Genomic DNA, 114641 nt, shown 5'->3' with positions numbered 1-114641 from the left:
CCTAAAGTTTTAGAATAAATTGCAATATCACCTTTAGAGAAGCCTATTTCTTTATAAAAAACTATCGACATACGTCCAAGAAAGGCTTCACCAATCTTAAATAAAAAAATAAAACTTAAAATTCCAACAGCAATTGTAAAACCATTTTTCCTAAAAAAGCTTATTATAGGGCCACCTAATGTGCTGCTTATCCATGTTATAAAATTAGTTATAATATTTTTTGACCCAAGTTTACTTTCTATAAGTTTATCAGTTTCTTTTTGTTTTTTTTGTCTGTCAGTATAAAGGGGCTCATGAACAAACATCAAACCTATGTTCATTAAAATTACTAGAATTCCTAAAATTAAAAATGTAATTTGCCAGTAATTTGTAACACCCATATTCTCTAAATATTCTGCTGTAAATAGAGCTATTACACCACCTAATTTGTATCCACTCCACCAGCCAACAACAGCCATAGCAGCGCCAGCAGCCATTGATTTACTTTCGTGTTCACCTATTTGTTCAATTCTTAAAGCATCAACTGTAATATCTTGTGTGGCTGATGCTATAGCAATAATTAAACCAACTGTAATTAGTAGCGCAAGGTTTTCGGTAGGATTAATGAAACTCCAAGTAACAAGACAAGTTAAAATAGTAATTTGCATTAAAACTATCCAGCCTCTTCTATGACCAAGTTTTTTTGTTAGGTAGGGTATTTGAAATCTATCAATAAGGGGGGCCCATAAATAATTAAAAGCATAAACAGCAAATATTAGTCCTGCCCAACCAATTGTTGATCTGCTTAAGCCCTCTTCTTTGAGCCATAGACTTAAGCTGCTTCCAATTAAAACCCAGGGAAAACCAGAGATTGCACCTAATAATAATATTCTAAGCATTCTCTTATCAAAGTAGACAGCAAAATTTTCTGATAAGGATTTTTTTTTAATTTCAATCATAGTTAATTTCTCCAAAATGATGGAAGAAACAATACAAGTATAGCAAATAATTCTAATCTACCCAATAACATTCCAAGACTTAAAATCCATTTAGATATTTCTGGTAAGCTTGAAAAATTGCCATTAGGGCCAATTGTAGAGCCCAATCCTGGACCAACATTTGAGATAGAAGTTGCGGCACCAGAAATTGAAGTAACAAAATCAAGACCACTTAAAGATAAAAATGCAGTTATTAAAAAAAATATAACCAAATAAAGAAAGATAAAAGAAATGATGGAAGCCATAAATTTATCATCAACATTATTTTTATCATATTTTATTATGAATATGCCTTTTGGATAAATAATCCTTTTTAATTGATTAATAATAAAAAGATATAAAATTTGAATTCTAAAAATTTTAATTCCACATGTGGTAGAACCAGCACAACCACCAATGAACATTAAAGTTAGAAAGAAAATGAGTGGAAAATTACCCCATCCATCAAATTCTCCAGTAACATATCCCGTTCCACTTAATATAGAGATAACATTAAAACAAATAGTCCTAATATTTATTTGAGAAAAATCTTTGTTGTGAAAAAGTAAATAAATAAAAAGTATAATAATTGAAAAAATAATAATTTTTAAAAACGACTTTATTTGAACATCAGAGATAAGAATTTTTCTGTCTCCATTTAAAAACTTTATATAAGCAATAAAAGGTAAGCTCCCTAATATGATGAAAACCATGGATGATATTTCGATAGGTAGACTATTAAAATATCCAATAGATTCGTTATAATTTGAAAAGCCACCAGTTGCTATCGTGGTCATTGAATGAGTTAAGCTATCAAAAATACTCATACCAAAAATTTTATATGTAGAAGCGCAAAGGACGGTTAAACCTAAATAAACGTAAATTAGTCTAAGTGAAATTTCTTTTGATTTTGGTAATAGCTTTTCAGAAGAATCATTACTTGAAATTTTAAACAATTGCATTCCACCAACATTCATTATTGGCATTAAGGTTATTGCCATTACAATAATACCAATTCCACCTAACCATTGAAGCATTGCGCGCCACAAAAGTATCGATCTAGGAGCACTCTCTAAGTTGGAGATAATTGTCGACCCTGTAGTAGTGATTCCAGACATACTTTCAAAGAAAGAGTCAGTAATTGAAAGCTCTAGGGTAGAAAAAATAAAAGGTAAAGAACCAAATATTGCAATACTTAACCAAGAAAGAGCAGTTAATAAGAACGCTTGTTGTAGATTTAATTTTTTATCATGATTTAAATTTGTTAAAAAAAATAAAACACCAAATATTATAGAAATTATAGAGCCTCCAATAAAAGAGGAGTCAATTTCTGAATATATAAACTGAGCTATAATTGGAACCATCATGGAAATTCCAAGAATAATTTGCAAAACACCCAAGGTAAAAAAAACAGTTTTATAATTAGACATTTTGAAAGAACATTATTTTATGGTAAATAAATTTCAACTCTATAAGAATTAATAAAAACACCAAATATAAGATATTTGTTATTAAACAAAGTGATTGAAAAAGATAATTTAGATAAAACTAACGCATGGCCCTTTGTTGAGGCTAAAAAATTACTGCGTGAAAGAAAGTCCTTTATTGATAAAAAAGGTAAAATAATTTTACAAACTGGTTATGGTCCAAGTGGGCTGCCCCATATAGGTACATTTGGTGAAGTTGCAAGAACATCGATGATGGTTAATGCTCTAAAACAACTCACCGATATACCAACGGAAATCATAACTTTCTCTGATGACATGGATGGCTTTAGAAAAGTTCCAGAAAATGTTCCAAATCAAGAGCTCTTAAATAACAATCTTCATAAGCCTTTAACTCAAGTGCCAGATCCATTTGAAAAATTTTCAAGTTTTGGTGAACATAATAATGAAATGTTAAAAGATTTTTTAAATAAATTTAATTTTGAATATAATTTTCAAAGCTCTTCAGTTCTTTATAAAGGTGGTTTTTTTAATCCCACATTACAGATAATCCTAGAAAATTATCAAGGTATTATGGATATAATTCTTCCAACACTAGGAAAAGAAAGACAAAAAACTTACAGTCCATTTTTACCAATTTGTCCAGACACCGGTAAGGTTTTAGAAATTCCAGTTTTAGAAATACAAAAAGAAAAATCCAAAATTATATTTGATAATAATGGAAAAAAACTTGAGGCAAGTATCTTCGGTGGGAATTGCAAACTACAATGGAAAGTAGATTGGGCAATGAGATGGTACGCTCTTGATATAGATTTTGAAATGTATGGAAAAGATCTAATTGAAAGTGCAATATTATCATCAAAAATAATCAAGTTAATTGGAAAAACAAACCCATCTGGGTTTGCTTATGAGCTTTTTTTAGATGAAAAAGGAGAAAAAATATCCAAATCAAAAGGAAATGGAATTACAATTGATCAGTGGCTGGAGTATGCATCACCCGAAAGTCTTTCATTGTATATGTATCAAAATCCCAAAAGAGCAAAAAAACTATATAAAGAAATAGTTCCTAAAACAGTCGATGAGTACTTGGACTTTATAGAAAAAGCTAAAACACAAAATGAGCTGCAGCTATTAATGAATCCTGTTTGGCATGTGCATAATGGATTAATTCCTAAAGAAGATACTATTATGAGTTTTTCAATGCTTTTAAATTTAGTAGAAACGAGCAATGCAGATTCTAAGGAATTGCTTTGGAAATTTGTAAAAAAATATAAAAAAAATCTCTTAGAAAAAGAACATCCAATTTTTGATAATCTAATTGGTTATGCAATTAAGTATTTTAATGATGTAATAAAATTACAAAAAAAATATAAAAAACCGGATGCAAGTGAAAAATTAGCACTAGAGGCATTAGTTAAGTCTCTTGATAGCTGCAATGATAAGATGTTGCCTGAGGATATTCAGACATTAATTTATTCAACGGGAAAAGAAAATGGTTACGCAGAAAACTTGCGTGATTGGTTTAAATTAATTTATGAGGTTGTTTTTGGAGATGAAAATGGACCAAGAATGGGATTTTTTATAAGTTTTTTTGGAGTAAACGAAACTAAAGAGTTAATTAAAGAAAAAATAAAATAATGTTTTCAAAATTCAGATCACTAATTTTCAAAATTGATCCTGAAACTGCTCATAATTTAGCAATTAAATCTTTAAAACTAAACATATTACCAAACATAGCTGATCAAAATAAAGGAGATCCAATATTTAAGACTAATTTATTTGGTAAGAATATAGATAATCCAATAGGAATGGCTGCCGGGTTTGATAAAAATGCTGAAGTTTATAACCCTCTGTTTAAACTTGGGTTTGGTTTTGTTGAAGTAGGAACGGTTACCCCACTTGAGCAATATGGAAATCCAAAGCCAAGAGTTTTTAGGTTAGTTGAAGATCAGGCTCTTATAAATAGGTTAGGTTTTAATAATTTAGGAGCAGAAAATATTAGCCATAGAATTAGATCTAATTCACATAAAGGTTTATTAGGAATCAACATAGGTCCCAATAAAGATAGTGAAGATAGATTAAATGATTATTTGATTGGACTTAGAAACTTTTATGATATCGCTGACTATATTACAGTTAATATTTCTTCGCCTAACACAGAAAATCTAAGAGCTTTTCATGATGAGACTAAATTTGATGAATTGTTGAATGCAATAGAAAAAGAAAAAGTTAAACTTAAATCAAAAATTCCAATTGTAGTAAAAATCTCTCCAGATATTTCAGACGAACAAATTGAACTAATAAGTAAAATTTTAATTAAACATAAAGTTAGTGCAATAATTATTTCAAATACAACAGCTAAAAATAGAGAAAAATTGAATAATATTTTAAAGCATCAAAAAGGTGGGCTATCAGGCAAGCCACTAGAGGAAGAGGCTAATAAACTAATAAGTAAGTTTTATAAACTGCTTAAGGGTAAGATCGAAATTATAGGTGTAGGAGGTGTGGACTCGGGAGAAAGTGCTTATAAAAAATTTCAGGCAGGAGCTAGCTATGTTCAGTTATATACAGGAATGGTTTTTCAAGGACCAAACATTGTAGGAAAGATAAAAAAAGAGCTTAAAGAAATATTAATTGAGGAAGGTATTAAGAATTTTAAAGAAATAATAGGAAAGAAGCTGACTAATTGATCCTAATAAACTTGACGAGATCATGAACACATCTTATATAGTCACTAAATATTATGTCTAAAAAATGTGAATTAACTGGTAAAATTCCTATGAAAGGTCACAATGTTAGTCACGCTAACAATAAGACTAAAAGAAGATTTCTACCTAATTTAAAAAAAGCTAAATTTACAAGTGAACTTTTGAAAAGAAGCCTAACTTTAACAGTTAGTAATGCCGGTGTTAGAAGCGTTGATAAAAAAGGTACTTTTGATCAGTTTTTAAAGACTGTAAAAAATAAAAATATTTCGCCTAGACTAAAAAAATTAAAAAAAAGTATATTAATTAAATCACCTTTTATTAAAAAAGCACCAAAAGCATCTCCTAGTAAATCAGCTTAATGAAAAAGTTTTTTATACTACTCTCATTTATAATGGGAGTTGTTGTCTTAACTTCAAATTATTTAGTACAATTTCCAATCAATTATTATGGTTTAGAAGAAATATTAACTTATGGTGCTTTTAGCTATCCAGTTGCTTTTTTAATTACGGATCTGGCAAATAGATCTTATGGCAAGGTTGTAGCTAGAAAAATTGTTTATATTGGTTTCATTATAGGGATTGTATTTACTCTTTTCTTTTCAACAAATTTTGCAGACTTAATTTCAGTTAGAATTGCTATAGGTTCAGGTATAGCATTTATGGTTGCACAGTTGTTAGATGTTCAAATTTTTGACTATTTAAGAAAAAAGAAATGGTTTGTTGCTCCATTAACTTCCTCGTTACTCGGGTCTACTGTTGACACATTTTTATTCTTCTCCATTTCATTTTATGCAACGGGAATACCATGGGTCACTTTATCTCTAGGTGATTTAGCTGTTAAAATATTTGTTGCTTTAGCAATGTTAATTCCATTTAGATTATTATTAGGAACTTTTAAAGCTTCAAAAGCTTAGTATAAAAATTTGTACGACAATATTTTATAAGCAAGTTTTGCTACAAGAAAATTGTAAGAATTAAAACCTTTTATAGGTGAAAGTTCATTTATATCTGCACCAACAATATTAGAGTTTTTAGCAGCTATCCGTATGATATCTAAAGTTTCATCCCATAATAGTCCACCTGGTTCAGGTGTGCCTGTTGCGGGCATTATGCTTGAATCTAAACCATCAACATCAAATGTTAAATAAACTGTTTTATCCTTTATCATTTTTTTAAATTTTTTTAGGTTCCATTTATTTTTGTCTTTTGCCCAAAAAATATCAATCCTAGATGAGTTTTTTTTTAAGAATGGTATTTCACTTTGAGATATATTTCTGATCCCAAATGAAATTATGGAAACATTTTTATGATCAAGACATCTCTTAATAGCTGAAGCATGTGAAAATTTTTCACCATTATAACTCTCTCTTAAATCTGCATGCGCATCAAAATGTAGCAAACATATATCTTTGTATTTTTTTACAAATGGAGCAATACATCCAGGTGTTATTGAGTGCTCTCCACCAAAAGTGATTGGAAATAATTTTTTATCTAATATTTCTTGATTTATATCAGACATTTTTTTAAGAGCTTTTTTAATGTCTTTATCAATTTTAAATGGTTTTAAAGTTTTAATCCCAATTTTTTTATAGGGTTCACAATGTAACTCTTCATCATATAGCTCCACTTGATGAGATGCTTTGATGATTTCTTTAGGGCCATTACGAGTGCCACCACCATAACTTACAGTTTTTTCTAAACCAAATGGAACAACTACTACTTTTTCTTTAAAATTAACATCATTGTCAATTCCTAGAAAACCATTTTTATTAGAAAGATATTTCAATTTTATTTAAATATTTTTGAGAAGTTTTTTCTCGTTCTATTTTTCCAGTCACCTTTATGATAAGCATCGCTTGCAATCAAAGGAAGGACACTAGTTGCTTCTGCAAAAACCATTTGTTCTTTTGCAATATCTACTTTACCCCACGAGCTTGCCTCTTTTAATGTAGAGCTGCTGCAAGCACCATCCCTAGAGTCTGCTACTGTAATTTGAACTGCATACTTATGCATCTCAACCTCTTTTCCTAAAAGTTCAGCACAGATAACAGTATCTTGAACAAAGTTTTTAGGTACTCCTCCACCAATCATAAATAAGCCAGATCCTTTTGATTGAATCTTTATTTCAGTTAATTCACGAAGCTCTCTAATAGAATCTATCGTAATATGGTTTTTAGGATTATTTTCTTGATGAGTGACCAATCCAAAACCAGCACTTGAGTCTGTAAATGCAGGACAAAAAATGGGAACATTATTGTCATATGCAGTTTCAATTAAAGAATCTTTTTTTTTAGAATTTTTCTTTAAATATTTTCCCATTTCATAAATAAATTCTCTTGATGTGTAACTTCTAGGATCAAGTGTATCTGCTATTTCACATATTTTTTGATCACATTCCTGTAATTCATCTTCATCAATATATGTATCGTAAATTCTATCTATATAATTTTTTCTTAATTCAGTGTCATCTTGAAATTGTGAACCTTGATAATGTTTAAAGCCTAAAGCTTCAAAAAAATCCATATCAACTATTGAAGCCCCTGTAGCAATAATTGCATCAACCATATTATATTTAACTAAATCTTTATAAATATTCATACATCCCGCAGCAGAAGTTGAACCAGCAAGTGTTAAAAAAATTGTACAATCCTTATCTTGAATCATTTCATTAAAAATGTTGGCTGCATTTGCTGTTTCTCTTGAAACAAAAGACATTTTTTCCATTGAGGAAATTATCTTTCTTGCATCAAACGATGTAATATCTATGTGTTCAACTGGATTTTGTAAGAAGCTTTTTTTACTATTATGAGTTAAATTTTTGTTTTTTGACATTAGGCAACTAGTATAGCTTTATTGCTATCTTTACCGTACAGGGTCATTATTGGCTCATCTTCTACTTCATAAATCTCATTAGAATAAAAACCATTAAATTGAGTTCTAAAAGTTAGACCGTAGGCTCCAAGCTGACCTAATTCAATATAATCATTTTCTTTAATATTGTTTGGAAGTAAAAATGGCCCTTTCATGTAATCCATGCTATCGCAGGTGGGACCATAAAAATCAAAAGCAGTTAATTTTTTTGATATTATCTTGCTAGATTTAATTAAACGAGATGGGTAAACCATATTTGGTGTGCCAGCATCAAAAAGAGTTCCGTATGTTCCATCATTTATATAAAGTTTTTGTTTTTTTCTAAGATTTACTCTCACAATTGTAGAACCACTTTCTGCAACTATTGCTCTTCCAGGCTCACATAATAATTCTGGAAGTTTTTCTAGTTCTAAATTAATTAAACTTTTTTTTATTTCTTCAAAATAATTTTCTAAAGGTTGAGGTACTAAATCTGGATAGATTGCAGGAAATCCACCACCAATATTAATGTAATCAGGAATAATTTTTGTTTTTTTTATTATGTTTCCGATCTCTCCAATTCCTTTTGCATAAGAAATTGGGTGCATACATTGAGAGCCAACGTGAAAACTTAAGCCGATTTTTTTTGCATATTGTTTCGTTAGTCTTAATAAACCAGTAGCTTCAGAGGTTAAAACACCAAATTTTTTAGATAGATCTATTTCAGCATGCTCATTTGAAACAGCAACCCTTACAAATAGTTCAAGATCTTTTGCTTGATTGGTTGCTTCAATAATTTTTATTAATTCATCTTTAGTATCTAAAGAAAAAGCTTTGATATTGTAGTTAAAGTAAGCTTCCTTAATACTTTCTCTACTCTTAACAGTATGCATATATGAGCATTTTGCATCAGAAGAGATAGCTCTTATGTCTTTAATTTCTTGAATAGAAGCTACATCAAAGTTTTCAATTCCACTTTCTACTATTGTTTTTAAAACCTCAGGATGTGAGTTAGTTTTAACAGCATATAGAACTTTACCAGGAAATTTATTCCTAAAATAAGTAGTAGCAGACTGTATAGATTTTTTTCTAATACAATAAATAGGCTTTTCTGGTTTTAGTTGATTTATAAGCTCATCAACTGTTTTAAATTTTTGCATTTCATATGTCTCCAAAAAAAATTTAATAAAAAAAAGTTCTTAAATACTTAAAAACTTTCATATAAATCATGCAATTAAGGCAATACTTAATTAATGTAAAGCAAATAATGGGTGTTGAAATTATCAGATAAGGCACCATATTAATAATATGGTTGAAGCAGCTAATTTAAAAAAATTAAGTGATTTTGATAATAAATCCTTATTAATTGTTGATGATGACAATCCCTTTAGAGACAGGCTTGCAAGAGCAATGGAAAAAAAGGGATTTGAGGTTTTTCAAGCTGAGGGTGTACAAAAAGGAATACTGTCTGTTAAAGAGAAAAAACCAGCTTTTGCAGTTGTCGACTTAAGACTAGCTGATGGAAATGGACTTGAAGTAGTAAAGCAAATTCAAATTTCTAATCCAAGCAGTAGAATTATAATGTTAACAGGATATGGAAATATTCCAACGGCTGTTGCTGCGATTAAAGAAGGTGCAATTGATTACTTAGCAAAGCCAGCAGACGCAGATGATGTTGAGAAAGCATTACTAGCCGATCCGGAGAAAAAAGCTGAACCACCAGAAAACCCTATGTCAGCTGATAGAGTTAAGTGGGAACATATTCATAGAGTTTTTGAACTATGCAATAGAAATGTATCTGAGACTGCTAGAAGACTTAAAATGCACAGAAGAACGTTACAAAGAATTTTATCTAAAAGATCTCCTAGATAAATTTTCTAAATTTGATAATTTTTTTAGCCAATATAGCCAATAAGCAAATTTTAAATAATTCAGCTAATAAAAATGGTGTCACTCCTAATTGAAGAATTGGTTTATCCCATCCAATTAAAGTTCCCAACCAAATAGCTCCAAATACATAGATTGCAGAAACAGAAAATATTAATTTTCCAAAAATTATAAAAATATTTTTATTAAGATTTAAATAGCCTGCAAAAAAAGAAGCAAATAAAAATCCAATTAAATATCCCATTGTTGGACCAGTAAAATAAACTATTCCAATACCTTTTTCTGGTGAGTTAGAAAATACAGGCATACCCAGAATACCCTCCAGAAGATAAACAGCTACAGATGCCAGGCCAATTTTATACCCAAAAGCAATTCCTAAAAAAAGAACTACAAAAGTTTGCATTGTCATAGGCACAGGATAAAATGGTATTTTTAATTTAGCTGAAATAGTTAAAGCCATTGTTCCTATAAAAATTAGAATAAATGTTTTTAATACTTTTTGAATTGTATTTGTTTTTAATAGATCCATATCCACAAATTACTATTTATTAATGTGATAATCTAGTTTTTTATTAATCTTAAAAAAACATCCTCTAAATCACCGTCGTCAGTTGAAATATCTATAATTTTGACGTTATTTTTCTTAATTAAATTAATTAATTCTTCCATATTAATTTTACTTTTTTCATAAGAAACACAAACTTCGTTATCTAAGTGTGAAACTATTTTTAAAGATTCTAGATCATCATCGTTAATATTTATCTTTATATCGGTTTTAAAAGTTACTTTTTTGGTTTGAATTCTATCTAATAAATTCTTAGTGCTGTCTAGAGCAACAATATTTCCTTTATTTAAAATAGCTATTCTTTCACACATTTCCTCAGCCTCCTCAAGGTAATGAGTTGTTAAAATGATTGTTACACCAAGTTCATTTAATAATTTTACATTTTTCCATAAATTTTGTCTTAATTCCACATCAACACCAGCCGTAGGTTCATCTAGAATAACTATTGGTGGCTGATGAACTAAAGCTTTAGCCATTAACAATCTTCTTTTCATTCCACCAGATAAACTTCTAGCATAGCTGTTAGCTTGTTTTTCTAAGGACACCAATTTTAGAATTGTGTCTGTAATTCTGTCTTTTTCCTTAATTCCATAAAGACCAGCTTGTAATTCTAATAATTTTTTTGGGCTAAAAAATGGATCAAGATTTACTTCTTGAGGAACTATTCCAACTGAAGCTCTAACTTGTCTTGGGTTTTTATCTAAGTCAAAACCCCAGACACTTACTTGTCCTTCTGTTTTTACCACTGTTCCAGCTAAAATATTTATAAATGTTGTTTTTCCAGCACCATTAGGACCAAGAAGGCCAAAAATTTCTCCTTCTTTCACGTCTAAGTTTAAATCGTTTAATGCAAGGTTGTCCCCAGCTTGTTTGTTTGAATAAATTTTTTTTAAATTTTTAACAGAAAGTATATTTTTTTGCTCCATGCGTGGTAATACATTTATAGTATTTAAAATATTTAAGATAATATTATTTAATGGATAAAATAAAAAAAAAAGATCATTTTTATTTAATAGATGGTTCAGGTTACATTTTTAGAGCTTATTATGCATTACCACCCCTAACTAGAAAAAGTGACGGTCTTCCAGTAGGTGCAGTTAGTGGATTTTGCAGTATGCTATTTAAACTATTAGAGGATTCAAAATCAAATGAAAATCTTCAAAAACCAACACACTTTGCTGTAATATTTGATGCTGCTAGAAAAACTTTTAGAAATGAAATTTATTCAGATTATAAAGCTAATAGATCAGAAGCCCCAGATGATTTAGCACCACAGTTTGAATACATAAGAAAGTCTGTAGTTGCTTTTAATTTACCATCTGTAGATCTTCCAAATTATGAAGCAGATGATTTAATAGCCACTTATGTAGAACAAATTTTAGCAAAGGGTGCAAAGGTGACAATAGTCTCTTCAGATAAAGACTTAATGCAATTGTATAGAAAAGACGTTCGTATATTCGATCCTATGAAAAATAAATTTATAACACCTGAAGATATAATAACTAAATTTGGAGTGGGCCCAGAAAAAGTTATTGATGTTCAATCCTTAGCTGGAGACAGTAGCGATAATGTTCCAGGTGTACCTGGGATAGGTGTAAAAACTGCAGCAGAACTGATTAATAAGTATGGAACCCTAGAAAAATTATTAGATAACGCTCAAGAAATAAAACAAAATAAACGAAGAGAAACACTTATAGAGAACAAAGATAAAGCGATAATTAGCAAAAAATTAGTGACACTAATGAAGGATGCTCCAGTTGAAAGAAAGTTAGAGGAATTTCATCTAAAGAAGATTGATAAAGATAAACTATATAAATTTTTAAGAGAAATGGAGTTTAATAGACTTCTTAGTTCTGTCATTTCTGCATACGGAGAACCACTGTTGGAAGAGACAGCAAAAGAGACAAAGCCTGAAAAAAAACATCAAAATATAAGTAAAAAAAATTATCATCTAATTACAAATGAAAAAGAAATAGATGAGTGGATTAACGAAGCAGAAGAAGCTGGAGAGTTAGCAATTGATACAGAAACTAGTTCTTTAGACGCACATCAGACTGATTTAGTGGGAATTTCATTAAGCACTAAAATTGGCAAGGCTTGTTATATTCCAATTGGTCATAAGTTTAAAGGATGTTTAAAAAAAGAAACTGTAATTAAAAAACTCAAACCACTTTTAGAAGACAAGAGTGTAAAAAAAATTGGTCAAAATATTAAGTTTGATTTTATCGTCTTGTATAAACAGGGAATAAATATGAATTCAATGGAGGATACAATGCTGATGTCTTATGTATTAGATGCTGGAAAAAATAGACATAATATGGATACCTTGTCTGAGATTCATCTACAGCATAAAACAATTTCATTTAAAGAAATTGTTGGTACAGGTAAAAAAGAAATAAACTTTAGTGATGTAGAGCTAGATAAGGCAATGGAGTATGCTGCTGAAGATGCTGATATTACTTACAGATTATACAAAACATTTAGTAAAAATTTAAAATTAGAGAAATTAACTAATATTTATGAAATCTTTGAAAAACCTTTAATTAAGATACTAGCATTTATGGAAATTGAAGGAATTAAAATCGATAATAAATTTTTAAAGGTTTTGTCTGAAAAATTTGAAAAAAAAATAAGTAAACTAGAAAAAGAAGTTTTTAAAATTTCAAAAAAAGAATTTAATATTGCATCTCCAAAACAATTAGGTGAAATTATTTATAATGATTTAAAAATTGCTGTACTTAAAAAAACTAGAAAAGGTAGTTTTGCCACAAATGCAAGTGTGTTAGAAGACTTAGCATTCAAAGGACATGAATTTCCAAAATTAATTCTAGATTGGAGACAAGTGTCCAAACTTAAAAACACATACTCAGATGCTTTACCTGAACACATTAATCCAAATACTAAACGAGTTCACACATCATTTTTATTGGCAGCAACAACAACAGGAAGATTAGCATCCAGTGATCCAAACCTACAAAATATTCCTATTAAATCAGAGGATGGTAAAGATATAAGAAAAGCTTTTATAGCAGAAAAGGGCTTCACATTAATATCAGCAGATTATAATCAGATTGAAATGAGAATTTTAGCTGACTTGGCAGAAGTTAAAGAGCTGAAAAAAGCGTTTAATAACAATGAGGATATTCATTCTCTTACAGCAAGCCAGGTATTTAATGTTGATATTAAAAAAGTAGACCAAGACATGAGAAGGAAGGCCAAGGCTATTAATTTTGGAATAATTTATGGTATTTCACAATATGGACTTGCAAAACAAATCAATGTTTCAAATCATGAAGCAGATGAATTTTTAAACGCTTATTTTTTAAAATTTCCTGAAATAAAAATTTATATGGATAATACAATTAAGTTTTGCAGAAAAAGTGGATATGTATCCAATATTTTTGGTCGAAGATCTCACTTTAATGGAATTAATGATAAAAATTTCAATGTGAGAAATTTTCAAGAAAGAGCAGCTATTAATGCTCCTATTCAAGGATCAGCATCAGAAATCATGCGACTTGCAATGATTAGACTTAATAAAAAATTTGAAAGCATTAAAAATAATAAATCAAAAATATTATTACAAATTCATGATGAGTTAATTTTTGAGGTTCCAGTAAAAGAAGTCAAAAATATAACTGAAATAATCAAGGATGAAATGACGAGCGTTACAGAAAGTGATTTACACACTTTTTCAACACCATTGACGGTAGACGTGAATACAGGGGACAACTGGGGAATACTTCATTAATTTATCTCCATTGCCTAAATTAGAACAATTTAGTATTTTTAAAGTAGAATATGCAAACTCAAACAATAGCTCTTATTGATGACGATAGAAATATACTCACAAGTATAAGTATAGCTCTTGAAAAAGAAGGCTTTAAAGTTCAAACTTATATTGATGGAGAAAGTGCTCTAATTGGGTTAACTAGAAATCCACCAGACCTTGCTGTTATAGATATAAAAATGCCAAAAATGGATGGTGAAGAGCTTTTAAAAAAGTTAAGAAAAAAAACTTCCTTGCCTGTAATTTTTTTAACTTCTAAAGATGATGAGATAGATGAATTATTAGGCTTAAAATTGGGTGCAGATGATTTTATAAAAAAGTCAGGAGGTTTTTCCATTAAAGTTTTAATAGAAAGAATAAGAGTTCAGCTTAGAAAAAAAGATATAAACAATAATCTTGAAGACACAAAAAATATTATTTCACATGGGAAGCTAAAACTTGACCCTTCACAACTTGAATGTGAATGGGATAACAAGCAACTACCAGATAAACTAACTACTACAGAATTTTTAATAGTTAAAGAATTAGCAAAGAGACCGGGAATAATAAAAGAAAGAGCTCAGCTTATGGACATTGCCTATCGAGAAGATACTGATATTGAAGATAGAACTATTGATAGTCATGTTAAAAGAATTAGAAAAAAATTTAAAAAAGTTGATCCTGATTTTACAGCTATAGAAACAAGATATGGCAGTGGATACAGATGGAACGTTAGTTAATGTTCAGTAATTTTCTAAAAAGTTTATCTATATTAAAAAAATTTTTATTCATTAATTTGGTTATTTTTTTAATTATAGGAATTTTAACAGCACTTTACATTAGCAATGCAAAACCTAATTTAATAAAAAATAAAACCTCCAAACATATTCAAATAATTAACAATACAATTGAGCATATTTTAAGATTAAATATAAAATTTGAGGAAGAAGATATTAGAAAATTTTTATTTTCAACAAGATTTTTATTTCAAAACTTAGATAGAGTTATCTTATTTGATAATCAATTTAATTTAGTAGGTGATACTGATACCCTAGATTTAGACCCAAGATCCTTTTCTAGTAGACTAGATATAGTCGAGCTTGAAATATTAGACGAAGAAAAAAGCAAAAAAATTGTTGAAACAAAAAATATAAATAAAGAAAAAACCGTTTCATTCAAAGATGTTCTTACTAATTATTCGTGGTCAAAAGATTATGGAAAGCCCTTTACTTTTATACAGGAAGGCTATGATCAATTTTTACTAACAACAGTTAAAAACATAACACTAAATGGAGTTAATATTGGATACCTAGCAATTTCAGAAAATGCTAATGATGTAAAATCTGCTATTGATGAAAGAAAAACATTTATTCTAAGAACAGCAATATTTATAATTATAGTAATATTTATATTCTCTTTTGTTTTAAATAGATATTTTCTAAAACCTATAAAGAACTTAGTAGCATATACAAAAATTATAAAAGAAAAGAGCAAAAAAAAAACAAATATTAATGAACTTAAAAGTAGAAATGACGAGCTAGGAACTTTGTCAAATTCGTTAGATGATATGACAAGTGAACTTCAAAAAAGAATTTCACATGCAGAAAATTTTTCAACTGATCTTGTTCATGAGATAAGAAACCCCTTAACATCATTAAAAAGTGCTTCAGAAATATTGAACGAGACTGATGATCAATCTCAAAGAAGCAAATTAATTAGTATTCTCAATCATGATGTTCAAAGAATTGAAAGATTGATCACTGATTATTCTCAAATACTAAAAGATGAGGTTGCATTAAGTAAAGAGAAAATGAAAAAAATTAATCTCAAATTAATTGCAAGATCTGTAGTAGATGATTTTAATAATATTTATGAAGCAAAAAGAGGGATTAAAATAATGTTAAATGATCAAGATGATCAAGAGGAATATTTTATTAACGGAATAGAAAATAGAATTGAACAAATTATTGCAAATTTATTAGATAATTCAATTTCATTTAGCGATGATAACAAAAAAATCTTAGTTGAAATTTACAAGGGAGATAAAGATAAAATTATTTTTAAAGTTATTGATGAAGGTAAAGGATTTAAGGAAACAGATACAAAAAAAATATTTAATAGATTTTATAGTAATAGACCAGACACCTTTGGTGAGCATTCTGGTTTAGGCTTAAATATAGTAAAAAACCTTGTTGAACTCCATAGTGCTACCATTAATGCCTCAAACAATGTAACGCAAGAAGGTGCAAATGTTGAGATTGTCTTCCCTAAAGTTTAATCATAAGTTGATTAATTAAATTTTTATTATATAAAACTGAGCAATGGATGATTTTAAAGTTAAAGATATATCGTTAGCAGACTTTGGAAGAAAAGAAATTTTGATAGCTGAAAGTGAAATGCCTGGTCTAATGGCATTAAGAGAAGAATACTCAGGAAAAGCACCCTTAAAAGGAGCAAGAATATTGGGATGTCTTCATATGACAATCCAAACAGCAGTTTTAATTGAAACTTTAGTAGAGCTTGGAGCAGAAGTTAGATGGTCTTCTTGTAATATTTTTTCAACACAAGATCATGCTGCTGCAGCAATAGCTAAAGCAGGAATACCAGTTTTTGCTTGGAAAGGTGAAACTGAAGAGGAAGCTGTATGGTGCATCAGACAAACAATAGAAGGTAAAAAAGACTGGAAAGCAAATATGCTATTAGATGATGGTGGTGATTTGACTGCAATGATGCACAGCGATTATAAAGATTTGTTAAAGGAAGTAAAAGGTGTTTCAGAAGAAACAACGACTGGAATTAAAGCATTAAACAAAATGGAAAAAGATGGAACATTAATGATTCCAGCAATTAATGTTAATGACTCAGTTACAAAATCCAAATTTGATAACCTATATGGTTGTAGAGAAAGTCTAGTAGATGGAATTAGAAGAGCCACAGATGTAATGATGTCTGGTAAAGTTGCAATTGTAGCAGGCTTTGGGGATGTTGGAAAAGGTAGTGCTGCATCTTTAAGACAAAGTGGCGCTCGAGTGATGGTTACAGAAGCGGATCCAATTTGTGCACTCCAAGCAGCAATGGAAGGTTATGAAGTAGTTTTAATGGATGAAGCTATAAGTAAGGCAGATATTGTTGTTACTGCTACAGGTAATATAGACATTGTTACTGCAGATCATATGAGAAATATGAAAGATAGAGCAATCCTTTGTAATATTGGACACTTCGATAATGAGATTCAAGTAGAAGCCTTAAAAAATTATAAATGGACAGAAGTAAAACCAGAAGTTGATGAAATAGAATTAGTTGATGGAAAGAGAATTATTCTTTTAGCCAAAGGTAGATTAGTAAATTTAGGTTGCGCAACTGGACATCCAAGTTTTGTAATGAGCGCATCATTTACAAATCAAGTAATGGCACAAATTGAACTTTGGCATAATCATAAAAATTATGAAAATAAAGTTTATGTATTACCAAAATCATTAGATGAGAAAGTGGCAATGCTTCACTTAAAAAAAGTAGGTGCCAAACTTACGAAACTATCAAAAGACCAAGCTGACTATATAAGTGTTGAAACAGAAGGTCCATTCAAACCAGATGCTTATCGCTACTAATAGCGAAAAAATAGATATCTCCCTAGAAGATAAAACATCTGAGCTAGCTAAAAGTTTTTCAAGAACACTACAAAAAGGAGATGTAGCTTATTTTCATGGAGAAATAGGTGTTGGCAAAACCACATTTATAAGACACCTCATTAATAATCTTCAACAATTAAATAAAACCAATTTAACTGAAGTTACTAGTCCTACCTTTAATTTGGTAAATGAATATGATGTTGGAAATTTTATAATACAGCATTATGATTTGTACAGGTTGACTGACTATAGTGAGATAAAAAACATTGGTTTATTTGAAAATAGAGAACAGGTTGTGACATTAATTGAATGGCCTGAGAAAATAAAAGAAACTATTGATTCCAAAATTGATTTACATTTTGAATACAATGATGATTTAAGTAAAAGATATTTAACAATTAAGGGAGTTAAAAATAAATAATAGATGTTACAAACTAATGATAAATTAAAAAAAATTAAAGGTGACGCATCATTTAGATCTTTTTATAGAAAGTCATCATCAAAAAAAAAATCAATCATAGTTTTTGCCTCTAAGGAAAAAGAGAAAAATTTGCTAATATATGATGCAATAAATAGTTTACTAATCAAAAATAAAGTTTTAGCACCTAAACTTTATAGTGAAAATTATAAAAAAAGTTATATAGAAATTGAAGATTTTGGAGACGACTCAGTTTTTAGTTTATTAAAAAAAAATAAAAACCAAAAAGAAACTCTCTATAAAAGATCTATTGATTTACTTGGAGTATTTCAAAAAATTAAACAAAATCGATCTAAAAACTTTAAAGGTAAAACTTATAAAATTCCTATTTATGATAATGTTAAATTATTCAATGAGGCAAATTTATTTTGTGAATGGTATGCAAAAAAATTTGTAAAAAAAAATAAACTAACCAAGTTTAAAATTGATATTAAAAAACAAATTAGGTTTTTATTAACAAACCTTCAATCAAAAGAAAAAGTTTTAGTTCATAGAGATTTTCATGTATCGAATTTAATGAAGTACAAAAATAAAATAGGAGTTATCGACTCACAGGATGCTTTAATTGGAAACAGGGCTTATGATTTAGCTTCCCTAATTGATGATGTTAGATTTAGAACAGATGAAATATTTAAAAATAAAATTTATCGTTATTATCTAAAACTAAATAAAAAAAGAGTTAGCAAGGCTACGTTATTAAGTGATTTTGAAATATTATCCATTTTAAGAAATATGAAAATCATTGGAATATTCACAAGATTGGCCATGAGAGATAAGAAAAAGCAATATTTGAAATTAATTCCCTATGCTTGGAAGTTAATTGAATTAAGAATTTCCAACAATAACAAATTTTCGGAACTCAAAAGCCTATTAGAGCTTAATTTTTCCAAAAAAATAAGAAATCAGAAATGAAGATTAAAGCTGCATTAATTTTATGCGCTGGATATGGTAAGCGCTTAAACCCAATAACACTGACAACCCCGAAGCCTCTACTAAAGATAAACGAAATAACTTTATTAGAAAATTGTATTAATTTAATACATTCTTTGGGAATTGATAAAATTTTAATTAACACATTTTACCTAAGTGAAAAAATTGAACAATTTCTTAAAGATAAGAAATTTAATTTAGAAATTAAAACAATAAATGATGGCCCAAATATTTTAGATACGGGAGGCGGAATTTTAAATTTAATAAATTCATCTAATGAAAAAGATTTTATGATATTTAATCCAGACACCGTATGGAATGAGAATTATAAAAAATATATTAAAGATATGGAGAAATTTTATTTTTTAAATAAAGTTAAAAATGTACTTTTATTAGTTAATGAAAACTTGAGTTTTGACAAAAATTTGAAGGGTGATTTCAATCTTAAAAAAAATATTATAAAAAAAGATGAACTTAATCACTTAATTTATACAGGGTGCCAAATCTTAAACAAGAGTTTATTTGATTCTTATGAGGTAGGTAATTTTTCTATTTCAAATATTTGGAATAAATTAATTGATAAAGACGATTTATATGGTTTTGAGAGTTTTGAAGACTTTAGACATTTAACAGATCTCAATATTTACAAAAAATTATTAAAAAACTAACAAGTCCTTAGCTCTATTTTGATCTAGATAAGAGCATTCTTTAATATTTTGTTTTGAATCTAAATCTATCAAAAGTGGATTGCCTGTTGGTATTTCGAGTAATGTTATCCTTTGATTGTCTAATTTAAATAAAAATTTGCATAACGCTCTTATAGAATTCCCGTGAGCTGAAATTAAAATATTTTTATCATTTTTTAGTTTCATTTGAATTTCATCAATATAAAATTTTATTACTCTTTCGTAGGTATCTTTAAGGGACTCGGTGTCAGGAATATTTTCTTTTGGAATGCTTTTATAAACCTCTATATTTAACGGGTGATATGGATTGTTTCTACTTAATGGATCTGGTTTAATATCCCAAGATCTTCTAAAAGCATGTATTTTATCTTCACCGAGCTTTTCTTTCATTTCATCTTTATTTAGCCCTGTTAAAGCTCCATAATGTCGTTCATTTAATTGCCAGGCTTTAACTGGTTCTCTTTTATCTCTTAATGTGTCCTGAATAAATTTTAGTGTGCTGATAGCCCTTAACTGAAATGACGAATAAAAATAATCAATATCAATTTTAGTTTCCTTAATATACTCTCCAGCCTTGCAGGCCTCTAATTTACCTTGCCCTGTAAGGTCTACATCAACCCAGCCTGTAAATCTTTTCTCAAGATTCCATTCACTTTGACCATGTCTTACTAAAATTAAATGAGCCATTTGATATATTCTGATAACTGATAAAAGAAATAAAATAAATAAGATTATTATGAATAAGTTAAAAAACTTTTTTAGAATTGGGTTTTATTCCTCAAATATCATATTGATAATATTTTATTTATACCCAGGCAGTATTCTTGGATGGTTTTTGTATAATGGTCGTTATACACAACCTCAAATTACCAGAGATTTTATAATTTCATCAAACCATTTCTATGCTTTTATTTTACTTACAAGTTTAGGAGTACTTTCTTTTCATAATACTAAAAAGATTAATTTTTTAAGTGTTTATTTATTTCTATTATCAATTTTTTTAGAACTATTTCATATTATTATTCCAAATCGTGGATTTGAGATGAGTGATTTATTTGGAAATATTGTGGGTGTAATATTAGTAATACTTATCTATAAGATTATAATTAGGAATGTCAAAACTTAGAAATCATTTTTCAATACTATTAATTATTTTTATTGCTGGCTGTTCCTCAATACCTCAAAACACTTCAAATAGTTGTTCAATTTTTAATGAAAGATACCTTTGGTATAAACATGCCAAAAAAACTGAACAAAAATGGGGAACCCCAATTTATATTCAGCTAGCTATAATTAAGATGGAATCAGACTTTGATTGGCTAGCCAAACCGCCAAGGCAAAAATTATTTAAGATTATACCATTTAAGAGACCCTCTAGCTCATTTGGATATTCACAAGCAGTAAAGGGAACTTGGGAGCAGTATAAAAATGAAACTGGAAATAAATTAGCAACAAGAACAAGATTTAAAGACAGTGTAGATTTTATTGGTTGGTATACCGATAAAACAGAATCTCTTTTAAAAATTTCTAAGAAAGATGCTTTTAGACAGTATCTAGCGTATCATGAAGGGTGGGGTGGTTATAAAGATTATAAGAATAATCAGAAAGTTATAGGTTTAGCTAAAAAAGTAGAAAAACAATCTAATAAATACAAATCACAATTACAAGATTGCCAGAAAAGATTAAATAAAAATAAATATATTATATTTTAACGAAGTTGTTTTTTTAGCTCAATATCAACAGCATCAATTCGTTTCGTATTCTTTGCTAATACCAAATACATGGTTGGCGTTACATATAATGTAAAGAATGTTGATATAATCATTCCTCCCAGAATAGTTGCACCCACAGCTAATCTTGAAGCTTCACCTGCGCCTGGTCCAATATTTCCTATGACCAAAGGCATCATTGCTATCATTGTGCTTATTGACGTCATCATTATGGGTCTAAATCTTAATTGACAAGCTTCCTTAACAGATGTTTCTATATTTTTTCCAGCTGTTCTTAACTGATTGGCATAATCAACAATTAGAATACTATTTTTAGTTGATATTCCAATTAGTATGACAAGCGCTATTTGTGAGAAGATATTAATAGAACTGTTCAAGAATAATATAAAGACCAAGCCTCCAAACAAAGCAAGTGGAACAGTTAACATAATAATAAATGGATGAATAAATGAATTAAAGGTTGCAGCCATTACTAGGTACGCAGTTAGAAATGCTAATCCAAAAATAATAAATAGTTCATTACTAGTTTCTTTTATTTCTTCTGATTTACCTTTCCATGCAATTTGATTAGAGGAGCCAATTTCTTCCATTGTTTCTTCTAAATATGCAATTGCTTCTGTAAGTGTATAAGATTCTGATATATTTGCTGATATTGTTACAGCTCTCTGCCTGTTATATCTTGCTAATTTTTTTGCAGATCCAATTTCACTAAACTCTACTAAATTTGATAAAGAGATAAGTTTACCAGAGCTTTCAGATCTAACAAATATTTTAGAAAGGCCTTCTTGCGATCGTCTATCTGCCAAGTATTGTTGAAGTATAATTGGGTATTCTTTACCAAGTCTATTAAATTTTGTTACAGTTTTTCCACCATAAAGAGTTTCTAAGGTTTTGCCAATTGAGTCTGTAGACACACTTAAATCTTTAGCCTTATTTTTGTTAATTACTAATTTAACTTCTGGTTTATCTCTAGAATAGTCAGATTCTATTCTAGATAAATTTTTATTTTGTCTTAATTTATTGATAACTTTAGACTGTATTTCCTCTAACTCCTCATAAGTACTGCCCAATATAACCATTTGAACAGGTTTATTGTAACTAGAAACTCTAATAGATTGAGGTGATATTGGAAAAGCTACTGTTTCAGGAACAGTCACAATTTTTCCAATTGCTTCTCTCATTATTGTTTGTGAACTTTTATCTCGTTCAGCCCATTCATCTAATAATGCAATTATTATAAAGCTATTAAAAGAATTTTTATTGCTACCAAAGCCTGGCACTCTCATTATAAATCTTTTGTATGGACTATCCTCAGCTTGAAGAAGAGGAATTAACCTTTTTTCAACATCTTCTGCTCTTTTTTCAGTATATTCAAAAGAGCTTCCTTCATCTGTAAATCCTAGAACAAGATAAACACCTCTATCTTCTAAGGGTAATAATTCTTTTTTTGTAATATTAAACAAAACACCAGAAATAATAATAGTGAAGACTATAAATGAAATTATGATTTTTTTCTTATTAAGCCAATACCCCAATGTTTCTTCATAAAATTTTAAGAATGATTTAAAAAATTTATCAAATTTAGTGACTATAAAATTTTGTTTTGGCTCTTTCTTTAAAAACTTACTTGCTAACATAGGAGATAGTGTAAGAGCAACAAAAGAAGACACCACAACAGAAACAGATAATGCTATGGCTGTTTCTCTAAATAATGTTCCTGCAATTCCATCAATGAAAATTAAAGGAATAAAAACTGCAACTAGAATTAAAGTTGTTGCAATGATTGCAAAGCTGATTTGTTTTGATCCTTTATAAGCTGCAACTAATGGGCTCTCTCCATTTTCAATTCTTCTATAAATTGCATCTGTCATTATGACCGAGTCGTCAGTAATTATTCCAATTGCTAAAATAAAACTTAATAAGACAAATATGTTTATTGATAAACCAAACAAATAAAGACCCAAAAACGATGCTATTAAGCTTACAGGTAGTGCAACTGCTGGTACAATTACAGCTTTTATATTACCTAAGAATAAATAAATAATTATAACCACAAGAATAAAAGCGATGATTAAAGTTTTGTATACTTCATCGATAGCAGTGCCCACATATGTTGCCCTGTTAAAAGCTACTTCTATATTTAAATCATCTGGTAATGTTTTTTTAACCTCATCTATTTTTTTATTTATTTCTTTAGAAAGCTCTACAGTTGAAGCGCCACTTTTTGCGTAAATACCAATTCCAACTGTCTTTAAATTCAAGGCATCTTTACTTTGGGCCTTAAAAAGATTTTTTTCTGAAACTGGGCCAAACTCAATATTGGCAATATCCGAAAGTCTTACAACATTATTTATGTTTTTTTTAATAGGTAATGTCTTTAATTTTTCTATATCGTTATATGACTTATCTAAATTTAGTATCAAATCTATGTTGGTAGCTTCTAATGTTCCTGCTGGCAGACTTACATTTTCTTTTCTTAAAGCTCCCTCAACTTCTTGAATAGTTAAATTGTTTGCAGCAAGTTTAATAGGATCAATCCAAACTCTTACACTTAGATCTCTTAAACCACCGGTTCTAATAGTTCCTACGTTCTTAACACTTGAGAACTGATCTACTAAATATCTCTCAACATAATCTCCAAGCTCTAAATCACTCCAGGTTGCAGAAGATACAGCCAGCCACATAGTGGTTGAAAATCCTGCTGATTGTTTGAGAATTTGAGGTGCTGCTGCTTCACTTGGCAATCTATCGACAACTCTTGCAACTCTTTCTCTTATATCATTAGCAGCATTATCTAGGTCTATATCAGGATTAAATTCAACATTAATTGAACTGCTCCCATTTTCTGATGTTGAGTTAATATTTTTTATTCCTTCTACTCCACCTATCACATCTTCTATTACTTGTGTTACTTCCTGATCAATTATAGGAGCTGATGCGGATTTGTAGTCTACTTTAACTTGAACTACAGGTGGTTGTAAGCCCTCAGGCAGTTCTCTTACTGGCAATTGTGAAAAAACAAATATTCCAAAAACAATTAATATAAGAGACATTACCCAAGCAACAACTGGTCTTCTTATACTTACGTCAGTTATAAACATTATTTTTTAATTGGTTTAATTTCGCCTCTTGGTCTAACTTTTTTTAAACCCTCAGCTACAATGTTATCTCCATTAGCTAAACCCGAAACTACTTCAATAAAACCAGACTCTCTTATTCCAATAACAATTTCAGCTTTATTAGCAATATTATCTTCTGCAACTTTATAAACATAAGTTTTGTTACCTTCCATGATTAAGCTTGTATCTGGAATACTCATCGAATTTCTCTCATTATATTTAACAATAATCTCCAAAAGAGAACCTGGTAAAATTTCAAAATTATCATTTTCTAATTTTATTCTTATAGCTAACGATCTTGTATCCACATCAATTCTGCCAGCTGTTGAGTCAACAACACCTGAATAAATTTTTTCACTATTACCTGAAAATTTAACATCAACATTTAAATTTTCTCTAATAAAACTTGCGTAAAGCTCAGGAATATCTACATCTACATAAATTGTCGAGGTATCTTCTAGTTGTATTAAAAGTGAACTTTCAGAAACTTTAATATCATTTGAAAAATCTCTTTTAGTCACCACTCCATCAAAAGATGCTATTAAATTTCTAGTTTTTAATTTTGTTATTAAATCACCTTTTTTCAATTTTCTATTGAATTCTATTGGGTTAACTATTTCATATTTTTCAATTTTGTATGATTTAGTTCTAAAAGGAATTGCTGTTCCATAAGTTGAAACTTTTTGAGAGAAATTTTTTGCTACAACTTTAGTTACTATTATTCCTGGAGGAGGTCTTTTGCTAAACTTTTTTTTAAAATGATTTCCTATCATTGTTCTTCCAACAATTACTATTGTAATAATTAAAAAGAAGGCAAGGATTGCAGTTCCGATTTTTGTAGATCTTTTCATATTTTAATTCTTTCCATATTCACTCCATGATCCGTCGTAAATAGTAGGCATATATTTATTATCTATTAAGGAATAAGCAAGAGCCAAAACTGAAGCGGTAACACCAGAACCACATGTAAATACAATGTTTTTGCCCATCTCATATCCTGTTGATTTAAACTTTTCATGAATCTTTTCTTTACTAATAAATGTATGATCTTGATTTATAAGTTCAGAGAAGGGTAGACAAAAAGATTTTTTGATAGAGCCACTTCGCAATCCTTTTCTTGGCTCAGGAACTTTACCCTCAAATCTTTCTAAACTTCTTGCATCAATAATATTAAAATTGTTTTCTAAAATATTTTTGTTAATTTGGTTTATATCTTTTACTAACTCTTTTTTTTCATTTGCAGTATAGTTAGAGGGAATAATCTTAATTATATCACTAGTGGTTGCTTTATTTTCCTTGATCCATTTTTTTAATCCACCATCTAATACATGGACTAATTCTGGATTGTGACCAAAATAGATAAAATTATACCAACATCTACATGAACTAATTACATCTGAATTATCATAGATAACTATTTGATCATCATTTTCAATTCCCATGCTTGACACAATATTTTCCCATGACTTAGCATCTGTTAACATATGAGGTAGATCGATATCTTTTTTTGAATTTTCATCTAAATCAAAAAAAATTGCATTTTTAATATGATTGTTTTTATATTCATCAAAACCATTACGTTCTGTCTGAGGCATGTGCCATGAGCAATCAATAATTTTTACTTTATCTAAATTTTCTTCTAACCAATTTGTATCAACTAAAGACATATTATCTTTTTTCCAAATATCTCTGATGATATTCTTCTGCTGGACAATAATTTTTTAATAAAGAAGATTTTGTTACAACATTTCCTGATAATTTTAAATTTACTTTTTTTATAACACTCTCAGCAATTTCTTTTTGTCTGTCACTTAGGTAAAATATTTCACTTCTATATTGCGTCCCAAAATCAGGTCCTTGTGAATTTAAGGTTGTAGGGTCATGAATTTCAAAGAAGAAATCTAAAATCTTTTCATAAGAGATAATTTTAGGATCAAAATCTAACTTAACAACTTCTGCATGATTTGTATTGCCAGTACATACCTCTTTGTACGTGACTGTTTTGCTATCACCTCCACAATAGCCAACTTCAGTTTTAATAACTCCTTCAAGTTTACTAAACTTAATTTCTGGTCCCCAAAAACATCCTAATCCTAATACTGCTATTTCCATTGATTATACTTTAATTTGATTTACAAATTATTGCTATGCTAACTAAAAATCAATTAGGTTTTTTGTACATGTTTCTATCTGTATGCACCTTTTCCGTTATGGATTTGCTGGTAAAATGGTCAAGCGACTATCCAACTGGGGAAGTTTTATTTTTTAGGGGTTTTTTTGGTCTGTTGCCCACATATTTTTTAATTCCAAAAGGTAAATTAAAAACTTTTTATACAACTGAGAGATCAAAAGAACATTTATTCAGATGTCTTATGGGTTTAATGGCCTTGATAGCAATAGTTGTTGCGTTAAGAGAACTTCCTTTAGCAGTCGTTGTTAGTTTGTCATATGCGGCACCATTATTTATTACTGTATTATCAATTTTTCTATTAAGTGAAAAAGTGGGTATTTTTAGATGGTTAGCTGTCTTAATTGGATTTATAGGTGTTATTATAATTGCTGAGCCTGGCTTTAAGGGTATGAATTATCTTTATTTCCTTCCTCTAATATTTTGTATTGGAATGGCTTTTGTAACCATCACAATTAGAAAGCTATCAACAACAGAACCTATTTGGCTTATCTCAATTTTTTTTACAATTACTATTTCAATTACTGGCTTGGCCACAATTCCAATGGGATGGAAAATGCCAAATTTTCAAGACTTTATTCTTTTAGCTTTAATTGGAGTAACAGGAGGTTCTGCAAATTTATTTTTAACTCAATCATATAAACTTTCTGAAGTATCTTTGGTGGCACCTTTAAAATACTTAGCTTTGGTATTTGCTATATTTTTTGGTTATTTTATTTGGAATGAGATACCAACTATAAAAACACTAATTGGTGCATCACTTGTAGTTCTTGCCTCTCTTATAATTTTTAGAAGAGAAATTTATCATAAACAAAAAATACCATCAACAACTAGACATGAATAAAAAACCAAAATATTGGAATACTGCAAAAAAATATTTATCTAATAAAGATAAAGTAATGTCCTTATTAATTAGCAGGTACAAATCTCCTTCAGAGGCTGTGCTTACTTCTAGAAAAGATATATTTTTTTCATTATGCAAGAGTATCATTGGACAACAAATCAGTGTTGCTGCAGCTAACTCAGTTTTTTTGAAATTTAAAAAGAAATGTAAAAATAAGATTAATGCAAAAACAGTTTCTAAACTTTCTTCTATTCAACTTAAAAGCTGTGGATTAAGTGGACAAAAGGTTAGGGGAATAAAAAGTTTGGCTAAACAAATATTAGATAAATCATTTAACCCTAGATTAATTCCTAAAATGTCAGATGAAGAAGCTATTATCTATTTATCTCAGTTAAGACAAATTGGAAGGTGGTCAGCTGAAATGATTTTATTATTTACTTATAACCGCTCAAATATTTGGCCTATACAAGATATTGGTCTTTTAAGAGGAATTTCAAAAAATTATAAGAAAAAATATTTACCACCTGAATCTTATGTAAAATTATTAAATAAAAGATTTACTCCATACTGCTCAGTTGCAACTTGGTATCTTTGGAGAAGTATAGATCCAGAACCTATTCAGTACTAAAACCTTCGATAATTTGTAAGTTTCGTTCTGAAGTGTCTTTGGCTAAAGCCCAACTATCTTGATATTCTTTAGAATCGTGACATTTCATAGCTTGTTCGTGACTTGGAAATTCCCAGATTACAGTTCTTGGATAAGTTTCACCCTCTAAAGTTTCAAATTTTCCACCTCTTACTAAGGGTTTCCCTCCATAATTTTTTATTATTTCAATAGCTTTTGAACCGTAATTTTTTAAATTTTCCTGATTATTTATTCTTTTATATAATGCTATCCAGTATACTTTCATATTAGTCCATCCATGTTTTGAGTTGATTTTGATTGTCCTGAATAAATTGAGGTAATTTATTTATGTCATACTTTTCAAGCTTACGTCTTTTATCATCACCATACTTTTTTGATTTTTTGTCACCAAACATATCGTAAATTGTTTCATTATTGTTAATTAATTCTTTGATTTTATCATATCCTAGTTCTTCAGCATCATAATCTCGGTGATGTAAGTATGATTTTAACTTTAACTCAATATCAATAGCATTTTTGATATTTGAAAAATGCCAACCACCATTTTTAATAAATATTTTATTAATATATTTATTTTTAGAAAAAAATGTATCTAAACGCCAGAAAGAGTATTTTTTATTTTTAACATTTCTCAACCATTGAGGGCTTTGTAATTTACTTTTTTTACAAGCTTTCGTTCCATACCATTTAAAATTTTTTAGATATCTATTAAATTTATAATAAAATATTTCCTGCTCAAACATAATAATTTGGTTATTGATTTTTGTTAAGTCTAGTGAATTCAAATTTGGTATTTCATCTACATCAGAGACCAATATTAAGTCATTACCATCTGCTTGCTTGATACCTTCTGATATATTATTTCTTTGATCATTTTCTCTTAAATGTGCATTGTAGATCAATTTATAAGATTTTGTTCCTTCGTTATCAGTATTTTCTAATTTAATAATTTTACTAGGTTTATTTTTATGTTGGATATAAATAATTTTTTCCTTAAATTTTTTAAATTTATTAATATCGAATTTTAGTTGTCTTTTTACACCATTATGAAAAAATTGACTTTCGACTATGACAAAAAAATCAACGTATTTATCTAAAGTATTTAATCTTATATCAAGCAAAAGTTCTTCATCATAAAACATAAAACAATCAAATATTTTCATAATTTTTATTTCTTTTTTATTTTTATTTATATGATAAAAAATTTTATGGCAGATAAATTAATTATCACTTTCGATGAGTATACAAAAATTGTTGAAAAACTAGCAATAGAAATATACAATAATTACAAACCTACTGTATTAGTTGGAATTATGAGGGGAGCGGCTCCCATATTGGATATCCTCTCTAGAATTTTAAAATTACCAATAGCTTATATTGTGATCCAAAGTTATTCAGGAAAGGGAATGGAAGATAAACAAGGTCAATTAATGTTTGCAAGAGAAATTAGTTCTTTAGCTGAGAATAAAGACTTTAATAAAGTTTTATTAGTAGACGATTTATCTGACACAGGATTAACTTTAAACAAAAGTATTGAATGGTTAAAGAATTATGAACCAACTAAAGATTATATAAATGAAGTTAAAACAGCCTGTTTATGGAAAAAAAAATCATCCACATTTGAGCCAGATTTTTGTCCAGTTAAACTAGATTCAGACCCATGGATTGTTCAGCCTACTGAACATTATGAAGAGATGTCTATGGAAGAAATAATTAAGAAAAATAAATAGGGCTGGAATAATTCCAGCCCTAAAAATTACATTTTAAGCAACTGCAAAACTAACAACACTCAAGATTGCAATAATCCATATCGCTGGAGAAGTTGAGGAAAACTTACCAGTAAATAATCTGATTAATGCGTATGATACAAATGCTAAAGCAATACCATTACTAATACTATATGTTAACGGCATAGCAATCATAGCAAGAATAGCAGGAGCTGCCTCACCAATATCATCCCATTCAATATCAGTTATGTTTCTAACAAAAAGAACAGAAACAAATACTAAAGCTGCACCATCAATTTGCTTAGGTAAACTTGTTGCTAAAGGAGCAAAGAATATACAAGCCAAAAACAGAAGACCAATTACTAAAGAGGTCATTCCTGTTTTCCCACCAGCTTTTACACCAGCACCAGACTCAACATAACTTGTTACGGTTGTTGTTCCCATCATTGCACCCGCTACAGTTCCAACACTGTCAGCCATCATCGCTTTTTCAATGTCTTTAACTTTACCATTTTTATCAACCTTACCAGCAACGTTTGCTACTGAAGTTAATGTTCCTGCAGTATCAAAGAAATCAACAAATAATAAAGTAAACACTACAGTTGTCATACCAGCTGTTAATGCTGCTGATAAATCAAAATCAAATAGATAAGTCATTGGAGGTGGTGAGCTTGCAATTCCATTAAATTTAGCAAGTCCAGTAGCCCATGCAATAATACTGAATAGTAAAATACCAATGATGATATTTCCCTTAACTTTCATTTTTTCAAGAACAACCATCAAAATAAATGCCGCACAACCCAATAGAACAAGTGGATCACTCAAGTCACCTAATTGAACTAATGTTACTGGGTTATCAACAACAACTTCCATGATCTGAAGTCCAATTATTGCTAAGAATAATCCTATACCGGCGCCAATTCCTAATTTTAAACTTCTTGGAATTGAATTAATTAACCACGCTCTGATAGGCGTTAATGAAATGATTAAGAATAAAACCCCAGCAACTAGTACGGCCCCTAGAGCTTCTTGAGGCGTATAGCCCATTCCAGCACAAACACCAAATGCAACGAATGCATTAATTCCCATGCCTGGTGCCAAACCTATCGGCCATGTTTTTCCATAAAATGCCATTATGAAACAAGCAAGCGCTGTTGCAACAATTGTTGCCGTGTATACTGCTCCAAATTCAAAGAACCCTTTTTCTGGTCCAGCAAACTCACCTGATAGTATAAATGGATTTAAAAACATAATGTAAGCCATTGTCAAAAATGTTGTTACACCAGCTATTACTTCTGTTTTAAAATCAGTTTTGTGTTTTTTATAGTCGAAATATTTTTCTAACATTGATCCTCCTAAGATTAAGATGGACTAATATTAGATTAATTAAGAAATTACTCTTAAAAATATAAGTTTATCAACATATTTCAACTTATAAGTTTATATTTAAGCCACATTTTGAGTGTTATCATTGATGCATGCATAAATTAAAATTTATTTTAATAAGCTTATTTCTTTTAACTTTTGTTGCCGGCTGTCAAACAATCAAAAATAAAACAGACGCAATTGTTGAAAAAGAAAATGCTAAGTTAAGTGAATACATTGGAAAAACTTCAAGCAATTTGCAAATGGAATTAGGTAAGCCAGATGAAGATTTTAAAAATGATAAAGGTAACTTAGAGCTTGTTTACAACACCAAAAAATATGGAATACTTTGCGAAAGAAGATTTGAAGTAGATTCTAATTCTATAGTGATTGGTTTTGTTTCAAACGGTTGTTTCTAAAAAACTTAATACTTGTGGGGAATGTACCCCACAAGTAAGGTTTTTACTTATTTTATTTCAATAAGTTTTTTCTTTTTATATTCAGGTACAATTCTTTCACAGGCAATTGTTAAAAGACCATCTTTTAATTCAGCACCATTAACTTTCACATCCTCAGCGATTGTAAATGATCTTGTAAATTGTCTTTGTGAAATACCTTTATGAATAATTTCACCATCATCAGATTTGTCCTCAGATTTATCAACTTGTTTTGTTCTTACAGTTAATAAATTGTCTTCAAACTCCACCTCTACATCATTTTTATTAAAACCAGCTAAAGCAACTTCAATAGCGTAGTTGTCTTTTCCAGTTTTTCTAATGTTGTACGGTGGATAATTGGACTGCATGGTTAACCCTCCATTTCCCAGCATATTTTCAAATTGGTCAAACATATCGTCAAATCCAATTGAAAAAGGTCTTAGAGTGTTAAATATAGATAGATCCCTACTTGTCATAGTTTCCTCCTTTGTTAGCAAGGTTAATTTAGTAAGCCCCATTAGGCGACTTACATGTGATATTTAGGAATTAAGCTAAAAATTTCAAGATAGGACGACTAAATTTTTTTAGAAATTTTTAATGCAAATGCATAATCTAGTGCAATTTCTTCTATAGCCCCATCTCTACCTGATTTACCACCATGACCTGCGTTCATTTCAGTTTTTAAAAGTAATAAATTATTATCAGTTTTATATTCTCTTAGTTTGGCGGTAAATTTTGCTGGTTCATCAAACAATACTCTGTTGTCGCTTAAACTTGTTGTGATCAACATATGAGGATAATCCATTTTCTTAATATTATTATAGGGAGCATAAGAATAAATATAATCAAAGTGATCTTTTTTATCTTTTGCATTTCCAAACTCATCAAATTCTCCAACTGTTAAAGGTAAAGAGTGATCTAGATTAGTTGTCAAAGAGTCTACAAATGGTACTGCCATTATAATTCCTAGAAATAATTCAGGGGCTTGATTAACTACGGCACCCATAAGAAGGCCACCCGCAGAACCACCCATACCTATTATTTGATTTTTTGAAGTATATTTATTTTCAATTAAGTATTTTGCAGAAGCAATATAATCTTCAAAAGTATTTTTTTTATTTAGCAGCTTTCCTTCTTTCCACCACTTCATGCCTCTTTCCATACCCCCTCTAATATGGGCCGTAACCCAGATGATATCTCTATTAATCAAACTTAATCTAGTAGCAGAAAAACTAGGGCTCATAGAGCTTCCGTAAGAGCCATAACCATAAAGCAGCAATTGAGCACTTCCATCCATTTTAGTATTTTTATGTCTGGTAATTGTAAGAGGAACTAGTCTTCCATCGTGTGATTTACAATCTACTCTTTCTACAATGTAGTCATCAGGATTATGACCAGATGGGATCTCTTGTTCTTTAACTAATTTTTTTTCTTTTGTGCTTAAATTATAAGAATAAACTCTAGACTGCGTCTTAGGTGAAGAATAACTTATATATATCTCATCTGTATTCTTATCTCTTTGCATTAAAGAGGCACCAGGAACATATACAGTTTCATCAGAAAAAATTAATTCTTCTTCTATTCCAGTTGTAATATTTTTTACAAATAATTTATCTAAAGCATCTGAAGTTTCAGATCTAATGATCCAATTTTTTAAAAATGTTAAACCTCCAATTAGAACCTCATCTTTTGCAGCAATAAAGGTTTTCCAGTCTGGTTTTTCTAAACTATTACTAATGTCTACTTTAAAATCTTCAGCATTTTCATTAGTATGATTGTAAAATTTACCATCCCAAGAATTAACAGAATAAAGAATTCCTCTTTGTCTTTTTTTTATTAATTTAGGTTTGGGATCTTTTTCATTAACATCAAAGTAATATTGTTCAGATGTATTATGGTCTGAAGAGCTGATAAAGAAATATTTATCATCTGCACTTAAACCAATTCCAACCGTAAAAGCTTCACTTTTTTCTTCAAAAATTAATTGATCCTCACTAACTTTAGTTCCTAATTTGTGTCTATAAATTTTTCTTGGTCTATGATTTTCATCGAGTTTTGAATAAAAAACATACTGATCATCTAAACTGAAAGTTATACTACCTGATGTTTCCTCAATCTTTTCAGTAACTAATTTTTTTGTACTTATATCTCTAATATATATTGTGTAATATTCAGAACCCTTTGTATCTAAAGAATATCCCAAATATTTGTCATTAAAACTAACCTCCAAATCACCAACACCAAAGTATTCTACTTTTAGTTTTTCTTTTTCTTCATCTCCATTCCAAATTTCTTCAATATTATTAGTTCCAATTTTTTTCCTTAATTTTATGGAATAATTTCCTTTGGTAGTTGTTTTTGACCAATACTCATAATCAAAATCTTTAAAAGGTAAAGACTCATCATCTAATTTTATTCTTCCTTTGATTTCATCAAATAATTTTTTTTGAATGGTCTTGGTATCTGATAAGTGAAAATCAGTATAAGAGTTTTCTTCTTCAAGATATTTTCTAACTTCAGGGTTTAATTTTTTGCTATCTTTTAAAACCTCCAGGATGTCACCTTGATGTATCCAACTATAATCATCTTCCCAATTAATATTATGACACTTTTTTATTTCTGATTTTTTTTTAAGATGTGGTATTTTCATGGATAGAAATTAAATATATGAATATTATCATTTATACACTAGTTTTTTTGGGAATTGCTTACTTTTTACTTAAATTAGTAGCCAACACTTCATCAAAAAAAATATCAAAAAATTTAAGAAAATTAATTTTCTTAGGTTTGATAATTTTAGCAGTATTATTTGTAGTTGCTGGCAAGTTTTTATTAAGCATTCCTCTAACATTACTCAGCTTAGCTTTAGTTAAGTTAAAAGGGTTTTCAATATTTCAATTAATTGGCTTATTCAGACTTATACAAACACTTAGAAACTCTGGGAGATTTTCATTTAACCAAAATCAAAATGTTAAAAATTCTTCTAAAATATCTATAGAGGAAGCCTACAAAATTTTAAATTTAGATATAAAAAAAAATATTAGTAAAGATGATGTTAAAAATGCATACATAAAAATTCAGAAAAAGATACATCCAGATATTTCACCAGAGACTGCAAGGTTATCGACGATTGTAAATGAAGCTAAAGAGATTGTATTAAAAGATATTTCTTAGTTAAGAATTTTTTTTAATTGATCAAAAATTTTGTCTGGATTAATTTTCTCTTTACCTAAAGTATTATGTGTTACTGTATTTTCTCCATCTGGGATAATTGGATACATTTTTGAACTATAATTCCCATATATTAATGGTGTGTCTGCCATTAAAACAATTGTTTTAATACCAAGTCCTGACGATAGATGACTAAAACTAGAGTCATTACAAATAGAAATATCACAATTTTTAATTATTGGTAAAGTTTCTCTTATACTTAAGTCATCTAAAGGAATACATTTGTCTTTAAATTCTGTATTAAGCATTTCTTTTAAAATTTCTTGCTCTTCTTTATTTTTGCCGGTACTTAAAAAAAACCGACACTTATAAGCATTAGAGATTAAACGAATTAGCTTTATAAATGTTATAGCTGGAATTCTTTTAGTTGGCCCTGATCCACCCATGCCAAGTAAAATATTTTTTTGATCATTGTTGATTTTAAATTTTAATTTTGCATCCTGAACAGATTGATCGTTGATAATAATTTTTGGATCATCCTTTACAATTAAATTTAATTTTTTATCTATAAATTTTTTTGCAGCATCTATTATATGCTGGTTTTTTTTTACAAGTAAGGGATATTGATAAATGTTTTTAATGCCAGCAAACTTTGCAACTAAATAAAATCTAAGTGATGAATTAAAAATAAAAATTTTATCAAAGTTATGTTCTCTAAGTTCTTTTGCCAAGTTTATAAATCCACTAAAACCTTGGTGTCTAGCACCCTTGAGATTGTTACCTTGTTCAAGAATGATTATTTTTTCAATATTTTTATTATCTCTTAAAAATTGTTCTGCTTTTGAACTTTGTTTAGCTAGAATACTTACAGGTGTATTAAATTTTTTTGAAATAGCATCTATAAAAGGTAAGTAGATTACCATATCTCCAATTCCCATTTTATTTTGTACTACTAAAATTTTCATTTAATACTTTATCATCTTTACTAAATTTTTTATTTATATAAGTTTAGCATATGAGTAAAATTAAAGGTATTTATGCAGCTGGAATGTCAGTTTTTAATGATGATTTAAGTCTAAATATAGCAAAGACTATAAATCATGCAGAAAGAATAATTGATCAAGGTTGTCATGGTGTTGCTATTTTTGGAAGCACTGGGCAAGCACAACTTATATCTATAAGTGAAAAAATTAGTCTCTTAAATGAATTATCGAAGAGCAAATATAGAGAAAAATACTTAATTGGAACTGGGCTAAATTCTTTAAATGAAACTATAAATTTAATGAAAGTAGCTAACTCTTTAAACTTTAGTGATTTTTTAATAATGCCACCAGCTTATTATAAGTATGGTGATAGTGAGGTAAAAGAATTTTACTCAAAAGTAGTTGAAGCTGTGCCAGACAGTAAGATTATATTATACAATTTTGAAAAGTTATGTGGCTACAAGTTTAGTGTTGAGTGTGTTGAGGAGCTTGTTAAGAAATTTCCAAAACAAATAGTTGGTGTCAAAGATAGCTCCTATAACCTATATGAAAATTTAAAGATTGATAATTTCTCTGTTATGCCGGGATCAGAACTAAAACTCCTAAAGGGTCTTGAGCTTGGATGTGATGGTATAATTACGGCAACTTGCAATGTAACTGCTAATTTATCTAGAAAAGTTTACGATGATTTTAACGAAAAAAAACAACAAACTGTAAATGATATACTATGCAAGGTTAGAGGTACTTTTGACCAATACAATTTAATATCAGGATTACATTCTTTTATGTCAGATCAAGACGATTGTTACAAAAATGTTATACCACCGGTTAGTCTTTTAAACGAAAAAGATAAAAAACAACTTGAGGAAGATCTTGGTAAGCTTAATTTTACATTAGGATCACTTAAGGCAGCTTAAATATAGCTAGCAAATTTTTAACAACATTTTGAAACAAGAGACTATATTTATCAGTAATTAATTGATAAATCTAATTTTCTTAAAGTATGAAAAAAATAAAAAAAAATTCAGCTAAAAAAAAACCTTTAATAAAAAAAAAGGTTAAAAAAATTACAAATAAAAATCATAAAAAAAATTTAAAAGTAAAAAAAAATATTTATAAAAAAAAAAAATAAGTAAAAATATAAAAACAAACAAGAAAAAACAAAAAGTTAACACTAGAAAAAAAGTAACCTTAATATCAAGAGTAGTTACACTTCAGAATTCTTTAAAACCAGAATTTAACTTTAAAATTAATTTTAATTTAGAAAAATACATTCAAGCTTTTTTTGACAGTATCGCTAATAGAATATTTGAATATAAAACCTTAAAAGCTGAAGAAAAAAGAAGAAGACAACTTGAGGAAATTGAAAAAAAAGAACAAGAAAAATTACAAATCCAAAAACAAAAAGTAAAAGAAGAAGAGGAGCAAACTAAACTTAAAGAAAAAGCATTAAAAGAAGAAATTAAACTTGAAAAGGAAAGAGCAAGAGACATAAAATTATTTTTACGTAAGGAGCAAGCATTACTTAGAATTGAACATGCAGAAAGGCAAAAACAATTTTTAAAACAATTACAATTAGAAAAACAGATAGAAAAATTTAGAATAAGAGAGATTAAAGAATTAGAAAAACTTGAAAAGATTTCATTAAAAGAAAAAAGAGATGATTATGCTGGTCTTCAAGCAAGGATAGAGAAACTAAAAGATAAATATAGAATTATAAGAGACCAAAAAATTAGAGAGAGAGTAGAAGCTTTAGGAGTAAAAATCCAAGGTGATGAGGATAGAGATACTTTACTTCAAAAAGAGAAAGATCATAAAGTTGCGAGGCAGAAAATTGAACTTTCTCTTGAAAGCTTTTACAGAAGTGCCAGTAGTTTAGTTTTTCAACTAAATAAACGGCACATCACTAGACACATGTCTATTTTTAGATGCATTGATCAAAGATTTGAAACTGGCGAAATCTTTATCAAATGGGATGAAGCACCTGATGAAGAGTGGCTGCTATTAATTTATATAAAAAATAATTCTCCTGATGAAGGAATAGTCATTGAAGATAAATCAGATCCTGAGAAAAATTTATCTCATGAATTCAAATCAAATGAAATATTTAAAGCATCAGATCTAATGGTTGACTCGTTAACTCAGTTAATTTCAAGAAAAAGAGCTAAAAAAGATTAAATTAGATACTATCTTCTTTAATCAATCTTTCAATTTCAGGTATTAGTTCACGACTTTTAAATGATGGATAGAATTCTAATGCGCTTTCAATACTCTTAATTGCTTTTTCATATTCTTGAAGTTTTATGAAAATTCTTGCTTGTCCTGATAAAGCCCCAAAGTGTCTAGGCTCTATATCTAAAACTTTATCAATATCATTTAATGAATTTTTAAACTGACTCATTAAAAAATATACAGTTGCTCTTTTATTCCAGGCTTCAGACCATTTAGGGTCATTCTCCAAGATATTATTAAAAACTTTTAATGCATAATTATAATCACCATATTGCATTAACTCTGTTCCAAACTCTAACTTTTCAGTTAATTTAAAATCACTAGGATGTTCATTCCAGACAGACCAAATTTTTTGCTCCAATAGAGCAGCACTTTTTGAATTATCAATAATTTGAAGTTGGTCAAAAAGATTATTTAAAATAACTTTCTGAGATGACTGAGCAGAAGAAACAAAACTAAATATAAATACGAATAGTATGAAAACTTTCATAAGTAAAACATATTTTATTCAGTGCCTCATCTCAACATTAAAAACTTATTTCAAAAGTTGTTTCTTATTTTTTAAAAATAAAAAGAAAGCAATAATCTCATAAAAAAATGAAAATAAAGTAAAAATTATTGGAGTTTTAAAGAAACTATAAAGAAACTTATATTTAGGAATTTTTTTCCATACTAATAAAAAAGCTTCCGCCCCTCCAATTACTTTCTCCCCATCTTTAATATGAAGTCTACGCAAAAGGTTCTTAGCATTTCTTTGAGTTTCTATTTCTGCTGATTTATTATTTGTAATATCCACCCATTCTATGTCTTTAATATTTTGTTTTTTATACAAATTTATCTCAGCACGGCAAATTTTACATGAATTATTAAAATAAACTTTCACAATCTATTTTTTATCTTTCCAAGCTGTCATTCCACCAGTCATATTTTTCACATTTTTTATTCCCATTTCCTGCATAGTTTTTGTTGCTAGTGTGCTCTGACCTCCAAGACCGCAAAAAACTATATATTCTTTGTCAGGATTTTTCTTAAACATTTCATTTTCTAAAGGACTACCATCAGCTAAATAAAACTCTAATAAGCCTCTTTCTAAATTTACAGCATTACCAATAGTCTCTGACTCAAAACTATTTTTATCTCTTACGTCTATAAATTGAACATTTGGGTCGTTTAGTTTTTCTTTGGCTTCATCTACCGAAATATTTTTTATCTCGTTAGAAACGTTCATTAATTCATCAAATTTTTTCATTATATTGTCCTTTTTTTTAATTTATTCCTAAAATTATATAGAATCCGATAGATTGTATATGTGCGAAATACGACAATTGAAAAAATAATTATAACTATTACTTGTTATGTATGAATGATTTTTTTACTAAAACAGATTTATCAAGAAAAGATGCTGAGAGCATTATATCAGAAACATTAAATAGTTGTGATGATGGTGAGCTTTACTTAGAAAACTCTAAAAGTGAATCTATTGTACTTGATGATGATAAAATAAAGAGTTCTAGTTATAGTTCTGATCTAGGATATGGCTTAAGGGCGGTTACTGGTGAAGTAGTAGCTTATTCTCATTCAAATGAAATTTCAAAAAAATCATTAAAACAATCAGCTAGCAATCTAAGCTCAACATTGAAATCTCAAAAAGGTATTTATAATCATGAAATTCCACAAACTAATGAAAAATTTTATAAAGATGTGAATCCGATAGAAGAAAAATCACTACAATCTAAATTGGATCTTTTAAAAGAAGTTAATAACTATACGAGAGCCAAAGGTGGAATGGTAAAACAAGTCACTGCTAGTTTTGCAGGTGAGCATAAATCTATAGAAATTATAAGATCTGGAGGTGAAGTGTTAACAGATGTTAGGCCTTTAATTCGTTTTAATGTTTCAGTCATGCTTGAGAAAGATGGAAAAAAAGAAACAGGAGTTTATGGAATTGGTGGAAGACAATCTTATGATGAATATCTTAAAGATGATAATTGGAAAAAAGTATGTGATGAAGCATTTAGAATTGCTTCAGTAAATCTTGAAAGTAAACCTGCACCGGCAGGAGAAATGAAAGTTGTTTTAGGATCGGGCTGGCCAGCAATACTAATTCATGAAGCTATAGGGCATGGTCTTGAAGGTGACTTTAACAGAAAAAAAACATCTGCTTTTCATAATTTAATGGGTCAAAGAGTTGCTAGTGAGGGTGTTACTATAGTTGATGATGGAACTCTTCATAATAGAAGAGGAAGTTTAACAATAGATGATGAAGGGACACCTACTGAAAAAACTGTTTTAATAGAAAATGGTATATTAAAAAATTTTATGCAAGATCGACTAAATGCTAGATTGATGAATACAAGATCAACAGGTAGTGGAAGACGGGAAAGCTACAAACATGTTGTTCTCCCAAGAATGAGAAATACCATGATGTTAAATGGAAAGTATTCTCAAGAAGAGATGATTAAATCGGTTGATAAAGGAATATTTGCAGTAAGTTTTGGTGGTGGGCAAGTAGATATTACTTCAGGAAAATTTGTATTTAACTGTACAGAAGCTTATGAAATTATTAATGGTAAAATTGGATCACCTATTAAGGGGGCAACGTTAATTGGTGATGGACCTTCAATTTTAAAAGAAGTTTCATTGGTTGGCAACAACATGATGCTTGACCCAGGTATTGGAACTTGTGGAAAAGCAGGGCAAGGTGTTCCAGTAGGTGTGGCACAACCATCGATCTTAATTGATAAAATGACTGTTGGTGGAACTCAATTATAAATCATATGGTTAAAGATCAAGATTATTTAAAAAAGACAGCTTCTTTTTGTATAGATTTAGCAAAAAAACTTGGAGCAACAGACTCAACTGCTGCTGTGGTGCACTCTATCTCAGAAACAGTAAATTTTAGAAATAAAAAATTAGACGAATCTGATCGGTCAGATAGCCTAGGGGTTAGTCTTACAACTTATATCGGCAAAAAAAAATCAAGTATTTCCTCTTCAAATCTTACTGAAGAAAATATCAAGACATTGGTTGAAAGATGTATTGAGACAACAAAAATTACTCCAGAGGATGAATATAATTCATTACCAGATAAAGACTTACTGGCTAATAAAATTAATGATCTAAATTTATATGATGATGACCATATAGAGAATGATGAAAAAATTGAATATTTAAAAGAAGTAGAAGAGGCTGCATTTCAAAAAAAAGAAATTATTAATACAGAAACTGGTTTCTCTGAGTCAAAATCAAATTTTATATTAGCTAGCAGTGATGGTTTTTTAAATGGTTATAAATCTTCTTCTTTTTCAGCATCATGTGTGGCTGTAGCAAAAGATTCTAATAATAAAATGGAAAGAGATTATGAATTTACCAGCACTTGTCATCTAAATGATATGTTAAAACCTAATCAAATTGGTGAAATGGCAGCAAAAAAAACACTACAAAAATTAGATCCAAGAAAAATAGAAAGTGAAAAAATTAGTATTGTCTTTGATAGAAGAATTTCAAAAGGAATATTGAGTACTTTTGCAAGCGCAATATCTGCTTCCTCAATTGCAAGAGGCACATCTTTTTTAAAAGATAAAATTAATGAGGAAATATTTACCTCTTCAATAAATATTTTTGATAAACCTAATATAGTTAAAGGGTTAGGGTCAAGGTATTTTGATTCTGAAGGAGTGAAAACTGATGAATTAAAGCTGGTAGATCAAGGTGTTTTAAAACATTATTTAGTAGATACCTATAATGGAAAAAAGCTAAACCTTAAGTCAAATGGTAGAAGTGGCGGAACAAGTAATTTATATTTTGAAAAAGGTTCCATTTCTTACAAGGATTTATTAAAATTAAATCAAAGAACTTTATATATTACAGAAACAATCGGTCATGGAAGTAATTTAGTTACAGGAGATTATTCTGTAGGTGCCACAGGGTTTATGGTTGAAAATGGAGTGTTTAAATATCCAGTAAGTGAAATAACTATTGCTGGAAATTTTAAAGATATATTCAAAAATATTACTTTGGCTGATGATCTTGAGTTTAAATATTCTACCAATGCTCCAACGATGTTAATAGAAGGCATGGTAGTTGCGGGTAAATGAAGGATTTCTGTATTATTGGCTCAGGTATTTCTGGTGCAACAATTGCAAATTCTCTCAGTAAAAAATATTCATTAGATGTTTATGACAAAGCGAGAGGAGTTGGGGGAAGATCGTCTAATAAAAAGCTTAATAAGAATGAAAGCTTTGATCATGGTGTTCAATATATTTCACCAAAAAGTATTCAATTTAAAAAATTTATAAAAAGTTTAATTTCTAAAAAAATTGTTAAAAAATGGCCAGGAAAGCATTTATTTTTAAATACTGATAAGAAAGAAGACAAAAAACATATTAAAATAATTGGAAAAAAAGGTAACAACGCAATCAGCAAATATCTATTAAAAGATATCAACTGCAATTTTAATAGTGAAGTAATTAAAATTTTTAAAAAAAATAAAGTTTGGGAAATATATTTTTCTGATGGATCAAAAAAATTATATAAATCATTGATATTAACCTGTCCATTTCCTCAGTTAAAAAAACTTTCAAAAAAATATATTAAACATTCATTTATTAATCAAAAAATAAAAATGGATGCAAATATAACAGTCATGATGGCAACAAAAAAAAGTAAACTTAATGTTAGTAGTTATTTTTTTAATGATAAAATTTTAGGTTGGGCTGGAAATGAAAATAGTAAAATGAGATTTAAAAGTAAAAATGATCTTTGGACTTTGCAGAGCTCTTACTCATGGGCAAATAAAAAAATTGATAAAAATCGAGAAAATAAAAAATTGAACACAAAGATTATGATTGAGCAGTTTTTTAAACTTACAGGTATCAAAAAAACTAAAGTTTTATTTTCATTAAATCATGGCTGGAAATATTCATCTAACTCAAAACCTTTGAGAATTAAAAGTTATTGGAATTCTTTCTTAAACCTAGGAGTTTGTGCAGATTGGTTTGTTGGACCTAGACTAGAGTCGGGATGGATAAGTGCTCAAGATCTTTTTAATAAAATAAATAAATAGTTTTATTCGAACTTTTTAACCTTATATTCCCAATTTCCTAATCTAGAATAAGTAACCTTTAAAATTAATGAATTTTTTTTATCAAACCATATATCAAAATTAAGTCTTTTATCTTTTGGTAAAGACATGTCTTTTGAGGTTAATTTAAAATGATCCACGTCATAGGTTTTACCATAGAGTTCAATTTTTTCTTTAGCAACAAAGGTTACCACTTGTTCTTTGATGCTACCTGATATTGGACTAATTTGACTATCAGTTTGTAAAATTTTATGGCTCCACCAGTTTCCAACTACGTTATTTATTGATGCTATACCACTATAGGAAGAACCCTGAATATCAAATTTATTTGTTTGTTTATTAAATTCTAAATTTACATATTTTTTTTTATCATTTTGAAGTGTTTTGGAATTAAAAGAAATTAATTGATCTTTAATATACTTTTCTTCTCCATACCCTTCAATTTCAAAAATTGTTGCACCAAATAATTTCACTGTAAATTTAATTTGATTTGTAACGGTTGTCTTATCTCCATCCTTTTTAAAAAAATAATAATTATAACCAATAACTTCACCATCTTTTAAAATCTCCATTTCAATTTTATTAAATTTATTATAATGCGCCATATGAGCATTAGAGCTGAGTGAATATACTAAGAAAAATATTAATATAAAAAATTTTTTCATAAAGGAGTAACAATAATAGACTTTAATTTTAAAAGAAGTAATTTATTGAAAATATGTTCTTGAAAATTAAAAATATTCCTAAAGTATATTGGAGTTCTGAAAAACCATTAAATCTTAAACCAAAAATTTCAACTTTCTTTTTTTTGTGTCTTGGATTAGTTTTATTTGGTCTAGGTGAGGGATTATTAATAGTTTCTTTTGCGGGGGCTTCCCCTTGGTCTATTCTTGCACAAGGTATTGCATTGAATGTTGATCTTTCAATTGGAATAATAACAGTATTAATTAGTATTGGAGTTTTGTTTCTTTGGTTACCACTTAAACAAAAACCTGGAATTGGAACAATTTTAAATGCAATAATTATTGGTTTAATGATCGATGTCTGCATAAAATTTATACCAACTCCTGAAAATTATTTAAATCAATTAATTTTAGCAACAATTGCTGTACTTACGGTTGGTCTTGGTGGGGGGATTTATCTTGTTGCAAACTTAGGTGCAGGACCAAGAGATGGACTAATGGTTGGTTTACAAAAAAAAACTAACTTACCCATTGCAACTGTAAGAGCTTTTCTTGAAATAACAGTGATGTCTATTGGGTGGTATTTAGGTGGAACAGTTGGAGTTGGAACTTTATTATTTGCTTTTGGAATAGGACCTTCAGTTGCTTTAGGATTATATCTTGTTGGAAAAACTTTTAATTAAAGAGGTGTTCCAGATTTCTCATTCTTTTTTCTGTCATTAGGATTTAGAATGGCTTTTCTTAATCTAAGAGATTTTGGAGTAATCTCCAAAGCTTCATCAGTATTTAGCATACTTAATTGTTCAGCAATTGACATTTGTCTTACCGGTGTAAGCACAACATTTTCATCAGTTCCTTGAGTTCTCATATTCGTTAACTGCTTACCTTTCATCACATTAATAATCATATCACCTGGTTTTGGGGCTAATCCGACAATCATTCCTTCATAAACGGGATCATTATGAGTTACAAACATTTCACCTCTTGCCTGCAAGTTAAATATTGCAAATGCAACAGCTTTTCCGTTTGCCATTGAAATTAAAGCACCATTTTTTCTGCCATCCATTTCACCTTCAAATTTTCCATAACCATGGAAGATTCTATTAATTACACCTGTTCCTTTTGTTAAAGTTAAAAATCTACTTGTGTAACCCATCAAGCCTCTTGTTGGTGCATGAAAGATTAATCTTTTTTTATCTTTTCCTGTATCTTTAAGATCAAGTAATTTACCTTTTCTTCTATTCATTGAGTCAATAATCTTTGATGAAAACTCTTCATCTACATCAACAGTAATCTCTTCAATTGGTTCTAGTCTGTTACCATTTTCATCTTTTTGGTACAAAACTTTTGGAGGACTTACAGTCATTTCAAAACCTTCACGTCTCATTTGTGTCAGTAGAATTTCAAGCATAAGCTCACCACGACCACTAATTACAAAAGCATCTACGTTTGCATTTTGAGAAAAAGAAATTCCAACATTATTTTGTGCTTCAGTAACCAGTCTATCTCTGATTTGAGTACTTGTTAATTTTTTACCTTCTGTCCCAGCTAAAGGTGAACTATTCACACTTATAGTAATAGACATTGTTGGAGGATCTATTGGAGTTGCTGGAAGTGGATCGTTTACTTCAAGATCGCAAATTGTATCTGCTACATTAGCTTTTTCTAAACCTGCAATTACAACAATATCTCCTGCTTCACCAACTTCAATGGGTACTTTTTTAGTTCCCTCGTATCTAAAAATTTTAGTTAATCTACCTTCATCAACTTTCTCACCTTTAAGATTTATTGCTTTAATAGGCTGGTTAGCTTTTGCTGTTCCTTGAGATATTTTTCCAACTAAACTTCTACCTAAGAAACTATCTGCGTATAATAAAGTAGATAGCATTGCGAAAGGTTTAGTTTTATCAAGATCTGCCGGCTTAACATGTTCTATGATTAAATCTAATAATGGGTGAAGATTTTCTCTTGGTCCATCTACTTCTTTATCTGCCCATCCAGATCTTCCACTTGCGTACATAACTGGAAAGTCTAATTGTTCCTCGTTTGCATCTAAACTTACAAATAAGTCAAATGTTTCATCTAAAACTTCATTAGCTCTTTGATCAGCTTTATCCAGTTTGTTAATTACAACAATGGGCTTTAAACCTTGCTTAAGAGCTTTTGCTAGTACGAATTTTGTTTGTGGCATTACACCTTCAGCAGAGTCAATTAATAATAAAGCACCATCAGCCATACTTAAAACACGTTCTACTTCAGCTGCAAAATCTCTGTGACCTGGTGTATCGATAATATTAACTCTAGTACCTTGCCAATCAATAGAAGCAGGTTTAGCTAGAATAGTAATTCCTCTTTCTTTTTCCAACTCCCCAGAGTCCATCAATCTTTCATCTACAACTTCATTTTCTCTAAATGAACCACTTTGTTTCATTAGATTATCAATCATAGTTGTTTTACCATGGTCAACGTGAGCGATAATTGTGATGTTTCGAATATTGTTACTCATAATTTGACGCTCTTATACATTAATTGAGTCATTTGAAAACTTAAAAAAAATCAATATTTGCTTGCTTAAATTAATTATTCTAAAAATTCACTTCTTGTGATTGTTATAAAAACGTATAGATATCCCTATATAAATTAGACGTATTAAAGGATTAAGAGCATATCTCCTTAAATTTTAAAAAATCTAAATACCTAAATGGAAAACTTTAAATTACTAAAAATAGAAGATTCGTTAAAGAATTCATTGGAAAAAATGAAGTTTACGAAACCAACTCCAATTCAGGCGATGGCAATTCCTGTTGCTTTAGAGGGAAAAGATATTTTAGGAACAGCTCAAACAGGAACTGGAAAAACATTGGCATTCAGCATTCCTCTAATAAATAAATTAATATTAGATAAAAATGCATTTGCATTAGTTATGTGTCCAACTAGAGAGCTTGCAACTCAAGTAATGGCTGCAATTAAAAGCATTATTAGTGATAAAATTAACATTAAAACTGCCTTACTTATTGGTGGAGAGGCAATGCAAAAACAACTTAGACAACTAGGTAATAGATCAAGAATAATAGTTGGAACTCCTGGAAGAATTAATGACCACTTAAAAAGAAAAAGTTTAAATCTATCAGCTACCAAATATCTAGTACTAGATGAAACTGACAGAATGTTAGATATGGGTTTTACCCCTCAAATAGAATTAATTTTAAAATTTGTTCCAAAAGATCATCAAACTTTATTATTTTCTGCAACACTACCTCAGAATATTGTTAGAATTTCTGAGAGATATCTAAATAAGCCTCAAAGAATTTCAACAGGGTCAACATCAGTACCTATTGCAAAAATTAAACAAGAAACTCTTCAAGTTTTTAAAGAGAATAAATACGATCAACTAGTAGACCAATTTATAGCAAGAAAAGGATCAATATTAGTTTTTGTTAAAACTAAAAGAGGTGCTGATAAAATGGTTAAGCGTCTTAAAGAAGAGGGTCATTCAGCGGATGCTATTCATGGAGATCTTCGTCAAAGTAAAAGAGATCGTGTAATTACCTCATTTAGAAAAGGCCTTAAGAGAATATTAATTGCAACAGATGTTGCTGCAAGAGGTTTAGATATTCCTTTAATTCAACATGTAATTAATTTTGATCTTCCACAAGTACCAGAAGATTATGTTCATAGAATTGGAAGAACTGCTAGAGCAGGAACAGAAGGTTCTGCTTTAACTTTTCTTACCCCAGATGATAGATCGATGTGGAATGAAATTAGTAAATTAATTGATCCAAACTTTAAACCTGCACCTCGTGGCGCAAGAGGAGACTCAAGAGGAGGAAAAAGAGGAAAAGCTCCTTACAATAAAAAAAGAAAATTCAGAGATGAAAAAAAATCATTCGGTAAAGGAAGACCTGATCGATCATCAAGAGATGGAGAGAAAAAAAGTTTCGGGTACAAAGGAAAATCTAGTTTTGGAGATAAATCAAAACCCTCTAGTTATGGAAGACCTGATCGATCATCAAGAGATGGAGAGAAAAAAAGTTTCGGGTACAAAGGAAAATCTAGTTTTGGAGATAAATCAAAACCCTCTAGTTATGGAAGACCTGATCGATCATCAAGAGATGGAGAGAAAAAAAGTTTCGGGTACAAAGGAAAATCTAGTTTTGGAGATAAATCAAAACCCTCTAGTTATGGAAGACCTGATCGATCATCAAGAGATGGAGAGAAAAAAAGTTTCGGGTACAAAGGAAAATCTAGTTTTACAAAAAAGGATAACTCGAAACCAACAGGATTCACAAATAATCCAAAATACTTTGGAAAAAAAACATCTGAAAGTTCATCAACTAGTGAAGAGAAAAAAAACTCTAGTTTTGATGGAAAGAAGAAGTTTAAAAGCAGAAGTGATAGACCTAAAAGCTTTACCTTCAAAAAACACAGTCAAAAAAGAGCTAAAGTCTAAGATTTTTTAGATTTCTCTTTTTTATTTTTTCTTTTTTCTTTCAGGCTTAATTTTGGTTTTTTAGCAGTACTTGAATCTTTAAATGATTTTCCACTGTATCTTTTTGACATATCTTAATCTTATAACAGCTTAATAAAAAAAAAGGCCACCTAAAAAGATGGCCTTTGAATTTCTTTTTGAAAAGATTGGGATTACATTCTTTTTAAGCAGTTTAATTATTACTGATTTACTTAAGTTTTCTTAAAATTGTTCATCACTGTTCATCACTCTTGGGGTCAAATTCAAAAGAAACTCAAAAGTATTGAAAATTTAATTAAAAAATGAAATGATTTTAATATGAAAAATTATTTTATAATAGCAATCCTAACAATAATACTTAACACAAATGCATACTCAGATCATAAAATAGAGGAGCAAAATTTTACAGGTGTTAGTTATAAGGTTCAAGGTGGTGACAATTATCAAAAATTAGAAACAGAATTGGTTGATAATAAACTTTCTCAATATGTGCAAAAACAATTAGATAACAGAGACAAAACGGGATTAGTTAATTATTTATTATATGAAAATGGCAAGATTGTTATTAATAAGAAAAATTATAATGATGTAATTAAAAAAAATAAAAATGTTTTAAGATCAAATTCAATTGGTAAATCGATGATTTCATACGTTATAGGTCATGCTGTTTGTGAGGGATACATCGACTCAGTAAATGTTAAACTAGATGATTGGATTGTTTTAAATGACACTCTGTATGCAGACAACACTTTATTACAAGTATTGAATATGACATCAGGTGATGAAGACTACATAGGTGAAACAAAGTTTAACGATGATGGACTTTTTAATGGTGAAAGAAATAAACAAGTCAATAGAAGAACTGTTGCAGAGAGCATGCTGTGGTTCAAAGGTACAAAAAAGAAAAAAGAAAACTCACGTTACAATTATAATGCAATGTCAACTGGTGTTGCAATTAACTATGCAATACACAAAGTTGGTAAAGATTACGAAAAATTATTAAAAAAAATATTTGCTGATCATGTTGGGATTAAAGATACTTTTCACTTTATGAAAGTTTCATGGTCTCCAAAAGATGTGGTGAAAGGCAGTCAAAGATATAGTTTCTTTGCAACTTCTGAAGATTATTTAAGAATAGCAAAAACAATTATGAATGATTACCATTCAGATAGTTGTATTGGTGATTATCTAAGATTTATTTATGACAATAGAATCACCAAAAAAAGTAAACATAAAAGAGAAACTAATAATAACTCTGCAGGCGCCACTTATGAATATGGTGGTCAAATTCATTTTTCATACAAAGGTATGAAAGATAGAGTTATTTTTGCAATGGATGGTTTCGCAGGTCAACAAATGATAATTGATATGGATAATAAAAGAATATTAATTGTTAACACCATCTCTCAACATTACAATTGGAACAAAATTGTTTACAAGGTGATTAAGAATTAAAAAAAACCCCCAGAAATTTCTTTCTGAGGGTTCTAATTTTGTTTAGTGTATGTATTTAGAGTGTTCTCTAAATGGAAACGTATTACATACCCATTCCACCCATGCCACCCATGCCGCCCATTCCACCAGGCATTCCACCAGGCATTCCACCGGCACCAGAATCTTTGTCGTCTGGTTTATCAGCAATCATGGCTTCAGTAGTTACAAGTAATCCAGCAATCGAAGCTGCATCTTGTAAAGCTGTTCTTACAACTTTAACAGGATCGATGATACCTTTCGCGAACATATCAACGTATTCTTCGTTCTGAGCATCGTAACCCATATTCTTTTTATTTTGTTCAAGTAGTTTTCCAACTACAACTGAACCATCAACTCCAGCATTTAAAGTTATTTGTCTAATAGGAGCCTGTAAAGCCTTTGCAACTAATGCAACACCAGCTTTTTGATCGTCTCCTTTAACTTTAAGTGTGTCAAGACTTTGTGAAGCGTATAAAAGAGCACAACCACCACCAACTACTATTCCTTCTTCAGCAGCAGCTCTAGTTGCATTAAGAGCATCTTCAACTCTATCTTTTCTTTCTTTAACTTCTACTTCAGTTGCACCACCAACTTTGATTACAGCAACTCCACCAGCAAGTTTTGCTAGTCTTTCTTGAAGTTTTTCTCTGTCATAATCAGAAGTTGTTTCACCTACTTGTTGTTTGATTTGAGCACATCTAGCTTCAATTTCAGATTTTTTACCATTGCCGCTAATGATTGTGCTGTTATCTTTATCAACTTTAACTCTCTTACAAGATCCAAGATCAGTAAGTTTAACGTTTTCAAGTTTAACACCAATATCTTCGGAAATAACCTGACCACCAGTTAAAATTGCAATATCATCAAGCATTGATTTTCTTCTATCACCAAAACCTGGAGCTTTAACTGCAACAACTTTTAAACCACCTCTAAGTTTATTTACAACAAGAGTTGCAAGAGCTTCGCCCTCAACATCTTCAGAAATAATCATTAGTGGTCTACCAGCTTGTACAACAGCTTCTAAAAGTGGAACCATTGGTTGTAAGTTAGTTAATTTCTTTTCATGCAATAAGATGAAAGGGTTTTCTAACTCTGTAGTCATTTTATCAGCGTTAGTAATAAAGTATGGTGATAAATAACCTCTATCAAACTGCATACCTTCAACAACGTCTAACTCAGTTTCTACTCCCTTAGCTTCTTCAACAGTGATAACACCTTCATTGCCAACTTTTTGCATAGCTTTTGCAATCATGTTACCAATTTCTTTATCACCATTAGCTGAAATAGTTCCAACTTGAGCAATTTCATCAGTATCTTTTACTTTTTTTGCTGAAGCAATTAAACTTGCTTTAACATGATCTACTGCTGAGTCTATTCCTCTTTTAACATCCATAGGGTTCATGCCAGCTGTTACATATTTTACACCTTCTTTAACAATTGCTTGTGCTAAAATAGTTGCTGTAGTTGTTCCATCACCAGCTTCCTCATTTGTTTTGCTAGCAACTTCCTTAACCATTTGAGCACCCATGTTTTCAAATTTATCTTCAAGATCAATTTCTTTTGCAACAGAAACACCATCTTTAGTAATTCTTGGTGCACCATAAGATTTGTCGATAACAACGTTTCTACCTTTTGGTCCAAGAGTAACTTTTACTGTGTTAGCAAGGATATCAACACCTCTTATCATTGCTGCTCTTGCTTCAGAGTCGAATTTTACAACTTTTGCCATTTTATTTTCTCCTTTAAATTAAATTATTTGCCAGAAATACCCATAATGTCAGACTCTTTCATTATGCTGTATTCTTTGCCATCTATTTTGATTTCAGTTCCTGACCATTTGCCAAAAAGAACTTTGTCTCCAACTTTCACATCCATTGGAATTAGTTTTCCATCTTCAGTTTTTGCACCACCACCAACAGCAATAACTTTACCTTCTTGAGGCTTTTCTTGAGCTGTATCGGGGATAATTATTCCTCCAGCAGTTTTTTCACTACTGTCTAAAACTTCTATTAAAACTCTATCGTGTAACGGTTTAAATTTCATAAATTCTCCTTTTATTATGCGACTCATATAGCTATTAGGTTTACTATTTCAAGAGATGTTAAAAAAAATATGTAAGGCAAAAAACCAGAGAAATTGTGTTTTTTATAAGTTATACCTCCCATAATGACTAAGAATTTAGATAAGGATGGATTAAGGTCGATTGTAGAGAATTATGATATTTTTTATATCGATTTATGGGGTGTTGTTCATAATGGGATAACTCTTCATAAAAACGCAATCGAAGCCTTAGAAGAAATTACCAAAGCAAACAAAGATTATGTTCTTTTAACCAATGCGCCAAGGCCCAATAAAATAGTAAACAATTTTTTAGAAAAAATGGGGATGAATAAAGAAATTAGAGAAAAAGTTTATTCCTCAGGAGAAGCGGCGCTGAATTATTTAAAAAAAAATTCTCTAGAAGAAAAGTTTTATCATGTGGGACCACCAAGAGATTTTGATTTATTTTTAGATTTTAAAAAAAATAAGACTAATAACATTAAAGAAAGCTCGTACTTACTCTGTACAGGATTATTTGAGCAGCAAGGTGAGGATTTAAAATATTACAAAGAGTTGTTCAATGATCATATGGATAAGAAAATGATATGCACTAATCCAGATTTAATTGTTGATAGAGGTGAAAAAAGAGAATTATGTGCAGGGTCTGTAGCTCTTGTTTTTGAAAAAATGGGAGGAGAGGTTATTTATTTTGGAAAACCTTTTCCTGAAGTTTATAATCAAGCAATTAACAATGAAGGAAAAAGAGTTTTATCTATCGGTGATAATTTAAATACAGATATTAAGGGAGCCAATCTTTTAAATTTTAATTCATTAATTATATCAAATGGTGTTCATAAAGATGAAATTAAAAAAGAAGGTATTGATGTAATTTCAAAAAAATATGAAGTTGTTGTAAACTTTATTCAAACAGAATTAAAGTGGTGAAATATGAAGCTGTATAAAGATTTTAAAATTTCAAATAATCATAAAAAATCAATTATCTTGATTGGAAATTTTGATGGCGTTCATTTAGGTCATCAAAAATTATTTAAATTAGCAAATACTTATAAAAAAAAATTTAACCTAAAAATTGGTGTTTTAACATTTGAGCCAATGCCTAAAATGTTTTTTAATAAAAATTTTAAAAACTTTAGAATTTCTAATATAAATCAAAAAAAAATAATTTTAGATCATTTAGGGGTCGATTTTATAATTACTAAAAAATTTGATAAAAAATTTTCTGCAATTAAGTCTGATTTTTTTATTAAAGAAATTTTATCAAAAAAATTAGAAGCTCAATACATATTTGTTAGCAATAACTTTAGATTTGGTAATAAAAGAGAGGGAGATGTTAGGCAGTTAATAAAAAATGAAGAAAGATACCATTACAAAATAGTAAAACCACAACCACTAATTTTAAATAAAAAAGTTATCTCTTCAACATATATCCGCTCTCTTCTAGAAAAAGGACAGTTAAAGAAAACTAATAAGTTATTAAGTCGAAATTGGTCTATTGAAGGAATTGTTCAAAAGGGAAGACAGCAAGGAAAAAAAATTGGTTTTCCAACCTGCAATATTGATATTAAAGATTATGTGATAGCAATGCCCGGAGTTTATGCCGTTAAAGTAAAACAAAAAAACTCCAATAAATCACTAAAAGCGATTGCTAATCTTGGTTATAGACCAACTTTTAATCAAAAAAAAATTTTATTAGAAGTTCATATTTTTAATTTTTCTGGAAATCTTTATAATAAGTATTTATCAGTAGAGTTCACAAAATTTATAAGAAAAGAGAAAAAATTCAAAAACGTTGATCAATTAAAAAAACAAATTCAAAGTGACTTAAAAGTTGCTAAAAAAAGTTAATATGAGCAAAGAAAATATAAATTTACCTAAAACAGCTTTCTCCATGAAAGCAAATTTACAGAACAAAGAACCTGAAATTTTAGAATATTGGAAAAAAATTGACCTTTATAAGGAGTTGAGAAAATCTAATAAGGGAAAAGAGAAGTTCATACTTCACGATGGCCCACCATATGCGAATGGTAATATTCACATGGGTACAGCTTTAAATAAAATTTTGAAAGATATCATTGTTAAATTTCATCAAATGGATGGTAAAGATTCTGTATATGTTCCAGGATGGGATTGTCATGGTTTACCGATTGAGTGGAAAATCGAAGAGCAATATAAAAAAAACAAAAAAAATAAAAATGAAGTTCCAATAACAGAATTTAGAAAAGAGTGTAGAGAGTTTGCTGAAAAATGGATTGAAGTTCACAAAACACAATTTAAACGATTAGGTGTTGTTGGAGATTGGGATAATCATTACGCAACAATGAGCTTTGAAGCAGAAGCTCAAATCGTAAGAGAATTAGGAAAATTTTTAAAAGAAGGAAGTCTTTATAGAGGTTTTAAACCTGTTCTTTGGTCAACTGTAGAAAAAACAGCTTTAGCAGATGCTGAGGTTGAGTATCAAGATCATAAATCAGATACAATTTATACAGCCTTCCCAGTTAAGAAAACAAATATAAAAGAATTAGAAAATACAGATGTTATTATATGGACAACCACTCCATGGACCATACCTGCAAACAAAGCTCTAGCATATAATGAAGCTTTAGATTATTTAATAATTGAATTAGGTGATGAAGGAGATTTTAAGAATAAAAAAATAGTTGTTGCGGAAGCTCTACTAGAATCTGTGATCAAAGATTGTGAAATCAAAAGTTACAAAGAAATAAAAAAATTTAAGGGTAAGGATTTTAAAGATACAATTTGTAGTCACCCTTTCTTAGAGCTAGGTTATGATTATGATGTACCAATGCTTGAAGCAAGATTTGTTACAACAGAACAGGGAACAGGCATTGTTCATTGTGCACCCAGTCATGGTCCTGATGATTTTAATCTTTGTTTAAAGCATGGGATAAAAGCCATAGAGACAGTAGATGGTGATGGTAAATATACTAAAAACCTTCCTTTATTTGAGGGAACTCATATTTTCAAAGCTAATCCAATTGTTATTGAAAAATTAAAAGAACAAAAAAAATTATTATCTGATGGGGAACTAGTTCATTCATATCCACATTCATGGAGATCAAAAGCACCTCTTGTTCATAGAGCAACTCCGCAATGGTTTATTTCTATGGAAAGTCATGGCTTGAGAAAAAAAGCATTAAAAGCTCTTGATGATACTAAATTTTATCCAGACAAAGGCAGAGAAAGAATAAAAGCAATGATTGAAACAAGGCCAGATTGGTGTGTTTCAAGACAAAGAGTTTGGGGAGTTCCACTTCCAATATTTGTTCATAAAACTACTAAAGAAATTTTAGTAGATGATAATGTAAATGAGAATATTGCGAGTATTTATGAAAAAGAAGGTTCTGATTGTTGGTTTTCTGATAGTCCTCAAAGATTTTTAGGGGATAAATATAAAGCAGAAGATTACGAAAAAATAAGTGATATTGTTGAAGTTTGGTTTGATAGCGGTTGCACTCATGCATTTGTTTTAGAAAAAAGAGAAGATCTTCAATGGCCAGCATCAATGTATTTAGAGGGTTCTGACCAGCATAGAGGATGGTTTCATTCGTCACTATTAGAATCTTGTGGAACAAGAGGGAGAGCGCCTTATGAGTCGATATTATCACACGGATTTGTTGTGGATGGCAAAGGTCTGAAAATGTCAAAATCTGTTGGAAACGTAATTGCACCTGAGGATATTCTAAAAAAATATGGTGCTGATATTTTAAGAATATGGGTTGCGTCATCCAATTATGAGGAGGATTTAAGAATAGATTATTCAATTTTAGAACAGCATGCGGATTCTTATAGGAAAATTAGGAATACCTTTAGATATTTATTAGGAAATTTAAATGATGATTTTAAAAAGATAGATTTAGAAAAATTAGATTTAAATCAATTACCTGAATTAGAGCAATATATGCTTCATAGAGTATATGAGCTAAATAAAAATTTTAAAAACTATTTTAGATCATATGATTTTCATAATCTTTATAAAGAACTATTGAATTTTTGTACTGTAGATTTATCTGCATTTTATTTTGATATCAGAAAAGATGCTTTATATTGTGATAGCAAAGACTCGGAAAGAAGAAAAAGTTGTATTATAGTTTTAAATATATTGCTTGAGTCTTTAAGCAAATGGTTTGCACCAATTTTATCATTTACAACTGAAGAAATTTTTACGTTGATTAATAAAGATGAAAAAAGCATTCATCTTGAAAAATTTATGGAGTTTCCAAAATCTTTTGAAAACAATCAATTAAATAACAAATGGATTGAATTAAAAAAAATAAGAGATATTTGCAATATTAGTATAGAAGCAAAACGAGCAACTAAAGAGATAGGCTCAAGCTTAGAGGCAAATATATTAATTAATTTAAATGATAAAATGATTGATAGTTTTAAAGATATAGATTTTTCAGAGTTATGTATCACTTCAAGCGCTATAGTTGAAAAAAGTTCATCAAGTGAAATAACAGTAATTACTAATAAAGCTGAAGGTGAAAAATGTACTGTCTGCTGGAAAATAAATAAAAATGGCTGTGAAAGACATCCAAACTAAAAAAATTAAATACCTAAAGTGAATTTAAAAAAAATATCAATCGACATTTTACTTATCTTTTTTATTTTTTTAGTCGATAGGGTTTCTAAAATTTACATTATTAAAATTAGCGAAATAGAAAGTAAAGTTGATATTTATTTGACCGAGTATCTGAATTTTTACCTTATTTGGAATAAAGGGATCGCCTTTGGATTATTTTCTTTTAATGAAAGTTTTATTTATAACTCGATCACTTTAATAATAGCACTGATAAGTATTATATTAGTGATAATGATCTATAATAGTAATGGCTTTAAAAAAATATCCTTAATATTTGTTCTTGGTGGAGCTTTAGGAAATCTTTTTGATCGAATATATTATTCTGCTGTACCAGACTTTATTGATTTTCACTTTAATGATTTTCATTGGTTTGTCTTTAATATCGCAGATATATTTATAACATTAGGTGTTATATGCCTTATTTTTGATGAAATATTTGCTAATAATAAAAAAAATGAAAAATCTATTTAAAAAAATATTTCTTACATTAACAATTTTGTTTATGGTCAGCGCCTGTCAAAGTGTCAAAGATGGTTTGACTGGAAAAAAACAATCCAATTCAGACGAATTTTTAGTTAAGAAAAAAAATCCATTATCACTTCCACCAGATTTTGAAAATTTACCAGAACCAACAACTTTAAATAAAGATGACAATCAGGAAGAAAGTGAGATTAGTTTGAAAGAAATTTTAACTAAAGGCTCTAATACTGAGAGTGCAGTTACTTTATCTGAGTCACAAGATAGTTCATTAGAAAAAAGTATATTAGAAAAAATTAAAAGCAATTAATGCTTACAAAAAATATTAAATTTAAAAATTTTAAGATTAAAAAAAATAGTAAGAAAATAAAAAAAGACCTAAAAAATATTTTACTTAATAGAAATGCAGTATTAGATTCTCTAAGTACAAATTATAAGAGTAGCTATAATAAAAAAACTATTCTTAAATTTAAAAAATTTAGCAATATAAGAATAATTGGTATGGGTGGCTCGATTCTAGGAACAGAATCTATTTTTTATTTCTTGAAGAGTAGAATAAAAAAAAATTTATTTTTTTTTAATAATCTTCAGTCAAAGATTGATACAGGTTCTAGTAAAAAAAAGTACCTAAATATTATTGTTTCAAAATCAGGAAACACTCTTGAGACAATATCAAATTCAAATATTATTATTAAAAATCAAGATAAAAATATTTTTATTACAGAAAATAAAAATAATTATTTACACTTATTGGCTCAAAAATTAAAAACTGAAATAGTACACCATAATAATTTTATTGGAGGCAGATATTCTGTTCTCTCTGAAGTGGGAATGTTACCTGCTGAACTTATGGGTTTAAATAGTACTAAATTTAAACAATTAAATAACCTGATTAAAAACAAAAAATTTATTGATGCTTTAGTTATAAATGTAAATAATTCTTTATATTTTTTAAAGAAAAAAAAATTTAACTCAATTATTCTTAATTATGACGAAAGTTCAGAAAGTTTATTCAGATGGTATCAGCAATTAATGGCTGAAAGTTTAGGAAAAAAGGGAAATGGAATTTTGCCTACAATATCATTAATGCCAAAAGATAATCACAGTGTGATGCAGCTTTACTTAGATGGCCCAAAAAATAATTTTTTTACTTTTTTTCATGTCAGCAATAAAAAATCAGATAAAATTATTAATAGCAAGATTCTTGATTCACACAGTCATTTAAAAAATAAAAGTCTCAGCGAAATAATTATTTCTCAAAAATTAGCAACGGAAAAAGTTTTTTTAAATAAAAAAATTCCTTTTAGAAGTTTCGAAATAATCAATCGGAATGAAAATGCTTTAGGAGAGTTATTTTGTTTTTTTATCTTAGAAACTATTTTAATTGGGAGAGCGTTAAAAATTAACCCATATGATCAACCTGCTGTAGAGCTCATCAAAAAAGAGACAAAAAAAATATTATTTTAATAAGTATACGAACCAAAAAATACCCTTGATATTCCGTAAGTTTTTTCTTCAATAATCCTAAATACTTTTGGAAATTCATCTTTATCTTTTTTGTGTCTATGAATAATTATTATTCCGTTATCTTTTATTATCTTTGCCTCAAATATATCTTTTATTATTTTACTCAGGTTTTTTTCTTTATAAGGAGGATCCATGAAAATAATATCAAACTTAGTATCAAAGTTTTTAAAATTTAATTGGTTTAAAATGTTTTTATCGATCACCGATGAATTATCTTTGTAACCAAGATTAAAAATATTCTTTTTTAAGATTGGCAAAACAATACTGTAGTTTTCTACAAAAGTTACACTTTTGGAACCTCTAGAAAGGCACTCAAGTCCAAAAGACCCTACTCCAGAAAATAAATCTAAAATATTTGATTTTTCAAGTGCAGTATTAAATTTATTTGAATGAGTAATTATATTAAATATAGATTCTTTTGTTAAATCTTTAAGTGGTCTCGTATTAATATCTATAGGATCAAATATTTTTTTACCTTTTGATTTTCCAGATATTATCCTCATTCATTAATAACCTTGTAACCAATATCTTTTCGGTAAAAGCCACCATTCCAATTAAGTGATTTAATCATATCTATTATCTTTATTCTAGAGGTAGAAAAATTTTCTGATAAAGAGACAAAATTTAAAACTCTCCCACCAATTGCATAGAATTTATCATCAATAAGTTTTGTTCCAGCATGGAAGCAATATTCATTTGTGCCTAATTTTATTTCATCCAAATGTTCAATCAAAATATTTTTTTTAAATTGGTCTGGATATCCATTTGAGCACATTACAATACATAAACTTTTTTTATTATGCCATTCTATCTGAGCATTATTTAGTTTTTCATTACAACAGGATAAAAAAATTTCTAATAAATTAGATTTTAGTTTTGGTAGAATAGTTTGACACTCAGGATCTCCCATACGTACGTTATATTCTATTAAATAGGGCTCACCTTCTACAATCATGAGGCCTGCATATAAAAAACCTTTATAGGTTGTGCCCATTTCTTTTAAACCTAAAATTGTCGGTTCAATAATTTTTGATAAAATTTTTTTATCTAATTCATCATTAATTAATCTTGAGGGAGAGTAGGCACCCATACCTCCAGTATTTTTACCCACATCTCCTTCTGAAACTCTTTTATGATCTTGAGCAGTGTCAAACTTTTTTATTGTTTTACCATCACTAATTATGAAATAACTCATTTCTTCACCACTTAAAAATTCTTCAACTAGCAAGTTATGAGCAATACCAAATTTACCATTAAAAATTTCATCTATTGCAATTTTAGCTTCATCTAGCTTATTACAAATATAAACACCTTTTCCAGAAGCCAATCCATCAGCCTTTATAACAATAGGATATTTAGTTTTATTTATAAATTGCCTAGCTTCATCAATATTTTGAAAAATTCCAAAGTTAGCAGTTGGAATATTATATTTTTTACATAAGTTTTTTGTAAAAATTTTTGAACCTTCTAATTGAGATGCAATTTTGTTAGGACCAAAAACTTGAATATTGTTTGCTTCTAAAAAATCTACAATTCCCTCCACGAGTGGCTTTTCAGGACCAACAATAATTAAATCAATCTTATTTAATTTTATAAAATCTTTTAATTCATTGAAATTTTCTAAGTTTATTGAAATATTTTTGGCAATTTTTGCTGTTCCAGCATTTCCTGGAAAACAATATAATTGCTCTATTTTTTTAATAGTACTGAGTTTGTGACAAATAGCATGTTCACGACCACCACTTCCTATTATCCCAACTTTCATGTAATAATGTATAAACTAAAAATGAATAAAAAATTAGCAAAAATAAAATATTTACCAAATAATTTTGAAGTTATTGAGGAGGGTGATCATGTAATTTGCGCGGTATCTGGTAAGAAGATTGATCTAAATACTTTGAATTATTGGAATGTGGATTTGCAAGAACCATATTATTCGTACGTCGAGGCAGCAAAAAAAAGAGAAAGTGAATAACTTTAAAGAATTCTTATTTCCAACGATTATGAGACCAAATCCATTGTTCAGGATTTTTTAAAATCATTTTTTCTAACAAACTGTTTAAGTTTAAAGTTATCGACTCAATTGTTTCATCACCTGAAAAATTTATTGGCTCATGTATAGTAATTTGGAAATTTGTGCCCTGTATTCTTTCAATATAAACAGGGATTATTTTGCATTTAAATTTTTTAACAAATTGTGCAGGAATAGTAGTTGTAAAACACTCATCATTAAAAAATTTAGCCTTAATACCTTGAGAAACTCTTTGATCAATCATGAGTGCTATAGAAGTTTTCTTTTTGAAAAATCCAAGTAATTGTTTAGTACCTGAAATTCCTTTTTTGATTTGATTTTTACAAATGTATTTTTTTCTTACCCTCTCCATTATATAGTTTAGAAATTTATTATTAAGCGGTCTATAAATTGCTGCTAGGTTAATCCCTGATTTTTCAATATGTAGAGCCATTAATTCAAAGTTATTGAAATGTCCTGAAACAAATATAACAGGCTCATTATCTTTTTTAATTTTTTCAAGCACATCTTGACCTTTAACTTTTATATTATTATTAAATTTGGGCCCTCTAAAATTTTTTATAAAAACGTATTCAGCAAGTATTCTTCCATAATTTCCCCACATCTTTTTAGAAATTTTATCTAATTCCTCAGGACTTAAATGTGGAAGTGCTCTAAGAATATTTGATTTAATTAAATTTTTAGATCTAAAAAAGGGCCCAAAACTAGATGCAATTTTATTAGAAATAAATGAAGCAATTTTAAGCCCTAAAATTCTAAATAAAAGAAGAAGTGTTATTATAATTAAAAATTGAAAAAAATATTTTATTAATTTCATATATATTTTTTTAAATGATTTATTAGCCTATCTTCATTCTTGATATCCAGCTCAACTTTTAAATATCTAATATCATTGTTATCGATTGATTTAATCTTAATATAATCTTTTTCAGTAGTTAATATCTTCAGGTTAAGTTTTTTTGCCTGATATTTTATTTGGTCAATATCCTTATGAGTATAGTTGTAATGATCAGGAAAAATTATTTCTTTAGTTATCTTAATATTATTATTGATCAATGTTTGTCTAAAACTTTCAGGATTACCTATGCCTGAAAAAACCATATATTCGTCGTTAATATTAAATTCTTTGATATTTATAGCTTTATAGTTAGTCTCAAATATTTCAATATTAGCATTATAGCTTTTTAATAGTAACTTTAGTTTAGAGTTATCTACCTCATTTCCATTAATAAAAGCCATGTCATACTTTGAGATACTATTTATTTTTTCTCTTAAAGGTCCAGCAGGAATTAAAAAACCATTTCCAATTAATTTTAAATCATTGAAGCAAACAATTTTTAGATCATAATTTATTGATCTATCTTGTAGACCATCATCAAAAATTGCCACATCTTTATTGTCTAGAATTGCCTTATTAAGTCCATCAATTCTATTTTTTTCACAGTAAAGTTTAGTTTTTTCAGATAGCATTTTTTGCTCATCATAATGGCTTTTGTAATACTTTTTAATAGTGCAAGTATTAATATTAAGTTTATTTAAAATTTGATAAATTTTTATTGTCAATGGAGTTTTTGCTGTGCCACCTATATATATATTTCCTACACAAATTTTTTTAGGCTTATGATCTTTTTTTTTATTTTTTTTTTTATTTAAGAAAAAATTATTTAAAATTAGAGGGAAAGTTAGTGGCAATAAAATAAATGACAATAAATTTGGACGTTGATAGTCCCAAAATTTTGGTTTTTTAAATTTCATTTTTTCTTTATATGAAAGTTTATCTCATTTAAGGTTGAGTTTAAAATTTTAGAACTAAGATTTTTTATTTTTAATTGAAGTTTTTTAGAATTGCTTTTATTGTTCAGTATTTTGCTAACTTTAAGAGTTAATTGATTGGGTGTGGTAACTTTATGTGATGCTCCATTAGCTTTTAAAAGGTTATAAATTTCTTTAAAATTCCATATATTTGGGCCATGTAATATTTGACACCCATACTTTGCTGCCTCCAAAGGATTTTGCCCTCCATGTTTAATAATTGAGCCTCCTAAAAAAACAGTTTTACTAATCCTAAAAAAGGATTGGGTTTGTCCAAAAGTATTTACTAGGTATATATCTGTTTTTTTATCAATCTTTTTTTTAGAGTCATGCAAGTGAATTTTTAAATTCATTTCCTTTATATCTTGGAGAATTTTTTTAACTCTATGAATATGTCTTGGTATTATAATTGTTAATAAGTTTTTATACTTAGCTTTAAGTTTTTTATGTGTATTTGCACATATTTTTTCTTCAATTCCATGTGTGCTGGATGCACACCATATTTTTTTTGTTAAAAAAAATTTATTTAAATTACTACTTAATTCATTTGTAGTTTGTTTGCTTTGAGTAAATTTTAAATTACCAAAATATGAAATTTTTTTTGCCCCAAGTAATCTTAAATAATTCTTAGACGCCAAGCTTGATGATATGCATATGTCAAAATTTTGAAATATCGTTTTAGCTGAGGAAGAAAAAAACTTCCATTTCTTAAAAGATTTCTCAGTTATTCTTGCGTTAATTAACATTAATGATATTGATTTTTTTTTTATATTTGTGAGCATATTTGGCCATATCTCGGAGTCTATAAAGATTGCAATGGATGGATCCCAATATCTTAAAAATTTATTTGTATTGTAATTTGTATCTATTGGAAAAAATTGATGGACAGTTTTTTTTAATTTTAATTTTGATAAAATTTTAGAAGAACTTAGTGTATTTGAAGTTATTAAAATTTGTTTGATTTCTTTATTTTTTTCTAACTTTTCTATTAATGGAATTACACTTAGTATTTCTCCAACACTTGCACCATGAAACCATATTAATTTTCCCTTTAGCTTCTTTTTAGAAAAAAAACCAAGTTTTTCTTTAAATCTTAGTGGATCCTCTTTTTTTTGTAATAATCTTATTAAAATAATTATAGGTGATAAAAGTAAAATTAAATTTATTAGTATTCTATAAAAAAGAAACATTAAACTTTCTTAATTTGTTTTTCATAGAAGTTCTTGTAAACTTTTGAATTAGCTAATAATTGGTCATGCGTTCCATCACCAACAACTGTGCCAGCATCTATTACATAAATTTTATCTGAGTTTAAAATTGTTGATAATCTATGAGCTATCACAATTGTTGTTCTATCTTTGGTTAAAAAATTTATAGCATCTTGAATTTTATTTTCAGTTTCTGCATCTAGTGACGATGTTGCCTCATCTAACAGAATAATTTGACTTTTCTTTAGCATTGCTCTCGCTATAGATAGTCTTTGTTTTTCTCCACCAGACAATCTTGTTCCATTTTCACCAATAATAGTTTCATACTTATTTGGAAGTTTTTCTATAAATTCACTGGCATAAGAATATTTTGCTGCTTCTTCAATTTCTTTTTGACTTGCACCTAGGTTTGCATATGCAATATTATTTCTAATCGTATCATCAAATAAAGTAGTGTCTTGACTAACGAGTGAGATATTTTTTCTAAGAGAGCTTATTGTACAATTATAGATTGACTGATTATCTATTTCTATATCTCCTGAAATTGCATCATAAAACCTTGGAATTAAATTTAATATTGTTGATTTACCAGCACCACTATGACCAACAATTGAAGTCATTTTTCCACCTAACATTTTTATACTTACTGAATTTAAGGTTTTGATTTCTTTTTCCTTTTCATACTTGAAAGATACATTTTTAAATTCAATATTGCCTGTATCAACTTTAATTTCAGAGTCATCTTTGTTTTGAACAAGTTCAGATTTTTCGTCAATAACAGGCAAAATTCTTTTTGCAGCTGAAAGCCCTTGGCTAATTGTTATATTCAATGTAGCAAGTGATCTAACCGGTTGATATGCTAGCATCATAGCCGCTAGAAAAGAGAAAAAATTATTTATATCAATCTCATTCTTTAAAACTAACTTTCCAGAGTAAAAAATTAAAACTGCTATCATGATACCAGTTAAGGTTTCCATTATTGGTGATGATCTCACATAGACAGTTGCAATTTTTATAGTTTTTTCTTTAACATCATTTATGAACTTTTCTGCTCTTATTTTTTCATATTTTTCCTGTTGAAAAATTTTAATAAGTTTATGATTTTTAAAAAGTTCAATTAAATATGTATTAAGAATTCCAGCTCTTAACATTTGTTCTGTTGCAACCTTACCTATTCTTTTACCCAAGGTTCTTGCTGCAAAAGTTGCTAGAGGTATCATTATAAGTGCCACCAAAGAAAGCTTCCAATTTTGAAAAAACATTACAATCAATAATCCGATTAAAGTTAAACTATCTTTGAAAATATTTAAAACTGCAGTGCTGATTAAGTTGGTAATATGACTTACATCATTAGTTATATTGGATATAAATTTTCCAGTATGTTTTCCATCAATTAATTTTGTATCAGCCTCAACTAAATTATTTAACATGTCACATTGAAGGTCTTTTCTTACTTCTTCTGAAACACCTATCATAAGAACTTTTGCCACATATAGTGAAAAGCCTTTCACAGCAAAAGCAATAATAATGAAAATTGGGATGATAATTATTAAAGCTTGATCTTTTTCAATAAATATTTTTTTTATTGCTGGATCTAAAAGATAGGCAATGGCTGATGTACTACCAGCCACAAGTAAGGCAAAAAATACAGACAATATTATTTTATTAATATGTTTTTTTGTATAATTAAAAAAAAGTCTTTTTATAATATCAATTTTATTCACTTAAAGTTTCCCAATCAAAATATTACACAAAACTATAGCACCAAAAAAATTATTACTTTTAAAAATTCTTAGACAATTTTTAGGATCTTTGAAATTAAAATTATGGATTTGATGAAAAAATAAATGAGTAGTTGGAATGAGAATAAAAAAATAAAACATCGTATTAAGCTTCATATAAATACCTACTAGTATTAAAGAAATTATAAAGATTAAATAGCATGTTGTTAAAAATAATTTTGGTTTTTTTTTAAATTTTATTGAAGTAGATTTTACTCCTATAATTTCATCATCTTTAATATCTTGAAACCCATATATTGTGTCGTATCCCAGTGTCCAAAATATGGCTCCTAAGTAAAAGATAATAGCAACAGCATTTATTTCACCCTGTATTGCAGTCCATCCTAAAATTAGACCATAATTAAATGTTATTCCTAAAAATAATTGAGGCCAATAAGTAAATCTTTTCATTAAAGGGTAAGTGAAGGCTAGAGGCATAGACCCAAGAGCAAGCAAGATTGTTAAGTTATTAAAGTTAATTAAAACCAAAAGTGCAAGTAGGCATAAAATCAAAGTATATAATATTCCTAATTTTATGGAAACTTGGTTAGACGCAATAGGTCTATTTTTTGTTCTTGAAACTTTTTTATCAAATTCTTTGTCAGAAATATCATTTACAATACATCCTGCAGAACGCATTAGAACTGATCCTAAAAAAAATAATAATAAGTAAAAAAAATAATCATTTAAGTTTTTTGAGAAATCATAAGCAATAGTTAGTCCCCATGCACAAGGCCAAAATAATAGCATATAGCCAATAGGTCTTTTCAATCTTGTTAGTTCAATAAAGAGATTTAATTGTTTCATAATAATTTACTTGTAAATAACAAAGGCTAGTTTCATAATCAAACTGATTCGTATGAATATAGATTACACAGTTACAGCATTGATGTTTCCGGCCATTCCTTTATTGATGAGTGTATATAGCAACAGATTTCATTCTTTGAGCAAGCTTATTAGGCAGCTTCATGATGAACATGTGTATGAAAATCATATTCCTCCTGAGTGGAAAAAACAGTTTATAAATTTAAGTGGAAGAATTGTTCTTTTAAAATGGACTATTATGTTTGCTGCATTTGGTTTCTTATTTAATATGTTGACTGTGTTTGCCCTTTATTTGAATGAAATTTTTGCTGCAAGATTAATCTTTGGATCTTGTTGTTTATCGATGATGATTTCAATTGTTGTTTTTATGAGAGAAATTCAAGTATCAACAAATGCATTAAAATTGCATATGTCTGATATGGATGTTAATTTAGATTAATTAGGAATAATAACTGCAGGACCGGTTAATAGTCTTGCTTCTAATTCTTCATGAGCTTTTTTAGCATCATCAAGTGAGTATTTTTTTGAAATTTCAACTTTAAATTTTCCAGACAAAATTGCATCAAAAACTTTTTTAGCTGATTCGACTAATTCTTCCCTTGTCATTGTATAATGTGCAATAGAAGGACGAGTAAAAAATAATCCTTTTGCATTAATATGTTTTTTAACATCTATCGTATCAACGTAACCTGATGCGTTACCAAAAGCGACCATCATACCTCTAACCTTTAAGGTTTCAATCGATCCATCAAATGTTTTAATACCAACACCATCATAGACAACATCAACTCCATTTTTACCTGCAATTTTTTCCACCTCTTCAACAAAGTTTGTATCTGTATAATTTATTACATGATGACAACCATTTTTTTTAGCAATAGCTTCTTTTTCTTTAGAGCCAACAGTTCCAATAACTTCAGCTCCTAATGCATTAGCCCACTGACATAAAATTTGACCCACACCACCAGCGGCTGCGTGGTATAATACTTTATCCCCTTTTTTAATTGGATAAGCTCTGTGTAATAAATATTCAGCAGTAATCCCTTTAAGCATAATACAAGATGCTATTTCATCTGAGATACCCTCTGGAACTAAAACTAATTTTTCTTGAGGAAACAATTGTTTTTCTGAATAACTTCCAATTGGCATTGAAGAGTGAGCCACTCTATCTCCAACTTTAAACAGATCAACTTCAGAACCAACTTCTTCTATTATTCCACATGCCTCTAGGCCAATTCCACTTGGTAGAGGAATAGGGTACAAGCCTGTTCGATGATAAACATCAATATAGTTAAGACCAATTGATAGATTTTTTATAAGAACTTCTTTTGGACCTGGTTTACCGATTTCAATATCTTTAACCTCTAATACTTCAGGACCACCAAATTTTTCTATTTTAATAGTTTTCATTATTTTACAAATGTATCATTATGATAATCTTGAACTGCTTGCAAGATCTCTGCTTTAGTATTCATTACAAATGGACCTCCTCTAGCAATAGGCTCACCAATTGGCTTTCCAGATATCAATAAAAACTTGACTTTAGTTAAGCTAGAGACTTTTAATTTTTCACCTCTAGTTAGAATAATTAAAGTAGAGTTTTTAGCTTGGTCATGGTTTTGATCTCCTACCTTAATTTCACCTTCAACTAAATATATTAATGAATTGTGAGTTGAGGGAAGATCAAAATTAAATTCTTTTCCTTTTTCAAGCTCTACATCAAAATAAACAGGTTCAACATTGTGACCTTTAACAGGTCCTTCTGCATCTTGAAATTTTCCAGCAATCACTTTGACAGTTTTATCATCGTCTTTATGAGTGCTCATTTTATCTGCATCAATATAAATATATTCAGGTTTAGTCATTTTCAATTTAGCAGGCATGTTTACCCATAATTGAAATCCATGAAGCTTACCTTCTTTCATTGCAGGCATTTCTGAATGAATGATACCACTTCCAGTTTTCATCCACTGAACATCTCCAGCAGTCATTATTCCTTCGCCACCTGTACTGTCTTTATGTTCAAAGTCGCCAGCAAGCATATATGTTACTGTTTCAATTCCTCTGTGAGGATGAGGAGGGAAACCACCAATGTAATCATCTTTATTTTCAGAACCAAATTCATCCAACATTAAAAAGGGATCGTGGTAATCAATAAGGTGAGTGCCAATACTTCTTTTTAATTTAACACCAGCACCATCTGACGCTGCAACTGGTTCTATAATTTTTTCTACTTCAATATTACTCATTTCTATCCTCTATTTATTGTTTTGCTTATTATTTATAATTCCACCAAATGACACACCAGATAGTTCGCTCATTTCCTTCTTCCAAGTTGTTAAATCATTTATAGAAAGTTTATTAAGATGATCATGTCCGCATGCTCTTGCTAATATCTTCATTAGATCTACAGATGCATTAAAAAATCTAGTTAATCTTGCAGAAGATTCGTCAATATTTAATTTTTTTCTAAGTTCTGGTCTTTGAGTGGCAATACCAGCGGGGCAATTATTTGTATTACACATTCTAGCACCAACGCATCCTATTGCTTGCATGGCTGAGTTAGAGATTGCAATACCATCTGCTCCAAGAGCAAGTGCTTTTACAAAATCTGCAGAAGTTCTTAATCCACCTGTTACAATTAATGATACATGGTCATAACCTTTTTTATCTAAATAATTTCTAGCTCTTGCTAAGGCTGGAATTGTGGGAACAGAAATATTATCTCTAAATATTAAAGGAGCAGCCCCAGTTCCACCACCACGCCCATCAAGAATAATATAATCAGCACTAGCACTTACGGCAAATTCAATGTCATCTTCTATATGTTGAGCAGATAATTTAAATCCTATTGGAATACCACCAGTTAACTCTCTAACTCTGTTTGAGAATTTTAAAAAATCATCAACTGTTGTCAGGTCTTTGAAAGTAGAAGGGGAGATAGCATCTTCACCTTCTGGAATTTGTCTTACCTCAGATATTTTACCTTTAACTTTGTTCCCTGGTAAATGTCCACCTGTTCCAGTTTTTGCAGCTTGACCACCTTTAAAATGAAAAGCTTGAATATTTTTTAACTTATCTTCTGAATAACCAAATTTAGCAGAAGCAAGTTCATAAAAATACTTTGAATTATTTTTTTGCTCTTCTAAAAGCATTCCACCTTCTCCGGAGCAAATTCCTGTACCAGCTCCCTCAGCACCTTTTGCTAGAGCAATTTTTGCCTCCTCTGATAGCGCACCAAAACTCATGTCAGATACAAAAATTGGAATCTTTAACGTTAGAGGTTTATTTGAGTTTTTACCTATAATTATATCTGTCTCAACTTTATCATTATCTAGAAGAGGTTTTTTTGCTAGTTGGGCTGTAAGTATTTGAATATCTTCCCACTTTGGCAAGTCTTTTGAGGGAACACCCATTGCTCCCATTTCTCCATGATGACCAAGTTTTGTTAAGCCATTTTTTGCAAGCTCATGAATGTATGCAAGATGTGGCTCTTCTTCTGTACTCTTTGTTTCATTAGTGCCTGAAACTTCTTCTGATTTATTAATTTGATCAGAGGTAAAATTTTTATGCGTACCGTCACAATAAGGTTTGGTACTACTATGTTTACACATACAAAGATAAGCATCACCAGTTTCTTCAGCTTTAAAATTTATAGGCTCAAATGAAGTACCAGCATGAGACCAATCACAAAATGGTTGGTTTTTAGATTTTCCACAAGTACAAAACATGTATTCTTCATTTTGTACTAGTTCTACTTTTTTAGGTTTGTTATCTGCTATAGTTGGCTTGTCCATTAATACCCTTACTCTAATAAATTAAATCTTAAAATAATATGTAATTTTTATAAGTGTCTTAATTTAAAGCATCAAGACACTTATATATTTAGTTAATTAACGATTATTTAATTTTTTATCTAGACTGAAATCTTTTGTTTCATTAACAACTAAGAATAAAAAACCCCCAGCAAGAGCAATATTTTTCATAAAAGATATAAACTGCATTTGATCAGAAAGATTATTATGAAAAATAACCGCTGTGGCGATACAAAATATACTTAATAAAGCTGCTGAAACTTTTACTTTATATCCAATCATAATTAATATCGGTGCACCTATCTCAAGTATGATAGCTGGTATTAAAAAAATGCCAGGCACACCTAAAGACTCCATCCAACCAACTGTTCCTTCATAGTTTCCAATTTTATTAATTCCACTTAACAAAAAAATTAGAGAGATAAGTATTCTACCAGTCATATCTAAGATATTGTTCATATTTTTAGTTCTTTTACTTGCTTTAATCATTACTTGCTGTGTGAACCATCGCAAAGAGGCTGGTTGTTAGTTTGTTTACAAGCACAAAAAAATACTTTTTTTGTTTCTTCTGCTTTGTAAGCTAGAGGAGTGAATTCTGAACCTTGATGAGATCCATCACAAAATGGTTGCTTTGAACTCTTTCCACATGAACACCAGTAGTAAGATTTATCTTTCTCTACATCTACTGCAATTGGTCCGTTACCTGCGTTTTGTCCTTTAGTCATATTGATCCTTTCAATTTATTTGACTTCTATTTAGTGCTTTGGTATTAATAAAGCAATAACGCAAAGTAAACATACTAGTATATAAAAACATACCATGAAAAATTTAATAGATTGTCCAGCTGAAAGAGCCGTTTACTTTCTTGGAGGTAAATGGAAAATTAGAATTTTGTTTAGTTTGCTGCAAAGTAAAAAAATTAGATTTGGTGAGCTCAAAAAAGGATTAAAAACCATTACACAACAAATGTTATCCAAGCAGCTTAAGGAACTAGAAGGAGATGGAATAATTAATAGAAAAGTAATTCGAATAATGCCCCCAAAAGTTGAGTATTCACTTACAGAATTTGGGCTTTCGGTTATGCCTATCTTAAGATCCTTTTCAGAGTGGAATAAAAGAAATACTCGAACTATTTCAGTAAAACTAAATAAGAATTTTGAAGAAAATAGAATTAGATAATATCAAGCAATTGTTTTAAGTTTTTAACCTCATCTTTAGGTTTATAATCAAGATTATCAAAAATATTATTATTTCTGTTTACCCAAATAGAACTGTAACCATAATTTCCACCACCAGAAACATCCCAAGTATTAGCACTTAAAAATGCGACTTCTTCTTTTTGTATTTTGTATTTTTTAATTGGCATGTCATAAACTTTTGAGTCTGGTTTATAAATTCCAACTTCTTCAATTGAAAAAATATCATCAAATATATTATCTAAATTATTACTCTTAACTAATTCGTTAAGAAGAGAGGGTGTTCCATTTGAAAGAATACCTAATTTATAATTTTTTTCTTTTAATCTTTTTAAAATTTCAGGTACTTCAGGAAAAGGTGAGAGCACCTTATAAAGATTTAATAATTCATTTTTCATTGATAAATCTATTTCGTAAGCCTTCATAGATTTATCCAAACTATCTTCTGTCACCTGCCAAAAGTCTTTATGTCTATTCATTAGACTTCTAAGCCAAGTGTATTCTAATTGAGTAGTTCGCCAATAATTAGCAAAGCCTTCCCATTTATCACCAATTTTATCTTTACATTTTTCTGCTGCTGAATTGACATCAAATAAAGTGCCATATGCATCAAAAATTATTGCTTTAATATTTTTCATAAATTAACTTAACATTAATGAGTAATATTAGATTATTTTTTAAAGAAAGTTTATCACTTAATTTAACTGCTAAGCTTGATAAATCTCAATCTCACTATGTGAATAAAGTAATGAGAATCAAAGGGGGCGAGGTTTTTTCTTTATTTAATAACGGTGGAGAGTGGGAAGCAAAAATTTTAACTATTTCAAAAAGTATAGTTGAATTTAATATTACAAAACAATTAAGACAAAAAGAAAATGTAAAAGATTTGTGGTTAGCTTTTTCACCCATTAAATCAAATTATTTTAATTTTATGATTCAAAAAGCAACAGAGCTTGGTGTTACAAAATTTTTACCAATAATATTTGATAGAACAATTGTTAGAAAAATAAATAAAGAAAGATTAGAAAAAGTAATCATAGAAGCTGCTGAGCAATCTAATCGTATTAATGTTCCGCTTATTGAAGATCCCCAATCATTAAAAAGTTTTTTAAATCATGAAAAGATGGACTTAATATTCACAGATTTAAATTCTGAAAATAAAAAATTAGATTTTAATAAATTAGCTCATAATCCAACTTGTGTAATTATTGGTCCAGAGGGAGATTTTTCTGAAGAAGAAAGGGGGGAGATTCTTGCCTTTAAAGGGGTTCAGCCAATTAAAATAAACGAAAATATACTTAGATCAGAAACTGCTGTAATTTCAGCCTTATCAATTGTTAATTACCTAATTAATTGATATTTTGTCGCGAAAACTAAAGTGTAATTTTTTAAAAGACACTTTATATAGTGTGTAACAAATGAAAAAATTTTTAATAACAATTATAACTACAATGTTAATAACTAGCGCCTGGGCGGATCAGCCTAAAAACTGGCAGCTAGGCTTTCAAGATTCTGCCTCTCAAAGTATGACTGAGATTGTTAGTTTTCATAACAACATTCTCCTTCCTGTAATTATTGCTATTAGTGTTTTTGTTTTATTTCTTATGATTTATGTTTGTATAAGGTTTAGAGCGTCAAAAAATCCTAACCCATCAAAAACTACTCACAATGTTGCTGTAGAGGTTTTGTGGACACTGATTCCATGTTTAATTTTGATAGTGATGGCAGTTCCATCTTTTAAAATTTTGTATAAACAAGATACTATTCCAAAAGCTGACCTAACAATTAAAGCTGTTGGTTACCAGTGGTACTGGGGCTACGAGTATCCTGATGAAAATATTATTTTTGAGTCGTATATGATTAAAGAAGCTGAATTAAAAGAAAACCAACCTAGATTATTAACTGTTGATAATGAAGTTATTGTTCCAGTTAATAAAGTGGTTAAAGTTTTAATTACAGCCAACGATGTTTTGCATGCTTGGGCATTACCATCATTTGGAGTTAAGAGAGACGCAGTTCCTGGAAGAATAAACGAGACTTGGTTTAAAGCTGAAAAAGTTGGAACGTACTATGGTCAATGTTCTGAACTTTGTGGAATTGAGCATGCTTTTATGCCTATCACAGTAAAAGTTGTGACAGATGAAGAATATGCAATATGGTTAGCAGAGGCTAAAATGAAATTTGCAAAAGAGCCAATTGCAGTAAATGAATATAAAAAACTAGCGAGTAAATAAAAATGTACACAAAAACAGCATCACACGACGATCATCACACACCAACAGGTTGGAAACGTTGGGCTTACTCAACTAACCACAAAGACATTGGTACAATGTATTTAATTTTTGCAATTGTTGCAGGAATTATTGGTACAGCTTTTTCAGTATTAATGAGAATTGAATTGATGCATCCAGGTGATGGAATTTTAGGTGGCAACTATCACTTATATAATGTGTTGGTTACAGGCCATGGATTAATAATGATTTTCTTTATGGTAATGCCTGCAATGATTGGTGGATTTGGTAATTGGTTTGTCCCAATTATGATCGGTGCACCTGATATGGCTTTTCCAAGAATGAATAATATTTCATTTTGGTTATTACCAGCTTCATTTATTTTACTATTACTTTCAATATTTGTAGATGGCCCTCCAGGTCAGCAAGGTGTTGGTGGAGGATGGACTTTATATCCACCTTTATCGTCAAAAGCTGGACAACCAGGACCTGCTATGGATTTTGCTATTTTAAGCTTACACTTAGCTGGAGCTTCTTCAATTTTAGGAGCAGTTAACTTTATTACAACAATTTTAAATATGAGAACGCCAGGCATGACTTTGCATAAAATGCCTTTATTTGCTTGGTCTGTTTTAGTTACAGCATTTTTATTATTACTATCACTACCTGTTTTAGCTGGTGCTATCACAATGCTTTTAACAGATAGAAATTTTGGAACAGCATTTTTTGATGCTCAAACTGGAGGAGATCCAGTTTTATACCAACACTTATTTTGGTTCTTTGGTCACCCTGAAGTTTATATTTTAATTTTACCTGGCTTTGGAATGATCAGTCATATCGTTTCAACATTTTCTAAGAAACCTGTATTTGGATATTTAGGAATGGCTTATGCGATGGTTTCAATTGGGGTTGTTGGGTTTGTTGTTTGGGCTCACCACATGTATACGGTAGGTTTAAGTACAGACACTAAAGCATATTTTTTAGCTGCAACAATGATTATTGCGGTCCCAACAGGGATTAAAATATTTTCATGGATTGCAACAATGTGGGGTGGATCAATTTCATTTAAAACTCCCATGATGTGGGCATTAGGTTTTATATTTTTATTTACAGTAGGTGGTGTAACAGGGGTTGTTCTTGCAAATGCAGGTGTTGATACTGCAATGCATGATACTTACTATGTAGTTGCTCACTTTCATTATGTATTATCTTTAGGTGCAGTATTTGCAATCTTTGCAGGATTTTATTATTGGTTTGGTAAAATGTCTGGGTATGAGTATTCAGAATGGATGGGACAATTACATTTTTGGTTAACATTCATTGGAGTGAACTTAGTATTTTTCCCTCAACATTTTTTAGGTTTAGCTGGAATGCCAAGAAGATATGCTGATTACCCTGATGCATTTGCTGGATGGAATTATGTTTCGTCAATTGGCTCATACATAGCGGTTGCTGGCTTACTAGTATTTTTTGCTAACTTAATTTATTCTTTTTCTAAGAAAAAAGCTGCAGCTCAGAACCCTTGGGGAGAAGGAGCTACAACTCTAGAATGGACTGTACCATCGCCACCAAATTTTCATACTTTTGAGGAATTGCCAAAATTTGAAGATCCAGATGGTGTTGAAAAAGCATCTAGTTAATAAAGTTACAGCTTTTTCTATATTAAATATTGATGATTAACTCTAAATTAAAAAATAGAAATTTAAACCAAGTGAATGTGTTTAATTTTTCTGAATTATTCAAGCTAATGAAACCGAGAGTAATGTCTTTGGTAATCTTCACGTGTGCTGTGGGTTTATTAATGGCACCTTCTACAGTTTCTACAAAAGATGCAATGATTGCAATTCTTTTAGTATCAATTGGTGCAGGAGCCGCTGGTGCTCTAAATATGTGGTACGAATCTGATCTTGATGCATTAATGACAAGAACTTGCCTGAGACCAATTCCAATGGGAAAAGTTAATAAAAGCCAAGCCTTAATTTTTGGAACATCACTTTCATTTTTTTCAGTAATCGCATTAGATTATTTTGCTAATACAATTTCAGCAGTATTACTGCTGTTTACAATTTTATTTTATGTTTTTGTTTATACAATCTGGTTAAAGAGAAAAACTCCACAAAACATTGTCATTGGAGGTGCTGCAGGAGCATTACCGCCAGTAATTGGATGGACTATAGCAACTAACTCATTATCTCTTGAGCCAATAACCTTTTTTCTGATTATATTTTTTTGGACACCATCGCATTTTTGGGCGTTAAGTCTTTATAAATCAGATGATTATAAAAAGGCAAAAATTCCAATGCTTCCATTAACTAATGGGATAGAGAGCACTAAAATAAATATTTTAGTTTATTCATTATTAATGTTGCCAATGGTTATTTTACCCTACGCAATAGATTTTGTTGGATTAGTATTTCTAGTACCAGCCCTAATGCTTACATTGTATTATAACATTTTATGTTTTGAGCTTTATAAGTTTAAAAAAAATAAATTTAACCCCAAGAAAGCAAAAACAATATTTGGATATTCAATTTTATATTTATTTTTGATATTCGTTATTTTTTTGATAGATAAGATATTATGATGATACCAGACAAAAAAACTAAGCGAAAAAATATTTTAACAGCAGTAGCAATAATAGGATTTATGATATTTCTGTTTTTTTTTACACTTTATAATACTGGTGTTTTTGATAGATCAATATAGTGAAAAATAAAACCTTAACTCCAATTCTTTTAGCTGGAATATTTTTTTTAATGTTAGGACTCTCATTTGCTGCAGTACCCTTGTATGATTTATTTTGTAGAGTAACTGGGTTTGGTGGAACAACACAAATATCAAGAGAAGCGCCAGATATAATTTTAAACCAAAAAGTTAGCGTTCGTTTTGATACAAATGTAAATAAACTTCCTTGGAATTTTAAAGCAAAAAAAAATGTTATGGATGTTAAAATTGGTCAAGTGAACCGAATCGAATTTGAAGTTGAAAATTATGGCAATAAAACAACTTATGGAGTTGCATCTTTCAATGTTTCTCCATCATCATTTGGTAAATATTATAGCAAATTGGGATGTTTTTGTTTTGAAAAACAGGCCTTAAAAGCAGGCGAAAAGGCCACTTATATTATGACTTTTTATTTGGATCCAGAAATGGTAAATGATCCCAATACTAAAAATATTAAAGATGTAACTATGTCCTATACTTTTTTTTCATCAGATTACTATAACCAATCAAAATTATAAAAATGTCCGCAGAAAAAAAACATGACTATCATTTAGTAGACCCAAGTCCATGGCCTATCTACGTTTCATTTTCATGCTTAATTTTAGCAATAGGTTCAGTTTATTATCTACATAGCGAAGTTTCTTGGGGAATGTATTTGGGATTAGCACTACTATTATATGGAACATACATGTGGTTTAGAGATGTTGTTATCGAAGCAGAGCACCAAGGTCATCACACACCAGTAGTACAAATTCACCACAGATATGGAATGACATTGTTCATTGCTTCAGAAGTTATGTTCTTTGTTGCATGGTTTTGGGCTTATTTTGATGCAAGTTTATTTCCATCTTTAGCAATAGGAGGAATATGGCCACCTAAAGATGTTGTAACTTTTGATCCATGGGATATCCCACTAATCAATACATTAATTTTATTATTATCAGGAACGACAGTAACATGGTCACACCACGCATTGCTAGAAGGTGATAGAAAAAGCTTTATTCAAGGACTAGTTCTAACAGTGATACTTGGTTTTTCTTTTTCACTACTGCAAGTTTATGAATATCAGCATGCAACTTTTGATTTTGCAGGAAATATATATGGCTCAGTATTTTATATGGCAACAGGCTTTCATGGTTTTCACGTTATCATTGGTACTATATTTTTAGCAGTATGTTTAATGAGAGCAAGAAAAGGTCACTTTACTGAAGAGCATCACTTTGGATTTGAAGCAGCTGCTTGGTACTGGCACTTTGTAGATGTTGTTTGGCTATTCTTATTTGCTGCCATTTATATTTGGGGAAGTTAATTTTTAGCTCTTGAGATATAAATTTTTATTTTCTATTTTTGTATTTTTCTTTATTTCTGTCTTTCTAGCATTAGGGAGTTGGCAGATTATTAGACTTAATTGGAAATTAGAATTAATTAATCAAATAGAGTCATCTCTGAAAGACATACCTGTCAATTTATCAAATAGTAAACATAAAAATTATCTTAGAATTAAAACTAGAGGATCAATTGATTTTGAAAAACAAATTTATCTTTATAACTTAAATGAAAAAGGGAAACCGGGCTTTGAAGTTATTAACCCATTAAAAGTTGGAAATAATAACTATTTATTAAATAGAGGCTGGATACCATTTAATAAAAAAGAAGATGAAACTATAAACGTAATAGATGAAAACTATATTAATGGAGTTTTGAGAAAACAAATCAAACCCAATATGTTTAAGCCTGAAAACGATCTATCTGAAAATTACTGGTTTACATTAGATAGAGATGATATTTTTAAATTCACAGGTAAAAATTTTTCTCCTTATGTAATTTATCTTTCTGGAAATAATGAATTTCCTAAACCAAAATCAATTACAGCAAATATTTCAAATAATCATAAAAAATATGCATTAACTTGGTTTTCGTTAGCGATTTCAATTCTTTTAATATATTTATATTTGAGAAAAAAAAATTATTAGATGAAATATATAAGCACTAGAGATAATTCAAAAGAGTACAGTTTTGAGGAGGTATTTATCAAAGGACTAGCAGATGATGGTGGTCTATTTATCCCAAAAAAGATAAAAAAATACACTACTGAAGAATTAAACTCTTTAAGTAATTTAAGCTATCAAGACTTAGCAAAAAAAATAATTTTCCCATTTATTGGTGATTTCATGACAGAAGCAGAGCTGTCATTAATTGTAGACAAGTCATATTCTTCATTTCGAAAAGAGAACGTCGTTGATTTAATAAAAATTGGTGATACTAAGATTTTAGAATTATTTCATGGTCCAACACTTGCTTTTAAGGATATAGCAATGCAGTTACTTGGTAATTTTTATGAATATTATCTAAGTAAAAATAGTAAACAAATTAATATTATAGTTGCAACATCAGGAGATACTGGTGCTGCTGCTATAGATGCAATTAAGGGTAAAGAGAATATAAATATATTTGTTCTACACCCACACAATAAAGTTTCACAGGTTCAGAGAAAAATAATGTCTACAGTTAAAGAAAAAAATGTATTTAATATTGCTATAAATGGTAATTTTGATGATTGTCAAAATTTAGTTAAGGCAATGTTTGCAGATAAAGAATTCTCTAATTCAATAAACATGTCTGGTGTAAATTCAATAAATTGGGCAAGAATTATTGCACAAGCTGTTTATTATTTTTATACATATTTTCAAATACGGGATGACAGGCTTGTTAATTTTTCAGTTCCAACTGGTAATTTTGGCGATGTTTATGCTGGTTATCTTTCTAAAAAAATGGGTCTACCAATAAATAAACTTATAGTAGCGACAAATCAAAATGATATTTTGCATAGAGCAATCACAAATGGAAAATATGAAGCTGAAACAGTGATTGAAACAAATTCGCCAAGTATGGATATTCAAATTGCAAGTAATTTTGAAAGATTAATTTATGATTTAAATGATTTTAATGATGTTGAAACTGGCAATGTTATGAAAAAAATTAAAGAAGAGGGAAAATATATTATTCCAAAAGATAAATTACAAAAAATTAGTAAAGATTTTCTTTCAGAAAATATGAGTGAAACTGAAGTTTTAAATATTATTAAAGATGTTCATAATAGATATAATGTTATATTAGACCCCCACAGTGCAATAGGCTTTGGTGCATTAAAAAAAATTAACCTAGAAGGTAACAATATTGTTTTAGCAACAGCACATCCCTGTAAGTTTCCAGAGGCAATTGATAAATCAATTGGTATCAAGCCAAGTCTTCCAAATGAATTACAATATATAATGAATGAAAAAGAAAATTATGATATAATTTCAAATAATATAAATGAAACTCAAAAATATATTAAGGAAAAATTACAATGAAATTAAAAGAGAACGATAACATACCAAATTCAGAATTTTTTATTATGGAAGATGGTAATCCTACTAAAAAAAATACGCATGAATTTTATAAGGATAAAAAAATTGTTCTTTTTGGTTTACCAGGAGCATATACATCCGTTTGTTCAGCTAAACACTTGCCTGGATACGTAAATAATTATGAAAAATATAAAGAAAAAGGGATAGATCACGTCGTCTGTATTTCTGTAAATGATCCGTTTGTAATGGACTCTTGGGGAAAAAGCCAAAATGTAGAAAATAAAATTATAATGATGGCAGATCCTTTCTTAGAATTTACAAAAGCAATAGGTGCAGATGTAGATAAAAGTGCTAGAGGATTGGGAATTAGATCTAATAGATACACAATGTTAATTGATAATCTTAAAGTTATTAAATTACAAGAAGAGGAAGACGCCGGTGTTTGTGAAATTTCAGCAGCACAAAATTTTCTATCTTTAGTTTAATTCGGCAGCTTTTTTTGCGAGTAAATCTACTTCTTCATTTAGGGCATTACCTGCATGTGCTTTAACCCAAATCCATTTTATTTCAAATTGATTTGTTAGCTCGTATAGTTGTATCCAAAGTTCTTTATTTTTAACAGGTTCTTTCTTTGAAGTTTGCCAATTATTTTTTATCCATTTATGCACCCATTCAGTAATTCCTAATCTTACATATTGTGAGTCTGTATAGATTTCAATTTGATCATTTTGTTTAATTTGTTTTAAAGCCATAATAGGAGCCATCAATTCCATTTTATTATTAGTAGTGTCTTTTACGCTCCCACTAATTTCTTTGACTTCACCATTTTGGTTTATAATTGCAGCCCAACCACCATTACCGGGGTTATTTAAACATGATCCATCAGTATAAATTTTAATCATTACTTATAATAATCTTTATAGTGACCAAGATTATTGTGAATAATTAATTTTTGTAGATATTCCATAGGGTCTTTTATTTTAATCAAAGCAGTTTTTGGAGTGTTAAAATAATCATATATCCTTGTTAAAAGATATCGTAATGCAGCACCTCTACACATTACATTTAGCGCATCTTTTTCTTTTTTAGATAAAGTTCTTATACTTTCATATCCATTAATTAAGTTTTTAATCTTACTACTATTCATTACAAACTTATTTTTTTTTTATCAAAGCATAAAGCATTAATGCAGATTGCAATTTCATATATCAAATAGTCATTAGATGAAAAATAAAAATCAATAAAACCCGAAAATTTATTTTTATCAAAAAAAATATTATCTATAAAAAGATCACCATGAATAATTCCTTGAGGTAGATTTTTGGGCCATTTATTTTTGATATCTTTTAGACACAGGTTGAGCGTGTTTTTAAGATTAGGTGTAATTTGATTAGATTTAAATTTTATAGTTTTCAACAAACCATTAAGTCTATGTATCGACATAGAATTTTGCCTATATAATTTTAATTTTGTAGTAACTTTATGAAATTTTGCAATATTTTTTCCCACATCAAAACAGTTTTTATTGTTAAGGATTGTTTTATCTTTGCCTTCTAAAAAAGTTACAATACAGGCTGATTTTGTTTTAATATTGGTTATATGTGTTCCTTTTTTAGTTCTTAAAGGTTTAGGACAAATAATTTTTTTATGATTTAACTTCTCCATTAAATTCATAAAAAAAGGTAGATCCTTTTTTTTAACCCGCTTTTCAAAAATTGTTAAAATAAATTTATTCTGTTTTGTTTTTAATAAATAATTTGTATTTTCAATTCCTTTTTTTACACCTTGGAATTTTTCTATTTTATTAATTTGATAATTGTTAATTAATGATGAAATATCTTTTTTAATTAACTTCGTGTATACAGCCATTTAATTCAATTTTCCTGGAACTTTAAATACAATGTTTTCTTTTATGATCTCAACTATTTCAATTTTTACTTTAAATTTACTTTTAATTTCGTTAATAAAGTTTTCAACTAAAATTTCTGGTGCAGAAGCTCCAGAGGAAATACCAATAACTTTACAATTTTCTAATTTTTCAAATGGAATTTCACTATCGGAGTGTATCAATTCAGAATGAGGACACCCTGATTGTTCAGCTACCTCAACTAGGCGCACAGAGTTTGAAGAATTTCTGCTTCCTAAAACAAAAAACATGTCACATTTTTTAGCTATATTTTTTACAGCAGATTGACGATTAGTAGTTGCGTAACAAATATCCTCTTTAAATGGTTCTTTAATTTTAGGAAACTTTTTTTTTAAAGCTTTAATTATATTTTTTGTGTCATCAACTGAGAGTGTTGTCTGGGTAACATAAGCAATTTTTTTATTATCATCTAGTTCATAAGTCTCAACATCATGCTCATCCTGAATTAAATCAATTGAGCTTTCAGGCAATTGCCCCATAGTTCCTATAACTTCGGGATGATTAATATGTCCTATAAGGACAATATGGTATCCAGCTTTATAAAGATTTTCTGCTTCTCTATGTACTTTGGATACAAGTGGACAAGTAGCATCTATATATTCCATTTTATAGCCATTTGCTTGTTGTGGTACTGACTTTGGAACACCATGAGCAGAAAATATTACAGGCCTACTTTTATCTTTAATCTCATCAAGTTCTTCTACAAATATTGCACCAATTGCCTTAAGACTATCCACAACATATTTGTTATGAACTATTTCATGACGCACATAAACTGGAGCTCCATATTTTGTAATACTTTTTTTGACAATTTCTATAGCTCGCTCAACACCAGCGCAAAAGCCACGTGGTGCTGATAATAATATTTTAATTTCTTTATTTTTCATTTTTTTCTAGAAAGTATTCAAGCAATATATGTGGAAAGGTTAAGGACGCCAAACCAATAAATATAACTTTATATATTGCCTCGTTTACTAGGTAGTGATTTGAAAGATAATATAAGCTTAACAAATAGAAAATAGCAGTCAAAATCGTCAAGGGCGCAGCTTTTTTGATAAAAATTAATAGCCCATTATTAAAATTATATTTATCTAATTCAGAAATTAATGAGAGAGAGTGCCTAAAAGAATGCAAAAAGCAAAAATATAATGTGAAGGCGACCAAAGGTGCAAAGAAGTAATTTAAAATTAAAATTGAAGTGAAGTCAAAAAATATTAATAAGTTAACTAGTTTAAAATCTTTTAAAAAAAAATAAATATTTGTGAGTAAGGAGATTAAAAAAATAAAAGAAATTATATAATTATTTTCTATAAAATTTAAAAATAAATAAAAACTTTCATTTTGTATTAATAATAATTTAAAAATATTGATTGTTTCAACAAAATGAAACATTAAGGGTGCAATAATAATTAATATTCCTTTTAGAAAATAAAGAATTATATTTATGTTAGATTTTTTAGTTATTAGAAATTCTGTATCTTCTTTACCAAAATGATAGGCAGCAACAACTAAAAAAATAATCAGTGATAAAGTTGGCATAAGCAGCCAAATAACAATTATAGTAGCAGCAATTATTAAATAAATTAAATAAAAATAATAAATATTATTAATATTATATAATTTTATCAGTGTTTTACCTTTTTGATTGTCCAATGCACCATGTGAGATTCCAATTGATAGGATTAGTAATAGACAAATAATTGGAGATATAGACAGACTTTTAAATTGATCAAAAATAAGAGCAAGTGAAGTAGAAAAAAATAAAAAAATAATAGAATGAAAGAAATTAATTTTTTTAATTTGATTATTTATCATTTTTAAAAAATATTTTGATAAAAAGCCATTTAGGCATTTTAAGTATTATAAATAAATCTTGTAATAAACTACTTTTATTGGACAAAAATTTAATAATTGTCTCAGGCGAATTGTTAAACATATCAAAAAATATATTTGCCATTTTTTCAGGATGGTAATTAAGAACTTTTAAAAATATTTTGTCCAAAAATTTATATTTTTTATTAATTTCATATCCTTTACTCTCTTTGATAGTGTGAATATTTTTTCTTATGTATTTGCTGTGCTCTTGTATATTTAAAAAAGTATAACCAGTACTCAATCGAGTCATTCCCCCAGCAGTACCTATATTCATTTTATTTCTTTCATTAGAAACTGTGGGATGAAATAATGGGATTGCACCTACTTCGCTATAGTTAACCTTATAATCTCTGATATTAAGATGATTTCTTATATAATTTTTTAATTGTTCATCATAATCTTTTAAAGAATCATTTTTTATCTTAGATAACCAAGTAGTTTCAATTAAAGCTTTATTTTTTGTATAAGGTAATGTGTAAAAAAAATGAACACTATCACGTTGATCACAATCAAAATCCATCAAATTAAAAATTTCATCATCAAATACATTTTTTTTAGTTTCGATCTCAATACCTTTAAAATGTTGCCAGAGCTTATCCTCTTTAGAATCCAGTAGGGGAACGCTATTAAAGATAAAAGCACTATTTAGGTCTATTTCATTAGTATTTTTGTAAAAGCTAATATTTTTATTTTTTTTTAATCGTGTATTTATTTTTTCATAAAATAAACCACTATCTATAGCTTCATAAGGTAATCCGTTGCACTCTAAAAATTTTGTTTTTCCAGGTATATTTATTGAAAAATTATTCCAACTTTTCTGAACACAATCTTGAAAGTTATGATCTATGGTCTTCCAATAAGACCAAGTCTTATCTCTTTTGTATTCTAATCGTGGCTCTATGATTGCTAAAGTTGCATCTTTTAGTTTGTTATGAAGGTCTAGCTCATACGCAAGTGACAATCCTGCACATCCACCTCCAATTATGATATAATCAAATTCTTTCATTTAAATCTATTTCTTCATTGATTAAAAGATGCTCTTTATTTCTAAGGTGGTTTTTTTCATTTATAAATATGAGTTTTATCAAGTCTAATATAGATAGAAATGTTTGGTACAACTTGCCTAAATTAGTTACATAGATTTTTCTACTCTTATTATAATTATATATATTTTCTTTATGTAAAATTTTAGCACCAATTTTTCTATAAATTCTTCTAGCAACAAGTATTGCAAACCTAAACCTAAAAGGAATTTCTTTTATAGAGGCAAAGGAGCTTTCGTAGAACAAATCAGCCATACTTAATGTATTCTTTATAGTCTCGAAGTCATGATTAATATAAAATCTATTATTATTCATATCCTCAATTACATCTCTTGAAATATTTGTTAATTGCATTGCAATACCAAGATCTATTGCTGATTTCATGGAGTTTTTATTTTGTACACCTAAAATTTTTGCCATCATTAAGCCTACAGTACCAGCAACCCTATAAGAGTATATTAACAATTCTTTTTTTTTGTTAAATTTAACTACCTCATTTAAATCAGACTCAATACCATCAAATAAATCTTCAACAATCTTGATTGAAATTTTATTTTCCTCCATAAGGATCCACATATTTTTTATTATCAAATTATCAAAATTTTTATTTATAAAATTATTCTTAAAAATTAATAAATTTTTCTTTTTAATACTTAGTTCATTTTTATCATCAGCAATATTATCTATTGTTCGACAAAAATCATAAAGAGATGAGCATTTTTCATAAATATTTTTTGGTAAAAAAAAACCTGCCCAGTTAAACGACTTGGCATAAATAGATAAATAATTATTTTTTGACATTATAATATTTTATCTAAAACCTTTGCTGAAGAGAGTACACCTGGAACCCCTGCACCGGGGTGCGTTCCTGCTCCAACAAAGTATAATCCATCATAAATTTCTGATTTATTATGAAATCTAAAATATGCAGATTGAGTAAATTTTGGCTGAATCGAAAAACCTGATCCAAATTTGGTATTCAATTCATTTTCAAAATAATCTGGCGTTAAGTAGAAATCTTCAATAATATTTTTTCTAAGATTCGGTAGTAATGCTTTTTCCATTTTATCTATTACTAAATTCTTCATTTTTTCACCTTCAATTTTCCAATCAATTTTGGATTGATTGTTTGGGACGGGTACAAGAACATAAAAGCAATCATTTCCTTCAGGCGCCATTGATTTGTCTGTAGCTGATGGTCTATGAAGGTAATAGCTTATGTCATCATTTAATTTTTTATTATCAAAAATATCACACAGGTGTTCTTTATATTTATCACCAAATTTGATTGTGTGATGCTCAACATCTGGGTATGTTTTTTTTGTTCCAAAATAGTAAACAAATAGACCCATAGAATACTGCATTCGATTTTGTTTCCATTTAAATAGAGGGCTTGTTTTATTTAGACTTAGAAGTTTTTCATATACAGCAGGAGGATCAGCATTACATATTACATTATTTGAAAGTATTTCTTTTTGATTGTCTAATTTTACTCCACTAATTTTTCCATTACTTGAAATTATTTCTGTTACTTCATGTCCCTTGATTAATTCAATTTCTTGTTCAATCATTAATTTTTCTAAGCCACTGATTATGTTCCCAGTTCCACCCATTGAGTAATGTATGCCCCATTTTTTTTCGAGATATAGAATTAATCCGTATATTGATGTTGTAGTAAAGGGGTTTCCGCCAACTAATAGAGGATGCATACTTAGCATACGTCTTAATTTTTCATTTTTTATATATGAAGAAACTAATGAATAAACTGATTTATAGCTTTTAAGTTTTAGTAAAGAAGGCAATTGTTTCATCATCACAAGAGGTTTATCAAATGGAACATCAGCTAGTTCTGTGAAACCTTTATCAAATATTTTTTTTGTAAATTTTACAAGTTGTTCATATCCTTTGACATCATCTTTGTTTATTTCTTCAATTTGTTTTTTCATTTGATCTTCATCACCAGAGTAATCAAATACTCCTCCATCTTCATAAATAAATCTATACCAAATTTTTAAGGGAGTGAGTTTTATGTAATCTTGAGACTTCTTATTAAATAAAGTGAAAAGCTCTTCAATTAGATATGGCGCAGTAATTACTGTTGGACCAGCGTCAAAAGTAAAACCATTTTTTTTAAACACTCTAGCTCTTCCACCCAAGTCAGGGTGTTTTTCTATTAAAGTTACTTTATGATTTTTGGCTCTTAATCTTAATGCTGCAGCTATACCACCAAATCCAGAACCAATGACAATAGATTTCATTGGGTTAATTTATAGTTTTTTTAAAAAATTGTAAGGTAATTATGAGCTTATTTTTTTTAAAGCTATTTTTGTTTCTTCAAGGTTTTTTTCAAAAAGACCATCAAGTTTTGATTTATCAACAGATGTGTTAATAATTTTTTTAACAGAATCAACAGCAATTTTAATTGAAACATCTTTTATTTCTTTAAGTGCAGCTTCTTTCATTTGTGAAATTTTATTTTCTGCTAAACTTTTTTTAATTTCTGAAGATTTATGAAATTTATCATTCATTTCGATTATAAGATGATCGCTATCTTTTTTGGCTTGTTGTAAAATATCATTGCTCACAGTTTGTGCGGTATCAAGTTTATTTTGAGCGTTATCTAATAAAACCTTTGCCTCTTGTCTTAGTTTTTCACTTTCATCTATTTCATTTTTAATATCAAGGATAAGCTTATTTAAAAGTTCATTAATCTTTTGAGGTATTTTTAAATAAACTAAAGCTCCAATAAATATTAAAAAGGATATAGCTACCCAAAAAGTTGCATCAATTACCATAATATTCATCCATTTTTTTTCTTGAAAGATCTTCTACTATTGCAGAAATACTACTACTGTTAACTTCAGTTCCTATTAGTTCCTGCAGTAAGTCCGAAGAGGTCTCTACAGCAATTTTTTTGATTTTTTCTGGTGCATTATCTCTAAAAGTTTTTATCTCAATCTCAGCTTTATTAACTTCTTCATCAAGCTCTTTTTCCAGTATTTCCTTCTTTACACCAATATCTTTCAGTACTTTTTCTCTAGCTTGTTTAAAATAGTTTTTTGCTTCATTCTTGCTAGATTGTACTATCTTTTCGTATTCTTCAATTTTTTGTTCACTTTCTTCTCTTTGTTTTTCCGCAGCCTCAATATTTTCTAAAATTTGAGATTTTCTAGTTTCTAGATTGGCACTTATTTTTGGAAGTATAAGTTTAGATAAAACAACATATAAAATTCCAAAAGTAATAATTAACCAAAAAATTTGAGAAACCCAAAACTCTGGATTTAATTGAGGCATTCCACCGCTTTCAGCTGCAAAAGCTTCCATAAAAAACAGGAAGCTTAAAAATATCGACTGAAAAAATATTTTTTTAATCATTAAATTTAAAATGCAAATAAAATAATTAACGCTACAACTAATCCAAATAGGCCAGTTGCTTCAGCTAAAGCAAAACCTAATAAAAGATTAGGAAATTGTTTTTGAGCTGCAGATGGGTTCCTCATCGCGCCAGAAAGGTAATTACCAAAGATAATTCCGATCCCAACACCGGCACCCGCTAGAGCTATTGCTGCTAGTCCTGCTCCGATCATTTTTGCTGCTTCTAATTCCATTATATCCTCCTTATGTTAGTTAATGGTGTAAATTTAATGCATCATTCAAGTAGATGCAGGTTAAGATTGCGAAAACATATGCTTGAAGAAAAGCAACTAGTATTTCCAAGCCAGTTAATGCAACCGAAAAACTCAGTGGAAGCCATCCACCAACTATTCCAAGGCTTATTACAAAGCCTCCGAAAACTTTCATCATTGTATGACCAGCCATCATGTTTGCAAATAAACGAACTGAAAGACTAACTGGTCTACTTAAGTAAGAAATTATTTCTATAACAACTATTAGTGGTAATAGTACAGCAGGTACTCCGCTAGGTACAAATAGTTTTAAATATCCTAATCCATGTTTCATAAATCCAATAATTGTTACACCCACAAAAATAAATGAAGCCAAGATAAAAGTAACAATGATATGACTAGTTACTGTAAAGGCATAAGGGATCATCCCAAACATGTTACAGAATAGCACAAACATAAATATTGAGAAGATAAACGCAAAGTAAGGTTTTGCTTTTGATCCTGCGGTATCACTAATCATTTTGGAAACAAAAGTGTAACTTAATTCAGAAAGAAGTTGCATCTTGCTTGGTAGTAAAGAATTTTTTTTTGACCCTAAATTAAAAATTAGTAAGATTGCAAGAGAACTAATCACCATAAACAAGCTTGCATTTGTGAAAGAAATATCTATTGCGCCTAATTTAATTTCTGGTCCAATTCTATAAACTTCGAATTGGTTCATTGGGTTTGTAGCCATAATTTTTTAAGTCTATTTTTGCATATTTTTTGCAGATCTGAATACGTTTATAATTCCAGCAACAACACCTACAAAAAAAAATATTAATATTAACCAGGGCTTAGTACCAAAGGTCTTGTCTAAAATAAACCCTATAATTGTCCCAACTGCTACTGCGGACACTAATTCTGTACTTAATTTAAAGGCAGTTCCAATAGAAGAGGGTGCCTCTTCATTTTTATACAGATTTTTCTTAGAAAGCTTATTTTTTGCAATCTCCAAGCGAGTTTTAAGGCTATCTTTTGGCATTCAAATTATTAAGCAACCATGCTCTCTGCTTTTTGTAAATCAACAGCAACAAGTTGGCTAATACCTTTTTCAGGCATTGTAACTCCATAAAGTCTATTCATTTTTGACATAGTTAGAGCATGGTGAGTTACGATAATAAATTTAGTGTCAGTTATTTTAGTTAAATCATCAAGAAGTCCACAAAATCTTGTTACGTTAGCATCATCTAGTGGAGCATCAACCTCATCTAAAACACAGATTGGAGATGGGTTAGTAAGGAACACTGCAAAAATAAGAGACAAGGCTGTTAAAGCTTGTTCACCACCAGATAATAAAGTTATAGACTGAAGTCTTTTACCAGGAGGACTTACCAGCATTTCTAAACCAGCTTCAAGTGGATCATCAGAGTCTACTAACTCTAGTTTTGCATTTCCACCATTAAATAGTTTTGTATAAACTTCATTAAATTTTCTATTAACTTTTTCAAAAGCTTCTAACAGTCTTTCTCTTCCTTTTTGATTTAATTCATTAATACTTTCTTTTAATTTTATAATAGCAGATACAAGATCTTCTCTATCTTGTTCCATTTTTTTAATTTCTATTTCATATTTACTAGTTTCTTCATCAGCTCTAAGGTTAACTGATCCCAATTTTTCTCTTTCATTTTTTTTTTTATCTAAAGCATCTTCTTGCGCAACAGAGTCAGGTAGCTCTTCAACACCATTTAAATTAGAATTTTCTAGAATATCATTTTCTTCAAGATTAAGTTCAGAACTAACTCTTTCTAACAGATCTTCTTTACGTTTTTTTAAACCTTCAACAGTTGCTCCTGAGCTTGCTTTTCTTTCTCTGATTTGAATAGATCTTTCTTGAACGTCATTTAACTCAAGTCTTAAAGAGTTTATCTTTTTATCTGTTTCTTCAATTATTTTTTCATTTTCAATTTTTTCATTTTGTGAAATTCTTAGACCCTCAGTAATTTGCCCTTTTCTTTCTGCTTGGGCTTTGGGTTGTTGATCACGCTCATTTAACTGTGATAGTAATTTATTTTTTCTTTCAGTTAATTCTGTTACCATTTTTTCAGAATTAGAGAGTAAGTTTTTCCAACTTTCAACTTCTGATTCTATGGCTTTAATTCTTTCATTTCTTTTTACAGACTCTTTTTTTATTGATTGATTTTTACTAAAACTATCAGCATATTTTTCTTGCAATAATTTTATATTTTCATTTTTTTCATTAATATTAGAAAGCTTTTTCTTACTCTCTTCATCTTCAAGATTATCTAAAAAACCATCTATTTCAATTTGACATCTATCAAGTAAAGTAAGCGCTTGATTAATTTCATTGTTATTAATCAATTCTTTAGCTCTGGTGATTGTATTTTTAACATTTTTAATTGGCCCAATAGCAATATTTATATTTCCATCAGCAAAAATATTAATAATTTCATCAACAGATTTTTGTTCATCTTTTAATAGGTTTTTTGCCTTCTCAAGATCTTCGTTTGATAATTTTTCTGTTTCAAAATATTTAGAATCTATTTCTATTAATTCAGCTTTCTCTTCTTTTAGGCGTCTTTCATTTGAGTTAGCATCAATTACAATCCCCTTTTCTCTGTCTATATCTTCCTCGATAGTTTTTAGGGATTTTTTAATATTTTCAATTTCATCTTGAGTTCTAACATTTTCTTCATCTAAATTTTGTAGCTCTAAATTTAATCTTTGAATTTTGGATAGATTTTCTATATTTTTTTCTCTTAAGGGAGAAACTTTATCTGTTTCAGTTTTAATTAAATTTTCAAATTGAGCAATCTGTTGATTGAAGTTACTTACCTCTCCTTCAGCTTCATTGTTAATTTCATTTTCTATTCTAATCTCATTATCAATGTCTAATAATTTTAAATAATATAGCCCTGCTTCAATTTTTTTTATTTCTTCAGATATAAGTTTATATTTCGTTGCCTCTTCAGCTTGTTTCTGAAGGTTTGCTAATTGTTTTTCTTGTTGTCTTCTTAATTCATCAGCTCTTTTTAAGTTTGTCTCTGCAGCATTTAATCTAAGTTCAGCCTCATGTCTTCTCACATGTAACCCTGAAATATTAGCTGCTTCCTCCAAGATTGCACGCCTGTCAGTAGGCTTAGCAGTTACTAAAGCTCCAATTCGTCCCTGACTAATCATTGATGGTGAATGAGCACCCGTAGATAAATCTGCAAAAAACATTTGAGCGTCTCTAGCTCTAACTTCTTTGTCATTTATATAAAATTTTGAACCCTTATCTTTTTCAATCTTTCTTCTAACTTCAATATGATCTAAATCTTTATATTGCATTGGACCATCATGACTTGCATTATCTACACTAATAGAAACCTCTGCTATATTTTTAGAAGATTTATTAGATGTGCCATTAAAGATAACATCTTCCATACCTGAACCACGCATACTCTTAGCTGAGGTTTCACCCATAACCCATCTTAAGGATTCCACAATATTAGATTTCCCACAACCGTTTGGACCAACGATGCCGGTTAAGCCATGCTCTATTAGAAAATTTGTTTTTTCAGCAAATGATTTAAATCCATTTAATTGGATTTTTTTAAACTCCATGGACTAACTTATATCAGTTTTTCCAGATATTTTTTTAAATTCTTATAATTTAGGGCTTTATCAAACTTTTTATCATTAATTATTATCGTAGGAGTAGCATTAACTTCAAATTTTTTTACACCCTCGATTCGGTCATTTAAAATGTAATCTTCTATAGCTTTATCACTTAAGCATTTATCAAAATCTAAGTTTACACTTTCACTTTCTAAGAATTTTTTCAAATAACCTGTAGCTTCTTCTGGTGTTTTTCCTCTAGCCCATTTTTTCTGGCCTGAGTATAAAATATTCATAATGCCTGAACTACCATCGTTATTACACTGTGCAATTTTTGATGCATTAAAAGCTGCTAAATCTAATGGAAAATGTCTAAATTCTATTTTTACCAACCCCTTATCAATGAAGTTTTTCTTAAGTTCTGGAAACACATCTTTATGAAAATTTGCACAGTAACCACAAGTCAACGACTCGTAAGCAATTATTGTTATTTTAGCACTTTCTTCTCCTTCAGTAATTCTTTTGAAAATTTCATTTTCTGCAGCAAACGCTTTAGAGGAGAAGATTAAAAATATTATAAATAATGTTGAGGTTAATTTTTTCATCGTTGTTTAAATAGTTTCGTTAATTCAAGTAATGATTTTTTAATTTTATCGTTTTTAATACTATTTATCCTATCTGCATATTTAATATTTGTCACATGATTTTCATTAGTATCTAATTTTTTGAATTTTGTTTGAGCATCATCAAAACTTATAAATTTCAATTTCTCAACAACGGCATAGCCAAAAAAACTATTCATTTTATCCATTATTACTTTTTTTGAGTATTCTAAATCAATTTCATGTCCTCTCTTTACCATTATTTGAAGAGTGCTTACTCCAAATTTATTCGAATTTTTAAAGGATTTAGGATAGCATATTTGAAAAAGATCATCTCCAACTATGTACTTCCAGTTATTAAGTGTTTCAGAAAATATATGACCTTTTTTTTTGATTATTTTTTTAATATTTTTTGGCAAAGTGTCTTTAAAAGACCTTAAGCCTTGAATAGTTTTAAACCTCTGCTTAGTATTATTTTTAAAATGCATATGACTAAATCCATACTAGCAAAAAAAATTCTCTATTGGTACGATAATAATAAAAGATCACTCCCATGGAGAAAAAAGCTATCACAAGTTAAGCGAGAATATTATACCTTAGTAAGTGAATTTATGTTGCAGCAAACACAGGTTGCAACTGTAATTCCATATTTCAATAATTTTATAAAAGATATTCCAGATATTAAATCTCTATCAAAAATTAAGGAACATAAGCTTTTAAAGTATTGGGAGGGCCTTGGTTATTATTCAAGAGTAAGAAACTTAAAAAAGACTGCTCAAATATTAGAAAAAAATTTTAATAGAAGATTACCAAGCACAATTGAAGAATTAAAATTATTACCTGGGGTAGGTGACTATACTTCTAATGCGATAATGGCAATTGCCTTCAACAAGCCATTTATTCCCCTAGATGGAAATATTGAAAGAGTAATTAAAAGATTATTAAATTTAAAATTACCTAAAGAAATTGCAAAAGATAACCTTGTTAAGAGTAAAAAAATATTAGGTAGTTCAATTAGAGCAAGTGATTATGCACAAGCACTAATGGAGCTAGGTGCATTGATTTGTCGACCTAAAAATCCCTTATGTCACCAATGTCCTTTAATTAAAAATTGTAAGTCTTTTAAAAAAAAAGATTTTGAAATAATAAAAGAAAGAAAAAAGAAGATTGATAAATTTTATTTATTAGAAGTTTATAAAAAGAATAATAAATTTTTGTTAATCAAAAATACTAAATTTAATTTTTTAAAGAATTTAGAAATATTTCCCATGAAGCAAATACCCAAACCTGATAATTTAGCAAAAGCTTTAAACTTCAAGATATCCAATATGAATATGAATGTAATAATCAAGTTTTCCAAGTTAAAAGGTGAAATTTCTAACTCTTCTTGGATTGATAGCTCTAAGCTTGAAGATTATACTTTGCCCACATTTACTAAAAAAATTTTTAATTATTTAAAAAAGATTTAATGAAAAATATAGCAATAATAGGAGCCGGTATTTCAGGTCTGTATATTGCAAATCTTTTAAGTCAAAACTCTAATTATCAAGTCACAATTTATGAGAAAAATGCTTCTGTTAATTTGGAAAAAGGATATGGAATTCAACTTTCAGTTAATAGTATCAAATTGTTAAATCAAATAAATTTTCAAAAAATCAGGATGGAAGATAAATTTCACCCCAATAAACTAGATTTTTATTCTTTAAAAAATAATAAAAAAATATGTGATTTAGATATATCCATGTTTAACAGCACTAATACAAAACATACTACCTTACAGCGCTCTACTTTAGTTAATTTCTTAAAAGATGGGCTTCATGAAAATATTATTCATTATAATAAAAAAGTTATAAAAATTAATGAAGAAGCAGAAAATAAAGAAGTTTCTTTTGAGGATGGTTTATCTGTTAAATGTGATTACTTAATTATCTCTGATGGAACTTTTTCAAAAACAAAATCATTAATTGCCAATAAAGAAACTAAACCAAAGTATTTTAACTCTATTGCCTTAAGAGCAACAATAGACCAGGGTGCCCTTAAGGGTATTAACCCAGAGAATATATCTTTGTTTTTAGGGTCTAATTTACACTCAGTTCTTTATCCAGTTAATAGCAAAGGACAGTTTAATTTTATTACCATTCTTAGAAAAAAGCTTAGCACTAAAGAGTTATCTGATTATTCTTTATTTGAGAACAAAGATTTTGCTGCATCTATTGTATCTGAAATATCAAAGCAAGTACCCACCGAAACAATGAACAATCTAAAAAGTATTAAATGTTTTCCAATATTTGTGAGTTCTGATGTCAATGAACCAAAAAATAAAGATACTTTTATCATTGGAGATGCCTTTTTTGCTTTACCCCCAACCTTTGCTCAAGGCGCCTCTCAATCAATAGAGGTTGCCAATGAACTTTATAAAAATTTAGAAAATGAAAACACTCAATTTAACTCTGAAAGAGTTAAAAGAGTAAGGATGATTGATATGAAATCAAAACTCAATTATTTTGCTTTTCATTTATCTAATCCATTAATAATTTGGATTAGAAATTTAGTAATAAAAAAATTAGTTAAAAATGAAAAATTTATTAACAGTTATCTTGGTAAAATTTATAAAGACTAATTTTTAGAAATTAATCTTTGTCTTAAATTATCAATTGGCACAGAAACACCATTCACTGTACAATGCCAATAAGTCCATCCATTACAGCTTTCAGAACCAAGTATTGTTGCTGCAACTTTATGAATTGATCCTTCAGCTTGATTATGCTTGATACTTCCATCTGCCATAATCTTAGCAACTATTTTTTTCTTTTGATCAAAAATACTTGTTCCAGGCTTTATTATTCCAAGCTCTACTAGTGATCCAAAAGGTATTCTAGGCTTAGATCGATTATTTTTTAAAGTGTCTAAGAAATTATCCTCTAAAGGTTTTGTATTTTTTAACCTTTCTTCTGCTGCTTTAAAATAAGTCTTCTCTTTCTCTATACCATAATATTTTCTACCTAATTTTTTTGCAACCGTTGCAGTTGTTCCAGATCCTAAGAATGGGTCTAGAATTAAATCGTCCTTGTTTGATGATGCCAATAAAACTCTATGTAATAAAGATTCTGGTTTTTGAGTAGAGTGAACTTTTTTACCATTTTTTTTAAGTCTTTCTGCACCATTACAAATAGGTAAATTCCAATTAGATCTCATTTGAAGATCGTCATTTAAACATTTCAAAGATTGATAGTTAAAAGTATATTTTGACTTCTCACTTTTAGAAGCCCAAATTAAAGTTTCATGAGCGTTTGTAAACCTTGTTCCTCTGAAATTAGGCATTGGGTTATTCTTATTCCAGATAACATCATTTAAAATCCAAAAACCCAAATTTTGTATTGCAGTGCCTACTCTAAAAATATTATGATAACTTCCTATGACCCAGATGGCTCCATCTTTTTTTAATATTCTTCTACATTCAGAAAGCCAAGCAACCGTAAAGTCATCATATTTTTTAAAGCTTTCAAACTGATCCCATTTATCGTTAACAGCACTGACTTTGCTTCTGTCTGGTCTAGTAAGTGAATTTTTTAATTGTAAATTGTATGGTGGATCAGCGAAAACAAGATCAAAGGTTTCGCTTGGAATTTTTTTTAATTCCTCAAGACTGTCACCATTAATAATCTTATTTTTAAAATTGTTTTCCATTTTGTATAAAACAATTAGACTCCATACGGATTCTTGCGTCAACCTGAGATTGAAATAACTAGATTCAAATTGTGTCTGAATTTTTAAGAGAACTAGATGTTGTGCTGTTACACGTGAAAATTATAAAAGATCACAAATAGGTGAGAAAGTTTTTCGATGATATTTAGTAATACCAAATTTCTTAATTGCGTTTAAATGTTCTTTGGTTCCATAACCAGAGTTTGTATCCCATCCATAATTATTAAACTCTTTTGAAAGTTTTGTAATAAATTTATCTCTACTGACTTTTGCAACAATTGATGCAGCAGAAATGCTTGGAATTTTTTGATCTCCTTTAATTACATATTTTAATTTATAGTTTTTAAGATCAGGCAGTTTGTTGCCATCAATTAAAACAAGTGAAGGTTTTGTTTTCAATTTAAGAATAGCTCTTTTCATTGCAAGTAAACTTGCGTGCAATATATTAATTTTTTCAATTTCTTTAGTCGATGCCTGGCCTATAGCCCATATAGAATTTTTTTTAATATATTTTTCAAGCTCTTCTCTTTTGTCCTTTGTTAGAGTTTTTGAATCTTTCAATAATTTTTTATCAATAGAATTATTTAATATGATAGCTGCTGCATAAACAGGCCCAATTAAACTTCCTCTGCCAACTTCATCAACACCTGCTAAAATTTTCATTAAATGGATAGTTTTAGATCTAAGATTTTTTGTTTAATCCTTTTTAAGTCATCCCATGAATGTTTTTTATTTTCAGGAGCTCTTAAAAGATAAGAGGGATTAAAAGTTATGATAACGTTGTAACTTGTATTTTTGATAATTACTTCCTTCCATTTTCCTCGCTCAATAGAAATTTTGCTATTTAAACCTGTTAAAGATTCCATAGCAGTACTACCCATAAGAATTATTATTTTAGGATTTATTATTGAAATATGTTTTTGTAAAAATTGGGAATATCTTTTAATTTCTGTAGAGTTTGGTTTTCGATCCTCAGGAGGTCTAAAGTTTACAGCATAAGTTGTGTAAATATTTTGTTTTTTAATGTTTATTGCAATCAGCATTTTTTTTAAAAGATCTCCTACTTCACCCATAAAAGTTAATCCGGCGTTATCTTCTTCAATGCCTGGGGCTTCACCAATTATCATTATTGAGCTATTAATATTCCCATCTCCTAAAATTATCTTTTTTGAATTATTCTTTAAGTTACAATCACTAATTGAGTTTATTTGTTCTTTAAGATTTTCAAGCTCTTTAACTTTATCTATTTTTTGAATACTCAGATCTTTTTTTAAATCATTGCTAGTATTTTTTAGTCTATTGATTGGTTTTTCATCAAAAATAAAGTCAGATCCAGTAGAGTTTAAGAACTCAGAGTCAAAATTCGTTTTTTGATTTATTACTTTTTTAGACATAGAATGGTCAAATGTTGGTAAAGTTTTTTAAATTCTTTTTAATATTAATACTTTATCAGAGTCCATTATACTCAAAAAATACCAGTTTAAATGATTTTAATGCAAGGTATTTGTCTAATTATTTTTCAGGAATTGTAGCTTATGAAAATCTAGATAATACAGAAGCTTTAAAATTTTTTAATTCATCAAAAATATTAATAAAACAGCATGATGCCTATCTTGAGAGGTATGTATTTTCCTTAGTACTTGATGGCAAAGTTAAGAAAGCAATTAATCAAGTTAAACAGAACTCAACAAAAAACAACTCTGACTTTTTTCAGGCTAATCTGTTGCTGGCAGTTGATAGTTTAAAGAAAAAAAACTTTAAAAAAAGTAAAGTTTATATTGATAGATCATATGAATTTATTAACAATGATAGACTTTCATTAATCATTGCAGAAACCTTCAAGCAATATTTATCAGTTTTTGAAGAAAAAAAATTAGTGAAACAAACTAATACGTTTGGAAATTTTTCATTTATTAACGAAGTTTTTCAAAGATGTTATTTAAATGATAAAGATACAGAGAGATATTTTAATACATTAATTAATTCACAAAACGATGCTGATTATTCAAGGTATGTATTTTTTTTGATCAGTTATTTAATCAAGAAAGATAATTACGATAAGGCAAAAAAAGTTACTAATAATTTTGATTATTTAAATTCATCAGTATTAATTTCTCAAGGTAAAAAATGGATAGAAGATAAAAACTTAGATAATTTTCAAGAAATTTTTTCATGTACAAATTCGAATGACATTGTTAGTGAACTATTTTTTCTAATAGCAAATCTCTATTCCTCTCAGAATGATTATGAGAAATCAAATTTTTATTTAAATATAGCTAACTATTTAAATCCTAAATTTATTTTCAATTTGTCTTTATTAGCTGAAAATTATTATTTGAGTGATGATTATTCCAATACATTAAAAACTCTTGAAGCATTTGATAAAAAGCATGAATTTTATTATTGGTTTAAGTTAAAAAAAGAGTCTCAAATTATTTTAAAAAAAAATAATAAAGAAGCATCTCTAAAATTTATCAATGAAAAATTTAAAGAAATTAAAAACCCAAATAAAAAAATTATATTTGATATTGCAAATATGCATAAAAATGCAAAAAAATATATTGAAGCAATAAATTTTTATGATCAAATACTTTTAAAAATGAATGTTAATTCTGACTTATACGCTGAAATATTATATAGGCGTGGAGGAAGTTACGAGAGATCAGGAGATTATGTAAAAGCAGATAAAGACTTATTAAAGTCTCTAGAAGCTAACCCAGATGATGCTTATGTTTTAAATTATTTAGCTTACTCGTGGTTAGAAAGAGAGCATAAAATTGATACTGCTCTTAAAATGCTTGAAAAAGCTTATGAAGCCAGAAGTAATGATCCATACATTATTGATTCAATCGGTTGGGCATATTACTTAGTCGACGAATATGAAAAAGCAGAAAATTTTCTTAAAAGAGCAGTTGAATTAATGCCTCAGGATCCAGTAGTTAATGATCATTACGGTGATATTCTTTGGCAGCTTGATAGAAAAATTCAAGCAAGATATTTTTGGCAAGCTGTTTTAAATTTAGATGAGACCGAAGATGCCATGAAAGAAACTATTAAAAATAAATTATTAGAGGGATTAAAAAATTCCTAAATTATGAATAGTTTTAAGATAAAGTCTTATGCAAAGATAAATTTAGCTCTAAACGTTACAGGAAAAAAATCAAAGCTTCATAATATCGAAAGTTTAATTTCTTTTATCGATTTACATGATTTAATTACAATAACAGAAAGCAATACAAAACAGCATAAAATTAATTTTATTGGAAGATTTTCTAAAAACATCAGTAAAATTAATACTATTTCAAAATTGTTAAAAATTTTAGATAACAAAAAACTTTTGAATAATAAAAAATTTGAAATTAAAGTTATAAAAAATATACCTCAAAAAGCTGGAATGGGAGGTGGGTCTATGAATGCTGCCAGTCTATTAAATTTTTTTATTAAAAAAAAATTAATTAAAATAAAAAAAAATGACTCAAAAAAAATAAGTAATGAAATAGGATCAGATGTGATTTTAGGTATAAAGCCATCACTTGCTATTCTTTTATCTAATGGAGATATTAAAAAATTCAAAAATAAAATTAAATTTCATATATTAGTTACGAAACCTAACTTTGGATGTTCTACAAAATATATTTATTCTAAAGTTGATTCATTCTCCAAACCTCAATTTAACCCTCCTAAACAGAAACTATTTGAAGCAAAATATTTAAAAAATTTAGACAATGATCTTGAAAAGGTTGCCTTAAATAAATATCCAGAACTTAAAAGAATTAAATCCTACCTCAATGGTTTACCCAACACCCTATTTGTTAGAATGTCTGGATCAGGATCCTCAATAGTGGCTTATTTTCATTCTAAAAAGGCCTGCAAAAAAGCATGTAGCCAATATAAACGAAAATTTAATAACCACTGGTGCATTGAATCAAAAACTATATAATTTTTTTTTTTTGTGATATATGCAACTAATATTGGCCCATGGTGAAGTGGTATCACATCTGTTTTTGGTACAGAGATCCGAGGTTCGAATCCTTGTGGGCCAGCCATATATGAATAACTTATTAGATAAAATTTTTTTTAGATCTCAAAATCTTAATCACATAAATTTAGGCTTCAAAAATATTAAAAAGAAAACAGAAGTTTCAAAAATATTTGAAGCAATTCATTCATACTCTAGCAATAGTGAAATCCGGTATGTAGGTGGATGTGTAAGAAAGATTATTAATAAAGAAGCATATGACGACATAGATTTAGCAGTTAATTTAAATCCAAAAAAGGTATGTGAGGCTCTTACTAAAAAGGACATAAAATATTACGAGAGTGGAATAGAACATGGAACAATTACAGCGTTAATTAATGATATAAAGTTTGAGATTACATCATTAAGAAAAGACATTGATACAGATGGACGACATGCAAAAGTAGAGTTCTCTGATAGCTGGAAAGAAGATGCTTCTAGAAGAGATTTTACCATCAATTCTATTTACGCGGATATTGAAGGAAGTTTATTTGACCCATTTGATGGAAAAAAAGATTTAGAAAGTGGAAAAATTAATTTTATTGGAGATGTAGAAACTAGAATTAAAGAAGATTATTTAAGGGTATTAAGATATGTCAGATTTTTTCTTAGTTATTCTAAGCATAGTCATGACCCACAAGTTATTAAAGCAATTAAAAAAAACCTAAGTGGTGTTTCAAGTATTTCCTCAGAAAGATTAATAGATGAATTTCAAAAATTATTAAAATCAAATGGTTTTCTAAAGTTAACTAAGGATAAGGATTGTTTAGAAATTATAAATCTTATTTTTCCACAAATAAAAAATATTTCTCTATTCAATAAAATGAATAGTTTTGCAAAAAAAAACTTTCTTGAAATGGACTTTATTTTCTTATTATCTTTAATGATTATTGATGGAACTGATAATGTAGATTACTTTATTTATAAATTTAATTTATCCAAAAAAGATCAAAAAAGACTTATATTTTTAGATAAGTTTAATTTAGAAAAAAATATGAACCAAACCTTTTCAGAAAAAAATCTAAATAAAATTTTTTATTTTAATGGTAGGGAGGCATTATTAGATGTTCTTTATTTTAAAATTTTTAAATCCAAAAAAGTAGACAATAAGTTAATTAAAATGATTGAAATTTTTAAAAAAAAAGAAATGCCTGTTATGCCATTTAAAGCTAGTACTTTGATGGAAAAATATCAAATTCCTGAGGGAAGGGAGCTGGGACAGAAGTTAAAAGCAATAGAAGAAGTCTGGACTAGTAATAATTTTAAAATTTCAGATAAAGAACTTCAAAAAATAGTAAGTAATTAAACGTACTTAACATCTTTAATTTCAAAGTTTTTTACACCTGCAGGAGTTTTAATTTCAACTAAATCATTTTTGTTTTTTCCAATTAAACCTCTACCTATAGGTGATTGAAAAAATATCAGTTTTTTTTGAAGGTCAGCCTCATCTTTTCCAACTATTTTATAGGTAATTTTTTCTCCAGTATCCAAATTTTCTAAATCTACAGTTGAGCCAAAGATGACTTTGCCATCATTACTCATTTTGGTTACATCAATAACATTTGCTCTTGCAATAATATCATTTATTTCTGTAATCCTTCCTTCGTTATGAGATTGTTCTTCTTTTGCAGCATGATATTCAGCATTCTCTTTCAGATCTCCATGAGATCTTGCTTCAGATATCGCAGCAACTATTTGAGGTCTTTTTTTTTCTTTTAAAAAAATTAACTCTTCCTTTAAACTTTCAAGACCATCTGCTGTTATTGGTTCTTTATCCATTTTAATTCCATTTTGCTATTGGAGGTAAAGACATTAATATTGCCTCAACATTACCACCTGTTTGTAGGCCAAATTTTGTTCCTCTATCATATAGTAAGTTAAACTCAGCATATCTACCTCTTTTAATATATTGTATCTCCTTTTGTTTTACAGTCCATTTCTTTTTGTGTTTCAATTGTATTATCGAGTTAAATAACATTTGAAAGGTAACTCCAAGATCTGTTACAAATTTAAAGTCTTTCTCCCAATCTTTTTTTTTGTAATCAAAAAAAATACCACCAATTCCCCTTGTTTCTTTTCTATGGGGTAAATAAAAATATTCATCACACCACTTTTTATATTTTTTATAAAATTTTTTATCATGTCGATCACACATTTTTTTTAATTCAGTATGAAGGAAGCTTTTTTCTTTAAGATCTTGGATGCAAGGGGTTACGTCCATACCACCACCAAACCATCCATGTGTTGTGTAGATAAATCTAGTGTTAAAATGAATTGCTGGAACATGAGGATTTTTCATATGCATTACAATAGAAATTCCTGATGCCCAAAAATTTGGATTTTTAGAGGCACCTGGGATTTTTTTACTCATTTTTTTTGAAAACTTTCCATGCACTTCTGAAAAATTTACACCAACTTTTTCAAAAATCTTACCATTTTTTAAAATTCTAAACTCTCCACCACCTTCATCCTTAATTTCACTTCTATTCCAAGTTTTAGATTTAAACTTAGATTTCTTACCTTCTAGTTTTTCAATGTCATTACAAATTGTGTTTTGCAGCAACTTAAACCAATTAGAAGCAAGTTTTTTTTTAATTTCTTTGTCCATTATTTATTAAAGTTAGTTTGCCTTAAATTTTCTGAAAGAATTATAGCAACTGAAGAGGCTATATTTAAAGATCTTTTATTGTCCATCATGGGTATTTTTAACCTATACTTAATTAAATTATGAACATGGTCTGGTACGCCAGCACTTTCTCTTCCAAATAAAAGTGTATCATTACTCTCAAATTTGAAGTCAGTATAAGAATCTGCTGATTTAGTTGTTAATAATATTACTCTCTCATTCTTTTTTGATTTAAAAAATTCATCTGAACTTTGATAAAATCTTATCATTTTTTCATCCATATAATCCATCACAACTCTTTTAAATCTTTTATCGCTGAATAAAAAACCACATGGTTCAATTATTTCTAAATCAGCCCCTAGACACGCACATGTTCTGATAATAGCAGCTGTATTTTGAGGAATATCAGGTTCATATAAGGCTATTTTAGGTCTCAAATTCATGTTTTATGTGTCATTGTTTCAGTGGAAAAAAAACTTTTTTCTTATATGAAATCATATATTAGATAACAATATACAAAAAATTAAAGATGTCTGAAAAAAAACCTGAAAGAAGAGAATTTTTATTTACAGCCTCATATGCGGTAGGTGCTGTTGGAGTGGGGGCTGTTGTTTGGCCTTTAGTTGATCAAATGAACCCAGATGCTTCAGTAAAAGCATTAGCTAGTACAGAAGTTGATGTTAGTTCAGTTCAGCCTGGAAAAACAATCACCGTACTTTGGAGAGGAAAACCTGTTTTTATTAAAAGAAGAACTACTGATGAAGTAGCAGAAGCTAGAGCTGTTAAGATGGAAGATTTAAAAGATCCAGAGAAGGACGAAGATAGAGCGAAAGATCCAGAATGGCTAGTAATGATAGGGGTCTGTACACATTTAGGATGTGTCCCTTTAAATGATAAAGGAGATTACAATGGTTGGTTCTGTCCTTGTCATGGTTCACATTATGATATCTCTGGAAGAATTAGAAAAGGTCCTGCTCCAACAAACATGGAAGTTCCAAAATATGAATTTGTTAACAGCAACACTATTAAAATTGGATAATAAATAATTATGAGTGATCACGAGTACGTTCCTAGTTCAAAATTTGGAAAATGGTTTAATGACAGGCTTCCACTTTTATCACTCGCTAGTCATTTAACTGATTATCCAACACCTAAGAATTTAAATTATTGGTGGACATTTGGTGGAATTTTAACTTTTTGTTTAATTACACAAATCGTTACTGGTTTAACTTTGGCTATGCACTACATTGCTCATGCTGACATGGCTTTTGAAAGTGTTGAACATATCATGCGGGACGTTAACTATGGTTGGTTAATAAGATATATTCATGCAAACGGTGCTTCAATGTTTTTCTTAGCAGTTTATATTCACATATTTAGATCTTTGTTTTATGGATCATATAAATCTCCAAGAGAAATTATTTGGATTATTGGAATAATAATTTACCTTTTAATGATGGCTGCAGCATTTATGGGTTATGTTTTACCATGGGGTCAGATGAGTTTTTGGGGAGCAACAGTTATTACAAATCTTTTTAGTGCCATACCTTTAGTGGGTGAGGGAATAGTTAATTGGTTGTGGGGAGGTTATTCTGTAGATAACCCAACTTTAACAAGGTTTTTCACATTACATTACTTAATACCATTTTTAATCTTGGGCTTAGTCGTTCTTCATATTTGGGCGCTTCATGTTCCTGGAAACAATAACCCAGTGGGGATTGATGTTAAAAAACCTTCTAAGGATACAGTGCCATTCCATCCATATATTGTGATCAAGGATGGCTTTGCATTATTAATGTTTATGATTGTATTTGCATTTTTTGTTTTTTATTCACCAAATATTTTAGGGCATGCAGATAATTATATAGAAGCAAACCCAATGGTAACACCAGCCCATATCGTTCCAGAGTGGTATCTATTACCATTTTATGCAATCCTAAGATCAGTTCCTGATAAATTAATGGGAGTAGTTGCAATGTTATCAGCAATTTTAATTTTAGCTGCACTGCCTTGGCTAGATACTTCAAAAATTAGATCAGCAGTATTTAGACCTCTTTACAAACAATTTTATTGGATACTAGTAGTGGATGTATTAGTTCTAGGTTACGTAGGTGCGATGCCAGCTGAGGGGCTTTACTTATTGATTGCCAGGGTTGCCACAGCTTACTACTTTATTCACTTTTTAATAATCTTACCGGTATTAGGATTTAAAGAAAAAACCATACCTTTACCCTTAAGTATTACAGAACCAGTACTTGGAGGGATGCCAATGGCATCAGCTGTTAAAAAAAAAGAAAGTTTAGATTAATTAAGTGAAAAATATTTTAAAAATTAGTTATTCAATTATTTTTTTATTAGTAGGAACTCTTACAGTTAATGCTGCAGAAAAAGTAGATCTTTTAAAAACAGATTGGAGTTTTAAGGGATTATTTGGAAAATTTGACAGAGGTTCACTTCAAAGAGGATATCAAGTTTATACTGAGGTTTGTGCGTCGTGCCATTCAATGAAATATGTAAGTTATAGAAACTTATTTGAGCCAGGTGGACCAGAGTTTACTGAAGAGCAGGCTAAAGCAATAGCTGCAAGTTTTGAAATTACAGATGGACCCAATAATGATGGAGAAATGTTTGTAAGACCCGCTAAGTTATCTGATAAATTTGTCATGCCTTATGAAAATGTTAAAGCAGCTCAAGCAGCAAATGGAGGAGCTTATCCTCCTGATATGTCTGTGCTAGCAAAAGCTAGAACTGGTGGGGTTGATTATATTTACTCATTGCTACTTGGTTATGAAGATCCACCGAGTGGTGTAACGCTTGATGATGGTGTTTACTATAACAAGTTTATGTATGGAAATAATATTAAGATGGCAGAACCATTATCAGATGGTTTGGTAGAATATAGTGATGGAACTACAGCATCTAAAGAGCAAATGGCAAAAGATGTTACAACATTTTTAATGTGGGCAGCTGAACCTCATTTAGAAAGCAGACACAAGATGGGCTTTAAGGCTATCTTGTATTTAATTATTTTAACTATTCTAGTTTACTTTAGTATGAAGAAAATTTGGTCACGTATTGAATCTGAAGTTTAATATATCACCATCTTTGACAATATAATCTTTTCCTTCAAGTCTCATTTTTCCATTTGTCTTTGAATTGACCCAACCATCATTAGCTATGAAGTCTTCATAAGCAATTGTTTCAGCTCTTATAAAACCTTTTTCAAAATCAGTGTGTATTTCACCAGCTGCTTTTGGTGCAGTACAATTTTTTTGGATAGTCCAAGCTCTAGTTTCTTCAGGCCCAGATGTAAAATAAGTGTCTAGCTCTAAAATATTGTAACCTTTTTGAATTAACATATTTAAACCAGTTCTTTTTAATCCAATCATCTCCATATAATTTTCTTTTTCTTCATTTTCTAATTGATTTATTTGGTTCTCAATATCAGCCGAAACTATTAAGGTATTTTTTTCACCATATTTATTAATAAATGCTTGAGTGTATTTATTTCCATTTTGAACACTTGCCTCATCAACATTACATACAAAAATTTTAGGCTTTAAAGACAATAAACCACTTTGGCTTATTAATTTTTTATCAAATTGTTCATAAAGTATTTGAATATCTTTAGAATTATTTATGCAGTCAGAAGCAATTTCTAATATTTTTAATTGCTCCTCATCTACATTTTTCTTATTATTTTTTTCTAATCTTTTTTGTATTGACTCAAGGTCAGCCAACATCATTTCTGTTTCAATAATTTCCAAATCTCTAATTGGATCAACAGTTGGGTTTACATTTTGAATATCATCAGAGTCAAAACATCTGATCATATGAATGACTGCATCGACTTCTCTTATATGAGATAAGAATTTATTTCCTAAGCCTTCACCTTTAGAGGCACCCGCTACTAGTCCAGCTATATCTACAAACTCAATAGTAGTGTTAATTTTTTTTTTTGATTTTGATATTTCTACCAATTTGTCTAGTCTTTCATCTGGCACAGGAACCACACCAACATTTGGCTCTATCGTACAAAAAGGGAAGTTAGCTGCTTGTGCCTTACTAGAATTTGTAAGTGCATTAAATAGTGTAGATTTACCAACATTAGGTAAGCCAACAATTCCACACTTAAAACTCATTATTTATTATTTACAGTGCTTGAGAATAAATCTAATTTTTTATCAATTAATATAGCCATTGAATCAATAATATTTTTAGTAATTTTTTCTAGTTGTATCATTTCATCTTCATCAAAATCTTTTAATACATGATCTGCAACATCAGCCTTAGTTTTGGGTTTTCCAATTCCTATTCTAACTCTTGAATAATCTTTACCAATAAATTTATCTATAGATTCAATTCCATTATGTCCTGCACTTGATCCTGCAAATTTTGCTTTCACTTTTCCAAATTCAAGGTCAAGGTCATCATGGAAGACAATCACATCTTCAGCATCAATTTTGAAGTATTCAATTAATTCCCTTATACAAATTCCAGAATTATTCATAAAGGTTAATGGTTTTATTGCATAAACCTTTTTATCTTCAATATTACCTGTAGTTAATAATCCTTTAAATTTTGGTTTTTGTTTAGACAAACCAAACTTTTGATTAAGAGCATCAATTAATTTGAAACCAATATTGTGTCTGTTGTTTTCGCTATCGGGTGTTGGATTTCCTAAGCCTACAAATAAAAGCATATTTTTTTTAAATCGTATCTAGGAGTCTTCACTATGATAAGTTGATTATTTTTTTTCTTCAGTGGCTTTTTTTTCGCCGTCATCTTTTTTATCACCCTCAGCTGCTGGTGCTGCTTCTTTACCATCTTCTGCTGCTTCTGCTTCAGCTTCAGCTGGTTTTTCTGGCTCTTTCATCACTGTAGGTGCTGCTAAAGTTGCAATTACAAAATCTCTTCCAATAATAGTTGGTGTAACACCTTCTTCTAATTTTACTGAAGATATTTTGAAACTTTCCCCAATATCCACCCCATCTAAATCAATAGTTATTGCAGATGGAATTTTTTCACTTGGACATTTTAATTCTATTTTTCTTCTCACAATGTTTAGTACTCCACCTCTTTTTAGGCCTGGTGAAGTTTCATGATTAATAAATACCACAGGCACTTCTATTCTAATTTTTACACCTGGTACAACTCTTAGAAAATCAATATGAGTTGGCTCGTCAGATATTACGTTATAAGTAATTTCTCTTGGTAAAACATTTTGAGGTTTGCCATCTAAATTAAGAGTTATTATGTTTGATAAGAAACTTCCTTTATCTATTAAAGATTTTAATGTTTTTTTTAATACAGTAACTTTTTGATTTTGATCTGGTCCCCCATAGATTATGCCAGGGATATTTCCAGCCGATCTAAGAGAACGGACATCTCCTTTTGACTTAGTATTTCTAGTATTTGCATCAAGTGAATTCATAAAAAGATGGCTTTTAGCCCAAGTTTCTTAATAACTCAAGATAATTATTTAAATAAATCGGATACAGATGTTGAGTTAGAGATCCTTTTAATTGCCTCACCCATAAGTGCTGAAATAGGCAAAACTTCTATATTTTTAACATTTTTAATTTTATCGTGATTATCAATTGTATCCGTTATTACTAATTTTCTAATAACTGATTTTTTAATTTTATCTACTGCTTCTCCACTTAAAACTCCGTGAGTAATATAAACATAAACCTCTTTAGCACCTCTATCCTTTAAAGCTTTCGCAGCGTTTACTATAGTTCCACCTGAATCAATTATATCATCAACTATAATACAGGTTTTCCCTTTAACATTTCCTATAACATTCATAACTTTGGATTGTCCTGGTTTAGGTCTTCTTTTATCCACAATAGCAAGTTCCACATTTAAAATTTTACCAAGTGCTCTCGCTCTTTCAGTTCCACCAACGTCTGGTGCAACACAAATAATATTTTTACTTTTAATATTTTTTTTAGCATGTCTTGCAAAAATTGGTGTAGCAAATAAATTATCTACAGGAATGTCAAAAAAGCCCTGAATTTGTCCTGCATGAAGGTCTACAGTAACAACTCTGTCAGCACCTGCTTTAGTAATTAAATTAGAAACCAGTTTTGCAGAAATAGAAGTTCTAGGCACTACTTTTCGATCTTGTCGTGCATATCCAAAATAAGGAATAACAGCAGTAATATTTTTTGCTGAAGATCTTTTTAAAGCATCAATGCAAAGTAGTAATTCCATTAGGTTGTCGTTTGCAGGTGATGAAATAGACTGAATTATAAAGATACTATTACCTCTAATATTTTCATTAATTTCTATATAAATTTCTCCATCAGAAAACTTTTTTATACTTGAGTTTACAAGCTTAGTTTTTAAATATTTTGCAATATTTTTACTTAGAGGTTTATTGCTGTTTCCAGTTAATAATTTCATGAGATATTATGAATTAATCATAATTACAGAAATATTTCTACCATAATCATTCTCATTGCGGCTAATAGATCTTCGTGCACTAAAAAAATTATTTTTTGGATTAAATGTATTCTTATTAATTATATCAATTTTCTTTATATTTAAGGCTTTTAATTGAGAAAGGACATATTTCTTTAAATCAAAGAAATCTTTATTTTGAATTTTTTTAAAAAATTTTTTATTTTTTCCATCTTTTTTAATAAGTTTTTTAATAAAATCTTTTTTTACCTCATAATTTTTTACTGAAATACACGGACCAATAACTGCAGTAACATTTTTAGGATCACATCCTTTTTTTATCATAAAATTTAAGGTTCTTTTAATTATCCCTTTGAAAGCACCCTTCCAGCCAGCATGGATTGCAGCAATCATCTTTTCTTTCTCATCATAAACAAGTATTGGAGCACAATCTGCAGTTAATATAGCTATAGGAAATTCCTTTTTATTTGTGACTAGCGCATCTCCTTCAAAATTATAATTTTTAAGTTTTAGATTTTTATCTATAAAATGAAATTTATTGCTGTGAATTTGCTTTAGTAAAATAATTTTTTTAAGCTTAGTTTTAATTTTCCTTTGAACGATTTGAAGATTTTTTAAAACATTTTTTTTATTGTCTAAGGACCCAGGGCCACAATTTAAGCTCTTAAAAATACCTAGAGATTTTCCACCCTTTCTATTAAAGAAAGCATGCTGTAAGTTTTTAAATTTACTGAGTTTCTTTGACTTAATCAGTTTAAAACCCCAATTTAAATTTATTTTTATTTGTTGTTATTAGCATTACTTTAAACAATTCACCCATTTGATTTTTATCTATAAGTCTTTTTATTCTAAAATAAATATCAGCTTTTTCACTAAATAACATTTTCTTGGACAATATTTCTGCTCTTTCAAGAATACCAAGTTTTGTTAAAAATTCACCTTGAGTAGTATTCATTGAGGTAAGTGAGCTTAATTCTTTAACTATTCTATTTAATAAACTAAAACTTAAATTGTAGGTAATATCAGAATTACCAAACCTTTTTAGTACATCACAATATTTATGTTTCGATACAGCTTGCAGGGTATTTTTCATTTTTTTATCAGTATACGCATAATCTATTATTAAAATTCCACCATTATTACGTTTAATCTTATTGAAGATAATTTCTAGGTATTCGGTTGATTGTGGTGAATACTCAATTAAGTTCTGTTGTTTTGTAATTTTAAATTTAATTTTATTTTCAAATTTTTCCATATCAAAAGGAACATCAAAATACTCAAATTTATTGTTAAAAAATCTGACATGTCTTTCAAACCATTTTCTTTCTTTCTTTATGAATTGTTTAATAGGTAAGGCGTCAAAAAATTCGTTTGCCAAAAAAATACATGGCGAATTATCTAATTCGCTTAAATCATTTAACCATTGAATATTTTTTTTATTGATATTAATTTTTTGTTTTTTTCGAAGCAATTTACTTCTTTCTAAAATCTTAATGTGACAAGAATTTTTAAATATTTGAAATTTTTCAAAGGTATTGACTAAAACTTTCATCATTTCACCATTACCGGCCCCTAATTCGATTAAATTAAATTTTTTAGGGCAACCTAGATTTTGCCAAAATGAAACCACCCAAATTGCAATCATTTCTGAAAATAATACAGATATGTTGGGTGAAGTTATGAAATCACCCTTTTTGCCAAAGGGATTTTTTTTCATGTAGTAGCCTGATGTTTTATTATAAAGAGACTCCTCTATAAATTTATCTAGGGTAAACGACTGATTATTCTTAATTTTCATTTTTTGAAGATAAAAGGTAAACCCCAGTCAGAAAAAAAAGAACACTTATCAATTGACCTAATGTTAGATTCAAAACTAAGTAACCGATTTGTGGATCTGGAGATCTGAAAAACTCTATAAAAAATCTAAATAGAGAATAAAAGACCAGGAATAAAGCAGAGATTTTTCCAGGTACTTTTAAATAATCTTTTTTAAAAAAATACCCAAGTACAAAGAAAAGAATTATTCCCTCAAAAAAAGCCTCATATAATTGTGAAGGGTGCCTTTTGATATTATCTATTAGGACAAATTGAACTGACCAAGGAAGGTCTGTAGCTCTTCCATAAAGCTCTGAGTTTATAAAATTGGCAATTCTACCAAAAAAGATTCCAATTGGAGCAGATAGGGCAACCAAGTCTAAAAATATAAACGAATTTGTATTGTGTTTTTTTGAGAACAATATTGATGCAATTATAATTCCAATTAAAGCACCATGAAATGACATTCCTCCATTCCAAACCATCAATATTTCTATAGGGTTATCTAAATAATATTTTAGATTATAAAATAAAGTATAACCAAGCCGACCTCCCAAAATCATACCTATAATGAGATAGGTTATAAAGTCATCAAATAGCTGAAGAATATGAGAGTCTTTTATTAATTTTTTTTTACAATACAGCCAACCAAGTGCAATACCCACAATATAAGCCAAAGAATACCATCTGATTTCTAATGAAAATATTTGAAACGCAACTGGGTCAAAATTATTAATAAACATTTTTAAAAAACTACGTATAAAGTATATTAATTTTATAAGCGAATATATGACAAAATCAAAATTTGTAATTGATAAATTAACAAAGCTATTTGAACAAGGGCTAATTTCTTATAAAGATTTAAGTTCTGAAATAATAAATGTTTTAAGATCTAAAAGAGAAGAGATCATTTTTAAAATGAAATTAACTAGCAAAGAAGAAATGGATATATTAATTAAAAGAGTTGAAAATTTAGAAAAAAAAATCAACAAATTTGAAAAAAAAAGTCCAAATAAAAAATCTACAAAGGTAAAAAAATCTTAACTCTAAGGCCGTTTAAAGGAGATTTATCTAATAAAATATTACCTCCATGGGATTTGATTATGTCAGATGTAATTGACAATCCAAGACCAACACTAGATTTAGAATCCCCTCTACTTTTATCTACTTTATAAAATGGTTTGAAAACATTCTCGAACTCTTCTTTAGGAATACCGACTCCATCATCATCAATAGTAATTATTATGTTACTATCTTTTTTTGATAGATGAAAATTTATATTTTCAGCATATTTAATTGAATTATCAATTAAATTATTTATAGATCTTTGTATTAAATTTTTTCTTCCATTCAGGTAAATTCTTGGAATTATTTCTTTGGTTATTTTATCATTATTATAATTTTTTATTGTAGTTTCGATTAATTCTGAAATATCAAAGGTTTCATCTTTTTCTAAATATGATGAACTTGTAAACTGCAGATATTCATTAAGCATTTTTTCCATTTCATCTATATCTAAAGACATTTTTTTTGATAAATCTTTATCTTTCATAAAAGATAGCTGAAGTTTTAGTCTTGTTAAGGGTGTTCTTAAATCATGGCTTATGCCAGACAACATTTCAGATCTTTGATTTAGGTGTCTCATTATTCTTTTTCTCATTTTATCAAATTCTAAACCTGCTTTTCTGATCTCTAAGGCACCTGATGGTCTATACTCGTCAATGTTTTCTCCTTTACCAAATCTTTCTGCAGCTTTAGCCAGGTTTATAATTGGTCTAGTTTGATTTTTTAGAAATAGTATAGCTATGGTTATCATTAGTAGAGCTGGTATAGTGATCCATAACGCAAATATTCTAGCAGATGAGCTTGCAACCCTGTCTTTTGGAATAAAAAATTCAAAGTAACCCTCGTTATGTTTAATATTTATATGAATAAGCTCTTTATAACTTGTTGTATCGAACCAGAAATTTTGAGTGCCCATATTAGATTTCAGTTCTCTTCTAAGTGTTCTATCTATTGGACTAAACCATCTTTCTTTTTGAGCTTTTTCAAATAAATCATCTTTTTTAAATTGAACATTAAGATCTAAATAAATTGAGAATAAGCCTGACAGGTCGTTATTATTATATTTTCCATTATCGTAAGCTGTTATGAATGCTTTCATCTCACCGATTAATGCTCTTGTCATACCTTTATTTGTTTTAATCCAAAGACTATCAAAAAAAACAATCGATATGACTACTTGAAGAACAATTATTGGAACTGCTACGATTAATAAAGCTCTATAAAATAATCTTTTTGGTAGTAAATTTTTTCCAAAATTATTCAATCCATAAAACATAGCCAGCACCTCTTAAAGTTTGTAAGTATTTTGGATTTTTTGGGTCCATTTCAATTTTTTTTCTAAGTCTTGTAATTATCACATCTATTGACCTTTCTTTATCAAGATCAGTTAGTTTGCCAATATCTTCTCTTGAAAAGGTTTTGCCAGGATTGTTAATCATTTTTTCTAATATAATTTTTTCAGTACTATTTATTTTATATTCAATATCATTTTTTATGATTAAAAGTTTGTTAAGATCAATTTTAATATTATCAAAGGTTATAATTCTTTTTTCATCATTTCTTTTTGTTTTATTTAAAATATTTTTTATTCTTAAAATAAGTTCTTTTGGCTCAAATGGTTTTGGTAAATAATCATCAGCACCTATCTCTAAACCTTCAACTCTATTTTCAGCTTCCCCTTTAGCTGTTAATAAAATTATAGGGGTATCAATTTTAGATTTATTTTGTTTGATAAAATCCAACCCACTTTTGCCTGTCATCATTATATCCAAAACGATTAAATCAAATTTAATTATTGAAATTTTTTCTTCTGCATTTTCTGCACTATTTGATGTAGTAACCAGAAAATTATTTTCATTTAAATATTGTTTAATTAGGGATCTAATTCCCTCATCATCATCTACAACTAAAATATGGGCTATAAAATCATTCATTAATTATCTTCTTTAAAACATTGTCAAAGTTTAAAACTTGATCTGAGCTTGAATTTAAAAGAGCATTATAAACTCTTTTTTTTTGTATCGAAAATATTTCGTCAAAAATTTTTTCTCCTTTTTCATTTAAAAAAATGTGTTTTACTCTTGTGTCTTGTTGATCTTTTTCAAAAAAAACCACATCAAGTTTAATTAAATCTTTTAAAACTCTATTTAAACTCTGCTTGGTAACCTTTAACTTCTTTAATAGATCAGAAATTGTAATCCCTTTATACATTGATAATAGATGTAAAACTTTGTGGTGAGCTATACCTATAGAGTATTTATCCAATGTTTTTTTGGCATCCGAAAAAGACTCACGGTAACTTGTAAATAACTTTTCAATCAGCTGTTTTAACTGATTATCCTTTAAATATAAAAGTTCTTTCATTATGGGTAAGTTATATTGACATATTATAGATACAAAGATAATTTTAGAGAAAATTTAAATTATTTCATTCATGATACCATACGATAAAAGATCAGGTAAAATTTGGTTTAATGGTGAGCTCGTTGATTGGGCTGATGCTAAAATTCATGTTTTAAATCATGGTCTTCACTATGCTAGTTGTGTTTTTGAAGGTGAAAGAGTCTATGATAATTCAATTTTCAAATTAGAGGAACACACATCTAGACTTTTTTAT

Annotated in this window: 124 protein-coding genes, 1 tRNA gene and 1 pseudogene (2 of these 126 cut by a window edge); 57 read left to right on the top strand and 69 right to left on the bottom strand. The window is 28.9% G+C overall.

Translation table 11 applies throughout. From position 1 onward, the window contains the following. Both AC5SL3_RS05910 and AC5SL3_RS05905 read right to left on the bottom strand, forming a co-directional pair. Positions 1 to 938, bottom strand: partial view of an AmpG family muropeptide MFS transporter gene (locus tag AC5SL3_RS05910; protein ID WP_494577917.1) — the 5' portion only. 439 nt of this gene lie to the left of the window's left edge; only the first 938 of its 1377 coding nucleotides appear in the window; it begins with the start codon at positions 936 to 938; the stop codon falls past the left edge of the window. 2 nt (positions 939 to 940) lie between these two features. Next, on the bottom strand, positions 941 to 2386 hold the full coding sequence (locus AC5SL3_RS05905; RefSeq protein ID WP_494577915.1) for a TrkH family potassium uptake protein: 1446 nt from the start codon (positions 2384 to 2386) through the stop codon (positions 941 to 943). A gap of 90 nt (positions 2387 to 2476) precedes the next feature. On the opposite strand from AC5SL3_RS05905, the gene AC5SL3_RS05900 reads away from it, so the two are divergent. Genes AC5SL3_RS05900 through AC5SL3_RS05885 form a run of 4 tightly spaced genes read left to right on the top strand, consistent with a single transcriptional unit; the run spans position 2477 to position 6022 of the window. Then, positions 2477 to 4039: a lysine--tRNA ligase gene (locus AC5SL3_RS05900; RefSeq protein WP_494577913.1), complete on the top strand. Its 1563-nt coding sequence runs from the start codon at positions 2477 to 2479 to the stop codon at positions 4037 to 4039. Continuing rightward, positions 4039 to 5091 (top strand): quinone-dependent dihydroorotate dehydrogenase, encoded by a 1053-nt coding sequence (locus tag AC5SL3_RS05895; RefSeq protein WP_494577911.1) that lies wholly within the window; start codon positions 4039 to 4041, stop codon positions 5089 to 5091. The genes AC5SL3_RS05900 and AC5SL3_RS05895 overlap by 1 nt, the downstream gene beginning before the upstream one ends. A gap of 53 nt (positions 5092 to 5144) precedes the next feature. Continuing rightward, positions 5145 to 5468 carry a 50S ribosomal protein L28 gene (rpmB, locus tag AC5SL3_RS05890; protein WP_006997702.1) on the top strand — a complete coding sequence of 108 codons (324 nt, stop codon included), beginning with the start codon at positions 5145 to 5147 and terminating at the stop codon, positions 5466 to 5468. Beyond that, positions 5468 to 6022 (top strand): queuosine precursor transporter, encoded by a 555-nt coding sequence (locus AC5SL3_RS05885; protein WP_494577910.1) that lies wholly within the window; start codon positions 5468 to 5470, stop codon positions 6020 to 6022. Before rpmB ends, AC5SL3_RS05885 begins: the two co-directional genes overlap by 1 nt. Here the strand turns inward: AC5SL3_RS05885 and speB are convergent. From speB to AC5SL3_RS05870, 3 genes are read right to left on the bottom strand one after another with little or no spacing between them, the layout of a single operon-like run. Continuing rightward, positions 6019 to 6894, bottom strand: coding sequence for an agmatinase (speB, locus tag AC5SL3_RS05880; protein WP_494577909.1), 876 nt, complete (start codon positions 6892 to 6894; stop codon positions 6019 to 6021). The two genes, AC5SL3_RS05885 and speB, sit on opposite strands and share 4 nt — an antisense overlap. A 2-nt stretch (positions 6895 to 6896) precedes the next feature. After that, the gene (locus AC5SL3_RS05875) at positions 6897 to 7940 is read right to left on the bottom strand and encodes a 1,9-bis(guanidino)-5-aza-nonane synthase (RefSeq protein ID WP_494577908.1); all 1044 of its coding nucleotides are present in this window, start codon (positions 7938 to 7940) and stop codon (positions 6897 to 6899) included. Then, the gene (locus tag AC5SL3_RS05870) at positions 7940 to 9118 is read right to left on the bottom strand and encodes a type III PLP-dependent enzyme (protein ID WP_494577906.1); all 1179 of its coding nucleotides are present in this window, start codon (positions 9116 to 9118) and stop codon (positions 7940 to 7942) included. The genes AC5SL3_RS05875 and AC5SL3_RS05870 overlap by 1 nt, the downstream gene beginning before the upstream one ends. A 148-nt stretch (positions 9119 to 9266) precedes the next feature. Here AC5SL3_RS05870 and AC5SL3_RS05865 point away from each other — a divergent pair, with 148 nt between their 5' ends. Continuing rightward, positions 9267 to 9830 carry an ActR/PrrA/RegA family redox response regulator transcription factor gene (locus tag AC5SL3_RS05865; protein ID WP_006997707.1) on the top strand — a complete coding sequence of 188 codons (564 nt, stop codon included), beginning with the start codon at positions 9267 to 9269 and terminating at the stop codon, positions 9828 to 9830. Here AC5SL3_RS05865 and AC5SL3_RS05860 read toward each other — a convergent pair. Together AC5SL3_RS05860 and AC5SL3_RS05855 are read right to left on the bottom strand one after the other, a co-directional pair. After that, positions 9823 to 10374, bottom strand: coding sequence for a biotin transporter BioY (locus AC5SL3_RS05860; protein ID WP_494576670.1), 552 nt, complete (start codon positions 10372 to 10374; stop codon positions 9823 to 9825). The two genes, AC5SL3_RS05865 and AC5SL3_RS05860, sit on opposite strands and share 8 nt — an antisense overlap. A 32-nt stretch (positions 10375 to 10406) precedes the next feature. Beyond that, positions 10407 to 11336, bottom strand: coding sequence for an ABC transporter ATP-binding protein (locus AC5SL3_RS05855; protein WP_494577905.1), 930 nt, complete (start codon positions 11334 to 11336; stop codon positions 10407 to 10409). Positions 11337 to 11386: 50 nt separating this feature from the next. On the opposite strand from AC5SL3_RS05855, the gene polA reads away from it, so the two are divergent. Genes polA through AC5SL3_RS05820 form a run of 7 tightly spaced genes read left to right on the top strand, consistent with a single transcriptional unit; the run spans position 11387 to position 19884 of the window. After that, positions 11387 to 14161: a DNA polymerase I gene (gene polA / locus AC5SL3_RS05850; protein ID WP_494577903.1), complete on the top strand. Its 2775-nt coding sequence runs from the start codon at positions 11387 to 11389 to the stop codon at positions 14159 to 14161. 50 nt (positions 14162 to 14211) lie between these two features. Continuing rightward, entirely contained in the window at positions 14212 to 14919 is a 708-nt protein-coding gene (locus AC5SL3_RS05845) for a response regulator transcription factor (RefSeq protein WP_006997711.1), read from the top strand. Further along, positions 14919 to 16457: a sensor histidine kinase gene (locus tag AC5SL3_RS05840; protein WP_006997712.1), complete on the top strand. Its 1539-nt coding sequence runs from the start codon at positions 14919 to 14921 to the stop codon at positions 16455 to 16457. The genes AC5SL3_RS05845 and AC5SL3_RS05840 overlap by 1 nt, the downstream gene beginning before the upstream one ends. A gap of 43 nt (positions 16458 to 16500) precedes the next feature. Next, the gene (gene ahcY / locus AC5SL3_RS05835; protein WP_494577902.1) at positions 16501 to 17787 is read left to right on the top strand and encodes an adenosylhomocysteinase; all 1287 of its coding nucleotides are present in this window, start codon (positions 16501 to 16503) and stop codon (positions 17785 to 17787) included. Next, positions 17771 to 18229, top strand: coding sequence for a tRNA (adenosine(37)-N6)-threonylcarbamoyltransferase complex ATPase subunit type 1 TsaE (gene tsaE, locus AC5SL3_RS05830; protein WP_494577900.1), 459 nt, complete (start codon positions 17771 to 17773; stop codon positions 18227 to 18229). Before ahcY ends, tsaE begins: the two co-directional genes overlap by 17 nt. A gap of 3 nt (positions 18230 to 18232) precedes the next feature. Continuing rightward, positions 18233 to 19198: an aminoglycoside phosphotransferase family protein gene (locus AC5SL3_RS05825; RefSeq protein ID WP_494577898.1), complete on the top strand. Its 966-nt coding sequence runs from the start codon at positions 18233 to 18235 to the stop codon at positions 19196 to 19198. Beyond that, positions 19195 to 19884 carry a sugar phosphate nucleotidyltransferase gene (locus tag AC5SL3_RS05820; protein WP_494577897.1) on the top strand — a complete coding sequence of 230 codons (690 nt, stop codon included), beginning with the start codon at positions 19195 to 19197 and terminating at the stop codon, positions 19882 to 19884. The genes AC5SL3_RS05825 and AC5SL3_RS05820 overlap by 4 nt, the downstream gene beginning before the upstream one ends. Here AC5SL3_RS05820 and AC5SL3_RS05815 read toward each other — a convergent pair. After that, complete coding sequence (locus AC5SL3_RS05815) at positions 19873 to 20589, bottom strand: 2,3-bisphosphoglycerate-dependent phosphoglycerate mutase (protein ID WP_494577895.1); 717 nt, start codon at positions 20587 to 20589, stop codon at positions 19873 to 19875. The genes AC5SL3_RS05820 and AC5SL3_RS05815 overlap by 12 nt on opposite strands. A gap of 49 nt (positions 20590 to 20638) precedes the next feature. Here AC5SL3_RS05815 and AC5SL3_RS05810 point away from each other — a divergent pair, with 49 nt between their 5' ends. Continuing rightward, positions 20639 to 21028 (top strand): VanZ family protein, encoded by a 390-nt coding sequence (locus AC5SL3_RS05810; RefSeq protein WP_494577893.1) that lies wholly within the window; start codon positions 20639 to 20641, stop codon positions 21026 to 21028. After that, a complete protein-coding gene (locus AC5SL3_RS05805) occupies positions 21015 to 21614 on the top strand; it encodes a transglycosylase SLT domain-containing protein (RefSeq protein ID WP_494576661.1) in 600 nt (199 codons plus the stop codon). Before AC5SL3_RS05810 ends, AC5SL3_RS05805 begins: the two co-directional genes overlap by 14 nt. Here AC5SL3_RS05805 and AC5SL3_RS05800 read toward each other — a convergent pair. From AC5SL3_RS05800 to msrA, 4 genes are read right to left on the bottom strand one after another with little or no spacing between them, the layout of a single operon-like run. Beyond that, positions 21611 to 24733: an efflux RND transporter permease subunit gene (locus AC5SL3_RS05800; RefSeq protein ID WP_271499645.1), complete on the bottom strand. Its 3123-nt coding sequence runs from the start codon at positions 24731 to 24733 to the stop codon at positions 21611 to 21613. The two genes, AC5SL3_RS05805 and AC5SL3_RS05800, sit on opposite strands and share 4 nt — an antisense overlap. Further along, complete coding sequence (locus AC5SL3_RS05795) at positions 24733 to 25602, bottom strand: efflux RND transporter periplasmic adaptor subunit (RefSeq protein ID WP_494577891.1); 870 nt, start codon at positions 25600 to 25602, stop codon at positions 24733 to 24735. Before AC5SL3_RS05795 ends, AC5SL3_RS05800 begins: the two co-directional genes overlap by 1 nt. A 3-nt stretch (positions 25603 to 25605) precedes the next feature. Continuing rightward, a complete protein-coding gene (locus AC5SL3_RS05790) occupies positions 25606 to 26418 on the bottom strand; it encodes a sulfurtransferase (RefSeq protein ID WP_494577889.1) in 813 nt (270 codons plus the stop codon). Between the two features lies 1 nt (position 26419). Beyond that, entirely contained in the window at positions 26420 to 26863 is a 444-nt protein-coding gene (gene msrA, locus AC5SL3_RS05785) for a peptide-methionine (S)-S-oxide reductase MsrA (RefSeq protein WP_006997723.1), read from the bottom strand. A 35-nt stretch (positions 26864 to 26898) separates the two neighbouring features. On the opposite strand from msrA, the gene AC5SL3_RS05780 reads away from it, so the two are divergent. Further along, positions 26899 to 27783 (top strand): DMT family transporter, encoded by an 885-nt coding sequence (locus tag AC5SL3_RS05780; protein ID WP_271564010.1) that lies wholly within the window; start codon positions 26899 to 26901, stop codon positions 27781 to 27783. Continuing rightward, complete coding sequence (locus AC5SL3_RS05775; protein WP_494577887.1) at positions 27776 to 28411, top strand: DNA-3-methyladenine glycosylase family protein; 636 nt, start codon at positions 27776 to 27778, stop codon at positions 28409 to 28411. The genes AC5SL3_RS05780 and AC5SL3_RS05775 overlap by 8 nt, the downstream gene beginning before the upstream one ends. Here AC5SL3_RS05775 and AC5SL3_RS05770 read toward each other — a convergent pair. Next, on the bottom strand, positions 28398 to 28694 hold the full coding sequence (locus AC5SL3_RS05770) for a DUF1330 domain-containing protein (RefSeq protein WP_494577885.1): 297 nt from the start codon (positions 28692 to 28694) through the stop codon (positions 28398 to 28400). The genes AC5SL3_RS05775 and AC5SL3_RS05770 overlap by 14 nt on opposite strands. A gap of 1 nt (position 28695) precedes the next feature. Further along, positions 28696 to 29592 (bottom strand): glycosyltransferase family 17 protein, encoded by an 897-nt coding sequence (locus AC5SL3_RS05765; RefSeq protein WP_494577883.1) that lies wholly within the window; start codon positions 29590 to 29592, stop codon positions 28696 to 28698. Between the two features lie 30 nt (positions 29593 to 29622). Here AC5SL3_RS05765 and AC5SL3_RS05760 point away from each other — a divergent pair, with 30 nt between their 5' ends. Further along, positions 29623 to 30159, top strand: coding sequence for a phosphoribosyltransferase (locus tag AC5SL3_RS05760; protein ID WP_494577881.1), 537 nt, complete (start codon positions 29623 to 29625; stop codon positions 30157 to 30159). A 33-nt stretch (positions 30160 to 30192) separates the two neighbouring features. Here the strand turns inward: AC5SL3_RS05760 and AC5SL3_RS05755 are convergent, their stop codons facing one another. Further along, positions 30193 to 31503, bottom strand: coding sequence for an NCS2 family permease (locus AC5SL3_RS05755; protein WP_011281527.1), 1311 nt, complete (start codon positions 31501 to 31503; stop codon positions 30193 to 30195). A 131-nt stretch (positions 31504 to 31634) separates the two neighbouring features. Between AC5SL3_RS05755 and AC5SL3_RS05750 the strand changes: the two genes are divergently transcribed. Further along, positions 31635 to 31940 (top strand): hypothetical protein, encoded by a 306-nt coding sequence (locus tag AC5SL3_RS05750; protein ID WP_494577879.1) that lies wholly within the window; start codon positions 31635 to 31637, stop codon positions 31938 to 31940. 47 nt (positions 31941 to 31987) lie between these two features. On the opposite strand, the gene AC5SL3_RS05745 is transcribed toward AC5SL3_RS05750, so the two are convergent. Continuing rightward, positions 31988 to 32434: an Hsp20 family protein gene (locus AC5SL3_RS05745; RefSeq protein ID WP_271480753.1), complete on the bottom strand. Its 447-nt coding sequence runs from the start codon at positions 32432 to 32434 to the stop codon at positions 31988 to 31990. 98 nt (positions 32435 to 32532) lie between these two features. Further along, positions 32533 to 34608 (bottom strand): S9 family peptidase, encoded by a 2076-nt coding sequence (locus AC5SL3_RS05740; RefSeq protein ID WP_494577878.1) that lies wholly within the window; start codon positions 34606 to 34608, stop codon positions 32533 to 32535. A gap of 17 nt (positions 34609 to 34625) precedes the next feature. Here AC5SL3_RS05740 and AC5SL3_RS05735 point away from each other — a divergent pair, with 17 nt between their 5' ends. Next, positions 34626 to 35132: a J domain-containing protein gene (locus AC5SL3_RS05735; protein WP_494577876.1), complete on the top strand. Its 507-nt coding sequence runs from the start codon at positions 34626 to 34628 to the stop codon at positions 35130 to 35132. On the opposite strand, the gene AC5SL3_RS05730 is transcribed toward AC5SL3_RS05735, so the two are convergent. Then, on the bottom strand, positions 35129 to 36094 hold the full coding sequence (locus tag AC5SL3_RS05730; protein WP_494577874.1) for a glycosyltransferase family 9 protein: 966 nt from the start codon (positions 36092 to 36094) through the stop codon (positions 35129 to 35131). The two genes, AC5SL3_RS05735 and AC5SL3_RS05730, sit on opposite strands and share 4 nt — an antisense overlap. A gap of 50 nt (positions 36095 to 36144) precedes the next feature. Here AC5SL3_RS05730 and AC5SL3_RS05725 point away from each other — a divergent pair, with 50 nt between their 5' ends. The 3 genes from AC5SL3_RS05725 to AC5SL3_RS05715 all read left to right on the top strand — a co-directional run bounded on the left by AC5SL3_RS05725 (position 36145) and on the right by AC5SL3_RS05715 (position 38290). Then, on the top strand, positions 36145 to 37029 hold the full coding sequence (locus AC5SL3_RS05725) for a dihydrodipicolinate synthase family protein (protein WP_494577872.1): 885 nt from the start codon (positions 36145 to 36147) through the stop codon (positions 37027 to 37029). 86 nt (positions 37030 to 37115) lie between these two features. Continuing rightward, positions 37116 to 37244 (top strand): hypothetical protein, encoded by a 129-nt coding sequence (locus tag AC5SL3_RS05720; RefSeq protein WP_494577871.1) that lies wholly within the window; start codon positions 37116 to 37118, stop codon positions 37242 to 37244. Positions 37245 to 38026: 782 nt separating this feature from the next. Then, entirely contained in the window at positions 38027 to 38290 is a 264-nt protein-coding gene (locus AC5SL3_RS05715; RefSeq protein ID WP_494573954.1) for a hypothetical protein, read from the top strand. A gap of 1 nt (position 38291) precedes the next feature. Here AC5SL3_RS05715 and AC5SL3_RS05710 read toward each other — a convergent pair whose 3' ends face one another. The 3 genes from AC5SL3_RS05710 to AC5SL3_RS05700 are packed head-to-tail and all read right to left on the bottom strand — an operon-like array spanning position 38292 to position 39593. Continuing rightward, positions 38292 to 38834 (bottom strand): tetratricopeptide repeat protein, encoded by a 543-nt coding sequence (locus tag AC5SL3_RS05710; RefSeq protein ID WP_494577869.1) that lies wholly within the window; start codon positions 38832 to 38834, stop codon positions 38292 to 38294. Between the two features lie 45 nt (positions 38835 to 38879). Continuing rightward, on the bottom strand, positions 38880 to 39227 hold the full coding sequence (locus tag AC5SL3_RS05705) for a thiol-disulfide oxidoreductase DCC family protein (RefSeq protein ID WP_006997738.1): 348 nt from the start codon (positions 39225 to 39227) through the stop codon (positions 38880 to 38882). Positions 39228 to 39230: 3 nt separating this feature from the next. Then, on the bottom strand, positions 39231 to 39593 hold the full coding sequence (locus AC5SL3_RS05700; protein WP_271564001.1) for a rhodanese-like domain-containing protein: 363 nt from the start codon (positions 39591 to 39593) through the stop codon (positions 39231 to 39233). A gap of 110 nt (positions 39594 to 39703) precedes the next feature. On the opposite strand from AC5SL3_RS05700, the gene tldD reads away from it, so the two are divergent. Genes tldD through AC5SL3_RS05685 form a run of 3 tightly spaced genes read left to right on the top strand, consistent with a single transcriptional unit; the run spans position 39704 to position 43409 of the window. Further along, on the top strand, positions 39704 to 41116 hold the full coding sequence (tldD, locus tag AC5SL3_RS05695) for a metalloprotease TldD (RefSeq protein WP_011281517.1): 1413 nt from the start codon (positions 39704 to 39706) through the stop codon (positions 41114 to 41116). Positions 41117 to 41121: 5 nt separating this feature from the next. Then, a complete protein-coding gene (locus tag AC5SL3_RS05690) occupies positions 41122 to 42441 on the top strand; it encodes a TldD/PmbA family protein (protein WP_494577867.1) in 1320 nt (439 codons plus the stop codon). Continuing rightward, positions 42438 to 43409 carry an NAD(P)-binding protein gene (locus AC5SL3_RS05685; protein ID WP_494577865.1) on the top strand — a complete coding sequence of 324 codons (972 nt, stop codon included), beginning with the start codon at positions 42438 to 42440 and terminating at the stop codon, positions 43407 to 43409. Before AC5SL3_RS05690 ends, AC5SL3_RS05685 begins: the two co-directional genes overlap by 4 nt. A gap of 2 nt (positions 43410 to 43411) precedes the next feature. Here AC5SL3_RS05685 and AC5SL3_RS05680 read toward each other — a convergent pair whose 3' ends face one another. Continuing rightward, on the bottom strand, positions 43412 to 44092 hold the full coding sequence (locus AC5SL3_RS05680) for a DUF6134 family protein (RefSeq protein WP_027306920.1): 681 nt from the start codon (positions 44090 to 44092) through the stop codon (positions 43412 to 43414). 53 nt (positions 44093 to 44145) lie between these two features. Here AC5SL3_RS05680 and yczE point away from each other — a divergent pair, with 53 nt between their 5' ends. Continuing rightward, on the top strand, positions 44146 to 44793 hold the full coding sequence (gene yczE / locus AC5SL3_RS05675; RefSeq protein WP_027306921.1) for a membrane protein YczE: 648 nt from the start codon (positions 44146 to 44148) through the stop codon (positions 44791 to 44793). Here the strand turns inward: yczE and typA are convergent. Beyond that, positions 44790 to 46616 (bottom strand): translational GTPase TypA, encoded by a 1827-nt coding sequence (gene typA / locus AC5SL3_RS05670; RefSeq protein WP_020168841.1) that lies wholly within the window; start codon positions 46614 to 46616, stop codon positions 44790 to 44792. The two genes, yczE and typA, sit on opposite strands and share 4 nt — an antisense overlap. Positions 46617 to 46811: 195 nt before the next feature. On the opposite strand from typA, the gene AC5SL3_RS05665 reads away from it, so the two are divergent. Further along, positions 46812 to 48560: a DEAD/DEAH box helicase gene (locus AC5SL3_RS05665; protein WP_494577864.1), complete on the top strand. Its 1749-nt coding sequence runs from the start codon at positions 46812 to 46814 to the stop codon at positions 48558 to 48560. 336 nt (positions 48561 to 48896) lie between these two features. After that, positions 48897 to 50033, top strand: a complete 1137-nt coding sequence (locus tag AC5SL3_RS05660) for a serine hydrolase (protein ID WP_494577862.1) — start codon at positions 48897 to 48899, stop codon at positions 50031 to 50033. 82 nt (positions 50034 to 50115) lie between these two features. On the opposite strand, the gene groL is transcribed toward AC5SL3_RS05660, so the two are convergent. After that, positions 50116 to 51780 carry a chaperonin GroEL gene (gene groL / locus AC5SL3_RS05655; RefSeq protein ID WP_006997748.1) on the bottom strand — a complete coding sequence of 555 codons (1665 nt, stop codon included), beginning with the start codon at positions 51778 to 51780 and terminating at the stop codon, positions 50116 to 50118. Between the two features lie 23 nt (positions 51781 to 51803). Continuing rightward, complete coding sequence (gene groES / locus AC5SL3_RS05650; RefSeq protein ID WP_006997749.1) at positions 51804 to 52094, bottom strand: co-chaperone GroES; 291 nt, start codon at positions 52092 to 52094, stop codon at positions 51804 to 51806. Positions 52095 to 52217: 123 nt separating this feature from the next. On the opposite strand from groES, the gene AC5SL3_RS05645 reads away from it, so the two are divergent. The 6 genes from AC5SL3_RS05645 to AC5SL3_RS05620 are packed head-to-tail and all read left to right on the top strand — an operon-like array spanning position 52218 to position 58659. Beyond that, on the top strand, positions 52218 to 53036 hold the full coding sequence (locus AC5SL3_RS05645; protein ID WP_494577861.1) for a TIGR01459 family HAD-type hydrolase: 819 nt from the start codon (positions 52218 to 52220) through the stop codon (positions 53034 to 53036). Between the two features lie 3 nt (positions 53037 to 53039). Beyond that, positions 53040 to 53957 carry a riboflavin biosynthesis protein RibF gene (ribF, locus tag AC5SL3_RS05640; RefSeq protein WP_494577860.1) on the top strand — a complete coding sequence of 306 codons (918 nt, stop codon included), beginning with the start codon at positions 53040 to 53042 and terminating at the stop codon, positions 53955 to 53957. A gap of 1 nt (position 53958) precedes the next feature. Continuing rightward, positions 53959 to 56676, top strand: coding sequence for an isoleucine--tRNA ligase (gene ileS / locus AC5SL3_RS05635; RefSeq protein ID WP_494577858.1), 2718 nt, complete (start codon positions 53959 to 53961; stop codon positions 56674 to 56676). A gap of 9 nt (positions 56677 to 56685) precedes the next feature. Beyond that, positions 56686 to 57186, top strand: a complete 501-nt coding sequence (lspA, locus tag AC5SL3_RS05630; protein WP_494578793.1) for a signal peptidase II — start codon at positions 56686 to 56688, stop codon at positions 57184 to 57186. Then, the gene (locus AC5SL3_RS05625; RefSeq protein ID WP_494577856.1) at positions 57170 to 57502 is read left to right on the top strand and encodes a DUF3035 domain-containing protein; all 333 of its coding nucleotides are present in this window, start codon (positions 57170 to 57172) and stop codon (positions 57500 to 57502) included. Before lspA ends, AC5SL3_RS05625 begins: the two co-directional genes overlap by 17 nt. After that, the gene (locus AC5SL3_RS05620) at positions 57502 to 58659 is read left to right on the top strand and encodes a phosphoglucose isomerase-related protein (RefSeq protein ID WP_494577854.1); all 1158 of its coding nucleotides are present in this window, start codon (positions 57502 to 57504) and stop codon (positions 58657 to 58659) included. Before AC5SL3_RS05625 ends, AC5SL3_RS05620 begins: the two co-directional genes overlap by 1 nt. Here the strand turns inward: AC5SL3_RS05620 and rsmD are convergent. Both rsmD and purD read right to left on the bottom strand, forming a co-directional pair. Then, complete coding sequence (gene rsmD / locus AC5SL3_RS05615; protein ID WP_494577852.1) at positions 58656 to 59222, bottom strand: 16S rRNA (guanine(966)-N(2))-methyltransferase RsmD; 567 nt, start codon at positions 59220 to 59222, stop codon at positions 58656 to 58658. The two genes, AC5SL3_RS05620 and rsmD, sit on opposite strands and share 4 nt — an antisense overlap. Continuing rightward, the gene (gene purD / locus AC5SL3_RS05610; protein ID WP_494577850.1) at positions 59219 to 60484 is read right to left on the bottom strand and encodes a phosphoribosylamine--glycine ligase; all 1266 of its coding nucleotides are present in this window, start codon (positions 60482 to 60484) and stop codon (positions 59219 to 59221) included. Before purD ends, rsmD begins: the two co-directional genes overlap by 4 nt. Before the next feature lie 21 nt (positions 60485 to 60505). On the opposite strand from purD, the gene AC5SL3_RS05605 reads away from it, so the two are divergent. Further along, the gene (locus AC5SL3_RS05605; protein ID WP_271486152.1) at positions 60506 to 60694 is read left to right on the top strand and encodes a DUF2093 domain-containing protein; all 189 of its coding nucleotides are present in this window, start codon (positions 60506 to 60508) and stop codon (positions 60692 to 60694) included. Positions 60695 to 60707: 13 nt separating this feature from the next. Here AC5SL3_RS05605 and AC5SL3_RS05600 read toward each other — a convergent pair whose 3' ends face one another. Genes AC5SL3_RS05600 through ubiA form a run of 5 tightly spaced genes read right to left on the bottom strand, consistent with a single transcriptional unit; the run spans position 60708 to position 66359 of the window. Next, entirely contained in the window at positions 60708 to 61568 is an 861-nt protein-coding gene (locus AC5SL3_RS05600) for a lysophospholipid acyltransferase family protein (protein ID WP_494577848.1), read from the bottom strand. Next, positions 61565 to 62506 (bottom strand): tetraacyldisaccharide 4'-kinase, encoded by a 942-nt coding sequence (gene lpxK, locus AC5SL3_RS05595; protein ID WP_494577846.1) that lies wholly within the window; start codon positions 62504 to 62506, stop codon positions 61565 to 61567. Before lpxK ends, AC5SL3_RS05600 begins: the two co-directional genes overlap by 4 nt. Then, entirely contained in the window at positions 62503 to 63753 is a 1251-nt protein-coding gene (locus AC5SL3_RS05590; RefSeq protein WP_494577844.1) for a 3-deoxy-D-manno-octulosonic acid transferase, read from the bottom strand. Before AC5SL3_RS05590 ends, lpxK begins: the two co-directional genes overlap by 4 nt. Beyond that, positions 63753 to 65495 carry an ABC transporter ATP-binding protein gene (locus tag AC5SL3_RS05585; protein WP_494577842.1) on the bottom strand — a complete coding sequence of 581 codons (1743 nt, stop codon included), beginning with the start codon at positions 65493 to 65495 and terminating at the stop codon, positions 63753 to 63755. The genes AC5SL3_RS05590 and AC5SL3_RS05585 overlap by 1 nt, the downstream gene beginning before the upstream one ends. Further along, positions 65496 to 66359 (bottom strand): 4-hydroxybenzoate octaprenyltransferase, encoded by an 864-nt coding sequence (gene ubiA, locus AC5SL3_RS05580; RefSeq protein WP_494577840.1) that lies wholly within the window; start codon positions 66357 to 66359, stop codon positions 65496 to 65498. Between the two features lie 52 nt (positions 66360 to 66411). On the opposite strand from ubiA, the gene AC5SL3_RS05575 reads away from it, so the two are divergent. Then, complete coding sequence (locus tag AC5SL3_RS05575; protein WP_011281502.1) at positions 66412 to 66816, top strand: DUF2721 domain-containing protein; 405 nt, start codon at positions 66412 to 66414, stop codon at positions 66814 to 66816. Here AC5SL3_RS05575 and AC5SL3_RS05570 read toward each other — a convergent pair. From AC5SL3_RS05570 to AC5SL3_RS05550, 5 genes are all read right to left on the bottom strand, one after another. Beyond that, the gene (locus AC5SL3_RS05570; RefSeq protein WP_271579936.1) at positions 66813 to 67787 is read right to left on the bottom strand and encodes a quinone oxidoreductase family protein; all 975 of its coding nucleotides are present in this window, start codon (positions 67785 to 67787) and stop codon (positions 66813 to 66815) included. The two genes, AC5SL3_RS05575 and AC5SL3_RS05570, sit on opposite strands and share 4 nt — an antisense overlap. After that, positions 67787 to 68626: a pirin family protein gene (locus tag AC5SL3_RS05565; RefSeq protein ID WP_494577838.1), complete on the bottom strand. Its 840-nt coding sequence runs from the start codon at positions 68624 to 68626 to the stop codon at positions 67787 to 67789. Before AC5SL3_RS05565 ends, AC5SL3_RS05570 begins: the two co-directional genes overlap by 1 nt. Before the next feature lie 9 nt (positions 68627 to 68635). After that, positions 68636 to 70174 carry a glutamate synthase-related protein gene (locus tag AC5SL3_RS05560; protein ID WP_011281501.1) on the bottom strand — a complete coding sequence of 513 codons (1539 nt, stop codon included), beginning with the start codon at positions 70172 to 70174 and terminating at the stop codon, positions 68636 to 68638. A 96-nt stretch (positions 70175 to 70270) separates the two neighbouring features. After that, on the bottom strand, positions 70271 to 70681 hold the full coding sequence (locus AC5SL3_RS05555; RefSeq protein ID WP_494577836.1) for a DoxX family protein: 411 nt from the start codon (positions 70679 to 70681) through the stop codon (positions 70271 to 70273). Next, positions 70681 to 70917 carry a CDGSH iron-sulfur domain-containing protein gene (locus tag AC5SL3_RS05550; protein WP_006997769.1) on the bottom strand — a complete coding sequence of 79 codons (237 nt, stop codon included), beginning with the start codon at positions 70915 to 70917 and terminating at the stop codon, positions 70681 to 70683. The genes AC5SL3_RS05555 and AC5SL3_RS05550 overlap by 1 nt, the downstream gene beginning before the upstream one ends. Before the next feature lie 94 nt (positions 70918 to 71011). Here AC5SL3_RS05550 and AC5SL3_RS05545 point away from each other — a divergent pair, with 94 nt between their 5' ends. Next, positions 71012 to 71371, top strand: coding sequence for a winged helix-turn-helix transcriptional regulator (locus tag AC5SL3_RS05545; RefSeq protein WP_006997770.1), 360 nt, complete (start codon positions 71012 to 71014; stop codon positions 71369 to 71371). Here the strand turns inward: AC5SL3_RS05545 and AC5SL3_RS05540 are convergent. After that, the gene (locus AC5SL3_RS05540; protein WP_006997771.1) at positions 71364 to 72026 is read right to left on the bottom strand and encodes a haloacid dehalogenase type II; all 663 of its coding nucleotides are present in this window, start codon (positions 72024 to 72026) and stop codon (positions 71364 to 71366) included. The two genes, AC5SL3_RS05545 and AC5SL3_RS05540, sit on opposite strands and share 8 nt — an antisense overlap. 17 nt (positions 72027 to 72043) lie before the next feature. Here AC5SL3_RS05540 and AC5SL3_RS05535 point away from each other — a divergent pair, with 17 nt between their 5' ends. The 9 genes from AC5SL3_RS05535 (at position 72044) to AC5SL3_RS05495 (ending at position 80178) form a co-directional block, all read left to right on the top strand. Further along, positions 72044 to 72745, top strand: coding sequence for an RsmE family RNA methyltransferase (locus AC5SL3_RS05535; RefSeq protein WP_494577834.1), 702 nt, complete (start codon positions 72044 to 72046; stop codon positions 72743 to 72745). Positions 72746 to 72806: 61 nt separating this feature from the next. Further along, entirely contained in the window at positions 72807 to 73622 is an 816-nt protein-coding gene (coxB, locus tag AC5SL3_RS05530; protein WP_271623272.1) for a cytochrome c oxidase subunit II, read from the top strand. A 2-nt stretch (positions 73623 to 73624) separates the two neighbouring features. After that, positions 73625 to 75259: a cytochrome c oxidase subunit I gene (gene ctaD / locus AC5SL3_RS05525; protein WP_494577832.1), complete on the top strand. Its 1635-nt coding sequence runs from the start codon at positions 73625 to 73627 to the stop codon at positions 75257 to 75259. A 32-nt stretch (positions 75260 to 75291) separates the two neighbouring features. Beyond that, entirely contained in the window at positions 75292 to 76203 is a 912-nt protein-coding gene (gene cyoE, locus AC5SL3_RS05520; protein WP_271623271.1) for a heme o synthase, read from the top strand. A gap of 121 nt (positions 76204 to 76324) precedes the next feature. Continuing rightward, positions 76325 to 76861 (top strand): cytochrome c oxidase assembly protein, encoded by a 537-nt coding sequence (locus AC5SL3_RS05515; protein ID WP_494577831.1) that lies wholly within the window; start codon positions 76325 to 76327, stop codon positions 76859 to 76861. A 2-nt stretch (positions 76862 to 76863) separates the two neighbouring features. Then, positions 76864 to 77652: a cytochrome c oxidase subunit 3 gene (locus tag AC5SL3_RS05510; RefSeq protein WP_494577830.1), complete on the top strand. Its 789-nt coding sequence runs from the start codon at positions 76864 to 76866 to the stop codon at positions 77650 to 77652. A gap of 10 nt (positions 77653 to 77662) precedes the next feature. Next, a complete protein-coding gene (locus AC5SL3_RS05505; protein WP_494577829.1) occupies positions 77663 to 78316 on the top strand; it encodes an SURF1 family protein in 654 nt (217 codons plus the stop codon). Further along, entirely contained in the window at positions 78317 to 79696 is a 1380-nt protein-coding gene (gene thrC / locus AC5SL3_RS05500) for a threonine synthase (RefSeq protein WP_494577828.1), read from the top strand. Then, positions 79693 to 80178, top strand: coding sequence for a peroxiredoxin (locus AC5SL3_RS05495; RefSeq protein ID WP_494577826.1), 486 nt, complete (start codon positions 79693 to 79695; stop codon positions 80176 to 80178). The genes thrC and AC5SL3_RS05495 overlap by 4 nt, the downstream gene beginning before the upstream one ends. Here AC5SL3_RS05495 and rnhA read toward each other — a convergent pair. The 15 genes and pseudogenes from rnhA to AC5SL3_RS05420 form a co-directional block, all read right to left on the bottom strand. Continuing rightward, positions 80170 to 80595, bottom strand: a complete 426-nt coding sequence (gene rnhA / locus AC5SL3_RS05490; protein WP_011281491.1) for a ribonuclease HI — start codon at positions 80593 to 80595, stop codon at positions 80170 to 80172. The two genes, AC5SL3_RS05495 and rnhA, sit on opposite strands and share 9 nt — an antisense overlap. After that, positions 80595 to 81562 (bottom strand): annotated as a pseudogene (locus AC5SL3_RS05485) (homoserine kinase). The gene rnhA and the pseudogene AC5SL3_RS05485 overlap by 1 nt, the downstream one beginning before the upstream one ends. Continuing rightward, the gene (gene ispH, locus AC5SL3_RS05480) at positions 81563 to 82507 is read right to left on the bottom strand and encodes a 4-hydroxy-3-methylbut-2-enyl diphosphate reductase (protein ID WP_494577824.1); all 945 of its coding nucleotides are present in this window, start codon (positions 82505 to 82507) and stop codon (positions 81563 to 81565) included. Then, positions 82497 to 83435: a Brp/Blh family beta-carotene 15,15'-dioxygenase gene (locus AC5SL3_RS05475; RefSeq protein WP_494577823.1), complete on the bottom strand. Its 939-nt coding sequence runs from the start codon at positions 83433 to 83435 to the stop codon at positions 82497 to 82499. The genes ispH and AC5SL3_RS05475 overlap by 11 nt, the downstream gene beginning before the upstream one ends. Beyond that, positions 83425 to 84501, bottom strand: coding sequence for a lycopene cyclase family protein (locus AC5SL3_RS05470; RefSeq protein ID WP_494577821.1), 1077 nt, complete (start codon positions 84499 to 84501; stop codon positions 83425 to 83427). Before AC5SL3_RS05470 ends, AC5SL3_RS05475 begins: the two co-directional genes overlap by 11 nt. After that, positions 84488 to 85339 (bottom strand): phytoene/squalene synthase family protein, encoded by an 852-nt coding sequence (locus tag AC5SL3_RS05465; RefSeq protein WP_494577820.1) that lies wholly within the window; start codon positions 85337 to 85339, stop codon positions 84488 to 84490. The genes AC5SL3_RS05470 and AC5SL3_RS05465 overlap by 14 nt, the downstream gene beginning before the upstream one ends. Further along, a complete protein-coding gene (gene crtI, locus AC5SL3_RS05460; RefSeq protein ID WP_006997788.1) occupies positions 85339 to 86796 on the bottom strand; it encodes a phytoene desaturase family protein in 1458 nt (485 codons plus the stop codon). Before crtI ends, AC5SL3_RS05465 begins: the two co-directional genes overlap by 1 nt. 39 nt (positions 86797 to 86835) lie before the next feature. Then, on the bottom strand, positions 86836 to 87342 hold the full coding sequence (locus AC5SL3_RS05455) for a F0F1 ATP synthase subunit B family protein (protein WP_006997789.1): 507 nt from the start codon (positions 87340 to 87342) through the stop codon (positions 86836 to 86838). Further along, the gene (locus AC5SL3_RS05450; protein ID WP_494577817.1) at positions 87323 to 87913 is read right to left on the bottom strand and encodes a F0F1 ATP synthase subunit B family protein; all 591 of its coding nucleotides are present in this window, start codon (positions 87911 to 87913) and stop codon (positions 87323 to 87325) included. The genes AC5SL3_RS05455 and AC5SL3_RS05450 overlap by 20 nt, the downstream gene beginning before the upstream one ends. 5 nt (positions 87914 to 87918) lie before the next feature. Then, positions 87919 to 88146: a F0F1 ATP synthase subunit C gene (locus AC5SL3_RS05445; protein WP_006997791.1), complete on the bottom strand. Its 228-nt coding sequence runs from the start codon at positions 88144 to 88146 to the stop codon at positions 87919 to 87921. A gap of 19 nt (positions 88147 to 88165) precedes the next feature. After that, positions 88166 to 88900 (bottom strand): F0F1 ATP synthase subunit A, encoded by a 735-nt coding sequence (locus AC5SL3_RS05440; protein ID WP_006997792.1) that lies wholly within the window; start codon positions 88898 to 88900, stop codon positions 88166 to 88168. Between the two features lie 12 nt (positions 88901 to 88912). Then, the gene (locus tag AC5SL3_RS05435) at positions 88913 to 89188 is read right to left on the bottom strand and encodes an AtpZ/AtpI family protein (protein WP_006997793.1); all 276 of its coding nucleotides are present in this window, start codon (positions 89186 to 89188) and stop codon (positions 88913 to 88915) included. A gap of 8 nt (positions 89189 to 89196) precedes the next feature. Continuing rightward, on the bottom strand, positions 89197 to 91770 hold the full coding sequence (locus AC5SL3_RS05430) for a chromosome segregation SMC family protein (protein ID WP_011281482.1): 2574 nt from the start codon (positions 91768 to 91770) through the stop codon (positions 89197 to 89199). Between the two features lie 8 nt (positions 91771 to 91778). After that, the gene (locus AC5SL3_RS05425) at positions 91779 to 92369 is read right to left on the bottom strand and encodes a DsbA family protein (protein ID WP_494577815.1); all 591 of its coding nucleotides are present in this window, start codon (positions 92367 to 92369) and stop codon (positions 91779 to 91781) included. After that, the gene (locus tag AC5SL3_RS05420) at positions 92366 to 92854 is read right to left on the bottom strand and encodes a DciA family protein (RefSeq protein ID WP_494577813.1); all 489 of its coding nucleotides are present in this window, start codon (positions 92852 to 92854) and stop codon (positions 92366 to 92368) included. The genes AC5SL3_RS05425 and AC5SL3_RS05420 overlap by 4 nt, the downstream gene beginning before the upstream one ends. Between AC5SL3_RS05420 and AC5SL3_RS05415 the strand changes: the two genes are divergently transcribed. Further along, positions 92849 to 93835: an A/G-specific adenine glycosylase gene (locus AC5SL3_RS05415; RefSeq protein WP_494577812.1), complete on the top strand. Its 987-nt coding sequence runs from the start codon at positions 92849 to 92851 to the stop codon at positions 93833 to 93835. The genes AC5SL3_RS05420 and AC5SL3_RS05415 overlap by 6 nt on opposite strands. Further along, a complete protein-coding gene (locus AC5SL3_RS05410) occupies positions 93835 to 94986 on the top strand; it encodes an FAD-dependent monooxygenase (protein WP_494577810.1) in 1152 nt (383 codons plus the stop codon). The genes AC5SL3_RS05415 and AC5SL3_RS05410 overlap by 1 nt, the downstream gene beginning before the upstream one ends. Here the strand turns inward: AC5SL3_RS05410 and AC5SL3_RS05405 are convergent. The 3 genes from AC5SL3_RS05405 to AC5SL3_RS05395 all read right to left on the bottom strand — a co-directional run bounded on the left by AC5SL3_RS05405 (position 94983) and on the right by AC5SL3_RS05395 (position 97465). Beyond that, positions 94983 to 96053, bottom strand: a complete 1071-nt coding sequence (locus AC5SL3_RS05405; protein WP_006997799.1) for a site-specific DNA-methyltransferase — start codon at positions 96051 to 96053, stop codon at positions 94983 to 94985. The two genes, AC5SL3_RS05410 and AC5SL3_RS05405, sit on opposite strands and share 4 nt — an antisense overlap. Before the next feature lie 120 nt (positions 96054 to 96173). Beyond that, the gene (gene rnhB, locus AC5SL3_RS05400) at positions 96174 to 96734 is read right to left on the bottom strand and encodes a ribonuclease HII (protein WP_494577808.1); all 561 of its coding nucleotides are present in this window, start codon (positions 96732 to 96734) and stop codon (positions 96174 to 96176) included. Next, entirely contained in the window at positions 96734 to 97465 is a 732-nt protein-coding gene (locus tag AC5SL3_RS05395; RefSeq protein ID WP_494577806.1) for a uracil-DNA glycosylase, read from the bottom strand. Before AC5SL3_RS05395 ends, rnhB begins: the two co-directional genes overlap by 1 nt. An 11-nt stretch (positions 97466 to 97476) precedes the next feature. On the opposite strand from AC5SL3_RS05395, the gene AC5SL3_RS05390 reads away from it, so the two are divergent. The 4 genes from AC5SL3_RS05390 (at position 97477) to AC5SL3_RS05375 (ending at position 101395) form a co-directional block, all read left to right on the top strand. Further along, entirely contained in the window at positions 97477 to 99162 is a 1686-nt protein-coding gene (locus AC5SL3_RS05390; RefSeq protein WP_494577804.1) for a tetratricopeptide repeat protein, read from the top strand. Positions 99163 to 99165: 3 nt separating this feature from the next. Further along, positions 99166 to 100011, top strand: a complete 846-nt coding sequence (locus AC5SL3_RS05385; protein WP_271767242.1) for a 4-(cytidine 5'-diphospho)-2-C-methyl-D-erythritol kinase — start codon at positions 99166 to 99168, stop codon at positions 100009 to 100011. Positions 100012 to 100043: 32 nt separating this feature from the next. Next, positions 100044 to 100117: transfer RNA gene (locus AC5SL3_RS05380), tRNA-Gln, on the top strand. A 3-nt stretch (positions 100118 to 100120) separates the two neighbouring features. Then, positions 100121 to 101395 carry a CCA tRNA nucleotidyltransferase gene (locus AC5SL3_RS05375; protein WP_494577801.1) on the top strand — a complete coding sequence of 425 codons (1275 nt, stop codon included), beginning with the start codon at positions 100121 to 100123 and terminating at the stop codon, positions 101393 to 101395. Here the strand turns inward: AC5SL3_RS05375 and greA are convergent. From greA to AC5SL3_RS05360, 3 genes are read right to left on the bottom strand one after another with little or no spacing between them, the layout of a single operon-like run. Continuing rightward, positions 101392 to 101868 carry a transcription elongation factor GreA gene (greA, locus tag AC5SL3_RS05370; RefSeq protein WP_006997805.1) on the bottom strand — a complete coding sequence of 159 codons (477 nt, stop codon included), beginning with the start codon at positions 101866 to 101868 and terminating at the stop codon, positions 101392 to 101394. The genes AC5SL3_RS05375 and greA overlap by 4 nt on opposite strands. 1 nt (position 101869) lies before the next feature. Next, positions 101870 to 102697: an oxygen-dependent coproporphyrinogen oxidase gene (hemF, locus tag AC5SL3_RS05365; protein WP_006997806.1), complete on the bottom strand. Its 828-nt coding sequence runs from the start codon at positions 102695 to 102697 to the stop codon at positions 101870 to 101872. Then, positions 102697 to 103158 (bottom strand): tRNA (cytidine(34)-2'-O)-methyltransferase, encoded by a 462-nt coding sequence (locus AC5SL3_RS05360; RefSeq protein WP_006997807.1) that lies wholly within the window; start codon positions 103156 to 103158, stop codon positions 102697 to 102699. Before AC5SL3_RS05360 ends, hemF begins: the two co-directional genes overlap by 1 nt. Before the next feature lie 86 nt (positions 103159 to 103244). Between AC5SL3_RS05360 and petA the strand changes: the two genes are divergently transcribed. Genes petA through AC5SL3_RS05345 form a run of 3 tightly spaced genes read left to right on the top strand, consistent with a single transcriptional unit; the run spans position 103245 to position 105807 of the window. Further along, positions 103245 to 103754, top strand: a complete 510-nt coding sequence (gene petA, locus AC5SL3_RS05355) for a ubiquinol-cytochrome c reductase iron-sulfur subunit (RefSeq protein ID WP_494577800.1) — start codon at positions 103245 to 103247, stop codon at positions 103752 to 103754. Positions 103755 to 103763: 9 nt separating this feature from the next. Continuing rightward, positions 103764 to 105023 carry a cytochrome b gene (locus tag AC5SL3_RS05350; protein ID WP_006997809.1) on the top strand — a complete coding sequence of 420 codons (1260 nt, stop codon included), beginning with the start codon at positions 103764 to 103766 and terminating at the stop codon, positions 105021 to 105023. Between the two features lie 4 nt (positions 105024 to 105027). Continuing rightward, complete coding sequence (locus AC5SL3_RS05345) at positions 105028 to 105807, top strand: cytochrome c1 (protein ID WP_006997810.1); 780 nt, start codon at positions 105028 to 105030, stop codon at positions 105805 to 105807. On the opposite strand, the gene ychF is transcribed toward AC5SL3_RS05345, so the two are convergent. Genes ychF through lgt form a run of 7 tightly spaced genes read right to left on the bottom strand, consistent with a single transcriptional unit; the run spans position 105784 to position 111702 of the window. Then, positions 105784 to 106857 carry a redox-regulated ATPase YchF gene (gene ychF, locus AC5SL3_RS05340; protein WP_494577798.1) on the bottom strand — a complete coding sequence of 358 codons (1074 nt, stop codon included), beginning with the start codon at positions 106855 to 106857 and terminating at the stop codon, positions 105784 to 105786. The two genes, AC5SL3_RS05345 and ychF, sit on opposite strands and share 24 nt — an antisense overlap. After that, positions 106857 to 107417 (bottom strand): aminoacyl-tRNA hydrolase, encoded by a 561-nt coding sequence (pth, locus tag AC5SL3_RS05335; RefSeq protein WP_006997812.1) that lies wholly within the window; start codon positions 107415 to 107417, stop codon positions 106857 to 106859. Before pth ends, ychF begins: the two co-directional genes overlap by 1 nt. A gap of 45 nt (positions 107418 to 107462) precedes the next feature. Beyond that, positions 107463 to 108149, bottom strand: coding sequence for a 50S ribosomal protein L25/general stress protein Ctc (locus tag AC5SL3_RS05330; protein WP_011281467.1), 687 nt, complete (start codon positions 108147 to 108149; stop codon positions 107463 to 107465). A gap of 44 nt (positions 108150 to 108193) precedes the next feature. Then, positions 108194 to 109126 (bottom strand): ribose-phosphate pyrophosphokinase, encoded by a 933-nt coding sequence (locus AC5SL3_RS05325; RefSeq protein ID WP_006997814.1) that lies wholly within the window; start codon positions 109124 to 109126, stop codon positions 108194 to 108196. Between the two features lie 6 nt (positions 109127 to 109132). Continuing rightward, on the bottom strand, positions 109133 to 109894 hold the full coding sequence (gene pgeF, locus AC5SL3_RS05320; RefSeq protein ID WP_494578791.1) for a peptidoglycan editing factor PgeF: 762 nt from the start codon (positions 109892 to 109894) through the stop codon (positions 109133 to 109135). A gap of 4 nt (positions 109895 to 109898) precedes the next feature. Beyond that, complete coding sequence (locus AC5SL3_RS05315) at positions 109899 to 110942, bottom strand: SAM-dependent methyltransferase (protein WP_494577795.1); 1044 nt, start codon at positions 110940 to 110942, stop codon at positions 109899 to 109901. After that, positions 110932 to 111702 (bottom strand): prolipoprotein diacylglyceryl transferase, encoded by a 771-nt coding sequence (gene lgt, locus AC5SL3_RS05310; protein WP_018413529.1) that lies wholly within the window; start codon positions 111700 to 111702, stop codon positions 110932 to 110934. Before lgt ends, AC5SL3_RS05315 begins: the two co-directional genes overlap by 11 nt. 46 nt (positions 111703 to 111748) lie before the next feature. Between lgt and AC5SL3_RS05305 the strand changes: the two genes are divergently transcribed. Continuing rightward, positions 111749 to 112003 carry a hypothetical protein gene (locus AC5SL3_RS05305; RefSeq protein ID WP_006997818.1) on the top strand — a complete coding sequence of 85 codons (255 nt, stop codon included), beginning with the start codon at positions 111749 to 111751 and terminating at the stop codon, positions 112001 to 112003. On the opposite strand, the gene AC5SL3_RS05300 is transcribed toward AC5SL3_RS05305, so the two are convergent. Genes AC5SL3_RS05300 through AC5SL3_RS05290 form a run of 3 tightly spaced genes read right to left on the bottom strand, consistent with a single transcriptional unit; the run spans position 111981 to position 114388 of the window. Next, complete coding sequence (locus tag AC5SL3_RS05300) at positions 111981 to 113300, bottom strand: ATP-binding protein (protein ID WP_494577793.1); 1320 nt, start codon at positions 113298 to 113300, stop codon at positions 111981 to 111983. The genes AC5SL3_RS05305 and AC5SL3_RS05300 overlap by 23 nt on opposite strands. After that, on the bottom strand, positions 113281 to 113958 hold the full coding sequence (locus AC5SL3_RS05295; protein ID WP_271616063.1) for a response regulator: 678 nt from the start codon (positions 113956 to 113958) through the stop codon (positions 113281 to 113283). Before AC5SL3_RS05295 ends, AC5SL3_RS05300 begins: the two co-directional genes overlap by 20 nt. After that, complete coding sequence (locus AC5SL3_RS05290; protein WP_494577791.1) at positions 113951 to 114388, bottom strand: MarR family winged helix-turn-helix transcriptional regulator; 438 nt, start codon at positions 114386 to 114388, stop codon at positions 113951 to 113953. The genes AC5SL3_RS05295 and AC5SL3_RS05290 overlap by 8 nt, the downstream gene beginning before the upstream one ends. 70 nt (positions 114389 to 114458) lie before the next feature. Between AC5SL3_RS05290 and AC5SL3_RS05285 the strand changes: the two genes are divergently transcribed. After that, on the top strand, positions 114459 to 114641 hold the 5' end (the start) of the coding sequence (locus AC5SL3_RS05285; protein ID WP_006997822.1) for a branched-chain amino acid aminotransferase. The gene runs 699 nt beyond the window's last position; 183 of the gene's 882 nt are visible here — the first part of the coding sequence; it begins with the start codon at positions 114459 to 114461; its stop codon lies beyond the right edge, outside the window.

Source organism: Candidatus Pelagibacter sp. PS_34 (genome assembly GCF_059417845.1).
This window is presented reverse-complemented; position numbering and strand designations above follow the sequence as displayed.

Coding starts and splice junctions, on each gene's coding strand:
- AC5SL3_RS05905 (WP_494577915.1), bottom strand. CDS start 2,386: ATGTCTAATTATAAAACTGTTTTTTTTACCTTGGGTGTTTTGCAAATT.
- AC5SL3_RS05895 (WP_494577911.1), top strand. CDS start 4,039: ATGTTTTCAAAATTCAGATCACTAATTTTCAAAATTGATCCTGAAACT.
- rpmB (WP_006997702.1), top strand. CDS start 5,145: ATGTCTAAAAAATGTGAATTAACTGGTAAAATTCCTATGAAAGGTCAC.
- AC5SL3_RS05885 (WP_494577910.1), top strand. CDS start 5,468: ATGAAAAAGTTTTTTATACTACTCTCATTTATAATGGGAGTTGTTGTC.
- AC5SL3_RS05875 (WP_494577908.1), bottom strand. CDS start 7,940: ATGTCAAAAAACAAAAATTTAACTCATAATAGTAAAAAAAGCTTCTTA.
- AC5SL3_RS05870 (WP_494577906.1), bottom strand. CDS start 9,118: ATGCAAAAATTTAAAACAGTTGATGAGCTTATAAATCAACTAAAACCA.
- AC5SL3_RS05865 (WP_006997707.1), top strand. CDS start 9,267: ATGGTTGAAGCAGCTAATTTAAAAAAATTAAGTGATTTTGATAATAAA.
- AC5SL3_RS05860 (WP_494576670.1), bottom strand. CDS start 10,374: ATGGATCTATTAAAAACAAATACAATTCAAAAAGTATTAAAAACATTT.
- AC5SL3_RS05855 (WP_494577905.1), bottom strand. CDS start 11,336: ATGGAGCAAAAAAATATACTTTCTGTTAAAAATTTAAAAAAAATTTAT.
- polA (WP_494577903.1), top strand. CDS start 11,387: ATGGATAAAATAAAAAAAAAAGATCATTTTTATTTAATAGATGGTTCA.
- AC5SL3_RS05845 (WP_006997711.1), top strand. CDS start 14,212: ATGCAAACTCAAACAATAGCTCTTATTGATGACGATAGAAATATACTC.
- AC5SL3_RS05840 (WP_006997712.1), top strand. CDS start 14,919: ATGTTCAGTAATTTTCTAAAAAGTTTATCTATATTAAAAAAATTTTTA.
- ahcY (WP_494577902.1), top strand. CDS start 16,501: ATGGATGATTTTAAAGTTAAAGATATATCGTTAGCAGACTTTGGAAGA.
- tsaE (WP_494577900.1), top strand. CDS start 17,771: ATGCTTATCGCTACTAATAGCGAAAAAATAGATATCTCCCTAGAAGAT.
- AC5SL3_RS05825 (WP_494577898.1), top strand. CDS start 18,233: ATGTTACAAACTAATGATAAATTAAAAAAAATTAAAGGTGACGCATCA.
- AC5SL3_RS05820 (WP_494577897.1), top strand. CDS start 19,195: ATGAAGATTAAAGCTGCATTAATTTTATGCGCTGGATATGGTAAGCGC.
- AC5SL3_RS05815 (WP_494577895.1), bottom strand. CDS start 20,589: ATGGCTCATTTAATTTTAGTAAGACATGGTCAAAGTGAATGGAATCTT.
- AC5SL3_RS05810 (WP_494577893.1), top strand. CDS start 20,639: ATGAATAAGTTAAAAAACTTTTTTAGAATTGGGTTTTATTCCTCAAAT.
- AC5SL3_RS05805 (WP_494576661.1), top strand. CDS start 21,015: ATGTCAAAACTTAGAAATCATTTTTCAATACTATTAATTATTTTTATT.
- AC5SL3_RS05800 (WP_271499645.1), bottom strand. CDS start 24,733: ATGTTTATAACTGACGTAAGTATAAGAAGACCAGTTGTTGCTTGGGTA.
- AC5SL3_RS05795 (WP_494577891.1), bottom strand. CDS start 25,602: ATGAAAAGATCTACAAAAATCGGAACTGCAATCCTTGCCTTCTTTTTA.
- AC5SL3_RS05790 (WP_494577889.1), bottom strand. CDS start 26,418: ATGTCTTTAGTTGATACAAATTGGTTAGAAGAAAATTTAGATAAAGTA.
- msrA (WP_006997723.1), bottom strand. CDS start 26,863: ATGGAAATAGCAGTATTAGGATTAGGATGTTTTTGGGGACCAGAAATT.
- AC5SL3_RS05780 (WP_271564010.1), top strand. CDS start 26,899: ATGCTAACTAAAAATCAATTAGGTTTTTTGTACATGTTTCTATCTGTA.
- AC5SL3_RS05775 (WP_494577887.1), top strand. CDS start 27,776: ATGAATAAAAAACCAAAATATTGGAATACTGCAAAAAAATATTTATCT.
- AC5SL3_RS05770 (WP_494577885.1), bottom strand. CDS start 28,694: ATGAAAGTATACTGGATAGCATTATATAAAAGAATAAATAATCAGGAA.
- AC5SL3_RS05765 (WP_494577883.1), bottom strand. CDS start 29,592: ATGAAAATATTTGATTGTTTTATGTTTTATGATGAAGAACTTTTGCTT.
- AC5SL3_RS05760 (WP_494577881.1), top strand. CDS start 29,623: ATGATAAAAAATTTTATGGCAGATAAATTAATTATCACTTTCGATGAG.
- AC5SL3_RS05755 (WP_011281527.1), bottom strand. CDS start 31,503: ATGTTAGAAAAATATTTCGACTATAAAAAACACAAAACTGATTTTAAA.
- AC5SL3_RS05750 (WP_494577879.1), top strand. CDS start 31,635: ATGCATAAATTAAAATTTATTTTAATAAGCTTATTTCTTTTAACTTTT.
- AC5SL3_RS05745 (WP_271480753.1), bottom strand. CDS start 32,434: ATGACAAGTAGGGATCTATCTATATTTAACACTCTAAGACCTTTTTCA.
- AC5SL3_RS05740 (WP_494577878.1), bottom strand. CDS start 34,608: ATGAAAATACCACATCTTAAAAAAAAATCAGAAATAAAAAAGTGTCAT.
- AC5SL3_RS05735 (WP_494577876.1), top strand. CDS start 34,626: ATGAATATTATCATTTATACACTAGTTTTTTTGGGAATTGCTTACTTT.
- AC5SL3_RS05730 (WP_494577874.1), bottom strand. CDS start 36,094: ATGAAAATTTTAGTAGTACAAAATAAAATGGGAATTGGAGATATGGTA.
- AC5SL3_RS05725 (WP_494577872.1), top strand. CDS start 36,145: ATGAGTAAAATTAAAGGTATTTATGCAGCTGGAATGTCAGTTTTTAAT.
- AC5SL3_RS05720 (WP_494577871.1), top strand. CDS start 37,116: ATGAAAAAAATAAAAAAAAATTCAGCTAAAAAAAAACCTTTAATAAAA.
- AC5SL3_RS05715 (WP_494573954.1), top strand. CDS start 38,027: ATGTCTATTTTTAGATGCATTGATCAAAGATTTGAAACTGGCGAAATC.
- AC5SL3_RS05710 (WP_494577869.1), bottom strand. CDS start 38,834: ATGAAAGTTTTCATACTATTCGTATTTATATTTAGTTTTGTTTCTTCT.
- AC5SL3_RS05700 (WP_271564001.1), bottom strand. CDS start 39,593: ATGAAAAAATTTGATGAATTAATGAACGTTTCTAACGAGATAAAAAAT.
- tldD (WP_011281517.1), top strand. CDS start 39,704: ATGAATGATTTTTTTACTAAAACAGATTTATCAAGAAAAGATGCTGAG.
- AC5SL3_RS05690 (WP_494577867.1), top strand. CDS start 41,122: ATGGTTAAAGATCAAGATTATTTAAAAAAGACAGCTTCTTTTTGTATA.
- AC5SL3_RS05685 (WP_494577865.1), top strand. CDS start 42,438: ATGAAGGATTTCTGTATTATTGGCTCAGGTATTTCTGGTGCAACAATT.
- AC5SL3_RS05680 (WP_027306920.1), bottom strand. CDS start 44,092: ATGAAAAAATTTTTTATATTAATATTTTTCTTAGTATATTCACTCAGC.
- yczE (WP_027306921.1), top strand. CDS start 44,146: ATGTTCTTGAAAATTAAAAATATTCCTAAAGTATATTGGAGTTCTGAA.
- typA (WP_020168841.1), bottom strand. CDS start 46,616: ATGAGTAACAATATTCGAAACATCACAATTATCGCTCACGTTGACCAT.
- AC5SL3_RS05665 (WP_494577864.1), top strand. CDS start 46,812: ATGGAAAACTTTAAATTACTAAAAATAGAAGATTCGTTAAAGAATTCA.
- AC5SL3_RS05660 (WP_494577862.1), top strand. CDS start 48,897: ATGAAAAATTATTTTATAATAGCAATCCTAACAATAATACTTAACACA.
- groL (WP_006997748.1), bottom strand. CDS start 51,780: ATGGCAAAAGTTGTAAAATTCGACTCTGAAGCAAGAGCAGCAATGATA.
- groES (WP_006997749.1), bottom strand. CDS start 52,094: ATGAAATTTAAACCGTTACACGATAGAGTTTTAATAGAAGTTTTAGAC.
- AC5SL3_RS05645 (WP_494577861.1), top strand. CDS start 52,218: ATGACTAAGAATTTAGATAAGGATGGATTAAGGTCGATTGTAGAGAAT.
- ribF (WP_494577860.1), top strand. CDS start 53,040: ATGAAGCTGTATAAAGATTTTAAAATTTCAAATAATCATAAAAAATCA.
- ileS (WP_494577858.1), top strand. CDS start 53,959: ATGAGCAAAGAAAATATAAATTTACCTAAAACAGCTTTCTCCATGAAA.
- AC5SL3_RS05625 (WP_494577856.1), top strand. CDS start 57,170: ATGAAAAATCTATTTAAAAAAATATTTCTTACATTAACAATTTTGTTT.
- AC5SL3_RS05620 (WP_494577854.1), top strand. CDS start 57,502: ATGCTTACAAAAAATATTAAATTTAAAAATTTTAAGATTAAAAAAAAT.
- rsmD (WP_494577852.1), bottom strand. CDS start 59,222: ATGAGGATAATATCTGGAAAATCAAAAGGTAAAAAAATATTTGATCCT.
- purD (WP_494577850.1), bottom strand. CDS start 60,484: ATGAAAGTTGGGATAATAGGAAGTGGTGGTCGTGAACATGCTATTTGT.
- AC5SL3_RS05605 (WP_271486152.1), top strand. CDS start 60,506: ATGAATAAAAAATTAGCAAAAATAAAATATTTACCAAATAATTTTGAA.
- AC5SL3_RS05600 (WP_494577848.1), bottom strand. CDS start 61,568: ATGAAATTAATAAAATATTTTTTTCAATTTTTAATTATAATAACACTT.
- lpxK (WP_494577846.1), bottom strand. CDS start 62,506: ATGAAATTTAAAAAACCAAAATTTTGGGACTATCAACGTCCAAATTTA.
- AC5SL3_RS05590 (WP_494577844.1), bottom strand. CDS start 63,753: ATGTTTCTTTTTTATAGAATACTAATAAATTTAATTTTACTTTTATCA.
- ubiA (WP_494577840.1), bottom strand. CDS start 66,359: ATGAAACAATTAAATCTCTTTATTGAACTAACAAGATTGAAAAGACCT.
- AC5SL3_RS05575 (WP_011281502.1), top strand. CDS start 66,412: ATGAATATAGATTACACAGTTACAGCATTGATGTTTCCGGCCATTCCT.
- AC5SL3_RS05570 (WP_271579936.1), bottom strand. CDS start 67,787: ATGAAAACTATTAAAATAGAAAAATTTGGTGGTCCTGAAGTATTAGAG.
- AC5SL3_RS05565 (WP_494577838.1), bottom strand. CDS start 68,626: ATGAGTAATATTGAAGTAGAAAAAATTATAGAACCAGTTGCAGCGTCA.
- AC5SL3_RS05560 (WP_011281501.1), bottom strand. CDS start 70,174: ATGGACAAGCCAACTATAGCAGATAACAAACCTAAAAAAGTAGAACTA.
- AC5SL3_RS05555 (WP_494577836.1), bottom strand. CDS start 70,681: ATGATTAAAGCAAGTAAAAGAACTAAAAATATGAACAATATCTTAGAT.
- AC5SL3_RS05550 (WP_006997769.1), bottom strand. CDS start 70,917: ATGACTAAAGGACAAAACGCAGGTAACGGACCAATTGCAGTAGATGTA.
- AC5SL3_RS05545 (WP_006997770.1), top strand. CDS start 71,012: ATGAAAAATTTAATAGATTGTCCAGCTGAAAGAGCCGTTTACTTTCTT.
- AC5SL3_RS05540 (WP_006997771.1), bottom strand. CDS start 72,026: ATGAAAAATATTAAAGCAATAATTTTTGATGCATATGGCACTTTATTT.
- AC5SL3_RS05535 (WP_494577834.1), top strand. CDS start 72,044: ATGAGTAATATTAGATTATTTTTTAAAGAAAGTTTATCACTTAATTTA.
- coxB (WP_271623272.1), top strand. CDS start 72,807: ATGAAAAAATTTTTAATAACAATTATAACTACAATGTTAATAACTAGC.
- ctaD (WP_494577832.1), top strand. CDS start 73,625: ATGTACACAAAAACAGCATCACACGACGATCATCACACACCAACAGGT.
- cyoE (WP_271623271.1), top strand. CDS start 75,292: ATGATTAACTCTAAATTAAAAAATAGAAATTTAAACCAAGTGAATGTG.
- AC5SL3_RS05510 (WP_494577830.1), top strand. CDS start 76,864: ATGTCCGCAGAAAAAAAACATGACTATCATTTAGTAGACCCAAGTCCA.
- thrC (WP_494577828.1), top strand. CDS start 78,317: ATGAAATATATAAGCACTAGAGATAATTCAAAAGAGTACAGTTTTGAG.
- AC5SL3_RS05495 (WP_494577826.1), top strand. CDS start 79,693: ATGAAATTAAAAGAGAACGATAACATACCAAATTCAGAATTTTTTATT.
- rnhA (WP_011281491.1), bottom strand. CDS start 80,595: ATGATTAAAATTTATACTGATGGATCATGTTTAAATAACCCCGGTAAT.
- ispH (WP_494577824.1), bottom strand. CDS start 82,507: ATGAAAAATAAAGAAATTAAAATATTATTATCAGCACCACGTGGCTTT.
- AC5SL3_RS05475 (WP_494577823.1), bottom strand. CDS start 83,435: ATGATAAATAATCAAATTAAAAAAATTAATTTCTTTCATTCTATTATT.
- AC5SL3_RS05470 (WP_494577821.1), bottom strand. CDS start 84,501: ATGAAAGAATTTGATTATATCATAATTGGAGGTGGATGTGCAGGATTG.
- AC5SL3_RS05465 (WP_494577820.1), bottom strand. CDS start 85,339: ATGTCAAAAAATAATTATTTATCTATTTATGCCAAGTCGTTTAACTGG.
- crtI (WP_006997788.1), bottom strand. CDS start 86,796: ATGAAATCTATTGTCATTGGTTCTGGATTTGGTGGTATAGCTGCAGCA.
- AC5SL3_RS05455 (WP_006997789.1), bottom strand. CDS start 87,342: ATGAATATTATGGTAATTGATGCAACTTTTTGGGTAGCTATATCCTTT.
- AC5SL3_RS05450 (WP_494577817.1), bottom strand. CDS start 87,913: ATGATTAAAAAAATATTTTTTCAGTCGATATTTTTAAGCTTCCTGTTT.
- AC5SL3_RS05445 (WP_006997791.1), bottom strand. CDS start 88,146: ATGGAATTAGAAGCAGCAAAAATGATCGGAGCAGGACTAGCAGCAATA.
- AC5SL3_RS05440 (WP_006997792.1), bottom strand. CDS start 88,900: ATGGCTACAAACCCAATGAACCAATTCGAAGTTTATAGAATTGGACCA.
- AC5SL3_RS05435 (WP_006997793.1), bottom strand. CDS start 89,188: ATGCCAAAAGATAGCCTTAAAACTCGCTTGGAGATTGCAAAAAATAAG.
- AC5SL3_RS05430 (WP_011281482.1), bottom strand. CDS start 91,770: ATGGAGTTTAAAAAAATCCAATTAAATGGATTTAAATCATTTGCTGAA.
- AC5SL3_RS05425 (WP_494577815.1), bottom strand. CDS start 92,369: ATGAAAAAATTAACCTCAACATTATTTATAATATTTTTAATCTTCTCC.
- AC5SL3_RS05415 (WP_494577812.1), top strand. CDS start 92,849: ATGCATATGACTAAATCCATACTAGCAAAAAAAATTCTCTATTGGTAC.
- AC5SL3_RS05420 (WP_494577813.1), bottom strand. CDS start 92,854: ATGCATTTTAAAAATAATACTAAGCAGAGGTTTAAAACTATTCAAGGC.
- AC5SL3_RS05410 (WP_494577810.1), top strand. CDS start 93,835: ATGAAAAATATAGCAATAATAGGAGCCGGTATTTCAGGTCTGTATATT.
- AC5SL3_RS05405 (WP_006997799.1), bottom strand. CDS start 96,053: ATGGAAAACAATTTTAAAAATAAGATTATTAATGGTGACAGTCTTGAG.
- rnhB (WP_494577808.1), bottom strand. CDS start 96,734: ATGAAAATTTTAGCAGGTGTTGATGAAGTTGGCAGAGGAAGTTTAATT.
- AC5SL3_RS05395 (WP_494577806.1), bottom strand. CDS start 97,465: ATGTCTAAAAAAGTAATAAATCAAAAAACGAATTTTGACTCTGAGTTC.
- AC5SL3_RS05390 (WP_494577804.1), top strand. CDS start 97,477: ATGTTGGTAAAGTTTTTTAAATTCTTTTTAATATTAATACTTTATCAG.
- AC5SL3_RS05385 (WP_271767242.1), top strand. CDS start 99,166: ATGAATAGTTTTAAGATAAAGTCTTATGCAAAGATAAATTTAGCTCTA.
- AC5SL3_RS05375 (WP_494577801.1), top strand. CDS start 100,121: ATGAATAACTTATTAGATAAAATTTTTTTTAGATCTCAAAATCTTAAT.
- greA (WP_006997805.1), bottom strand. CDS start 101,868: ATGGATAAAGAACCAATAACAGCAGATGGTCTTGAAAGTTTAAAGGAA.
- hemF (WP_006997806.1), bottom strand. CDS start 102,697: ATGGACAAAGAAATTAAAAAAAAACTTGCTTCTAATTGGTTTAAGTTG.
- AC5SL3_RS05360 (WP_006997807.1), bottom strand. CDS start 103,158: ATGAATTTGAGACCTAAAATAGCCTTATATGAACCTGATATTCCTCAA.
- petA (WP_494577800.1), top strand. CDS start 103,245: ATGTCTGAAAAAAAACCTGAAAGAAGAGAATTTTTATTTACAGCCTCA.
- AC5SL3_RS05350 (WP_006997809.1), top strand. CDS start 103,764: ATGAGTGATCACGAGTACGTTCCTAGTTCAAAATTTGGAAAATGGTTT.
- ychF (WP_494577798.1), bottom strand. CDS start 106,857: ATGAGTTTTAAGTGTGGAATTGTTGGCTTACCTAATGTTGGTAAATCT.
- pth (WP_006997812.1), bottom strand. CDS start 107,417: ATGCTTTTATTTGTAGGCTTAGGAAATCCAACACCCGATAGCGAAAAC.
- AC5SL3_RS05330 (WP_011281467.1), bottom strand. CDS start 108,149: ATGAATTCACTTGATGCAAATACTAGAAATACTAAGTCAAAAGGAGAT.
- AC5SL3_RS05325 (WP_006997814.1), bottom strand. CDS start 109,126: ATGAAATTATTAACTGGAAACAGCAATAAACCTCTAAGTAAAAATATT.
- AC5SL3_RS05315 (WP_494577795.1), bottom strand. CDS start 110,942: ATGAAAATTAAGAATAATCAGTCGTTTACCCTAGATAAATTTATAGAG.
- lgt (WP_018413529.1), bottom strand. CDS start 111,702: ATGTTTATTAATAATTTTGACCCAGTTGCGTTTCAAATATTTTCATTA.
- AC5SL3_RS05305 (WP_006997818.1), top strand. CDS start 111,749: ATGACAAAATCAAAATTTGTAATTGATAAATTAACAAAGCTATTTGAA.
- AC5SL3_RS05300 (WP_494577793.1), bottom strand. CDS start 113,300: ATGTTTTATGGATTGAATAATTTTGGAAAAAATTTACTACCAAAAAGA.
- AC5SL3_RS05295 (WP_271616063.1), bottom strand. CDS start 113,958: ATGAATGATTTTATAGCCCATATTTTAGTTGTAGATGATGATGAGGGA.
- AC5SL3_RS05290 (WP_494577791.1), bottom strand. CDS start 114,388: ATGAAAGAACTTTTATATTTAAAGGATAATCAGTTAAAACAGCTGATT.